Genomic DNA, 83,971 nt, shown 5'->3' with positions numbered 1-83,971 from the left:
CAGCGCTGCCTGCGCATCCTCGCGATGGTCCGCTTCGTCTGCCCGGACGTCGAGGTGCGCATCGCGGGCGGCCGCGAGGTCCACCTGCGCACCATGCAGCCCCTCGCCCTCAACCTGGCCAACTCCATCTTCCTCGGCGACTACCTGACCAGCGAGGGCCAGGCCGGCCAGGCCGACCTGGACATGATCGCCGACGCCGGCTTCGAGGTGGAGGGCGCCGACCAGGTGACGCTGCCGCAGCACCGGGCGGATGCCGTCGCGGGTGGGTGCGGTTCGCACGCCGACGCGGGCTGCGGGTCGCACGGCGAGGCCGGGTGCGGATCCGTCTGCGGTTCGCACGAAGGAGCGGGCGTGTGCGGTACGGCGTCCGGGCCGGCCACGAACGAGCCGCGCACCGACCTGGTCGCCGTCCGCCGCAGGGGTGCCGGAACGGATCTCGCGCCCAATGCCTGAGTTGTCCGGCCTGAGCGTGCCCGAGCTGCTGGAGCTGGACCGCCGGCACGTGTGGCATCCGTACGGTCCGATGCCCGGGCGTGTCGAACCGCTCGTCGTGGAGTCGGCGAGCGGGGTCCGGCTGCGGCCGGCGGACGGCTCGGGCGAACTCGTCGACGGCATGTCCTCGTGGTGGTCGGCGATCCACGGCTACAACCACCCGGTCCTCAACGAGGCGGTGCGCGAGCAGCTGGGGCGGATGAGCCATGTGATGTTCGGCGGGCTCACGCACGAGCCCGCCGTACGGCTGGCAAAGCTCCTTGTCGACTTGTCACCCGAGGGCCTGGAGCATGTGTTCCTGGCCGACTCCGGGTCGGTGTCGGTCGAGGTCGCCGTGAAGATGTGCCTGCAGTACTGGCGCTCGCTCGGCCGCCCCGGCAAGCAGCGGCTGCTGACCTGGCGGGGCGGCTACCACGGCGACACCTGGCAGCCGATGTCGGTGTGCGACCCCGAGGGCGGGATGCACGAGCTGTGGACCGGCGTGCTCCAGCGTCAGGTGTTCGTGGGCCCGCCGCCGGCCGAGTACGAGGAGTCGTACGCGGAGCAGTTGCGTTCGGCGATCGAGCGGCACGCCGATGAGCTGGCCGCGGTGATCGTGGAGCCGGTGGTGCAGGGTGCGGGCGGGATGCGGTTCCACTCCCCCGCGTATCTGCGGGTGCTGCGCGAGGCGTGCGACGCGCACGACGTGCTGCTGGTGTTCGACGAGATCGCCACCGGGTTCGGGCGCACGGGTGCGCTGTTCGCTGCGGAGCACGCGGGCGTCACACCGGACGTGATGTGTGTGGGCAAGGCGCTGACGGGCGGCTATCTGACGATGGCGGCCACGCTCTGCACCGCGCGTGTGGCCGACGGCATCTCCCGGGGCGAGGTGCCGGTGCTCGCGCACGGGCCGACGTTCATGGGCAATCCGCTGGCGGCCGCCGTGGCCTGCGCCTCCATCGAGCTGCTACTCGGGCAGGACTGGCGGGCGGAGGTCGGGCGGATCGAGACGGGCCTGCGCGAGGGGCTCGCTCCGGCCGCCCAGCTGCCGGGTGTGAAGGACGTCCGCGTGCTCGGCGCCATCGGGGTGGTCCAGCTCGACCACGAGGTGGACGTCTCCGCGGCCACCCGGGCCGCCGTACGGGAGGGCGTGTGGCTGCGCCCGTTCCGCGACCTGATCTACACGATGCCGCCGTACGTCACCTCGGACGCGGACCTGGCACGGATCGCACGCGGTGTGTGCGCCGCGGCGCGGGAGGGATGAGATGCCGGTACTGGTGATCACGGGGACGGGCACGGAGATCGGCAAGACGGTCACCACCGCGGCCGTCGCCGCCGCGGCGCTCGCGGCCGGGCAGTCGGTCGCCGTGCTGAAGGCCGCGCAGACGGGGGTACGGCCGGACGAGCGCGGCGACGCGGACGAGGTCGTCCGGCTCGCCGGTCCCGTCACGGCCGCCGAACTGGCCCGGTACCCCGAGCCGTTGGCTCCGGGTACGGCGGCCCGGCGGGCCGGGATGGCCCCGGTGCATCCGCACGAGGTGGCCGAGGCCGCGGCGAAGCTGGCCACCGAGCACGATCTGGTGCTGGTCGAGGGGGCGGGCGGGCTGCTCGTACGGTTCGACGCGGCGGGCGGGACGCTGGCGGACGCCGCGCGGCTGCTGAACGCGCCGCTGCTGCTCGTGGCCTCGGCCGGCCTCGGCACGCTGAACATCACGGAACTGTCGGCCCGTGAACTGCGAGCCCGTGAGCTGGAGTTGGCCGGCGTGGTGATCGGCAGCTGGCCCGACGCCCCCGACCTCGCCTCCCGCTGCAACGTCATGGACCTGCCGGAGGTGGCCGCCGCCCCCCTCCTCGGCGCACTGCCCGCGGGGGCGGGGGCACTTCCGCCCGCCGACTTCCGCACGACGGCACCGCAGTGGCTGGCCCCGCGCCTGTACGGGACGTGGGACGCGGAGGCGTTCCGGATCCGGGAGGCGCCCTGACCCTCCGGGGGCTGTGCGACCTGTGCCGGACGTCGGCGTGAGCGATCGGGGTTCGTGCGCTGCGGCACGGGCCCCGCGGCCCGGGAGGCCGACAAGGATCGGCGAACCGGATTCAGTGGTCGCCCGTGGTCTCGCCCCGGGGGCCGTCGAGCAGTCGTACCAGTTCGATCCGTGAGCGGATGCCCAGGCGGGCGAAGACTCCGCGCAGATGGTGGTCGATGGTGCGGGGGCTGAGGGCGAGCCGGTCGGCGATCTCACGGTTGGTGGCGCCCTCCGCTGCCATGCGGGCCACCGTCAGCTGCTGGGCCGTGAGCAGGGCGGCCGGGTCCGTCGCGACGGGTGCGGACACCGGGGTGCCCAGGGCGCGGAGTTCGGCGCGGGCCCGGGCCGCGCAGTGCGGGGCGTCGAAGGACTCGAAGGCCTCCAGGGCGCTGTGCAGCCGGTCGCGGGCCTCGGCGCGGCGGCGCAGCCTGCGCAGGGCGCTCGCGCACAGCAGTTCGGTGCGGGCGCGTTCGAGGTCGCGGGTGCCGCGGGCGTGCAGGTCGAGGGCGGTCCGGTAGTGCTCGACGGCCTCGGTGCCGGGTGCGAGCAGGGCCCGGCAGCGGGCGCTGAGGGCGAGGTCGTCGGGGCCGCCCATGGCCCTTGCCCAGCGCTCGTAGTCGGCATGGGCGGCACGGGCCACCCGGGTGTCGCCGGTGCGGACGGCGGCCTCCACGTAGTGCGGGGTGGCCAGGTGCCGGATGGCGCGGTGGCCGTGTCCCGGACCGAATCCGGCGAGCGCGCGCAGCCGGGCCGCGGCGGCGGGGAAGCGGCCGGTGGCGAGGTCGAGAAAGGCCAGCGCCCACTGGGCGAGAGCGGCGGGCAGACCGAGCCCCCGGGCAAGGGCATGCGCACGGGCTGCCGCCGCATGCGCACGGCAGCCCTCCTCGTCCCCGGTGACCGCCGCGAACATGGCGAGAGCGGCCCGCAGATGGCAGGCCCCGTTGTCCTGCCCGGTGGCATACGCCTGCCGCAGGGCGTCCCGCGCGGCGGCCTCGGCAGCACGGGTACGCCCGGTCCAGAAGTCGGCGTACACACGGAACTCCAGGGCCTGAGCCTCGATCACGGGGCTCCCCTGGGCCCGGGCCGCAGCGGCGGCACGCAGGGTGGCGGTGGTGGCCCGGGGGTGGTCACCGAGCATCAGGGCGGCTACGCCTGCGTGGATGAGGAGGGTGGGGGAACTGCCGGGAACACAGATGGCGGAGCCGTCACCGGGACCGGGCGGGGCGGCCTCGCCGCCGAAACCGCTCACGGACGCGTCACGGCCAGTGCCGGCCGAGTTCGAATGCCCTGAGCCGACAGAGCCTGAATCGCCTCCGAGCCCGCACCACCCCGCCGTCTCCCGGAGCAGGTCGCGGGCGGTCTCGTAGTCGCCTTCGGAGGCCGCTGCGAGGGCGGGTAGGAGGCCAGGGGGTGGGATGGCCAGGCGGTGGGCGAGGGTGCAGGCCTGCCGGGTGCGTCTCAAGTCGCCGGTGTAGACGGCCGCTTCCGCTGCGAGGGCCAGTAACTCGGCTGATTCGGAGGGGTGTTTCTGTCGGGCCGCCGTGGTGAGCAGGGTGTCGAAGGCTTCCGCCGCGTTGCCCGCCCGGAGGGCGAGGATGCCGGCGAGGGCGGGGGTGTCGGTGCGGGCGGCGAGGTGGTGGGCTCGGTCGGGGTGGCCCGCGTGCCAGGCGTCGGTGGCCGCGCGGGCCAGGAGGCGGGCCTGTTCGTGGGGGTCGGGGCAGAGGGTGGCGGCGCGTTCGGCGAGGGCGCCGGCCAGGGCCGGCTCACCGGCCGCGCGGGCGCGGTCCGCCGCGGTGCGGAGTTCGGCCGCGAGTCGCCTGCTGGGGCCCAGCGCGCCCGCAGCCCGGTGCCAGGCCCTGCGGGCGGTCTCGCTGCCGCCGCCGAGCACCCGGGCGAGCAGCCGGTGGGCCTCGCGCCGGTCGGCCGGGGAGGCGGCCTCGTAGGCGGCGATCCGCGTCCAGGCGTCGCGGAACACGACGCCCCCGGCCGTGGCTTGGGCGACGCCCGCCGCCTCGGCGGCCTCCAGGGGGCGGGTGTCCAGGCGAGCCGCCGCCACCGCGCGCAGGTAGGCGTGAGCGGCCACCGGATGCTGGTCGGCGGCGGCGAGGAGGAGCAGGAGACGGGTGTCGTCCGGCAGGGCCCGGATCTCCCGGCGCAGGGCGTGCAGCAACTCGGGTACGAGGGAAGCCGGTTCGGTGGGCAGCGGGTCCAGACCCGTCCGCTGACGTGCGGTCAGGCGCGGTACGGCCTCGGCGACGGCGTGGGGATCGCCGTACACGAGCCGCAGGAGCCGGGCGCGGACGGCTTCCGAGGGCTGCGGTGGCGAAGTGCGGTGCTGGGGTGGGGGGTTGACCGGAGTCACCACACCATCGACGTTACTGGCGAGTTAGTTGATTAGTAAAGACTGGCGACTTCACCGATGCGGCGCGCGTAGACCCGTCCTGACACTCCTGGCATCCCCACCCGTTTCAGGAGGCATCATGCAGCGCCACAAGCGTCGCGTCGCCACAGCACTGTCGGCGATGACCGCATCGCTCCTTCTGTCACTCCCCCTCACCGCCGCCCCCGCGCACGCCGCGAGCCACGATCCGATCGTGTTCGTGCACGGCATCAGCAGCTCGGCGAGCAGCTGGGACGACTGGGTCGCGGACTTCGAGGCCGACGGCTACAGCTCCTCGGAGCTGTTCGCCTGGTCGTACGACTGGAAGCAGTCCAACGCCACCACCGCCCAGCAGTTGGCCACCGAGGTCAAGAGCGTGCTGGCGCAGACCGGTGCCTCGAAGGTCGACGTCGTGGTCCACTCCATGGGCGCGCTCAACGGCCGCTACTACCTGAAGAACCTCGGCGGAACGTCGTACGTCGACCACTTCGTGTCGGTCGCCGGGGTGAACCACGGCACCTCCGTCGCCTCCCTGTGCGGGTGGCTGTACACCTCGTGCAAGGAGATGCAGACCGGCAGCGCGTTCCTGACCGCGCTGAACTCCGGCGACGAGACGCCCGGCAGCGTGGCGTACGCCGCCTACTGGTCGGACTGCGACGAGGCGATCAACCCCGACACCTCGGCGGAGCTGAGCGGGGCGACCAACGTCGACGTCGGCTGCATCTCGCACACCGACATGAACAACGACCACGGCGTCTACGAACAGGTGCGCGACTTCATCTCGTGAGCCGCTAGCGTGACGCGTTCGGCGGGGGTGCGACGGGACCGTACGGGGGACAATCCCCGTAGGCCTGTCCTCCGGGAGGTTGCCATGCGGCTGTCGTCGGCCGGTTCCGGCAAGGTGGCGCGGAGTTCCGTCCACCACCCGCTGTTCGCCCGTCGCTACGCCCGGATCAGCGTGGCCCTGGAGTCCCGGCTGGGGATGGCCGGGGTGCGTGAGCGGCTGCTCGCGGGGCTGTCCGGGCGGGTGATCGAGATCGGCGCGGGCAACGGGCTGAACTTCGCGCACTATCCGGCGGCGGTCGCGGAGGTCGTGGCGATCGAACCGGAGCCGCTGCTCAGGAAGTTGGCGCTGGAGTCCGCCCTGCGCGCCCAGGTGCCGGTCGACGTGGTGCCCGGTGCGGCGGAGGCGCTGCCCGTCAAGAGCGAGGCCTTCGACGCGGTCGTGCTGTCGCTGGTGCTGTGCAGCGTGCGGGACGTGACCCGGGCGCTGAGCGAGGCACGGCGGGTGCTCCGACCCGGCGGCGAGGTGCGGTTCTTCGAGCACGGGCAGGGCGGCGGCCGGGTGATGACGCTGACCCAGCGCACCCTGGACCGGCGGCTGTGGCCGGCGCTGAACGGCGGCTGCCACCTGTCCCGGGAGCCGGTGGCCGCGCTGCGCGAGGCCGGGTTCGAACTCGGCCCGCTGCGGCGGATGCTGTTGCCGGAGCGAGGGCCGAAGCTGCCCACCTCGTACTGTGTGCTGGGGACCGCCTGGCGGCCCGACGAGCCGGGCCGGCGCTGATCACAGGCTCCAGCGGCGCAGCTCCCGGGCGATGTCGTCGATGCTCGCCTCGTCCCTCTTCACCAGCCGCGCGAGGTCGCGGACCTGCTCGGGTGTGGTGACGACCTTCAGGCCGCTGGCGACCAGATAGGCGTAGGCGACGGCCGAGGCGAACAGCGCGTTGGAGCGCTCCAGCGCGGGCACGTGGATGAGCAGCTGGAGCAGGGCCGCGGCGCGGGCGTGCGGGGTGTCGTAGACGGGGACGCCGAATATCTCGGCTTGGTGCCGGGCGACGGCGGCGACCAGCGCGCCCCAGTCGGTGACCTGCGGGTCCCCGGGCGTCTTCTGTTCGGCGAGCATGAGCAGCCAGGCGAGGTCGATGCTGAGATCGCTCAAGGGATCAGCTGCGGCCCGCGCCGGAGTCGGTGCCGTGCGTCTCGGTGAACTCCTCGGCGAACACGGACTCGTACTGCTTCATGAAGTCGGCAGCGGCGTCCACGAAGGTGCGGCCGGCCTCCCCGGCGTCCTGTCTGACCAGCTCTTCGATGTAGCGGTTGACGCTCATGCCGCGGGCCAGGGCGCGCTCGCGGGCCGCGCGGGCGGTGTCCTCGTCCACGCGCACGTTCAGCTGGGTCTTCGCCATGCTTCGACGCTAGCGCCGAGGTGCTAGCAACGGCAAGAGCCTCCCCGGGAGGACGTGCTCCTAGGTGCCCCTTACACGGTCTCCGGATCCTCGGCCCCACGAGGGATTCCGGCTGTGGGGCGGGTCACACTAGGCTCGGCCCCGACCAGGAGTCGGGACGTCCAGACGACCGGGAGGCGGTCTTGTCCACACCTGCTGCGGAACACGCGCCGGACCGGGCGCCGGACGGCGGGATCGCGGCCCGCGCCCGCGGGCTGACCAAGGCGTACGGCTCGGGCGAGACGACCGTGCTCGCCCTGGATTCGGTGGACGTGGACATAGCGCGCGGCCGCTTCACCGCCGTGATGGGCCCCTCGGGCTCGGGGAAGTCCACGCTGATGCACTGTCTGGCCGGTCTGGACAGCGTGTCGGCCGGTCAGGTCTGGCTCGGGGACACGGAGATCACCGGCCTGAAGGACCGCGAGCTGACCCGGCTGCGGCGGGACCGGATCGGGTTCATGTTCCAGTCGTTCAACCTCATCCCGACGCTGAACGCGGCCGAGAACATCACGCTGCCCATGAACATCGCGGGCCGCAGGCCCGACGAGAAGTGGCTGGACCAGGTCATCGACACCCTCGGGCTGCGCGGGCGGCTGACCCATCGCCCGGCGCAGCTCTCGGGCGGGCAGCAGCAACGGGTCGCCTGCGCGCGGGCGCTGGCCTCCCGGCCCGAGCTGATCTTCGCCGACGAGCCCACCGGCAACCTCGACTCACGGGCGGGTCTCGAAGTACTGGGCTTCCTGCGCGGCGCCGTGGACGACCTCGGGCAGACCGTCGTCATGGTCACCCACGACCCCGGCGCCGCCGCCCACTCCGACCTGGTGCTCTTTCTCGCCGACGGGCGGATAGTGGACCGGATGGAGCGGCCGACGGCGGACGCCGTACTGGAGCGGATGAAGGCGTTCGACGTGGTGCGCGGACGGCTCGGCGACGACAGCACCGCCCTGGAGGACTGACCCGGTGCTCAAGGCGACCCTGAGAAGCTTCCTCGCGCACAAGGGCCGGCTGGCGCTGTCCGCGTTGGCCGTCGTCCTGTCCGTGGCGTTCGTCGCGGGCAGCCTGATCTTCTCCGACACCGTCACCCGTACCTTCGACCGGCTGTTCGCCTCGACCTCCGCCGATGTGACGGTCGAGCCGAAGCAGGACCTGAAGTCCCCGGTGCCGAGCGGCGCCGTCCAGAGCGTGCCCACGGCCCTGAAGGACCGGGTGGCGAAGGTCGACGGGGTCGCGTCGGCCCACGCGGACGTGTCGGTGCAGAACGTGGTGGTGGTCGACAGCCACGACCAGTCCGTCGGCCCGACCACGGGCGCCCCGACGATCGCCACCTCCTGGTACGTCACCCACCGCAGCCCGGTGAAACTGACCTCCGGTCATGCGCCGCGGGGTGCGGGCGAGGCGCTGCTCGACGCGGACACCGCCGACAAGAAGCACGTACGGATCGGCGACACCCTGACCGTGCAGGCGCAGCCGGGCACCTTCCGGGTCCGCATCGTCGGCATCGCCACGTTCACCACCACCAACCCGGGCGCGGCCCTGGTCTTCCTGGACCCCGCGGTGGCCGCCCGTGAGCTGCTCGGCTCCGCCGACCGGGCCACCAGCATCTCGGTGGACGCGGCGAAGGGCGTGACCGACGCGGAGCTGAAACACCGCGTCGGCGAGGCGATCGGCACCGGCACGTACGACCTGAAGACCGCGGACGAGCAGGCCAAGTCGGCCGCGGCCGACCTCGGCGGATTCCTGGACGTGATCAAGTACGTGATGCTGGGATTCGCCGGCATCGCCGTGCTCGTGGGCATCTTCCTGATCGTCAACACCTTCTCCATGCTGATCGCCCAGCGCACCCGCGAACTGGGCCTGCTGCGCGCCCTGGGCGCCGACCGGCGGCAGGTGCGGCGGTCGGTGCTCACCGAGGCGGTGCTGCTCGGTGTCGTCGGCTCCACGCTGGGCCTCGCGGCCGGGATCGGGCTCGCGTTCGGGCTGATCCGGCTGATGAGCGCGTTCGGGATGAACCTGAAGGCCACGGAGATGGTGATCGGCTTGCCGACGCCCGTCGCGGCCTACGTCGTCGGCGTCGGGGTCACCTTCGTCGCCGCGTACCTGCCCGCGCGGCGCGCGGCCGGGGTCTCGCCGATGGCGGCGCTCGCGGACGCCGAAGTCGCCGGGGTGGGCAAGCCGTTGACGGTGCGGGCGATCGTCGGGGCCGTGGTCGGGGTGGCCGGCGCGGCAGCGCTGGCCGGGTGCGCGGCGGCCACGAAGACCGCTTCGGCGGCCTCCCTGCTGGGCCTCGGCGTGGTCCTGACGCTGATCGCGACCGTGATCGCGGGGCCGCTGCTGGTACGCCCGGTGATCCGGGTCCTGGGCGGTGCCTTCCCCGCGCTGTTCGGTTCGGTCGGCCGGATGAGCCAGCGCAACGCCCTGCGCAATCCGCGCCGCACCGGCGCCACCGCGGCCGCGCTGATGGTGGGCCTCGCGCTGGTCGGCGGGATGTCGGTGGCGAGCGCCTCCATGTCGGCGTCGTTCGACCGGCAGATCGACAAGACGCTGGGCGCCGACTTCACCGTCCAGAACGCCAACTTCCTGCCGTTCACCCAGGAGATCACCGACAAGGTCCGCGGCACCGAGGGCGTACGGCTCGTCGTACGGCAGCGGTTCGCACCCGTGGCCGTACGCCTGCCCGACGGCAAGCGGGTGGAGACGACCGCCGCCGGTTACGACCCCCAGGTCGACGAGGTCGCCCATGTCACCTACACGGCCGGGAACAGCGCGGCGGCGCTCGCGGACGGCGGCCTCGGCATGGACGTCACCTTCGCCCGGGACCACCATGTGCGCCTGGGCAGCACGCTTCCCGTCGAGTTCCCCGGCGGCCGCACGACCGAGATGAAGGTAGGCGCCCTGACCGACCAGGGCGGCAGCGGCGGATTCGGCATGCAGGGCGGGCTGTTCTTCGGCATCACCACCGTGGAGAAGTACGTGCCCGGCGGCCAGGACGCGGCGCTCTACGTCGACAAGGCGGCCGGCACCGGCGCGGACCAGTTGCGCTCCCGGCTGGAGCGGACCCTGAAGCCCTACCCGCAGGTCCAGGTGCGCGACCAGGCCGACTACAAGAAGCTCGTCCACGACCAGATCGCCGTGCTGCTCTACCTCGTGTACGCGCTGCTCGGACTCGCGATCGTCATCGCCGTGCTCGGCGTGGTCAACACCCTGGCCCTGTCGGTGGTGGAGCGCACCCGGGAGATCGGGCTGTTGCGCGCGATCGGTCTTGGCCGGCGGCAGCTGCGGCGGATGATCCGGCTGGAGTCGGTGGTGATCGCCGTGTTCGGGGCGGTCCTGGGGCTGGGTCTCGGGCTCGTGTGGGGCGTGTGCACGCAGCAGGTGCTGGCCCTGCAGGGCATGACCGCGCTCGCGATCCCCTGGGGCACGATCGTCGCGGTCGTGATCGGCTCGGCGGTGGTGGGCGTCGTGGCGGCGCTGCTGCCGGCGCTGCGTGCATCCCGCATGAATGTGCTGGCGGCCATCGCGCACGAGTGATGGAATCGCGGCGGAGACCCGAGTAGCTCACGGCTCAAGTCGCTTACCGCCGAGGAGAGTTCATGCCGCGCCCGTTCCGCTTCGGAGTCAGCCTGCTCACTCCCGCGCCCGCCGGGGAGTGGCGCGCCAAGTGCCGCCGCGCCGAGCAGCTCGGGTACGACGTGATCCTCGTCCCCGACCATCTCGGTATGCCCGCGCCGTTCCCGGCGCTGGTGGCGGCCGCCGAGGCGACCGAGCGGCCCCGGCTCGGCACGTTCGTGCTCAACGCCGGCTTCTGGAATCCGGCCCTGCTGGCCCGCGAGATCGCGACCACGGACGCGCTGACCGGCGGCCGTCTCGAACTCGGCCTGGGGACCGGCTACGTCCAGTCCGAGCACGAGGCGGCCGGGCTGCCGTACGGCTCCCCGCGCGAACGCATGGACCACCTGCGGCACATGGTGGAGGAGCTGGACCGGCTGCTCGGCTCCGAGGAGTACCGACCCCGGCCCGCCCAGCCCCGCGTACCGCTGCTGCTCGGCGGCAACGGCGACCGGATGCTGCGGCTGGCCGCCGAGCGCGCGGACATCGTCGGCTTCACCGGGGCACGGCTGGTGCCGGGCACCACGACGGGGAAGCTGGAGCCCACCGACGCCGAGGCGGTGGACGAGCGGGTGGCCCGCTACCGGGAGCTGGCGGCGGGCCGGGCGGAACCCGCCGAGCTGAATCTGCTCCTGCAGCTCGTGGCCGTCACCGACGACCCGGAGCCCGTACTCAAGCCGCTGCTGGAGCGGCAGCCGCAGCTGACCCTGGACCGGGCGCTGGCCCTGCCGGTGGTGCTGGCCGGCCCGCTGGAGGAGGTCGTGGCGCGGGTGCGGGCGCAGCGGGAGCGGTTCGGGGTCTCGTACCTGACCGTCCTGGAGCCCCACATGGAGGCGTTCGCGCCGGTGATGGCCCGGCTGCGGGAGGAGTCCGCATGATGGAATACCCGGGCGGGAGCGGCCCTGTGTGATGGGGTGAGTCCATGATCGAACTGCGTATACGTTCCGCCCGGCCCGCCGACCTGGACGCCGTCCTCGCCTTCTGGAAGACGGCCGCCGAGGGCACCAGCATCAGCGACGACCGCGACGGAGTGGAGCGGCTGGTCACCCGCGATCCCGAGGCGCTGATCCTCGCCGAGCTGGCGGGCGAGCTGGTCGGCACGGTGATCGCGGGCTTCGACGGCTGGCGCTGCCATCTGTACCGGCTCGCGGTACATCCGGAGCGGCGGCGGCAGGGCATCGGCTCGGCGCTGCTGACCGCCGCGGAGGAGCGATTCGTACGGCTCGGGGGGCGGCGCGGGGACGCGATGGTGCTGGTCCGCAACGAGACCGCGCAGCACGCCTGGCGGGCGGCCGGGTACACGCCGGAGGAGCAGTGGCGCCGCTGGGTGAAGCCGCTCGCCGACTAGGGCGCTTTGCTCATCCTTTACCATTGGGGGAGTACTCGGCCCTCGACGAAAGGTTGTGAGCGTCCGCCCATGGGCGATCCTCCCAGTCCGCGACACCGCGCGTTCCGCCCCGCCCTGTCCGATCATGGGACAGGGGTGGTGACCCGATGACCGAAGTGCTGCTCCTTCTGGTGGCGATCCTGCTCTCGCTGGCCTGCGGCGCCTTCGTGGCGGCCGAGTTCTCGCTGACCACGGTCGAGCGCGGCGAGCTGGAGCGGGCCGTCGAGCGCGGCGAGCGCGGCGCGGCCGGCGCCCTGAAGGCCGTACGGAACCTGACCTTCCAGCTCTCCGGCGCACAGCTCGGCATCACGGTCACCAACCTGGTGGTCGGCATGCTCTCCGAGCCGTCGATCGCCAAGCTGCTCGCCGGCCCCATGGAGGCGATGGGTCTGTCGTCCACCACGGCGAGTTCGGTCGCACTGGTGCTGGGCACGGCCCTGTCGACGGTGTTCCTGATGGTGGTCGGCGAGCTGGTGCCGAAGAACTGGGCGATCTCCTCGCCGCTGGCCGTGGCCAAGCGGGTGGGCAACCCGCAGCGCTGGTTCAGCGCCGTCTTCCGCCCCTTCATCACGCACCTCAACAACACGGCCAACCACATGGTGCGCCGGTTCGGCCTCGAGCCCGCCGAGGAGCTGGCCTCCGCGCGCGGGCCCCAGGAGCTGGCGGCCCTCGCCCGGCACTCCGCCAAGGCGGGCGCGCTGGAGGCGGACACCGCCGAGCTGTTCGTCCGGACGCTGAACCTGGCCGACCTCACCGCGGAGAACGTGATGACCCCGCGCGTCCAGGTCGTCGCCCTCGACACCCAGGCGACCTGCGAGGACGTGGCCAACGCGACCCGGGCGACGGGCCTGTCCCGGTTCCCGGTCTACCGCGGCAGCCTCGACTCGGTCGTCGGCGTCGCCCACATCAAGGACGTCCTGGCCCTGCCCGCCGACGAGCGGCCCCGCCGCTCGGTCACGCAGGTGGTGCGCGAGCCCCTGCTGGTGCCCGAGTCGCTCACCGTCGACCGGCTGCTGGACCGCCTCTCGGGCAAGCGCACCATGGCCGTCGTCATCGACGAGTACGGCGGTACGGCGGGCGTCGCGACGCTGGAGGACATCGTCGAGGAGGTCGTCGGCGAGGTACGGGACGAACACGACCCGCACGAGACGCCCGACCTCGCCCCCGCCGGCGCCGACAGCGAGGGCCGGGCCCTGTACTCCGCGGACGGCGCCGCCCGCACCGACCAGCTCGCGCGCGTGGGTCTGCGCGTGCCCGAGGGGCCGTACGAGACCCTGGCCGGCCTGGTCGCCACCGCGCTGGGCCGCATACCCGAGGTCGGGGACGGCGTTGAGGTGGCCGGCTGGCGGCTGGACGTGGTGGACGCCTCGGGGCGCCGGGCGGCCCGCGTGCTGCTGCACGCACCGCTGGACGACGAGAAGGACACCGAGCGGGGCGACGGGAAGACCGAGCGGAGCGACCGAAGGACCGGGCGGCGCGACCGGAAGACCGAGCGAAGCCACGGAAGGACGGAGGAGGCGCGATGACCGCCGTACAGCTGCTGATCGGTCTGGCGACGCTGGTCGTCAACGCCTTCTTCGTCGGCGCCGAGTTCGCGCTGATCTCCGTGCGCCGCTCCCAGATCGAACCGCTCGCGCAGGAGGGCGACCGGCGCGCGAAGAGCGTGCTGTGGGGCCTGGAGCACGTCTCCGCGCTGCTGGCCGCCGCCCAGCTCGGCATCACGCTGTGCACGCTGGTCCTGGGTGTGGTCGCCGAGCCGGCGATCGCGCATCTGCTGGAGCCGGTGTTCCACGCGGTCGGCGTGTCCAAGGGCGCGGGCCACGCCGTGTCCTTCGTGATCGCGCTGACCCTGGCGACCTATCTGCACATGCTGCTGGGCGAGATGGTGCCCAAGAACATCGCGCTCGCCGAGCCCGTGCGCAGCGCGCTGGTGCTCGGCCCTCCCCTGGTCGCGCTGTCCCGGGCGCTGCGGCCGGTGATCTTCACGATCAACGCCTTCGCCAACGGGCTGCTGAAGCTGCTCAGGGTGGAGGCCAAGGGCGAGGTCACAGCGACCTTCACGGACACCGAACTCGCCGAGATCGTCAAGGACGCCACCGCGGCGGGACTGATCGACGACCGGGCGCAGGAGCGGCTGCACGACGCCCTGGAGCTGGGCAGACGGCCGGTACGGGACGTGGTCGTACCCCTGGAGCGGGTCGTGTACGCACGCGTGGGCGTCACGGCGGAACAGCTGGAGCGGCTGTCGGCCGACTCGGGCTTCTCCCGGTTCCCGGTGGTCGACGAGGGCCGCCGGATCGTGGGGTATCTGCACGTCAAGGACGCGCTGGACGCCTTGCCCCGGGACACGGCGTTCCGGCTGCGCGACATGCGCCCCATCGCGCGGGTGCGCGAGAACACCCCGCTGGACGACGTGCTCACCGCGATGCGGGGCAGCCGTACCCACCTCGCGGGCGTGCTCGGCGACGACGGGCGGCTGGCCGGACTGGTGACCATGGAGGACGTACTGCGGGAGCTGTTCGCGCAGCCCGCGTGACCCGTCCGGGACCGACCGGGGTGACGGACCGGGGTGACCGACCGGGGTGACCGACCGGCAAGTATGGAGCCGGGATACCATCGCTGTCGCCATGCAGACGAATCCCGCATCTCCCACGTACTCCAGCCTGGTCGCGGTCGGCGACTCCTTCACCGAGGGCATGTCGGACCGGCTGCCCGACGGCTCCTACCGGGGCTGGGCCGACCTGCTCGCCACGCGGATGGCCGCCCGCACCCCCGGGTTCCGGTACGCCAACCTCGCGGTACGCGGCAAGCTCATCGGGCAGATCGTGGACGAGCAGATCGACGTGGCGGTCGCCATGAAGCCCGACGTGATCACCCTCGTCGGCGGGCTCAACGACACACTGCGGCCCAAGTGCGACATGGGTCGGGTGCGGGGCCTGCTGACGGAGGCCGTCGAGCGCCTGGCACCCGGCTGCCGGCAGCTCATGCTGATGCGCAGCCCCGGCCGGCAGGGCCCGGTGCTGGAGCGGTTCCGGCCGCGCATGGAGGAGCTGTTCGCCTGCGTCGACGAGCTGGCCGAGCGGCACGGCGCCCTGGTGGTCGACCTGTACGGAGCGCCGTCGCTGGCCGACCCGCGGCTGTGGGACGTCGACCGGCTGCATCTGACGGCCGAAGGGCACCGCCGGGTCGCCGAGGCCGTGTGGCAGACGCTCGGCTACGAGCCCGAGGACACCGATTGGCGCACGCCGATGCCGGCCACGCCGCCGCCGGGCTGGATGACGCGGCGGGTCGCCGACGCCCGGTTCGCCCAGCAGCACCTGCTGCCGTGGATCGGCCGCCGCCTGACCGGCCGCTCCTCCGGCGACGGCCGCCCGGCGAAGCGGCCGGAGCTGCTGCCGTACGAGGGTCAGGCGTAGCGTCCTTGCCATGACCACCCGGCTCGAGCGAAGCCGAGAGCCGCGGGAGGCTGGGACCTCCCCCGGCACCCGCTGTACAACCCGTTCGCCTACGACACCCCGAAGAGGAATCGGGACGGCACGCGCGCTGTGCCATGCCGACGTACTGGCGGAACTGGCCGACACGGACGAAGTGGCGCAGCTCTCGTAGCATCCGCCGAACAACCCCGTGGCGCTGGCCTGCACAAACCGCCAGTAGAATCTGGTCACGTGACTTCTGCGCCCGCCAAGCCCCGCATCCCGAACGTCCTCGCCGGACGCTACGCCTCCACCGAGCTCGCCACGCTCTGGTCGCCCGAGCAGAAGGTGAAGCTGGAGCGGCAGCTCTGGCTCGCCGTGCTGCGGGCCCAGAAGGACCTCGGGATCGAGGTGCCGGACGAGGCGATCGCCGACTACGAGCGCGTCCTCGACACCGTCGACCTGGCCTCGATCGCCGAGCGCGAGAAGGTCACCCGGCACGACGTGAAGGCGCGGATCGAGGAGTTCAACGACCTCGCCGGGCACGAGCACGTGCACAAGGGCATGACCTCCCGTGACCTGACGGAGAACGTCGAGCAGCTGCAGATCCGGCTGTCGCTGGAGCTGATGCGCGACCGTACGGTGGCCGTGCTGGCGCGCCTCGGCAAGCTGGCCGGCGAGTACGCCGAGCTGGTCATGGCCGGCCGCTCGCACAACGTGGCCGCCCAGGCCACGACCCTCGGCAAGCGCTTCGCGACCGCCGCCGACGAGCTGCTCGTCGCCCACGGCCGCGTCGAGGAGCTGCTCGGCCGCTACCCGCTGCGTGGCATCAAGGGCCCGGTCGGCACCGCGCAGGACATGCTGGACCTGCTGGGCGGGGACGCGTCGAAGCTCGCCGAGCTGGAGGACCGGATCGCGCGGCACCTGGGCTTCTCGCAGGCGTTCACCTCGGTCGGCCAGGTCTACCCGCGCTCGCTGGACTACGAGGTCGTGACCGCGTTGGTGCAGCTGGCGGCGGCGCCGTCCTCGCTGGCCAAGACCATCCGGCTGATGGCCGGGCACGAGCTGGTCACCGAGGGCTTCAAGCCGGGCCAGGTCGGCTCCTCGGCGATGCCGCACAAGATGAACACCCGCTCCTGCGAGCGCGTCAACGGCCTGATGGTGATCCTGCGCGGCTACGCCTCGATGACCGGCGAGCTGGCGGGCGACCAGTGGAACGAGGGCGACGTCTCCTGCTCCGTGGTGCGCCGCGTGGCCCTTCCTGACGCGTTCTTCGCCCTCGACGGCCTGCTGGAGACCTTCCTGACGGTGCTCGACGAGTTCGGCGCCTTCCCCGCCGTGATCGCCCGTGAGCTGGACCGCTACCTGCCCTTCCTCGCCACCACCAAGGTGCTCATGGGCGCCGTGCGCGCCGGGGTCGGCCGCGAGGTCGCGCACGAGGCGATCAAGGAGAACGCCGTCGCCACCGCTCTCGCGATGCGCGAGCAGGGCGCCGAGCGCAACGACCTGCTGGACAAGCTCGCCGGCGACGAGCGACTGCCGCTCGACCGGGACCAGCTGGCGGCCCTGATGGCCGACAAGCTGTCCTTCACCGGCGCGGCCGCCGCTCAGGTCGGCGTGGTCGTCGCCCGGATCGAGGAGATCGTCAAGCAGCACCCGGAGGCCGCCGGCTACACGCCGGGAGCGATCCTCTGACGCGCTTCACCCAGGCGGAACTGGAGGCCGCCCGCGACCGTCTCGTCCCCGACGTGGTCGCGGACGGTCTCCATGTGCTGTTCTGCGGCATCAATCCGGGGCTGATGACGGCGGCCACCGGCCATCACTTCGCCCGCCCGGGCAACCGCTTCTGGCCGGTGCTGCACCTGTCCGGTTTCACCCCGAGGCTGCTGAAGCCCGCGGAGCAGCAGGAGCTGCCGGCGTACGGGCTGGGCATCACGAACGTGGTGGCGCGGGCGACCGCGCGGGCCGACGAGTTGAGCGCCGAGGAGTACGTCGAGGGCGGGCGGCTGCTGACGGCCAAGGTGACGCGATGGCGGCCGAGGTGGCTGGCCGTGGTCGGGGTGACCGCGTACCGGGCCGCCTTCGGGGACCGCAAGGCTCAAGTGGGGCCGCAGGAGCGGACCATCGGGGACACGCGGGTGTGGGTGCTGCCCAATCCCAGCGGGCTGAACGCGCATTGGACGGCGGCGACGATGGCGGAGGAGTACGCGCTGCTGCGGGAGGCCGCGGGCGGTACGTCGGATCAGGGAGGATCCGTCTCGGTCACGACGCCGAGGAGTTGAAAGGGCAGCTCCTTGTCCCACTGGGAGACGCCGAGGGCGACCCAGCGGCCCGACTCGGCCGCCTCCCACAGGTGGACGTCCGGTACGTGTGCGCTGAGTTCGGCCCACGGCTCGGCTATGTCCTCGCCCTGCATCGTCCGGCCGAAGACGCTGCGCAGGCTGAAGTGCTGCGGCGGCCCCCATCGGTCGGTGAGCCGCTCTACGAGGCCGTCCCGGTCGGCCTCGTACTGGGCCGCCGTCTCCTGCCGGTCCGTGCCGTCGTCCTCCCAGAACTCGCCGCTCGTCCGTAAGGCGACTATGTGATAGCCGGGCCCGCCCTCGCCGTGCTCCGTCCTGCCGTGTGCCGTGGGGAACTCCCGGGCGCACAGCAGGTCGATGAGGGTGAGGCACTTCGCGATGTCCATGTGGTTGTCCATGTGATCCAGTAAAGCGGGCACCACTGACAATTGGCGGGCCGTCAGGCATGCCTGTGCCGGGCCGTCAGGCCTCCTGGCGCCGGGTCGCCGGAGCCCGGCACTCGCCGGGGTGGGCCCGGCCGAGTACGATCCGCCCAACACGCCCGCGAGCTGGGAGGACGGACGGTGGGGCAGCTGACCGGCGGCGATCCCTCGCTGCTGCGAAGGATCAATTCCGCGGTGGTGCTGCACGCGCTGCGGGCCACGGACTGCGCGACGCTCACCGAGATCACCCGGGTCACCGGTCTGTCCCGGCCGACCGTCGAAGGGGTCGTGGAAGGGCTGATCGAGGCGGGGCTCGTGGTCGAGAAGGCGGCCGAGGAGGGCACCGCCCGCCGCCAGGGGCGACCCGCCCGCCGGTTCCGGTTCCGCGCCGAGGCCGGGCATCTGCTGGGCCTGGAGATCGGCGCCCACCGGGTCGCCGCGCTCCTGTCCGACCTGGACGGACGGGTACTGGGCTCGCAGGCCAAAGAGGTGGACGAGACGGCCGAGGCGGACGAGCGGCTGGAGCGGCTGCGCGGCGCGGTCGCCGAGCTGCTGCGCCGGGCCGGGGTCGCGCGCGGTTCGCTGCGGGCGGTGGGCGTGGGCACACCGGGCATCGTGGAAGCCGACGGCACGGTACGGCTGGGCACGGCCCTGCCGCAGTGGACGGGCCTGAAGCTCGGCGAGCGGCTCAGCCGCTCCTTCAAGTGCCCGGTACTGGTGGAGAACGACGCCAACGCGGCGGCCGTCGCCGAGCACTGGAAGGGTGCGGCGACGGAGACGGACGACGTGGTGTTCGTGCTGGCCGGGCTCAGTCCGGGCGCGGGTTCGCTGATCGGCGGACGGCTGCACCGGGGGTACGGCGGGGCGGCCGGGGAGATCGGCGCGCTGCATCTGCTGGGCCGGGAGGTGACTCCGGAGACGCTGCTGTCCACCACCGACGAGCCGCTGCACCCGCTGGACGAGCAGGCGGTCGCCGAGGTGTTCGCGCTCGCCAGGAAGGGCGATCAGCGCGCGCGGGCGGCCGTCGAGCGGTTCATCCAGCGGCTCGTCCACGACGTGGCCGCGCTGGTGCTGGCCCTCGACCCGGAGCTGGTCGTGATCGGCGGCTGGGCGGCTGGCCTGGACGGCGTCCTCGATCCGCTGCGCCGCGAACTCGACCGCTACTGCCTGCGCCCGCCCCGGGTGGCCCTGTCCTTGCTGGGCGAGGCGGCCGTGGCCACGGGGGCGCTGCGCCTGGCCCTGGACCACGTCGAGGAGCAGTTGTTCGCAGTGGAGGGAACGGCGACGGCACGGCGGTGAGACCCGGCGCGCCCCGGCGGAGTTCCGGGGCGCGCGGGAAGGGTCGGAGAGGCCCTGGGGTTCAGGACTGTCGAGCAGACCCCAGGAGTCAGGAGGCCCGCTGCTCGGGGTCGTGGTGTATCTCCACGTCGGGCGAGTCGCCGAAGGTGAGCCGGCAGGTGTCGGCGCGGTAGGTCGCCACGGAGAGCGCCGCGGTACGGCCCCCGGCGAAGAAGCGGGTGGTGACGACCAGGACGGGCGCTCCGGGCAGCCGGTCGAGATCCTTGGCGTCGTCCGCGCGGGCCGAGCCCAGCTCGACGGCGCGGTCCTGGCCCTCCAGCTCGTGGCGCTGCAGCTCGCGCAGCACCGCACGCGCGCGTGCCGGGCCGGACGGGGCGTCGATCCCGGTCAGGTCGGGCACCGAGGCGGCCGGGACGTAGAGCAGTTCGGTGGCGACGAGCTGGCCGTGGGACATCCGGGAGCGGCGCACGATGTGCACGGTCTCGCCGGAGGCGGTCTCCAGGGCGGCGGCGACGGCCGCGGGCGGCGCGGACTGGTCGCAGTCGACCGGCTGCCAGGCGTCGTCGCCGGCCCCCGGCCAGATGTGCTGCTCGCTGCCGACGGCCACGCCCACGCGCGGGGGCGCGACGGTCGTGCCGACACCGCGGCGGCGCTGCAGCCGTCCCTCCAGCTCCAGCTGTTCCAGGGCCTGGCGGAGCGTGGCTCGGGCCACGCCGAAGCGGGCGGCGAGGTCGCGCTCGTTGGGCAGGATCTCGCCGACCGAGAACTCCGAGTCCAGTGCCTCGGTGAGCACGGTCTTGAGATGCCAGTACTTCGGTTCCGGCACCGATTCCAGCTGCGTGGTCCCCACCCTGTCCTCCGCAAGAGCCGTGGTCCGGCGGTTTTTAGCGCCCTTGTTTATTAAAGGTTGTTGCACTTATCTGCGACCATAGGGCGGCCGTCACCCTTGGTCAAGACCAATCCTCGATCCCTGGGGCAAGGGACGGGGGCGGCGCCGTGGAGCGTTCACGAGGCGTTCGTACGCCGCCATGAGGCGTTCGTACGCGGCCGCATGTGTGACATCGCGGCAAAGCCCTCGCCGTACGACGAGGGCTTTCGGGGGTGGTACGGCTCAGTGGCCGGCCAAGGACCGCAGCTTGTCGGGGTTGCGGATGATGTACACGGTGGTGATGCGACCGTCGGCAACATCCACCTGGAAGACGCTGTCGGGCTTGTCCCCCGACAGGGTGAGCACAGCGTGACCGCCGTTGACCTCGACGAGGCGGAAGGACAGGTCGAGCACGCCCTTTCCGGCGACGCCGACGAGGAAGCGGCCCACCTTGTCCGCGGTGTGCAGCATCCGCACCGGCGCCTTCGCCTTGCCACCGCTGTCGGCGACCAGCCGGACGTCGGGGGCGAGCAGGGTCATCAGCCCCTCCAGGTCCCCCTCGGCCGCGGCCGCGAGGAAGCGTTCGGTCAGGTCCCGGCGCTGGGCGGGGTCGACCTCGTACCGCGGCCGCCGCTCCTCGACGTGCCGGCGGGCCCGCCCGGCGAGCTGCCGTACGGCCGGCTCGCCGCGGTCGAGCAGGGCCGCGATCTCGGCGTACGGGTAGCCGAAGGCCTCCCTGAGGACGAAGACGGCCCGCTCCAGCGGCGACAGCGACTCCAGCACGACCAACACGGCGAGGGAGACGGAATCGGCGAGCAGGGCACGGTCCGCGGTGTCGGGGACGGTGCCGACGAAGTCGGTGGCGTACGGCTCGGGCAGCCACGGGCCGACGTACGCCTCGCCGCGTGCCCGCACCTGGCGCAGCCGGTCGATGGCCAGCCGGGTGGTGATGCGCACGAGGTAGGCGCGCGGTTCGCGGACCTCCTCGCGGTCGGCGCGGGACCAGCGCAGCCAGGCGTCCTGGACCACGTCCTCGGCGTCGGCGACACGGCCGAGCATGCGGTAGGCGACGCCCATGAGGAAGGGCCGGTGTTCTTCGAAGACGTCGGTCGTGGTGTCGGCGCTCACCGTCCCATCCCATCCGACACGCGCGGCGGTGTCCAGGTGGAATCGGCCCGTTCCGTACTGGTCCGGATCACAATGTCCGCGGACCGCCGGTGGCCGGCGGCCGGGGTCCGGGAGGTGACCGATGCGCTACGCGGTGCTGGGCACGGGCGAGGTGGGCCGCACGCTGGCCGGCCGGCTGGTGGAGCTGGGGTACGACGTGACCCTCGGGTCGCGGACGAAGGACAATCCGGTCGCGGTGGAGTGGGCCACGGCCGCGGGCGGCCGCGCGCACGCGGGTTCGTTCGCGGACGCGGCCGCGGTGGCCGACGTGGTCGTGAACGCGGTGGGCGGCCGGGTGGCGCTCGACGCCCTGCGGGCCGCGGGAGCGGAGCACCTGGACGGCAAGGTCGTGGTGGACGTCTGCAATCCCGTGGCGTTCGACGACGGTCAGCTGCGGCTGGACCCGGTGGAGTCCGACAGCGTGGCCGAGCAGATCCAGCGGGCGTTCCCCCGCGCGCGTGTGGTGAAGACGCTGAACACGGTCAACTGCCAGGTGATGGTGGCTCCGGGGCGGGTGCCGGGCGAGCACCATCTGTTCGTGAGCGGTGACGACGCCGGCGCCAAGCGGCAGGTGACGGAGCTGCTCGGGGAGTTCGGCTGGCCGGCCGAGCGGGTCCTGGACCTGGGCGGTGTCCGGTCGGCGCGGGCCGTGGAGATGCTGCTGCCGCTGTGGTTCACCCTCTTCCAGAAGTTCGGCCACGCGGACTTCAACTTCGAGGTGCGCCGGGAGCATTGAGGACGGCGCGGGCGCGGCGGCCCGACCCCAAGGGGCTACCCGTCGGTAGCAATTGCTGACAAGCTGTCTACGGCGTCCGTCAGCAGCCCAGACGAGGAGCACCCCATGTCCGCCACCGTCTCCTTCACGGTCCCCACTCCGCACGGCCCGAAGGACGTGACCGTCTCCTACGCGCGCGTGGGACGCGGTGAACCGCTGGTCCTGCTGCACGGCATCGGCCACCACCGGCAGGCCTGGGACCCGGTGGTGGACATCCTCGCGACGGAGCGCGACGTCATCGCCGTGGACCTGCCGGGCTTCGGTGCGTCCCCCGGCCTGCCGGCCGGCCTGGCCTACGACCTGCCCACGACCAACTCCGTGCTCGGCGCCCTGTTCGAGGCACTGGAGCTGGACCGCCCGCACGTGGCCGGAAACTCGCTGGGCGGCCTGCTGGCCCTGGAGCTGGGCCGCGAGAAGCGCGTACGGTCCGTCACGGCGCTCTCCCCGGCCGGGTTCTGGACCCAGCCCGAGCGGCGCTACGCCTTCGCGCTGCTCCTCACGATGCGGGGCATCGCGCAGCGGCTCCCGCTGCCCCTGGTGGAGCGACTGTCGCGCACGGCGGCCGGGCGCACCGCGCTGACGAGCACCATCTACGGCCGCCCCGCCCGCCGTTCACCCGAGGCCGTGGTCGCCGAGACGCTCGCGCTCGCGGGGGCCACCGGTTTCGACGCGACCCTGCGGGCAGGCAGCGCCGTCCAGTTCACGGACGATCTGCCGGGCCTGCCGGTCACCGTGGGCTGGGGCACCCGGGACCGGCTCCTCGTGCGCCGCCAGGGCGTCCGCGCCAAGACGATCATCCCCCACGCCCGGCTCGTGCGGCTGCCCGGTTGCGGGCACTGCCCGATGAACGACGACCCGGCGCTGGTCGCCCGTGTGATCCTCGACGGCAGCCGCTGAGACGGCAGCCGGTGACCGCCGTCGGCGTGCGGGGCGTCGCGCGGTGAGTGGGTGTCCGCCGACGGGGCCCAGCGCGCCGGAGCCGAGGGCGACCCCGGCGCCCACCAGGGCACTGCCCGCGGCCTGCGCGGGCCCGTAGGAGCCGGTGCCGACGAGCGGGGCGGTGCAGGCGGCGGCCACCGGGATGAGCCCGGAGAAGAGCGTGGCGCGCTCCGCTCCGAGCCGCTGCATGCCCATGTACCAGCACACGAACCCGATCACGGTGACGACCGCCGCCTGCCACAGCAGCGCGGCGGTCTCCGTGGCGTCGGGACGGCGCAGCCACGCTCCGCCGTCCAGGACCGCGCCGGTGAGCGCGGCCTCGACGACGGCGACGGCGCACACCGTCGCGGACAGCAGGCGCGGCCCGAGCGGCCGCAGTACCGGCACGGCGAGGACCGCGAACCCCACCTCACCGCCCAGCGCGCACGCCGAGAACGCGATCCCGGCCCCGTCCGTACGGCCCCAGCCCTGCACGGTGAACGCGCCGGCGGCGACGAGCAGCGCGCCGTGGAGCACCGCACGCTGCGGGCGGCGCCCGTCGAGGAGCGGGACGAGGACGGCGACGACGACCGGTGCGCAGCCGACGAAGACACCCGGGACCGCGGGTTCCGCGCCGCGTTCGGCGGCGATGACGGCCAGATTGAAGCCGACCATGCCGACGGCGGCCAGCAGCGCGAGGCGCAGCCACTGGCGGGCGCCGAGCGCGCGCAGCCGCAGGCCTGCGTCCCGTCCGGCGAGCGGGGCGAGCAGCAGGCAGGCCAGCGCGTAACGCAGGAACTGGCCCCCGGCGTACGGGTAGTGGCCCAGGACGCTGTTGGCGGTGAAGGATCCGCCGACGAGCACACAGGCGAGTGCGGCGAGCAGAGCGCCGCGGGTGGTGGCTTTCATGACCGTGACGCTAGGAAGCGGCGCGGTCCGGTTTAAGGTCCACTTCCATGACGTCATCGGGGACCAATGCGGCCGGTCTCACGGGCTCCGCCGCGTGGGAGCTGCTGCTGCCCGCGGCTTCGGCACCGGCACGCGCGCGTGGCCGTGCGCTCCAGGCTGCGCTGCGCGAGGCGATCCGCTCGGGCCGGCTCGCGCCGGACACCCGGCTGCCGTCCAGCCGGGACCTCGCCGCCGACCTCGGCGTGTCCCGGGGCTTGGTCACGGAGGCGTACGAGCAGCTGACGGCCGAGGGGTATCTGCGCAGCGGCCGGGGCGCGGGAACGTGGGTGGGCGACGCGGTACGGGCGGCCCGGCCCCGCGCGCGGGACCTCGCTCCCCGGTCCCCCGGCACCCGGGCCGACTTCGTCCCGGGGTCTCCGGACCTGTCGCTGTTCCCGCGGGCCGCCTGGGCCGCCGTACAGCGCGCCGTGCTGGCGGAGCTGCCGCACCACGACCTCGGCTACCCGGATCCGCGCGGGCTGCCCCGGCTGCGCACGGCGCTCGCCGGACTGCTCGCCCGCCGCCGGGGCGTGGTGGCCGACCCTGAGCGGATCGTGGTCGTCTCCGGTGTCGCCCAGGCGAGCGCCCTGGTCGGATCCGTGCTCCACGCGCGCGGGATGCGCACGATCGGGGTCGAGGACCCGGGCAGTCCGCAGCACGACGGCCTGTACGCGGCGGCCGGACTGGGTACCGTACCGCTGCCGCTGGACGAGGACGGCCTGGCCCTCGGCCCACTGCGCGGGTCCGGGGTACGGGCCGTGGTGACGACGCCCGCCCACCAGTACCCCACCGGGATCGCGTACTCGGCGCGGCGGCGTGCCGAACTGCTCGACTGGGTGCGGTCGGTGGACGGCCTGGTACTGGAGGACGACTACGACGGGGACTTCCGCTACGACCGCGCACCCGTGGGCGCCCTCCAGGGGCTCGATCCGGAACGCGTCGCCTACATGGGCTCGGTCAGCAAGTCCCTCGCCCCCGGGCTGCGGCTGGGCTGGCTGCTGGTACCGGCGGCCCTGGCGGAGGAGGTCGTGGAGCGCAAACGGACCATGGACCTCGGCCACCCCTCGCTCGATCAGGCGCTGTTCGCGCACTTCCTGGAGCGCGGCGACTACGACCGGCAGCTGCGCCGCTGCCAGCGCGCCTACCGGGAGCGGCGCGACGCCCTGGTCGGCGCCCTGGCCGAGCACTTCCCAAAGGCGCGGGTGTCCGGGATCGCCGCGGGCCTGCACGTCATCGCCGAACTGCCCGAACGGTACGGTCCGGAGGACGACTTCCTGGAGCGGGTCGCCGACGCCGGCATCGCCGTACGGCCGCTCAGCGCCTGCTCGCACGCGCGTACCGGTGACGGCGGTGTGCGGCTGGTGCTCGGGTACGCCCATCTGCCGCCGGCCCGGATCCGGGCGGGCCTGCGCCTGATGGCGGAGGCACTCGACGGCTGACCCCGGCCCGGCGTCCGGTTGTTCACTTGCGGTTTGCGTGCGCGCCGCAGCGCCCCAGTAGGTGTGGCTCTGCACACTGGCCGGATCCCGCTCCTGGAGGCGCAGCCATGTCCCACCGTCCCTTCCCCGGCCGCCGCAGCGTGCTGCGCGGCTCCCTCGCCGCGTCGGCGGCCCTGACCCTGCCCGCGGGCCTCGGCGCGGCACCGGCGTTCGCCCTCTCCGGCCGCCCCAAGGCGGGCTGGGGCGTGCAGACGGGTGACGTGACCGCCGACTCGGGCCTGGTGTGGGTGCGTTCGGACCAGCCGGCCCGGATGATCGTGGAGACCTCGGCCACCGAGTCGTTCCGCAACCCGCGCAGATGGCACGGCCCGCTGCTGGGCTCCGACACGGACTTCACCGGCACCACCCGGCTGCACGGCCTGCCGTCCGGCGAGCAGATCCACTACCGCGTGCTGCTCGCCGACCCGGACGACCCGCGCCGCACCGGTGAGCCCGTGACCGGCACCTTCCGCACCGCCTCCCGGCACCGCCGCGACGGCGTGCGGTTCCTGTGGTCGGGCGACCTGGCCGGCCAGGGCTGGGGCATCAACCCGGACGTCGGCGGTTACCGGATCTACGACGCGATGGCGAAGCTGGACCCGGACTTCTTCCTGTGCAGCGGCGACAACATCTACGCCGACGGCCCGATCAGCGCCACCCAGGCCCTGCCGGACGGCAGCACCTGGCGGAACATCACCACCGAGGAGAAGGCGAAGGTCGCCGAGACCCTCGCCGAGTACCGGGGCAACTTCCGCTACAACCTGCTCGACGAGAACCTGAAGCGGTTCAACGCCCAGGTGCCGTCCGTCATCCAGTGGGACGACCACGAGGTCCGCAACAACTGGTACCCGGGCGAGGTGATCGCCTCCACCGACACCCGGTACACCGAGAAGAGCATCGACGTGCTGGCGGCGCGCGCCCGGCGGGCGTTCAGCGAGTACTTCCCGGTCTCGACGCTGCGCCCGGGCGCCGAGGAGGGCCGCGTCTACCGCGTGCTGCGCCAGGGCCCGCTGCTGGACGTGTTCGTGCTGGACATGCGCACCTACCGCAACGCCAACTCGCCCGACAACCAGACCGTGGACCCGCAGGGCATCCTCGGCCGGGAGCAGCTGGAGTGGCTCAAGCGGGAGCTGTCCCGGTCACGTGCGGTGTGGAAGGTGATAGCCGCCGACATGCCGCTCGGCCTCGTGGTGCCCGACCCGATGGAGAGCAAGCCGAACTTCGAGGCGGTGGCGCAGGGCGACCCGGGCGCGCCGCTGGGCCGTGAGCTGCAGATCGCCGAGCTGCTGCGCTTCGTCAAGCACCGGCGGATCACCGGCACGCTGTGGCTGACGGCGGACGTGCACCACACCTCGGCCCAGCACTACCAGCCGGCGCGGGCCGCTTTCACGGACTTCGAGCCGTTCTGGGAGTTCGTCTCCGGACCGCTGAACGCCGGTGCGTTCCCGGCCAACGCGCTGGACAACACGTTCGGTCCGGAGCGGGTGTTCGTGAAGGCGCCGACCGCGTCGAACGTCTCGCCCGCCGGCGGCTACCAGTTCTTCGGCGAGGTCGACATCGACGGCGACAGCGGCGAACTGACGGTGCGGCTGCGCGAGCAGGACGGCACGGTGCTGTTCACGCAGACGCTGCAGCCGGGCCGGGTCGGCCAGTAGGGCATCGCGGGGCCGCCGGGTCCCGTACCCTCGAAGCCGTGCCGCGCACCGGCGTCATCCCCCGATGCGCGGCACGGTCCCTGTCTGCCAACTCCTCGGCCGGGCGGGTGTTTTCGCAGGTCAGGCCGATTGTCAGTGGTCGCCTCTACGGTTTTTCCCATGACGCGATCACTGCAGGCCGTGGCCTATCGCCGACCCTCCGCACTCGAGTCCGCGGCGGACGGGCGCCGCCTCGGGCTGGAAACGTCCCGGGGTGCGACACCCATGGGTGTCGAGGACCATCCGCGGTTCTTCGCGGGCTTTCTGACCTCGCCTCAGGTGGCCTCGGCGGCGCTGCTGGCGGTGGCCGACGTGGCGGCCGCGCGCTACTACCAGCCGCAGCTGCGCGCCTCGCTCGACCCGGTGGTGACCGGCAACGGCGACCGGCTGCGCTTCGAGTCCTTCTCCGGTTGCGGCGGGGTGTACGCACGGCTGGACGTCCTCACCCCGGGTCTCGACGGCGGCGAGGTGGGGCACGGGACGACGAACGTCGACGTCAACAACCCGCTGCGCGAGGCCCTGTCCCGGATCGGCACGGACGATCCGCTCCATCTGCGGGTCGGCCCGGACGAGTTGGCGGTCACCACGCTGGACGGCCCGGTGGTGGAGAAGAAGGTCCCGCTGCCCGACCGGTGGCTGCGCGGCTTCGCCGAGGCCCAGGTGATCGCGGCCGGGTTCGACCTGCGGGCCGAGCTGCCGGCGGACGAGGCGGTGCGGTTCCTGCGTGGGCTGCCGAGGGCGGGCGGGGCACGGCGGGCCTCGGGCGGACCGCGCTGGGTGGTGCCGGTGGGCCGCGGGCTGCGGCCGACGACGCGGCCGGTGCCGGGCGCGGTGTGCCTGCCGGGTCCGGAGCGGCTGGCCGCGCTGCAGCGGGTGCTGCGGCATGCGACGGCCCTCAGGGTGTACGGCCCGGCGGTCGGCGGTACGGCGAGTACGGCCGCCGCCTGGGAGGTGGTCCTGCCCGGCATGCGGCTCACGCTCACGCTGTCACCGGACGCCTCCCGCGGCTTCTCCGGCGAGGGCGGAGTCCTGGACGCGCTCGCCACCGAGGAGGCCGCCGGGGACGCCGAGCTGATCGCCGTGCTGCTGGCGTGGGAACCCCGCATCGACGTGGCCGACCTGGCGGCCGCCTCGGGCCTCACGCCCGAGCGGGTGCGTGCCGCCCTGGTCCGTCTCGGCACCTCGGGCCGCGTCGGATACGACACGGCGGAGGCGGCCTACTTCCACCGGGAGCTGCCCTACGACGCCGAGCGCGTCGAGAAGCACAATCCGCGACTGCGCTCGGCCGGAGCCCTGGTCGCGGCGGGCGCGGTGACCCTCGACGGCGCCCTGGCCACGGTGACCGCCGAGGACGGACATGTGCACCGGGTGCGGGACGCGGCGGGGGTGCTCACCTGCAGCTGTCTGTGGTGGGCGAAGTACCGGGGCGGACGCGGGCCGTGCAAGCACGCGCTGGCGGTGCGGATGGTGCGGCGGGGCGCCGCGGTGGGACAGGACATGGCGGCGATCGACGGGGGTGTGCGATGAGTGCGTTGACGGAGGCGGTACGGGCCGGGCGTACGGCGGAGACGCTGCGGCTGGTGAAGGGCATGACGGCGACCGAACGGCGCACATCGCTGCCGGAGTTGAAGGAGCTGCGCAAGGAGTTGCGGGCCGTCCCGCCGTGGGAGGACCGGTCGGAGCGGGTCCGCCCGGCGCTGCACCTGGCCGGGGCCGCCTGCCACACGGGAGCGGCGGCGGCCGCCGCCTGGCTCGCGGCGAGCGACCTGCGGTGGCGACAGGCACCCACGGAGTCACTCCTTCGGGTGCTGGAGGACCGGGACACGGGCTGGCTGGCCGATGTGGCGCACCGGCTGGCCCAGCGACCGGTGTCGGCGCAGGTGCCGTACGACCTGATGGCGGGGCTGGTGAGCCGATCGGGCTGCGAGGTCCCCGTCACCGACGCCTATGTGACCGGCTGGATCCGGCACATCGGCATCGGCGACGGCAGCTGGCCCCGGGACGGCGTCGCCCACCGGCTGCGTCGCGAGCCGAACCTCGCCGCGCTGCTCGGCGGGCTGTTCACGCTCTCGGACTTCGCCGAGGTCCGCTGGCTGCTCGGCGAAGGTCAAGGCTCCTGGCAGAGCGCCCTCGCGGCACTCGCCCAAGAGGGTTCCCTGGACCGTGAGTTCCTGGTCGACGCCTGTGTGGCCCGGCTGCTGCGCGGCGGCGGCCCCACCGACCACCGGATCTTCCTGCCGATGCTGACGGAACTCGCGCTCACCCGGGAGGAGGAGCGGGCGCGGATCCCCGACTGGACGGCGCTGTCCCGGGACGCGGTCTCCCCCGTCGCTTCGCACGCACAGGCCGTGCTCACCGGCCTGGCGCTGGAGGGCAGCCTGACCTCCCGGCAGCTGGCGGAGGCCTCCGAAGGGCTGCTGTTCCGCAGCGAGAAGAAGCTCGTGCGGGCCCAGCTCGTCCTGCTCGGCAAGGTGCTCTCCCGCGACCCCGGCACGGCGGCGGAGCTGCTGCCGGTCGTGGCCCAGGCGTTCGGGCACGAGGACACCCAGGTGCAGGAGCGGGCGCTCAAGCTCGTCGAACGGCACGTACAGAGGCTCGACTCGACCGAGGTGCGTGACGAACTCGCCTACTCCGCCCAGCAGTTGATCCCGGCGCTGCGTGCGCGGGCGGCCGCCGCGCTCGGCGTCGCGGCGGCCGGGCCCGAGGCGGTGTACGAGGACGTCCTGCCGCCCGCCCCGGAGCCGGTGCGGCTGGAGCCCGCGCCGCCGACGCCCGAGGAAGTGGCCGAAGAGGTGGGGGCGCTGCTGGCCTCCGAGGGTGACGTGGCCGCGTTCGAGCGGGCGCTGGACGGTCTGGTGCGGCACGCGTACCAGGATCCGGACGCGCTGCGCGAGGCGCTCGTCCCGGTGATCGCGAACCGCTGGTGGGCCGGCGACGAGCACCGGCAGTGGCCGCGCACGGACGACATGTTCAGCAACGCCCGCTACGGCCTCTTCAACGCCGAGGACGGCCTCGAGCTGCTCCTCGCGACCCTGCACGGCAAGGTACGCACGGCCACACTCCTCGACGCGGTACGGCGCGGGCCGAACGAACACGAGTGCGCGCACAGCGGCCTCTCCCGCGTCCTGGACGCCCGGCTCCGCGAGGTGGCCTACCGCCTGCGCACTGAACCGATGCCGCTGCTGCTCGCCACGCCCACCTGGAGCACGGGCCTGCTGGAGCCGGCGGAGCTGGTGGACCGCCTCGCCGAGTACCGGCGCCTGGACTCCCGGGTCTGCGCGACCGACTTCGCCCAGGCCCTGCTCCGGGTGCGCAGAGACGACCGTGCTGCGGCCGAGGAGGCGGCGGGGCGGGCCAGAGCGCTCGGCACTCCGGAGGGCGTACGGCTGGCCCGCTGGCTGGGCGGCACCAACGCCACGCTGCCCGAGGCCAGACGGCGTACCAAGGGGGTGCGGATCCTGCTGGAGCTGGCCGAACTCCCCGAGTTGCAGGACGGTTTCCCGCAGGAGTTCCACCGACTCGGCCGGCCGCTGTCGGTCTTCTCCGACCGCTGGCACTGCCACCACTGGAACCATGGAGCACGCCGGCACTGGCTCGCCGTGCTCCCGGAGCGGCGGGAGCTGGTCGCGGCCCGGATACTGCACGATCTGGCCGACACGGCCGTCGAGGACGAGCGCGGTGCCGCCGTCCTTCCGCTGCTCGCCGAGTCCGGCGGCGCGGCGGGCGAGGCCGTGCACCTGTGCGTGGCGTACGGGCTCGGCGCACGGCACCAGGAGGACCGGCTCGCCGCCGTGGACGCCCTGCTGGTGCTGGCCGCGCAGGGGCAGCTCGACGCGGCGCGGCTGGGCACGGATCTGGGTGAGCTGGTGGAGCGTGGTGCGGTGAAGCCGCAGCGGCTGGCCGAGTCGGCGCGGACGGCGGCGGCCACGGGAGCCAATGCGACGATAGGGGAGCTGCTCCGGCACGCCCTGCCCGTTCCGCTGGCCGCTCTGGCGACCGCCCGCCCGGAGGCCGCGGCCGTGGCGGCCCGGGGTCTCGGGGACCTGCTGGCCGTGGCGGCGGAGTGCGCCGAGCGGTCCGGGGCGCACGGAGAGGTGCCGCACCTGGCGGAGACCGCCGCCCGTGGCGGTTCCTCCCGTCTGGTCGTCCAGGCGCGGCGGCTGCGGGACGCGCTCGCCGAGGAGGTGGCCGCCTGAGTCGGACCAGAATGACCGCCCACCGCAACAGTGGAAAGTGCAACAAAAAGGGCGGAAGCATGCTTTACCCATCGGTCACAAACCGTTCGTGATCACGCAACACCGTTCCTTCACAGTGAGTGCATGACTCCAGACATGTCTCAAGTGACCCGCGCGAAGCACGGACGGCCCGTGCACCACTGGCGGCGGGACCTCGTCGAACTCGCCGCCCTGTTCACGGCCGTTGCGGCGGCGGACGGGGTGGCGAACCTGGTCGGACACGGGCCCGACGGTCCGGCGCTGCTGGTGATCTCGGCGATCGTGCTGGCCGCGACGGCGGGCTTCCACACGTGGTGGGCACGGCGCCACGGGCACGCACCGCCGGCCGACGATACCGGTGCCCGGCCGACCGCCGAGACGCGGTCGGCCGGGCCCGCACAGGAGCCGGGCGCGCAGGACGTGGCCGGGGCCGGCACGCTGTGGCGGATGCGGACGACGGTGAAGGACGAGCCCGGTTCGCTGGCCGCGCTGTGCACGGCGCTGGCCGGGCGGCGGGTCGACATCCTGAGCCTGCAGACGCATCCGCTGGGCGACGGCACGGTCGACGAGTTCCTGCTGCGGGCGCCCGAGGCGCTGGCGGGGGCCGAGATCAGCCGGGCGGTCTCGCTGGCCGGCGGCACGTCCACCTGGATCGAGCGGGCCGACGCCCACGATCTGGTGGACGCCCCCACCCGGGTCCTCGGCCTCGCGGCGCGCACCGCGCTGGACGCGGCGGAACTTCCGCTGGCGCTGCGGCAGTTGCTGGGCCGGTGCACGATCCGCTCGCTGCCCGCCACGCCGGTCGGCGGGGGTCGCGGGCCGGAGCCCGTGCCGGTCGAGGGGGTCCTCGAGGACACCGTGATGCGGCTGCGGGCGCCGGAGGGCGGTGTGCTCACCGTGGAGCGGCCGTATCTGCCGTTCACGCCGACCGAGTTCGCGCGGGCCAGGGCCCTGGTGGAGCTGGACAGCCGGCTGGGGCCGCGGATCCCGCGCGGCCAGGACGTGCTGACGCTGCCGGAGGGCAACGACATCGCCGTGCGCCGGGTGGACACCGGTGACCTGGCGGAGGCCAGGGCGATGCACGAGCGGTGCTCGAAGCGCACCCTCGGCATGCGGTACCACGGGCCGGTCGGGGACGCCGAGCGCTATCTGAACCACCTGCTCAGCCCCCGCTTCGGGCGGACGCTGGCCGCGCAGACCACCTCGGGCCGGATCGTCGGGCTCGGGCATCTGCTGTGGGACGGCGACGAGACCGAGGTCGCGCTGCTGATCGAGGACGACTGGCAGCGGCGCGGTGTCGGAGCCGAGCTGCTCGGCCGCCTGGTGGCGATGGCGGTGGAGGCGGGCTGCGAGAGCGTCTACGCCGTGACGCAGGCCTCCAACACCGGGATGGTCGCGGCCATGCGCGGTCTGGGGCTGCCCCTGGACTACCAGATCGAGGAGGGCACCCTGGTCATCACGGCCCGCCTGGACACCGCCCCGGTGGCGGTCCGGGCACCGTACGACGGCAGTGGGGAGCGGCTCGGCGGCGCGGCGCGCCGCGACTGAGCAGTCTCGGCGGACGGACGGCCCGGCGGTTTCCCGCCGGGCCGTTGTCGTGCGCAACCCCGTCAGCGCACGGCTTCCTGCAGCGCCATCGGCGTCGCGGTCCGCTCCCCCAGGGCGTGATCCAGGTCCGCCCACAGGTCGTCGACGTCCTCCAGGCCCACCGACATCCGCAGCAGCCGGTCGCTCACCCCGGCGCCGCGCCGGTCGTCGGCGTCGACGATGCGGTGGCTGATGGAGGCGGGGTGCTGGATGAGGGTGTCCACGCTGCCCAGGCTGACCGCCGGGGTGATCAGCCGGACCCGGGAGATCACCTCGTGCGGGTCGCCGTGGACCTCGAAGGCGACCATCGCGCCGCCCAGGCGCGGATAGCGGACGCGGGCGACCCGCGGGTCGGCGGCGAGCCGACGGGCCAGTTCGGCGGCGTTCGCGGAGGCGGCCCGGACCCGCACCGGCAGCGTGGACAGGCCCCTGAGCAGCAGATATCCGGCGAGCGGATGCAGGACACCGCCCGTGGCGAAACGTATCTGCCGAAGCTGTCCGGCGAACTCCTCGTCGCAGGCCACCACACCGGCCAGCACGTCGCCGTGGCCGCCGAGGTACTTGGTGGCGCTGTGCAGCACCAGCCGTGCGCCGTGTTCGGCGGGGCGCTGCAGGACGGGTGTGGCGAAGGTGTTGTCGGCGAGCAGCGGGACCGAGCCGCAGGCGTGGGCGATGGCCCGCAGATCGAGTTCGGCGAGCGTGGGGTTGGCCGGGGACTCGACCATCACCAGACCGGTGTCGGCGCGCAGGGCGTCGGTGATGCCGGCCGGGTCGGTCCAGGTCACCTCCGTACCGAGGAGCCCGGCGGTCAGCAGATGGTCGCTGCAGCCGTACAGGGGTCGTACCGCCACCACGTGGCGCAGGCCCATGGCGGAGCGGGCGAGCAGGACCGCGCTGAGCGCCGCCATGCCGCTGGCGAAGGCGACGGCGGACTCGGTGCCCTCCAGCCTGGCCAGGGCGGTCTCGAAGCGGGCGACGGTCGGATTGCCCAGGCGGCCGTAGATCGGCGGGCCGACCGGGTCGGCGCCGTCGGTGGCGAAGGCGTCGATGCGGGCGGCTTCGCCGCGGCTGTCGTACGAGGGGTACGTGGTGGACAGGTCGATGGGCGGGGCGTGCAGGCCCTGCCGGGCGAGGTCGTCGCGGCCGGCGTGCACGGCCTCGGTGGCCAGTGCTCTCGATGCGGTGCGTACGGCGTCGTAGGCACCCGTGCTCGCTGTGTCCATGGGCGGAAGGTTGAACACCGGACGGGTCATCGGAATCGAACACCGTGCTACGTTCGGCCAATGGCTGAATCCGTCGTACTGGATCCGGTGGATCTTCACTTGCTGCGGTTGCTGCAGAACGACGCCCGGACCACCTATCGCGATCTCGCGGCGCAGGTGGGCGTGGCGCCGTCGACCTGTCTGGACCGGGTGACCCGGCTGCGCCGCGCGGGCGTGATCCTCGGCCACCAGCTGCGGCTGGATCCGGCGAAGCTGGGACGCGGTCTGGAGGCCCTGCTGTCGGTGCAGGTCAGACCACATAGGCGAGAGCTGGTCGGGCCGTTCGTGGAGCGGATCCGGGCGCTGCCGGAGTCGCGGACCGTGTTCCATCTGACCGGGCCCGACGACTATCTGGTGCATGTGGCCGTGGCGGACATGGCCGATCTGCAGCGGCTGGTGCTGGACGAGTTCACGGCGCACCGGGAAGTGGCCCGGGTGGAGACCCGGTTGATCTTCCAGCAGTGGGACTGCGGGCCGCTGCTGCCTCCGGCCACGCCCAGAGCTGAATCACGGATACCTGGGTGACGCAGGCATACTCCCCGTATGAGGATGGGCGGCATGTCTGAGATCCAGAGCCCGCTGCCCCGCCAGGTCGCCGACACCTATGTGGACGACCTCATCGCCCTCGACCCGGTCACCGGCACCTACCTCGGTGTGAAGGAGAGTTCGAGCAGGCTGCCCGACTACTCGCCCGAGGGTCAGGAGGCCCTCGCGGAGCTGGCACGGACCACCCTCGCCCGGCTCGACGAGGCCGAGCGGCAGACCGGTGCGGACAGTGACGTAGAGCGTCGCTGCGGACGGCTGCTGCGGGAGCGGCTGACCGCCGAACTGGCCGTGCACGAGGCCGACGAGCACCTGCGCGCGGTCGGCAACATGAGCACGCCCGGCCACTCGGTGCGGGACGTCTTCACGGTCATGCCGACCCAGACGGAGGAGGACTGGGCGGCGATCGCCGAGCGGCTGCGCGCGGTGCCGGGGGCCCTCGCGGGCTACCGGAAGTCCCTGGCGCTCGGTCTGGAGCGCAAGCTGTACGCGGCGCCGCGGCCGACCGCGACCTTCGTCGAGCAGCTCACCGAGTGGTCGGACACCGACGGCAAGGGCCGCGGCTGGTACGAGGACTTCGCCGCCGCCGGTCCGGACGCGCTGCGCGCGGAGCTGGACGAGGCGGCCCGCACGGCGACCGCCGCCGTGGTGGAGCTGCGGGACTGGATGCGGGACGTGTACGCGCCGACCATCGAGGGCGCCCCGAACACGGTGGGCCGCGAGCGGTACGCGCGCTGGGCCCGCTACTTCAACGGCACCGACCTGGACCTGGACGAGGCGTACGCGTACGGCTGGTCGGAGTTCCACCGCATCCTCGGCGAGATGAGGCAGGAGGCGGAGAAGATCCTGCCCGGCGCCGAGACCCCGTGGGTGGCGCTCGGGCACCTGGACGAGCACGGCCGGCACATCGAGGGTGTCGACGAGGTCCGGGAGTGGCTGCAGGGCCTGATGGACAAGGCCATCGAGGATCTGGACGGCACGCACTTCGAACTCGCCGAGCGGGTGCGGAAGGTGGAGTCGCGCATCGCCCCGCCCGGCGGTGCCGCGGCCCCGTACTACACGCCCCCGTCGGAGGACTTCTCGCGGCCCGGCCGGACCTGGCTGCCGACCATGGGGCAGACCCGTTTCCCGGTGTACGACCTGGTGTCGACCTGGTACCACGAGGGCGTGCCCGGGCATCACCTCCAGCTCGCGCAGTGGGCGCACGTCGCCAAGGACCTCTCCCGCTACCAGGCCACGGTCGGCGGGGTCAGCGCCAACGCGGAGGGCTGGGCGCTGTACGCGGAGCGGCTGATGGACGAACTGGGCTACCTCACGGACCCGGAGCAGCGGCTCGGCTACCTGGACGCGCAGATGATGCGGGCGGCCCGGGTGATCGTCGACATCGGCATGCACCTGGAGCTGGAGATCCCGGCGGACTCGCCGTTCCACCCCGGTGAGCGCTGGACGCCGGAGCTGGCCGAGGAGTTCTTCGGCGCGCACAGCAGCCGGCCGGCGGACTTCGTGGAGAGCGAGCTGACCCGGTACCTGACGATTCCGGGCCAGGCGATCGGCTACAAGCTCGGCGAGCGGGCGTGGCTGCGGGGCCGTGAGAACGCCCGTGCGCGGCACGGCGACGCCTTCGATCTGAAGGCCTGGCACATGGCGGCCCTGTCGCAGGGTTCCCTGGGCCTGGACGACCTGCTGGACGAGTTGTCCCAGCTCTGACCTGCCCCAGGTCTCGACAGAGGGCTCAACGCCGGAAGCCGCCCTCGGAGTTGACGACCTCGCCGGTGACCCAGCCCGCCTCGTCCGTGGCCAGCCACGCGATGAGCCGGGCCGGGTCGTCGGGCACGCCCCAGCGCCCGGCGGGGAACCGTGCGGCCACGGCCGCATGGGCCTCGCCGGTGGCGTAACCGGTGTCCACGGGACCGGGGTTGACCGTGTTCACGGTGATGCCGTGCTCGATGAGCGTGGTGGACAGGGAGCGGGTGATCGAGGCGAGGGCGCCCTTCTGCAGGGCGTAGGCGATCTCGCCGGGCATCCCGCCCGCCATGTCCTGACCGGAGGTCATCATCACCACGCGCCCGCCCGGGGTGCCCTTCGGCAGCCGGGCGCGCGAGCGGGCGTACGCCTGGACGAGCAGCAGCACCGAGCGGGTGTCCACCGCCCAGTGGGCGTCCAGCATCGCGGCGTCGATCTCGTCCAGGGTGCCGTCGGACCCGCTCAGGGCGTGGTTGGCGACGAGGATGTCGAGCCGCCCGAACTCCGCCACGACGGCGTCGATCAGCCGGGCCGGAACCGCCGGGTCGGACAAGTCGCCGGGCCCCATGACGACACGCGCCCCAGGGTCGCCGAGCACCTCGCGCACGGAGTCGGCGACCGCTTCGGGGCTGTCGGCACCCCAGGGCATCGCGGTGTCGTGCGGCACATGGTGATGCAGATAGACGCTCGCCCCGTACGCGGCCAGCCGCCGGGCCACCGCATGCCCGATACCGGCACGCCTGCTGGCCCCGGTGACGAGCGCGGTGCGGCCGCGCAGGGGCAGGGGGTCGCGGCGCAGTTCCTCGGGGGCGGGGTGCGGGGAAGTGGGCATGGACGAGCACGGTACGGAGTCCGCCGGGCCGAGCGCGAGGGAATAAGGGACACCGTGGCGGGCCGGGGATGAGCCGTGCCCCGGCACGCGGGCCCTGGGCGCGGCCCGGTGGTCCGGCCGACCGGGCCGGGCTCCCTGGCAGCCGGGCTCCCTGGCAGCCGGGTTCTCGGACCGGGCGCGGAGCGTGTGCCGTTGCACCGCGCCCCGCCGGACCGCCCCCGTTCGGCCGTACGGCCGCCCCCCGGTGGCGGAGCCCGTGGTGAGGCGGCTTGCTGGTGCCGAAGGGCGAATCGGAGGAGGCGGGCCGCTATGCAGGGAAAGGGGCCGGGTCAGGAGGCGATGGAGACCCCGCGGGCCGCCGGGCTGGCCGGAGTGGTCTTCGCACTGCTGCTGTCGGCGGCGATCGTGCTGATCCGGCTGGGGATTCCCGAAGGGGCCGACACGGTCACCCCTCAGGCGTTCACGGACTCCACGCGGCAAGGCGCGGTGAAGACCGCACTCGCACTCGTACCGTTCGCCGGCATCTTCTTCCTGTGGTTCGTCGGCGCCGTCCGGGCCCACGTAGGGGCGGTCGAGGACAAGTTCCTCGCCACCGTCTTCCTCGGCAGCGGACTGGTCTTCACCGCCACGATGTTCGGCGCCGCGGCGGCGGCAGGTGCCGTGCTGGCCGTCGCGCACCCCGCCGGTACCAGTCCCGGGCTGTCCACCTGGGACTTCGGCCGTCATTTCGCGTACACGCTGTTGACGGGGTACGCGATGCGGATGGCGGCCGTGTTCGTGTGCTCCATGTCGGTGATCGGGCACCGCCTCGGCGTGCTCCCGCGCTGGCTCTCGGTGCTGGGCTTCCTCACGGCCCTGACCCTGCTCTTCGTCTCCTCGAACGTCCCCTGGGCGGAGCTGGTCTTCCCCGCATGGTCGCTGGTGCTCAGCGTCCACATCATGGTGGCGGGCGGTCGCGCCAGGTCGCGCCTCACGGCGTCCGCGTGACCCCGCGCTGCCCTTCACTCGAACGGCGTGCCTGAGCGCGCGCGGCCCCCGTCGCCGCTCGCATGCTGGCGAGCGGGACATGACCGCCGTCCGGAGATGCCCGCGCGTGACGTGGTGGTGGGCACCGGACCTGGCCACCGGAAGGGGCGGAGCGTCGATGCGGCTCGTCGTCGATCTCAACAAGTGTCAGGGGTACGCCCAGTGCGCGTTCCTCGCGCCCGACGTCTTCGCCATGCACGGCGAGGAGTCGCTGGTGTACAACCCGCGGGCGGAGGAGGAGCAGCGGGAGCGGGTGGCGCGTGCCGTCGCCGCCTGCCCGGTGCAGGCGATCACTGCCGACGGTCTGGACGGCGCCGGTGAGAGCGCCGCGTCCGGCCGGGAGGCGTCCGATGCCCGCTGACTACCTGGACTGGCTCAGGCGCGAGGGCCGGATCGTGATCGTGGGCGCCTCGCTGGCCGGCCTGCGGGCCGCCGAGACCCTGCGCGCCGAGGGCTTCGCCGGGGAACTCACCCTGATCGGGGACGAGCCGTACGAGCCGTACGACCGGCCGCCGCTGTCCAAGGCGGTCCTGCTGGGCAAGGCGGACCCGCTCCACACCGAGCTGCCCCGGCGCCGCGAGATCGACGCGAAGTGGCGCCTGGGAGTCCCGGCGAGCGCCCTCGACATGACCGCCAAGCGGGTGCGGCTGGCCGACGGGGACGAGGTCGAGTACGACCGCCTGCTGATCGCGACCGGTGTGCGCGCCCGGCCCTGGCCGAAGGAGGCGGAGGCACAGCTGGACGGCGTCTTCGTGGTGCGGACCCGGGGCGACGCGGCCGCCCTGTACCGGCGGCTGAAGGCGGGGCCGCGCCGTGTCCTCATCATCGGCGCCGGGTTCGCCGGGTCGGAGATCGCCTCGGCCTGCCGGGAGATGGGCCTCGCGGTCACGGTGGCCGAACGCGCGGGCGGGCCCCTGGTGGGAGCCCTCGGCGGGGTGATCGGCTCGGTGTCCGCTGAGCTGTACCACGAGAACGGTGTCGACCTGCGCACCGGTGTCATGGTCACCGGCCTGGAGGGCGACTCGGTGGGCCGGGTGAAGGCCGCCCATCTGTCCGACGGGAGCGTCGTCGAGACGGACCTGGTGGTCGTCTCGCTCGGCTCGATGCGCAACACCGAGTGGCTGACCGGGTCGGGGCTCGGTGCGGGCCCCCGGGGCATCGCCTGTGACGCGGGGTGCCGCGCCTTCGACTTCCGGGGCATCGTCACCGACGACATCTTCGTCGCGGGTGACGTCGCCCGGTCCCCGCACGCGCTGTTCGGCTACCAGTTCCTCTCCCTCGAACACTGGGGCAACGCCGTCGCCCAGGCCGAGATCGCCGCGCACAACATGATCAGCCCCAGCAGCGACCGCCGCCCGCACCTGTGGGTGCCCGCCTTCTGGTCGTCGCAGTTCCGCGTGAACATCAAGTCCGTCGGTGTCCCGCCCATGGGCGAGCAGATCATGATCACACAGGGCTCCCTGGCCGAACGCCGCTTCGTCGGCGTCTACGGGTTCCAGGGCCGGATCATCGCCGCCGTGAGCTTCGACAACACCCGTTGGCTCGAGTTCTACCAGCGGGAGATCGAGCGGGGCGCGCCGTTCCCGGTGGAGTACCCGACGGTGGACCGCCGTCCCGAGGGACGCCAGCCGGTCCCGGCCGACTTCCCCGACCCGTCCCTGCCGACCCACGGCCCGACCGTGACCCTCAGCGGCTACTCACCGACCGACCGGCAGCTGGTCTTCACCCCGGCCCACTGACCCGGGCGGCCGGCCTCTCCCCCGGCCCACCGACCCGGACGCCCGGCCCTTCCCCCACCCCACGGACCTTCACGCCCCAAGGACCCCGCATGACGCACGCCTCGCTCCTGCGCCAGATCACCGACTACGCGAACCGCGCCAACCCGTATCCGCTGTACGAGGAGCTCCGCAAGACCCCGGTGCTGCACGAGGAGGAGGGCGGTCCGTACGTCATCAGCTCGTACTGGGACATCGAGAACCTGCTCCACGACCCTCGCATCAGCTCCGACGCGAGCAACGTCACCGCCGCGGGCGACGACGAGCTGTCCGGGCCGGAGGCGACGGGGCTGCCGCCGAGCTTCATCCGGCTCGACCCGCCGGAGCACGACCGGCTGCGGCGGATGGCCAACAGCTCCTTCGGCCCGCCGCACCGGCCGCACCGGATCGAGTCGATGCGCCCTGAACTCGAGCGCATCGTCACCGAACTGATCGACGGCTTCGGGGACGCCCGGCAGATCGACGAGGTCGACCAGTTCGCCTACCCCTTCCCGGTCACGGTCATCTGCCGACTGCTGGGCGTACCGCGCGAGGACGAGCCCCGCTTCCGTTCCTGGGTGGACCCCATCGTCGCCGGCCTGGACCCGGACGCCCGCACGGGCGCCCAATCCCAGCAGACCGCACAGGAGGCACGACTGCAGCTCGGCATGTACCTGAACGGGCTGGTGGAGCAGCGCGCCCGGGAGCCCCGCGACGACATGCTGTCCGACCTGGTGAACAGTCACGGTCCGGACGGCACCATGACCACGATGGAAGTGCTCAGCACCGCGGTGCTGCTGCTCATCGCCGGCCACGAGACGACGGTCAACCTGATCACCAACGGCATGCTCACGCTGTTGCGCCACCCGGAGTACCTCGAGCGGCTGCGCGCCGACCCGGGCCTGTCCGTGAAGATCATCGAGGAGCTGCTGCGCTACGAACCGCCCGTACAGCTCCTGCCGCAACGCACCTGCATCACCGACATCGACGTGCGCGGTGTCACCATCCCGAAGGGCTCCCGCATCTGGCTGGTGCTCGCCGCCGGCAACCGGGACCCGGAGCGGTTCAAGGACCCCGACCGCTTCGACCCGGACCGCGAGGACATCGAGCACCTCGGCTTCGGCAGCGGCATCCACAGCTGCTTCGGTGCTCCGCTGGCCCGGCTGGAGGCCCAGATCGCGCTGTCCGAGCTGGCCCGGCGGCTCGAGAACCCCCGTCTCGTCGAGGACCCGCCGCCGTACCGGCCGAACGCGGTGCTGCGCGGCCCGCGCCATCTGAACATCACCTTCGACGGGCTGCGCTGACCGGGCTCAGTCCGCGAGCCTTCTCAGCTGGACCAGGCCGACCCAGGTCTCCGGGCCGGGCTGGGCGTAGGCGGCACTCACCGCGTACGGGCCCGGTGCCAGCGGGACGCGCAGGTGCTCGGCGCCCTCCGCCGCGCCGCCCGGCCAGGCCGAGTCGAACAGCACCACCGGGCCGGGCACGTTCCAGCGGATCTCGTGTTCCCACACGGCCGCGTCGAGCGCGCCGGGGATCTGGGCCAGCAGCTCGCTCTCGGAGTTCGCGGCGGACCAGCGCACGAAGGTGCCGTGGTCGGGCAGATAGGAGGTGGAGGCGGGTTCGTCGCCGAAGACGAGGGCCGCGCTGTCGCCGACCGGGAGCAGGCCGACGTAACCGTCGACCTCGCACGCGCGGTCGTAGTCCGTGGCGAACTCCTCGCTGTCGGCGCCCGCCCAGAACGGCAGCACCGTCTCCGGTACGGCTATCAGCGGGCCGCCGCCCGACTCCACCCACTCCAGTGCGCCTGGATCCGCGTATCGAGCCATGGGCAGAACCTACACGGGCGGTGTCAGCAGCCGCACTCGCCGTCCACAGGTGCCGTCAGCGGGTCGGCGTCCCGGCGCACCGGCCCCTGCCAGGTCTCGTAGGCGAAGCCCTCCCGTGCCCAGTACTCGAAGCCGCCCAGCATCTCCTTGACCTGGTAGCCGAGTTCGGCCAGGGCGAGGGCGGCGCGGGTGGCGCCGTTGCAGCCGGGGCCCCAGCAGTACGTCACCACCGGCACGGACTTGTCGAGAAGCTGCTCGGCCTGCTCGGGGATGAGCGCGGTGGGCAGGTGGATCGCGCCCGGGACGTGCCCCTGGTCCCAGGACTCGGTGGAGCGGGAGTCGAGCACGACGAAGCCGGGGTCGCCGTCGGCCGCGAGCGCGGCGGCCACATCGGAGACGTCGGCGTGGAAGGCGAGGCTGGCCCGGAAGTAGGCGGCGGCCTCGGCGGGGGCGGCGGGGGCGACCCGCAGGACGGGGTTCACGGTGTTGGTGATCATGGCCAAAAATCTATGACCACCGCCCGGCTCCCTGAAGTGACGATCCCCGGGGTTCCTCTTGATCGGCCGGGGATTCCCCTGCTATCCATCCGGGATGACCGTGTATTCCCCGGACGCCACCGACTGGCGCATCCTCGACGTCCTCCAGCGCGAGGGCCGGGCCAGCTTTGCCGAGCTGGCCCGTGCCGTCTCCATGTCAGCGAGCGCGGTCACCGAACGGGTCCGCCGACTGGAGGAGGCCGGTGTCATCCAGGGGTACGCGGCGGTCGTGGACCCCGAGCGCCTCGGCCTCCCGATCCTCGCGTTCGTCCGCCTCCGCTACCCGAACGGCAACTACAAGCCCTTCCACGACCTGGTCGCGGCGACCCCCGAGATCCTCGAGGCCCACCACGTCACCGGCGACGACTGCTTCGTCATCAAGGTCGCCGCGCGCTCGATGCCCCACCTGGAGGAGATCTCCGGCCGCATCGGCACGCTGGGTTCGGTGACCACGAGCGTGGTGTACTCCTCACCGCTGCCGCGCCGTCCGCTGGGGCACTGAACTGGCCATCGGCCGCGGTCAACGGTCGTAGCACGATGATCGCCGCGTAGAGTGCGGCACCATGCCTACCACCCCCGATCGGTCCTCCCTCTGGGGTGACCAGCGGTTTCTTCTTCTCGCTTCGGCTCGGACCATATCGGTGCTGGGCAATGGTTTTGCCCGCGTGGCGCTGGGTTTCGCCGTTCTGGCCCTGCCCGGGGCGACGCCGGGGCGGCTGTCGCTGGTGGTGGCCTGTCAGGCACTGCCCCAGCTGGTGTTCATCCTGGCCGGCGGGGTGATCGCGGATCGGATGTCACGCGCTCGGCTGATGGTGGTCGCCGACATCGTGGGCGCTGCCGCCTATGCCGGTCTGGCGGGCCTCGTGCTGTCCGGTCACGCGCCGTTGGTCCTGATGTGTGTGCTGGCGGTTGTGGCGGGCACCGCGACCGCCCTGTTCTCTCCCGCGATGGACGGTCTGGTGCCGCTGGTCGTTTCTGCGGACAGGCTCCAGCAGGCGAACGGACTGCTGCGGGTGTGCACGAACAGCAGCCTGCTGCTGGGTCTGGCCTTGTCCGGCGTCGCGGTTGCGTGGATCGGGGCCGGCTGGGCACTGGCCCTCAACGCCGCGTCCTTCATCGTCAGCGCGATCCTGACCGCCCGCCTGCGGGCTCCGGGGCGGGCGGCCAAGAGGTCCTCGGGCTGGGACGATCTGAGGGAGGGATGGCGGGAGTTCGCCTCCCGGCAGTGGCTGTGGGTGGTCGTCGCCCAGTACGCCTTCGTCGTCGCGGCACTCAACGCCAACGTCGGCGTCCTGGGACCCCTCGTTGCAGAAGAGCATCTCGGCGGGGCCCGGGCCTGGTCGCTCATCGTCGCGGCCCAGGCCCTCGGCACTGTCGCCGGTGCGGGCCTGGCCGCGCGGGTCCGGGTGAACAGGCCCGTCCTGGTCGCGGTTCTGGCCACTTTCCCGGCCGCCCTGCCCATCGCCTTGCTCGCTGTCTCAGCCCCCGTCTGGCTGATCGCAGTGGCCATGTTCTGCTCGGGCATCGCCGCGGATGTCTTCGCCGTGCTCTGGTCCACAACCATCCAGCGTGAGGTCCCCGAAAAAGCCCTCTCCCGCGTCAGCTCCTACGACTGGTTCGGCTCACTGGCTTTCGCCCCGCTCGGGCTGCTCGTGGCCGGGCCCGTTGCCGATGTCGTCGGTACTCGGGAGGCGCTGGCGGCCTGTGCCGCCGTGATCGCTCTGGCCACGTGCGCGGCCCTGCTGTCGCCGCAGGTCCGCAGACTCACCGCGACGCCCCGGCACAGTCTCTAGCATCGCTGGTCATGGCTACAGTGATCGTGACCGTGGGGCTGGCGCTCATCGGCTACCTGGCGACCTACCTGAACGGCCTGCGTCTTGCGCAGAGACAGGCCCGGCTCACGCGGGTCAACCAGCAGCTGAGTGACTTCTACGGGCCGCTGTTCGCTCTGATGGAAGCCAACAGCCGTACCTACGACACCTGGTCGGTGAAGTACGCCCGTCCCGACGGTAGTGACCCGTTCCGGCACGAGACTCCGCCCACCGAGCAGGAACTCGCGGAGTGGCGTATCTGGGCCACGACCGTCTTCATCCCCAACATCAAGGCCATGCGAGACGTCGTGGTCACCAAGGCCGATCTCCTCATCGAAGAGGAGATGCCTGATGCCCTCCTCCAGCTCTGCGCCCACGTCTCGGGCTACGAGATCACTGCCGCGCGCTGGGCCCAAGGCAACTACGAAGAGCACCTGTCGGTCATCACCTTCCCCGGCCGGGCGCTGAGGGAGTACATCCGCGACAGGTTCACACAGCTCAAGAGGGAGCAGGCCCGATTGCTCGGACACGACCGCGCTGCCGGCGGGAGCCGATGAGGCCGGCTCGCCGGCGCGGTGGGCTCAGGGGCCGTCCGCACCCCGCTGCCTCAGCGACGACCCCGACCGGCCCTTGACGACCTCGAGTTGGGCGTGGATCCGGCGGCGCAGGTCGGCCACATGGCTCACGATGCCCACGCTGCGGTCGCGTTCGCGGAGGGAGTCGAGGACGTCGAGGACCTCGTCCAGAGTCTGGTCGTCGAGGCTGCCGAAGCCCTCGTCGATGAAGAGGGTGTCGAGGCGGACGCCTCCGGCCTCGTCGGTGACGACGTCGGCGAGGCCCAGGGCCAGGGCGAGGGAGGCGAAGAAGGTCTCGCCGCCGGACAGGGTGGCGGTGTCCCGCTCGCGGCCGGTCCAGGCGTCCACCACGTGCAGCCCGAGCCCGCTGCGGCCGCGTCCGGTGCGGTCGTCGGAGTGGACGAGGGTGTAGCGGCCGGAGGACATGCGCTGCAGCCGTACGGTCGCGGCGGCGGCGACCTGCTCCAGACGGGCCGCGAGGACGTACGACTCCAGGCGCATCCTGCGTTCGTTGTCGGCGGAGGTGCCCGCCGTGAGCGTGGCCAGCCGGGCCACCCGGTCGTACTCCGCGCGCAGGGGGGCGAGCCCGCGTACGCCCTTGGTGGCGCGGGCGGAGAGGCGGTCCAGCTCGGTGCCGCAGCGGGCGGCCGCGTCGCGGGCGGAGGCGGCCTCGCGCAGCCGCCGTTCCGCCTCGGCCGCCGCCCGCTCCGCCGCCGCGAGGTCGGCGGGCGGCTGCTGGGCCGCGGCCGCGGTGTCGGCCTCGGCCAGCACGGCGCGTACGGCGGCCTCCTCCGACTGCCAGGCGTCCAGGCGGTGTTGCAGGTCGCGGTGGGCCGCGTCGTCCAGGAGGGCGGCGGCCGCGGCCTGCGGGGTGTCGAAGCCGGCACGGTAGGCGGCGTCGGCGAGGCGGGCGTCGGCGTCCTTGAGGCGCTGGGTGGCGTCCTCGGCGGAGCGGGCGGCGTCGGCGGCTTCGGTGAGCAGTGCCGCCTGTCGCTCCAGCTGGGCAGCGCGGGCGGCCACGCTGGCCGCCGTTCCGCGCGTCTGTGTCAACTCCTGTTCGAGGGTGGCCTGTTCGCGTTCCAGGGTCTCGCGACGGGTGAGCCGGGAGGCGGCCCGTACGGCGGCCTGCTGGCGGTCGGCCTGGCGCCGCTCGCGCTCGTGCTCGGCCCGCCGCAGCTCCTCCTGGGCGGCGTGCAGGGCGGAGGCGTCGCGACGGGCGCGTGCGTAGTCCTGTTCCAACTCATCAGCGTGGGCTGCGAGTTGAGCCGTAGGGGTGTCGCCCGCCTCGGCCGTGGCGGCGGCCAGGGCCTCGCGTACGACGCCGAGGCGCCGTTCGTCCTCGGTGTGCTGTCCCTCGGCGCGCTGCTGGGCGGCGAGGGCGCGCTCCTCGGTCTCGCGGTCGACGTGTCCGGCGACCTTGCGGGCCGGGGCGGGGTGTTCGGTGGCCCCGCAGACGGCGCAGGGTGCGCCGTCGGTGAGGTGCGCCGCCAGTTCCGCGGCGATGCCGTTCAGGCGCTGTTCCTTGAGGTCCAGCCAGTGGGCGCGGGCGTCCAGGGCGCGTTGTCCGGAGGCGAGGGCCCGGTGCTGTGCCTCCTCCAGGTCGGCGGCCAGCTCGTCCCGGGTCCGGGCCGCGTTCAGGCGGCGGCGTGCGGGTTCGCGCTGGACGGCGAGCTGTTCGGCGCGGGTGGCCGCCTCCTGGGCGGACTCGATGCGGGACTGCAGGGCCCCGCGCGTGGCGTCCCACTCGGCGAGCCAGGCGTCGGCCTCGCGCAGGACGTCCTCGTCGGCACGCTCCTGCCGGTCCAACCCGGCCCGCTCGTCGACCAGTTCGGCGAGCCGCCGCTCGGCGCGCCGGGCCGCGTCCAGGCCGCCCAGCTCCTCGGCGGCCCGGCGGGCGGCGGAGGCGAGTCCGGCCGCGCCGGCCTCGGCGTAGGAGTCGGGGAGCATCCCGCGTGCGTGCGCCTCGGCCCGGGCGGCCCGGCGCTGCTCGTCCTCGGCGGTCTCGCGCAGCTCCAGCGCGGGTGCCACCGCCTCGGCCTTGCGGCCGCGCTCCATGCGCTCCCGCGCCTCCCGGTGGGCGTCGGCCCGCTCCTCAAGGCGCTCGGCCCGCTGCCGGGCCTCGGCGAACCGGCCCTGCAGCCGGGCGAGTTCGCGTGCCTCGTCCAGGGTGCGCTGCGCGGCGGCATGGCCGGACTCGGCGGCGGACAGGCGGCAGTGGGCGACGGTGAGGCGCTCCCGCGCGGTGCTGCGGGCCACGGCCGCGGCGCCGAGGACGGCCTCGGCCAGGCCCGGCTCGCCGGGGCTCAGCTCGGGCAGTTCCATCGCGTCGCCCGCCTCCTGCTGCATGCGGTGCGCGTCGGCGAGGAGCGCGGCGTCGCCCTCCCGTACCCGGGCCTCGGTCGCCTTCCGGCGCTCGGCGAGCCGCTTCTCCACGTCGGCGAAACGCTGGGTGTCGAACAGGCGGCCGAGCAACTGGCCACGCGCGCCGGCGTCGGCGCGCAGGAAGCGGGCGAAGTCGCCCTGGGGCAGCAGGACGACCTGGCAGAACTGCTCGCGGCTCATGCCGAGCAGCTGGGTGATCTCCTCGCCGATCTCCTGGTGGGAGCGGCTGAGGTCCTTCCAGACGCGGGCCGTGGCGTCGTACTCGCGCAGCCAGGTCTGGGCCTTGTCGACGGTCGTGCCCGTGCCGCGCAGCTTGCGCCGCTCCCACGGCGGCTGCCGGGTGATCTCCAACCGGCGTCCGGCGACGGTGAGTTCGAGGCGGACCTCGGTGCGGATGCCCGCCTCGGCGTGGTCGCTGCGCAGGTGCATGCCCTGGCCGCTCTGCCGGGCGCCGGGCACGGAGCCGTAGAGCGCGTAGCAGACGGCGTCCAGGACGGAGGTCTTGCCCGCGCCGGTGGGGCCGTGCAGCAGGAAGAGGCCGGCGGCGGACAGCGCGTCGAAGTCGACGGTCTGCGAGCCGCCGAAGGGCCCGAAGGCGGTGATGTCGAGCCGGTGCAGCCTCACCGGGCCACCTCCCGCACCGCGTCGTCGGCGCGCACCGCGTCGAAGGCGTCCCGGAGCACGGCCGCCTCCTGCTCGTCGGGCCCGGCGCCGCGCACATGGGCCACGAAGTCCTGGGCGATCTGCTGGTCGCTGCGGCCGGCCAGGCGCCGGGCGTACGACACCTCGGGGGCGTCCGGGGCCCGTTCCGGGTCGAAGACCAGGCTGAGGGTGTGCGGGAAGCGCTCGGTGAGCCGGGCCATGGGGTCGGCCGGGCGGACCTGGTCGGTGAGGGTGGCCTCGACCCAGGCGTCCTCGTGGCGGGCGAGAGCGGGGTCGGCGAGGAGGTCGTCCAGGGTGCCCCGGACGCGGGCCAGCGGGCGCGGCACCGGGCAGTCGAGGCGCTCGGCGGTGACCGAGCCGTCGGCGGCCAGGTCGATCAGCCACACGCTCTTGCGGTGGTCGGCCTCGGAGAAGGAGTAGGCGAGCGGGGAGCCCGAGTAGCGCACGCGCTCGGTGATCGTCTGGCAGCCGTGCAGATGCCCGAGCGCCACGTAGTCGACGCCGTCGAAGACCCCGGCGGGTACCGCGGACACGCCGCCGACGGTGATGTCCCGCTCGCTGTCGCTGGCCTGGCCGCCGGTGACGAAGGCGTGGGCGAGGACGACGGACCGGGTGCCCGGGGCGCGGGTGGCGAGGTCGGCGCGGACGCGGTCCATGGCGGCGGCGAGCACGGCTTCATGGCCGGCCTTCGCCACCGCGAACTCGTCCTTCACCAGGGCCGGTTCGAGGTACGGCAGGCCGTAGAAGGCCACGTCGCCGTGGGCGTCCGCGAGCACGACCGGGGTGCCGGCGGCGGACGGCTCGGTGCGCAGATGGATGCCGGCGCGGTCGATGAGTCCGGCGCCGACGCCGAGGCGGCGGGCCGAGTCGTGGTTGCCGGAGATCATCACCGTGGGCACGCCGAGGCCGGCGAGGCGGTGCAGGGCGTCGTCGAACAGCTCGACCGCGGCGAGCGGGGGCACCGCGCGGTCGTACACGTCCCCGGACACGACCACCACGTCCACCGCGTGCTCGCGCACGGTGGTCACGAGGTGACCGATGAAGTCGGCCTGGGCCCCGAGCATGTTCACCCGGTGGAAGGCCCGGCCGAGATGCCAGTCGGAGGTGTGCAGCACTCTCACGACACCGCTCCGACCCGCACGCCTACCCCATCCAGCACCTCAAGGACCCGCACGAACCCGGACAGGCTCGCGCACAGCACCCACCACGCTAATGCCTCGGCGCACCTGATCCACCACGGATCTCGATGTGCGCCCGGCCGCCACGCCCGGGGCGCCCGGAATTGTCCCTGATATCCATAAAAATCATGTGCCGACCTCCACATCCCGCCAGCCGCACGACCGGACGCTCCGGGCGATGGCCTCGGCCGCGGCGCGGACGTGCGGCAGCAGCCGGACCGGCTGGACGAGGTCGACGTGCCCCACCGCCCCCACGGCGGCGACGACGGCTCCGCGGCCGTCGCGCACCGGGACGGCGAGCCCGCCCCGTCCCTCGGTGAGCGTGTTGCGGACCAGCGCGTGCCCCTCGCGTCTGATCCGGACGAGGGTGCGCCCCAGTGCGGTGCCGTCCGTGATCGTGGCGGGCGTGTACGCGGGCAGCGGACCGGCGCAGATCGCGCTGCGCACGGACGCGCCCGCGTGGGCGAGCAGCACCAGGCCCACCGAGGACGCGTGCAGCGGCAGTCGGCCGCCCGGATGGCCGTACAGCTCCGCGAGGTCGGTCTGGTTGCTCATGATGGACAGGCAGACGCTCTCCGCGCCGTCGCGGATGGCGATCGTCGCCCCGAGCGAGGTCTGTCTGTGCAGTTCGACCAGGTACGGCTGGGCGGCCTCGGCCAGTGACGAGCTGCGCGGGGCCAGTACGGCCGTCTCCCACAGTCGCAGGCCGATGCTGTAGAGACCGTCGGAGCACCGTTCCAGGGCTCCCCAGCCGGTGAGCTTGTTGACGATGCGGTGAACAGTGGCGACCGGCAGCCCGGAGCGCCGGCTGATGTCCGTCAGGGTCAGGGTGCGGTTGTCGCGGTCGAAGGCGCCGAGAATGCTCAGCGTCCGGTCGACGACGGAGCGCTCGGGGGCGCCGGAGGGGGAGGTGGTCATCCCGTTCAGTTCCCTTCACCTGCAGGTCACGGGTGCTTGATAACTCGTGCTGACACCAGGCGTGAACCGGTGACGGGCGGCCACCGCTATCATCAAGTCTTCAAGCAGCCCTAGGAAGGTCGATCTCGGAACGTTCATGGTCGATTTCTCTTCGTTACCGATCCCTGTCGTCCCGTACACCCCGATCTGCCGACCAGGCCTCGGTATCGCGATGTCGACGCTGCGCGACCTGCGCACCCGGGCGCCCCTGAGCCTGCTCACCGCTCCGCATCGGCTCGAATTCCACCAGATCATGCTGGTGACGAAGGGCCACGGACGATATTCCGTCGACTCCACCTGCATACCGTGCTCCGCGGGCACGCTGCTGTGGACCCGGCCGAACCAGGTGATCCAGTCGTTCCCGAACGACATGGAGGCCGAAATCCTCATGTTCACCGAGTCGTTCCCGCTGCCGATGCACGCCGGCCTCGGACTGCTGGACGATGTGCTGCGCCCCTGGCACTGGCAGCTGGGCGACGGCGAACTGCCGCTGTTCCAGCAAGTCCTGACGCATCTTCAGGAAGAGTTCGAGCGGCCCGACCGGGGCGTGGGCGAGCAGGTGCTCAAGCATCTGCTGGCCGTGGTGCTCTTACGCGTCGACGAGGTGTGCCGCGTGCGCCACGACGACGCCCACGTCGGTGCGCCGAGCGGTGAGGCGGGCGAGCTGTTCGTCCGGTTCCGCCAGGAGCTGGAGGTCGCCTACCGCTCCACCCGGCTGGTCGAGGACTACGCCACCAGGCTCAACTGCAGTACGCGCGCGCTGTCCCGGGCCTGCCGCGCCATCGCCGGTACGTCCGCCAAGGACGTGATCGACGCCCGGGTCGCGCTCGAGGCGCGCCGGCTGCTGGTCCACACGGACCTGCCCATCGCCGCCATCGCCCGTCATCTCGGCTTCTCCGAGGTCACCAACTTCGGCAAGTTCTTCGGGCGGCGCGTGAATATGGCACCCGGGGCATTCCGGCGGGACGCGCGGAGCCGCAGCCAGCCCGAATCCCTCGATTCCGGGGGACATTTCACCTTCCGGTAACGCATTCGACCACCAGGCCAACTCCCGTAACCAGGATTTCTTTCCACTCTCTGGAAGAGCGGTTGTTCGGGAATCCGGAAGCTGGCAAGACTGTGCCTGCGTGCTTCGGGCGGCCACTCGAAGACACCGTGGACCTGCAGGTCTGTACCAGAAAGACGGACCTGACCACCGCTCGACCTGACCACCCGCCAGATTACTGACGAGTTGTTTTCTGCCCTCCCCGGCAGTGGTAACCCCCCCAAAGAAGAACACCGCTCAAATCTCCCCCGTTTCCCCGGCCGGCCCGAGTTCCGGGCCGACGTTCCGGGTTCGAACCCCGCCGACCGGGCGGAAACCCGGTCGGCCGCGGGGTCATACGCACCGCATCGTGAAACGGCCGTCGTGCACCCGTACGGGTCGACGCGCCGCCGTGTGCCCGTATGCCCCGAGCACGACGGGCCGGTGCACGCCCCCATCAACCGCACGCGCCTCCGGATGCCCCGGAGCCGCGCCTGAGGAAGGACGACCCACCATGGCCGCAGTGACCGCTTCCGAGGCCGAGACCTGGCTGATCGAGAAGATCGCCCTTCGCCTCGGCGTGGCGCCGGGCGAGGTCTCGCGCGAGGTGTACTTCGACGAGCTGGACCTCGACTCGACCGAGGCGCTCATTCTCGCGGGCGAGCTGGAGAACTGGCTCGGCTTCGAGCTGAGCACGACGACGCTCTGGTACCACCCGACCATCAAGGACCTGGCGTCCTACCTGGCCGAGGAGAGCGACCGGCGTGCGACCGCCGCGTGACCGCCGGCCGCCGGTCGCCCTGGAGTTCAGGGCCGCCGCGGCCGGCCGCCGCACCGTCTACGTCGTCCATCCCGGCGCGCTCGCGGCGCAGGTCCACCGGGGCCTGGCCGACGCCCTGCCCGAGGGCGACGGGCTGACCGTACTGGACCTGGGCGCGCTCGACGAGTACGCGCAGGCGGCGCTGAACGGCGGCCGGGCCGACACGACCGTGCCGGCCCTGGCCGGCCGGCTGCTCGCCGCGATGGAACCGGTCCGGGTGCCGTACACGCTCGCGGGCTGGTCCTTCGGCGGTGTGCTCGCCCTGGCCATGACCCGGGCGATGCCGGCCGAACGGCGCCCCGAGCGCCTGGTGCTCCTCGACAGCATCGCGCCCACCGAGGAGTACAAGCAGCCCGACGAGGCGCTCGAACCCGACCTGCTCCTCGGCTGGTTCGCCATGTACCTGGGGGCCAAGCGGGGCAAGCCGTTCGGGCTCGGCCCCGACGCGATCGCCGGCCGCGGGGTGGACGACGGGCTGCCCGTCGTGCTCGACGCGGCCGTCGCCGCCGGGGCCCTGCTCCCGGGCACCCCGCTGCCGGGCCTGCGCAAGCTCTACGACACCTACGTGGACGGGCTGTTGCGCAACAACCGGCTGACGGCCCCCTACCGGCCCGACCCCGCACCGCTTCCGCTGGTGCTGGTGCAGGCCGAGCGCAGCCTCGTCCCGGACGACCCCACCCTCGGCTGGACACCGCTCGCCCCGCACGGTCTGACCCGGTACGGCTGTCCGGGCGACCACTACACGATGCTCAGCCGACCCGACTCCCTCGGTGTGATCGCCCCGCTGCTGCACGCAGCATGAACCTGCCTCGCTCCTCTTCCACGCGCCACCCGCAGGTCCCGAACCGATCCGGGCCACACCCCCACGGGCCCAGCCGTTCCGACCAAGAGAGCCTCGCCGTGAACGCTTCGCACCCTTCCGACCTCGATCGCCGGCTCGCCCGGGATCCGATCGCGATCGTCGGCCTGTCCGCCCTGTACCCCAAGTCGCGTGATCTGCGCGAGTTCTGGGCCAACGTCGTCTCCGCGGCCGACTGCATCGAGGACGTGCCCGCGACCCACTGGGACGTGTCGGAGCACTACGACCCCGACCCCGCCGCACCCGACAAGACGTACGCCAAGCGCGGCGGCTTCATCCCCACCGTCCCGTTCAACCCGCTGGAGTTCGGGCTGCCGCCCAACACCCTCGAAGTCACCGACGTGCTGCAGCTGCTGAGCCTCGTCGTCGCCCGTGACGTGCTCAAGGACGCGGGCGCCGACCAGGACTGGTACGACGCCTCGCGCACCGGTGTGGTGCTGGGCGTGACCGGCGCCAACCAGCTCACCCAGCCGCTGACCGCCCGGCTCCAGACGCCGGTCCTGAAGGAGGTCGTCCGCTCCTGCGGGCTGACCGAGCGGGACGCGGAGGAGATCGCGGAGAAGTTCAAGCTGGCCTTCGCGCCCTGGGAGGAGAACTCCTTCCCCGGCATGCTCGGCAACGTCGTCGCCGGCCGTATCGCCAACCGCCTGGACCTCGGCGGCACCAACATGACGATCGACGCGGCGTGCGCCAGCTCGCTCGGCGCGGTCAAGGCGGCGGTCAGCGACCTGCTGGAGCGGCGCTCGGACACGATGCTGGTGGGCGGCTGCGACGCCGAGAACACCATCTTCATGTACCTGTGCTTCAGCAAGACGCCCGCGTTCTCCAAGAAGGGCCGTATCCGCCCGTTCGACGGGGACGCCGACGGCACGCTCATCGGTGAGGGCATCGGCATGCTGGCGCTGCGCCGGCTCGCCGACGCCGAGCGGGACGGCAACCGGATCTACGCCGTGCTCCGCGGTATCGGCTCCTCCAGCGACGGCCGCTTCAAGTCCATCTACGCCCCCCGCAAGGAGGGGCAGATGACCGCGCTGCGCCGGGCCTACGAGGACGCGGACTGCTCCCCGGCCTCCGTCGAGCTGTTCGAGGCACACGGCACGGGTACCGCGGTCGGTGAGGCGACCGAGCTGTCGGCGCTGTCGGCGGTCGTGTCGGAGTTCACCAAGGAGCGGCAGTTCGCGGCGGTCGGCAGTGTGAAGTCGCAGATCGGCCACACCAAGGCGGCGGCGGGCGCGGCCGGGATGATCAAGCTGGCGCTGGCCCTGCACCACAAGCTGCTGCCGCCCACCATCAACGTGGACCGGCCGAACCCGGCGCTCGACTGGGCCCAGAGCCCGTTCTACGTCGGCACCCGCACCCGGCCCTGGATCCTCGACCCGGCCCGGCCGCAGCGGAGGGCGGGCGTGTCGTCGTTCGGCTTCGGCGGCACCAACTTCCATGTGGTGATGGAGGAGTTCGGCGACGGCTCCGACCTGCGGGTGATGTTCCCCGTGAACCGCGTGTTCATGTGGCATGCCCCTGACATTGAGCAGCTGGTGCGGGTGGTCGGCGAGGGCGGGGAGCCCCGTACCGAAACCGCTCCGGCGGATCATCCCCGGCTCGCCCTGGTCGCCGGCAGCGACGCCGAACTCGCCGAGCTGCGCGCCCTGGCCGCGGCCGAGCTGCGCGCCAAGCCGTCGGCCGAGTCCTGGTCACACCCCAAGGGCGTCTACTTCCGCCGGTCCGCCGCCCCCACCGGCAAGGTGGGCGCGCTCTTCGCCGGGCAGGGCAGCCAGTACGTCGAGCCCGGCCGCACGGCGATGCTCGCGCTGCCTCCGCTGCGGGAGGCCTTCGACCGGGCGAACGCGGCCTTCGCCGGGCACGAACTCCCGCTGTCCCGCATCGCGTTCCCGCCGCCCGCCTTCGACGAGGCGACCCGCACCGCCCAGGAGACGGCCCTGCGGCGCACCGAGTACGCCCAGCCCGCGATCGGCGCGCTGGCGGCCGGCCACTTCCGCTACCTGACCGAACTGGGCTTCGCCGCCGACGGGTTCCTCGGCCACAGCTTCGGCGAGCTGGCCGCCCTGTGGGCCGCCGGGGCCCTCGACGACGACACCTACTTCGCCCTGGCCCGGGCCCGGGGCGCGGCGATGGCACCGCCCGCGGACCCGGACTTCGACGCCGGCGCCATGGCCGCCGTCAGCGCCGCCGAGGAGCGGGTGCGCGAGCTGCTCGCCGCGCACCCGGAGCTGACCGTCTGCAACCGCAACGCCCCCGACCAGGTCGTGGTGGGCGGCGCCACGGAGGCCGTGGAGCGCCTGGTGGAGGCGGCCGGCGCGGCCGGGATACGAGCACTCAGGCTGCCGGTGTCCGCGGCCTTCCACACGCCGTTCGTCGCCCACGCCGTGGAGGAGTTCGGGCGGCGGGTGGCCGACGCCGTGGTGGGCGCGCCGCGCCGCCCGGTGTTCGCCAACTCGCCGGGCGCCTCGTACGGCCCGGACGCCGACGGCAACCGGCGCACCCTGGTGGAGCAGCTGGTCAAGCCGGTCGAGTTCGCCGACCGGATCGAGGAGATGTACGCGGCGGGCTTCCGCACGTTCGTCGAGTTCGGCCCGAAGGGTGTGCTGACGCAGCTGGTCCGTCGCATCCTCGGCGAGCGCGAGCACTTCGCCGTGCAGCTCGACCCGGGCGACAAGGGCGACGCCGAGCTGACGCTGAAGCGGGCCGTGGCCCAACTGGCCGTCCTGGGCGTGCCGTTGGCCGTCGCGGACCGCTATGTGGCCGAGCCGCCGCACGAGGAGCCGGTCAAGGGCATGACCGTGCCGCTCAACGGCATCAACCACGTGCCCGAGGCCCGGCGGGCCGCCTACCGGGAGGCCGTGGAGAACGGCTACCGGGTCTCGCTGCCGGCGGTGGCCGGCTCTCAGGCCCCCGCGACGGCCTTCTCTCCGGCCCCGGCGACGGCCGGCTCCCTGGCGCCGGTCACGACCGCCTCCACGGCCCCGACCGTGTCGGCCTCCCCGGCTCCCTCGGCTGTCGCCACCCCGGCGGTCGTCCCGGCCCCCGCGCCGCACCCCGTCGCCCAGCAGGTCACGCCGGTCGAACGGCCCCCCGCCCCGCTGGCCGCGCCCCTGGCGCAGCCCGCCCCACTGGACGTCCTGGAGAACGAGTTCATGGCAGAGGAACACCGGGCCCCCGCGCCCGACGACCGGCTCGCCGGGCTGCTCGCCGACCACCTGGCCCTGCACGACGACTACCTCAGCGGTCAGCTGTCCAGCGCCCAGCGCCTCATGGGGCTGCTGGAGCGGGCCGACGAGCAGGGCCGCGTCGACGAGGTCCTCCCGGGCGTCGCCTCCGTCAAGGAGCACGGTCTCGCGATCGGGCGCACGCATCTGCGGGCCAACGAGATCCTGCGGGACCTGGCGGCCCTGGAGTACGGCGCCGCCGCCCCGGTGGCAGCCCCGGTCGCCGAGACCCCCGCGGTCGTGGTCCCCGCGCCCGCAACGCCGGTGGCGGCGCTGCCCGAGGCTCCCGCCGCTCCGGCGCCCGCGGCCCTGGAGCCCCCGACCGCGCCTGCCCCGGCGGCTCTTCCCCCCGCCCGGCCCACGGCCGAGACCCCCGCAGAGACCCAGGTCGTGCCGACGGCCGAGAACCCGGCCTCCGGCGCCTCGGCCGACGACGTACGGGCCGCGCTGCTGGACGTGGTGTCCCAGAAGACCGGCTACCCGGCCGACATGCTCGATCTCGACATGGACGTGGAGGCGGACTTGGGCATCGACTCCATCAAGCGCGTCGAGATCATGGGCGTCCTCCAGGAACGCTTCCCCAGCCCCACCCCCGTCGGCCCCGAACAGCTCGCCGAACTCCGCACGCTCGGCGAGATCGTGGACTTCGTCCTGAGCCTCGGCGGAGTGCTGAGCGACACGCCCAAGGCCACGGCCACCGTGGCCGCCACGGCTCCGCGGGTGGTGGTCAGCACGGCGGACATCGCCGCCGCCCTCCTCGGTGTCGTCTCGGAGAAGACGGGCTACCCGGCGGAGACGCTGGACCTCGACATGGACGTCGAGGCCGACCTCGGCATCGACTCCATCAAGCGCGTCGAGATCATGGGCGTCCTCCAGGAACGCTTCCCCAGCCCCACCCCCGTCGGCCCCGAACAGCTCGCCGAACTCCGCACCCTGAACGAGATCGTCGGCTTCGTCTTCGAGCTGAACGCCCCTGCCGCGCCGGCCGCTTCCTCCGCCGAGCCCTCGGTCCCCGCCGCCTCCTCGGACGACGTACGCGCCGCGCTGCTCGACGTCGTCTCGCAGAAGACCGGCTACCCGGCCGACATGCTCGACCTCGGCATGGACGTCGAGGCCGACCTCGGCATCGACTCCATCAAACGCGTCGAGATCATGGGCGTCCTCCAGGAACGCTTCCCCAGCCCCACCCCCGTCGGCCCCGAACAGCTCGCCGAACTCCGCACCCTGAGCGACATCGTGGGCTTCGTGACCGGCCTGTCCGGCAGCCCGGAGCCCGCAACCCCGCCTCGGCATGAGCCGAAGGCCGAGACCGACGCCCCCGCCCCCGGTGCCCTCGGCCGCGGGCAGGCCGCGCTCGTCGGGTTGCCCGTTCCGGACCAGCTCGTCGGGGCGTACCCCCAGGACGGTGTCGTACTCGTCGTCGACGACGGCAGTGAGGTCGCCGCGGCCACGGCGGCCCGGCTCGGAGAGGCCGGCCGGCAGGTGCGTGTGCTCCGGCTGCCCGGCGTGCCGCAGCGCGTCTCGGGGGCGCAGGACACCGCCCTGACCGGCTGGGGCGCCACCGAACTGGCCGCCCGTGTCGAGGAGTCGGTGACCGGCTCGCTCCATCTCGTGCTGGTCTTCGCCGCCGCGGACGACCTGCCCTGGGCGGAGGGTGTACGACGGCTCGCGCACACGCTGCTGATCGCCAAGCACACGGTGACCCCGCTGACCGCCGCCGCCCAGAGCGGTCACCGGGCCGCGTTCGTCACCGTCACCCGCCTCGACGGCTCCTTCGGCCACGGCGGTGTCGCCGAGGACGCGGCGCCCGCCGGCGGCGTCGGCGGGCTGGTGAAGACTCTCGCGGTGGAGGCGCCCACGCTCTTCTGCCGGGCGCTGGACCTGAGCCCGGCCCTGGGCGCGGCCGAGGCCGCGGGCCTGGTGCTGGAGGAGGTGTACGACGCCGCCGCGGGCCCCGTGCAGGTGGGCCGTGACGGCACGCGCCGGGTCGGTCTGACGCTCGGCGAGGAGCCGGCCGCGCCCGCCGCTCCCGGCGCCGCGCCCGGCTCCGGCGATCTGCTCGTCGTCACCGGCGGCGGGCGTGGCATCACCGCCCGCTGCGCCACCGCCCTGGCCACCGCGTACCGTCCCGGCCTGCTGCTGCTCGGCCGCACCGCCCTCGGCGAGGAGCCGGAGTGGGCACACGGCCTGACCGACGCGGCCGCGCTGAAGGCCGCCGCCGTGGAGCACCTGAGGGGCGCGGGCGAGAAGCCGACCCCGAAGCGGGTCGAGCAGCTCTACCAGTCGGTGATCGGTGAGCGCGAGGTCCGTGACACCCTCGCCGGGATCCGGGCGGCGGGCAGCGAGGTCGCGTACCTGCCGGTGGACATCACCGACGCCGCCGCGACCGCGGCCGCCCTGGCGCCGTACCGGGAGCGGATCACCGGTCTGGTGCACGGCGCCGGCGTCCTCGCGGACCAGTTGATCAGCGCGAAGAAGGCGGCCGAGATCGACCGGGTCTTCGCCGTCAAACTCGGCGGTCTGCGCTCCGTGGTGGCGGCGGTACCGGCCGAGCGGCTGCGCCACGTGGTGCTGTTCTCGTCGGTGGCCGGGTTCTTCGGCAACCACGGGCAGTCCGACTACGCGATGGCCAACGAGGTGCTGAACGCCTGGGCCGCCACGTTCAAGCGCAGCCACCCCGAGGCCCACGTCACGGCGCTGAACTGGGGCGCGTGGGACAGCGGGATGGTGTCGCCGCAGATCAAGGCGGTGTTCGAGGAGCGCGGCATCACCCTCATCCCGGAGGACACCGGAACCCGGCTGTTCACCGAGCAGTTCGCGCCCGAGCGGTCCGGTGACGTGATCACGGTCCTCGGCCCGACCACTCCCCTGTCGGCGCCGGAGCACACCGCGCCCACGGCCCCGGTCGTCCTGGAGCGGGACCTGTCCGGCCTGGCCGGCGAGCCGCTGGTCGCCGACCACGTGATCGGGGACGCCCCGGTGCTGCCCGCCGCTGCGGCCCTCGGCTGGGCCGCGGGCGCCGTCGAGCGGCTGACCGGTGCCGCGGTCGCGGAGATACGGGACTTCGTGATCCACAAGGGCGTGGTCTTCGACGGCGGCCTCGACGGCAGCCGCTTCCAGCTCTCCGTCGACCCGACGCCGGACGGCGCCGAGGCGGACGTGGCGATCCGGTCGGTCACCGGTGACGGTGCCGTACGCCCCCACTACGCGGCCCGCGTGCTCCTGCGCACCGCGGCCGGACAGCGGCCCGGGCCCCTGACCGGCCTGCCCGCCCTGGGCGGCGGCAGCGACGCCCAGGGCTGCTACGCCGACGGCACCCTCTTCCACGGCCCGTCCCTGCGCGGCCTGCGCCGGGTGCTGGAGTCCGGCGAGGCCCGGCTGGTCGTCGAGTGCGCCCTGCCCGAACACCGGCCCGCCGACGGCGCGTTCACGAGCGACCGGTACGCGCCCGGCACCGCCGATCTGCTGCTGCAGGCCGCGCTGGTGTGGATGCGCCGGTACCGCGACACGGCGAGCCTGCCGATGTCGGTGGGCCGGGTCGACCTGTACGAGGCGCTGCCGGACGGCGGACCGTTCGTCGTGGTGGTGGAGCCGGTGTCGGCGAACGGTACGACCGCGAGTCTCACGGTGACGGCGTGCGCCCCGGACGGACGCGTGCTGTCCCGGTTCACCGACGTCTCCCTCGTGTCCACCCCGCAGCTGGCCGCCAAGTTCGCGGGCCGCTGAGCCGACATACGGACCGCCGGTCCCGGCGGGCGGCCTCCCCGACCGCCCGCCGGGACCGGCACCTTGGAGGAAGCAGCTGCTATGCACAAGTTCGCCATCGTCGGGATCTCCTGCCTGTTTCCGGGCGCCCGGACCCCCGAGGAGTTCCGGCAGAACCTCCTCGACGGCACGGACAGCCGCCGGGACGGAGGTACGGAGGTCTTCGGACCGGAGCCCGACGAGCGTGACCTCGACCCCCGCCACCGCATCACGTCCCGCCGGGGCGGGTTCATCACCGACTTCGCCTTCGACCCGGCCGGCTATCGGCTGGACCCCGGGTATCTGGCCCGGCTCGACCGGATCTTCCACTGGTCGATGTACGCCGCTCGGGAGGCGCTGCGGGACTGCGGCCTGGGCGACGACCCGACGACCCTGGCCCGCACCGGCCTGGTCATGGGCAACTACTCCTTCCCGACGCCCACTTCGGCCCAGGTCAGTGTTCCGCTGGCGCAGGAGGCCGTACTGGCCGGCTTCGGCCCGGTGCTCGACGGGCTGCCCGGCGCGCGCCCGCTGGTCGACCGGGACGCCCTGCTGCCGGAGAACCTGCGGGTGAGCGGCTCGCCCGCGGCCGTCACCGCGGCCGCCCTCGGGCTCGGCGGGCCGCGCTACTGCCTGGACGCCGCCTGCTCGTCGGCGCTGTACGCGCTCAGCCTGGCCTGCGGGCATCTCGCGGCGGGCGAGGCGGACGTGGTGCTGGCGGGCGGCGTCTGCGCGCCCGATCCGACACTGATCCATCTGTCCTTCTCCGATCTGCACGCCTACCCGGAGAACGGGTTCAGCCAGCCCTTCGACAGCCGCTCCGGCGGGATCGTCACCGGTCAGGGCGCCGGCATGGTCGCGGTCAAGCGGCTGGCGGACGCGCTGCGCGACGGCGACCGCATCCACGCCGTCGTCGACGGCATCGGCCTGTCCAACGACGGCACGGGCCGGCACCCCTTGGTGCCGCGCAAGGGCGGCCAGCTGGACGCCCTGTCGCGGGCCTACGCGAGCGCGGGCGTCGACCCGGCCGACATCGACTACCTGGAGTGCCACGCCACCGGTACGCCGATCGGGGACGCGACCGAGGCCGAGTCCGTCGCCGAGTTCTTCGGCGCGCACGGCCGGGTGCCGCTGCTGGGGTCGGTCAAGGGCAACATCGGGCATCTGCTGACCGTCGGCGGACTGAGCAGCCTGCTCAAGGTCGTCCTGGCCATGCAGGACGGTACGATCCCGGCGACCATCGGCGTGGAACAGCCGGTCACCTCCGCGGACGGCGGGGTCGGCGCGGAGACCCTGGTGCGTGCCGCCCGGGTCTGGCCCGAGGGACCGGGGCCGCGCCGGGCGGCGGTGTCCGCCTTCGGGTTCGGCGGCACCAACGCGCACGTCGTGCTGTCGGCGGCGCCCGACGCGACCGCCGCGCAGGCTCCGCCGGCCCCCGCCGCGCTCCCCGCCCTGGATGTCGTAGGCCTCGGCGCGCACTTCGGGTCGCTGGAGTCCGTGGACGCCTTCGAGCGTGCCGTGCACAAGGGCGAGCACGATCTGCGGCCACTGCCCGAGCACCGCTGGCGGGGTCTGGACCGCACCGACGGCGGCACCCTGGAGCAGGCGGGCCTCACCGGGGACGCGCTGCGCGGGGCCTTCGTGGACGGGGTCGAGGTCGACCCGGCCGAGCTGCGCGTGCCGCCGTCGGACCTGCGCATCTACAACCCCCAGCACGCGGTGCTGACCAAGGTCGCCGACGAGGCGCTGCGCGACGCCGGGTACCGGCTCGGGGCCGGGGCGCGCGACACGCCCGAGGCGCGCCGGGTCGCCGTGGTGGTGGTGACCGAGATCGAGCCGTACACGCACGCCCGGCTGAGCCGGTACGGCCTCGGGGCCTTCCTGCGCCGCGAGTTGGACCGGGCGGGTGTCCGGCTGACCGAGGAGCAGCGGGCCGCGCTCACCGAGGTGGCCCGGGACGCCGTGGTGGACCCGATCGGCGCCAACGAGGTGCTCAGCTACATCGGCAACGTGATGGCCGGGCGGGTCTCCTCGCGCTGGAACCTCACCGGACCGTCGTTCACCGTGTCCGGCGACGGCGCCGGCCTGGCCGAGGCGCTGCAGGTCGCGCGGCTGCTGCTGCTCGACCCGGACCTGGAGGCGGTGCTGGTCGGCGCGGTCGACCTGGCGGGCTCGGCGGAACTCCTGCTGACCCGGCCCGAGTTGTCCGGCGAGCCGGGGCTCTCCTTCGACCAGGGCGGGCGGGGACGGCGGGTCGGCGAGGGCGCCGGAGCCCTGGTCGTCACCCGCGCGGACTCGGCTCCCGGCCGGGTGCACGCCCGGATCGACGGCCTTGCCGTGCGGTACGCACCGGCGTCCGGCTCGATGCCCGACGCGGTCGCCGCCCCGCTCGCCGAGGCCGCGGAGGCGGCCCTGGCCGAAGCCGGCGTGGCAGCCGCCGAAGTGGGCTACCTGGAGGCCCACGCGGGCGGCACCGCCGAGGCGGACCGGACCGAGATCGACGCACTGGCGCGGGTGTACCGCGCGGACGCCGGCGCCACCGCCCTGGGCAGCGTCAAGGCGCAGCTCGGCGACGCCGGCTGCGCGGCCGGTGTGGCCGGGCTGATCCGGACCGTGCTGTGCCTGCGGCAGGCGTATCTGCCCGGCACGCGGGGCTGGCGCCGCCCCGAGGACGACCTCGCGGACGCCTTCGCCGCCTCCGCCTTCTACGTCCCCGACGCCTCTCGCCCCTGGCTGCGGGAGCGGGCGGACAGCCGCCGGCGCGCCGCCGTGAGCATCCGGGGCGCCTCGGGCTCACACGCCCACGTGGTCCTCTCCTCCGTGCCCGGCGCCGAGCGTCCGCGTCCGACGGCCGACTGGTCGCGGGCGGGCGGGCCGGTGCTGCTGGCCGTCGCCGCGGACACGCCGGACGGGCTGGTCGCCGAGGCCGGCCGCTACCGTGCGCTGCTCGCGGACGGCGCCGATCCGCGGGCGCTGGCGCGGGAGGCGGCGGACGGGCTCGACGGGCGGCGGCTGCGGATCGTCCTCGTCGGCCGGGACCACGAAAGTCTGCTGCGGCAGCTGGAGTTGGCGATCCGGGACGTGCCCGGGGCGCACGCCGAGGGCAGGGAGTGGGCCACCCCGGCCGGCTCCTTCTTCACCCCCAGGCCGCTCGGCCCCGAGGGCCGGGTCGCGCTCGTCTACCCAGGCGCCTTCAACAGCTATCCGGGGCTCGGCGCCGACCTCTTCCGGGCCTTCCCGTCCCTGCTGGACCGCTTCGAGCGACAGGCCGCCGAGCCGGCCCGGATGCTGCGGGCCGCCCAGCTGTACCCGCGGACCCTGGAGGCCCTCGACCGGCGCGGTCTGATGCGGCTGGAGGAGAGCCTCGGCGACGACGTCCCGTTCATGCTCGCCACCGGCACCAGTTTCGCCATCCTCTACACCACGCTGGTGCGCGAGGTGCTGGGCATCACCGCGCACGGCGGGTTCGGCTACAGCCTCGGCGAGTCCAGCATGCTGTTCGCGACCGGCGGCTGGGATCCGGCCGGGCGCAGCGACTCGCTGATCAGCGACAGTCCGATCTTCCGCAACCGCCTGTGCGGACCGCGCCGTACCGTACGGGACCTGTGGGGGCTGCCCGAGGAGACCCCCGACGGGGACGTGTGGGCGTCCCACGTCCTGCTGACGTCCGCCGAGCCCGTGCGCGAAGCCCTCGCCCGCTACGACCGGGTCCACCTCACCCATGTGAACACCCCGCGCGAGCTGGTGATCGCGGGTGATCCGGCGCAGTGCCGGGCGCTGATCGAGGAGTTGGGCTGCCCCGCCGCCCGCTCCCCCGTCAACGTGGTCATGCACTGCCCGGTCGTGGACCCCGAATTCGACGGCCTCGCCCGGATGAACGACTATCCCATGGGCTCCTTCGGGGACCTGGAGCTGTTCAGCGCCTACGACTACCAGCCGCTCCCGGCCGAGCTGCTGGCCGAGTCCCCGCGGCGCATCGCGCACACCCTGCGTTCGACGATCGACTTCCCCCGGCTGGTGCACGCGGCGTACGAGCGCGGCTACCGCTACTTCATCGAGGTGGGGCCCGGCGCGACCTGCTCCCGCTGGATCCGGGACACCCTCGGCGACGCCCCGCACGTGGCCGCCTGCGTGGACCGCCGGGGCGTCCCGGCCACCACACCGCTGGCCCACCTGACGGCCCGCCTCGCCGGCCACGGCCTCCCGGTGAACCTCACGGCCCTCCAGGACCCGGCCCCGGCCCCGTCCGACCGCCCCGCCCGGCGTCTCCCTCCGGTCCGACTGGGCCGCGGCGAGCCCATCCCGACCCGCATCACCCGCGAGGCGACCAAGGCCCTGGCCAACCTCGCCGTCGCACCGACCGCTCTGGCCCATGGGGCCCACGCGGCAGCGGCGCCCGGCCCGGCCGGACACCAGCAGTCCGCCACCCTGTCCGGCCCGGCCGGTGAAGCGCCCGGGTCCTTCCCCGCTCCCACCCGCCCGACGGCCACGGCACTCCGCGCATCCACCGGCCCGGCAAGCACAGGTACCGCGGCCACCCCCGGCCCTGCCCACCCGTCGGGTACGCCAACCACAGGCATCCCCGCCTCCACCGGCCCGGCAAGTGCCCGGGCAGCGGCCACCCCCGCACCCACGCCCGTGGACACGCGCGCAGCCCGCCCCGCCCCTGCCCACTCGGCCGATGACCCGGCCTCGCCCCTCTCCACCCCGCCCCGCCCGGCGAGTTCGGGGACCGCGGCCGCACCCGCAGGCCTGCCCGCCGCCGCCCACCCGACGAGTGCCACCCCCGCAGCCCTGCCCGGTGACCCTCCCGCGGCCCGGCTCAGCCGACACCCTCAGCCGGCCGGTCGTGACGCCCATGTCACCGCCGCGGCCCTGCCCGCCGGGGTTCCCGAACCCGCCGTACCCGTCCTTTCCGTATCGCCGGAGGAGCCCGCCGCCATGCCTGCCGACCCGACGCTGGAGATCTCCGAGGTGATCACCTTCGACGGGGATCCGATCACGGCCCTGCCCTGGGGCGCCCCGCAGCCTCCCGCGGCCCTCGCCCCGCCCGTGTCCTCCTCGCCCCCGGCCACCCCGCCCGCCCGGCCGTCGTACCCCCACGCACCCTCCGGCCAGGGCCGGCGACCCGCCGCCGATCTGATCCACGACCTGCGCCAGGAGATGCTCGCCGCACACGGCGTGGTGATGGAGACCCACCGGGTGCTCCAGGCGGCGACCCTGGAGCGGGCCGAGTCCCTGCTCGATGCGACGGCGCCCGCCACGGCTCCAACTCCCGTGACACACACCCCTGTTGTCGAGCGCACCGCTCCCCCGGCCCTGCCCGCCGCCCAGCCCCGCACCCCGGCCCCCGCCCGCGAGGGCGTCATCTGGGACGAAGCCGACCTGCTCGAGTTCGCGACCGGCTCCGTGGCCAAGGTGTTCGGGCCCCAGTTCGCCCAGATCGACACCTTCGCCGCCCGCGTCCGGCTGCCCGCACCGCCCTACCACTTCGTCACCCGGGTCACCGAGCTGGACGCCGAGCCCGGGGTGCTGAAGCCCTCCCGGATCACCACGGAGTACGTCGTGCCGGAGGACGCCTGGTACGCCGTCGACGGCGGAGTGCCGCCGGCGGTGACCGTGGAGTCCGGGCAGTGCGACCTCCTGCTGGTCAGCTATCTCGGCATCGACTTCCGCAACAAGGGCGAGCGGGTCTACCGGCTGCTCGACAGCTCGCTGATCTTCAAGGGCGGGCTGCCCACGACCGGCCAGACGCTGCGCTACGAGATCTCCATCGACCGGTTCGTCCACCAGGGCGACACCACGATCTTCTTCTTCAGCTACGACTGCTTCGCGGACGACGAGCTGATCCTCCAACTCCGCGACGCCTGCGCCGGGTTCTTCAGCAAGCAGGAGTTGGCGACCCCGCTCGGTGTCGTCCTCTCCGACAAGGACCGGGCCCGCCGCGCCGCGCTGCCCAAGGGCACGTTCAAGCCGCTGGCCTACGCCCGCAAGCACCAACTGGACGCCCACGACCTGGAGTTGCTCGCCCAGGGCCGCCCCGGGGACGTGTTCGGACCCGACCACGCGCAGGACCCGGGCCTCAACCCGGCGCTGCGCCTGCCGGACGAGCGGCTGCGCATGGTCGACGAGGTCACCGTCGACCGCAAGGGCGGTCCCTGCGAGCTGGGCCTGATCACCGCCGTCAAGCGGCTCGAGCCGGACGCCTGGTACTTCACCTGCCACTTCCCGGACGACCCGGTGCTCGCCGGTTCCCTGATCGCGGAGGGAGCCGTGCAGCTGCTGCAGATCTACCTGATGCACCAGGGTCTGCACCTCACGCTCCCGGACGCCCGCTTCCAGACCGTCACCGATCGCCGCATCGACGTCCAGGTGCGCGGCCAGGTCACCCCGAAGGACGCCGAGATCCGCTACGAGGTGGAGGTCACCGAGCTGACCCTGCTGCCCCGGCCCACGGTGATCGCGGACGTCCTGGTGTACCTCGGGGACAAGCCGGTGGTCCGGATGCAGAACCTCGGCCTGCAGATCGTGGAGAAGCCCGGGACGCCGTACCGGCCCGAGATCGGCGGTGTGCCCGAGTTCCTCGGCCGGCGCAACCGCAGCGGCGAGCCCGCCATGATCAACGAACTGCATCTGGCCCACTCCGCCAAGGGTCTGCTGGACATGGCGATGGGCCCGGAGTTCGAGATCTACCGCACGAGCCGCGCCCCCTACATCCCCAACGGCGACTTCCAGTTCGTCGACCGGGTCATGTCGCTCACCGGCACCCGCGGCGATCTGAGCCCCGGCTCCGAGATGGTCACCGAGTACGACTCGCCGGACGACGCCTGGTACTACGCGCAGAACTCCTCGCCGTACATGCCGAACTGCGTGTACATGGAGTCCTCGCTGCAGGCCGCCATCTTCCTCGGCTACTACCTCGGCGCCACCCTCCGGCAGCCCGAGGAGGAGTACGCCATCCGCAACCTCGACGGCCGCGCGACCCTGGTGAAGGACATCGACCTGCGCGGCAAGACCATTCGGCACCAGTCGAAGCTGCTGATGACGAGTGTCGTCTCCGGTGCGGTGCTGCAGAACTTCTCGTACGAACTCAGCGCGGACGGCGAGGTGTTCTACACCGGTGAGTCGCTGTTCGGGTACTTCAACGCGGCCGCGCTGTCCAACCAGGTCGGTCTCGACAGCGGCACCTACGTCAGGCCGTGGATCGAGACGGAGACCCCGGCCGCCGGGCGGGTCAGGCGCATCGAGCTGGCGGGCGGTGCGGCGCCCGCCTTCCGCGACGCCTCCGGAGGCGAACTGCACCTGCCCGGCGGCCGGTTCGACCTGGTGGACCGGGTCGACCTGGTCGCGGACGGCGGCCGGTTCGGCGCCGGTTACGTGCACGGCTTCCGCAGCATCCGGCCCGACGAGTGGTACTTCGACTGCCACTTCCACCGCGACCCGGTGATGCCCGGCTCGCTGGGCGTCGAGGCGGTGCTGCAGGCCATGCGTCTGTTCGTGCTGGAGCAGAACCTCGCCGAGGGCATGGCCCGGCCCCGGTTCGCCATGGCCACCGGGGTGGAGATGTCCTGGAAGTACCGGGGCCAGATCCTGCGCGACGACCGCGAGCTGTTCTTCGACGTGCACATCAAGGAGGTCCGCCGGGAAGCGGACCGCCTGCTGCTGATCGCCGACGCGGACCTGTGGAAGCCGGGCCTGCGCATCTACGAACTCACCGACGTGGCCATCGAGGTCCGCCCCGACGCCGGCTGACGTCCGGCACAGCCGAGGAGCACTGTTGTCCATGAGCACCCCCCAGGCCCCCCTCCGCTGGTACGGGGACGGGTATCCGAGCGTGGACCCGGCCGGGATCAACCAGGTCCTGAGCCGGGTGGAAGAACCCTGTTTCATCGTGTCCACGGCCCAGGGCGTCGGCGCCGTCGCCGGCGGCACGGCCGCCCCGGGCGGGGACGGTCCCGGCGTCCTGGCCGCCGCCCCGGCGCTGCCCCCGCAGCGGCTCGGCTCGGCCGGTTTCCGTGCCGCGCACGGTGTGCGGCAGTCGTACATGGCCGGTGCGATGGCGGGCGGCATCGCCTCCGCCGATCTGGTGATCGCGCTGGCCCGGCAGGGCTTCCTCGCCTCGTTCGGCGCGGCGGGCCTGCTGCCGGAGACCATCGGGAAGGCGCTGGCCCGGTTCGCGGCCGAGATCCCCGGTCTGCCGTACGCCGTCAACCTGATCCACAGCCCGAGCGAGGACCGGCTGGAGCGCGAGGCGGTCGAGCTGTTCCTGCGCGGCGGCGTGCGCTGCGTGGAGGCGTCCGCGTTCATGGGGCTGACCCCGCATCTGGTCCGCTACCGGCTGGCCGGACTGCGGCAGGACCCCTCGGGGCGGGTGGTGGCCGAGAACCGGGTCATCGCCAAGGTGTCCCGGGCCGAGACCGCCGAGCGGTTCATGCGCCCCGCCCCGGCCGCCCTGGTCGACACGCTGCTGCGGGACGGTCTGGTCACCGCCGAGCAGGCGCGGCTCGCGCATCTGCTGCCGCTCGCCGACGACATCACCGTGGAGGCGGACTCCGGCGGGCACACCGACCGCCGCCCGCTGCCCGCGCTGTTCCCGGTCATCCTGCGGGTCCGCGACCAGATCCAGCGCGAGCACCGCTACGCCACCCCGATCCGGGTCGGCGCGGCCGGCGGCCTCGGCACCCCGACGGCGGTGGCCGCCGCGTTCGCCATGGGCGCCGCCTATGTGGTGACGGGTTCCGTCAACCAGTCCTGTCTGGAGTCCGGCACCTCCCCGGCCGCCCGCGAGCTGCTCGCGCAGGCGGACGTCACGGACTGTGCGATGGCTCCGGCGGCCGACATGTTCGAGATGGGCGTGGAGCTGCAGGTGCTGCGCCGGGGCTCGATGTTCGCGATGCGGGCCCAGCAGCTGTACCGGCTCTACCAGGCGTACGACGGCATCGAGGCGCTGCCCGCCGAGGAGCGGGCGCGGCTGGAGTCGCAGATCTTCCGGCGTCCGCTGGAGGACGTCTGGCAGGAGTGCGTCCGGTACTTCACCCGGCGTGACCCCGAGCAGCTGGCCCGGGCGGCGGACAGCCCCAAGCGCCGGATGGCGCTGGTGTTCCGCTGGTACCTGGGCATGGCCTCGCGCTGGGCGGTGACCGGCGAGGCCGACCGGTCGGCCGACTACCAGATCTGGTGCGGCCCGGCGATGGGCAGCTTCAACGCCTGGGTGTCCGGCAGTTATCTGAAGACGCCCGAGAACCGGACGGTGGCCGATGTCGCCCACCACCTGATGCGTGGGGCGGCCTTCCACACCCGGATCGCCCAGCTGGCCACGGCGGGCGTGACCCTGCCGTCGGCGGCGGCCGACTACCGCCCGGTCCCGCTGGAGCTGCCCGCCCTGACGGAGGCCGTGTGATGGGCGCGCTGACACCCGAGTCGGTGGAGGAACTCCTCGGCGATCCGGCGGACCCGGGCAATCCGTACGGGTTCGCCGCGGCGGTCGCCCGGGACGAGGCGGACGCCCACCCGGACGAGCTGTGCGACCGGCTGGTCGCGGCGGGCTTCCATCTCAACTACCTGCCGAAGGAGTGGGGCGGCGCGTTCGAGTCGTTCGACCGGAGCCTGACCCTGGTGCGCGCGGCGGCCCGGCGGGACGTGAACGTGATGCCGGGCACCATGTTCGGCATCATCGCGGCCACCTGTCTGCAGCTGCACGGCGACGAGGACCAGCGGAGCCTGACGGCGGACATCCTCACCCGGGGCGGCACGGTGGCGTTCGCGCTGACCGAGGCCGAGCACGGCAGCGACCTGCTGTCGGGCGAGGTGCGGCTGGACGACGACGGGCTGCTGCACGGCGAGAAGTGGATGGTCGGCAACGGGCTGAGCTGCGAGGCCGTCTACGTGATGGCCCGGACCGGCGCCCGCGGGCCGGGCGCGTTCTCCGCCTATCTGCTGGACGCGGACTGGGCCGAGCGCCACGGTCTGGTCCGGGAGCCGGCCGCCCGTACCGGCGGTATGCGGGGCGTGGACACCGCGCGGCTGCGCTTCGCCGGCCTCCCGGTCCCCGGGCACGCCCTGGTGGGCAAGGTCGGGGAGGGTCTGGAGGTGGCCGTCCTCGCCCAGCAGGCGGTGCGGCTGATGAGCATGGCGGGCAGCCTCGGCTGCGCGGACACCGCGCTGCGCCTGGCCCTCGGCTTCGCCGCCGAGCGCCAGGTCGCGGGTGCGCCGCTGCTCGACGTGGCCCATCCGCGCCGGGACCTGGCCGTCGCCTCGGCGGCGCTGCTCGCGGCCGACGCGGTGGCGCTGGCCGCCGCGCGGGGCGTGCATGTCGTACCGGAGGTGTTCAGCGTCTGGGCGCTCGCGGCCAAGCACGTGGTCGCGGAGGCCACGGACGATCTGGTCCGGCGCTGCGCCGCCGTGCTCGCCACGCGCGCGGTGCTGCGCGAACAGGCGCCCGGTGCGGGCATGTTCCAGAAGATCCAGCGGGATGTGGCGGTGGTCCGGGTGATCGACGCGAGCCCGCTGGCGAACCTGCGCGCCTACGCCGCCCAGATCCCGACGCTGGTCACCCGCGAGGAGGCGCCCGCGCCGGACACCGTGCACCGGATCTTCGCGCTGGACGCCGAGCTGCCGTCGTACGACCCCACGCGCCTCGACCTCGTCGCCCGCGGCGCGGACCCCGTCCTCGGCGCCCTGCCGGGGGTCGCCGCCGGCGCCCTGGAGCAGCTGGGCGACGACCCGGCCGCCGCCCTGGTGCGCCGGCTCGGCGGTGCCGTGACCGGGCTCGGCCCGCGGGCGGCCGCCGTACGGCAGCGGGACGCCGATCCCAACGCGCTGGTGGACCTGGCCGAGCGGTACGCGTGGGTGCACGCGGCCGCCGCCTGTCTGCACCTGTGGTGGCACAACCGCGACCGGTCGCTGTACGGCGCCGAACCGGGTGCCACCGGCTGGCTGCGGGCGACGCTCGCCTATCTGCTGGCCCGCGCCGAGGGCGTGGACCCGCGCCGCCACGGCCCCGACCTGCTGCCCGCCCTCGACACCACGTCGGCGCTCGTCCGGTCCGGGCGGCTGATGACCGCCGTGCCGGTGCGCCTCGCTTCCGCCTCTCACCCGATGGAGGACTCCTGATGTCCCAGGCCGAGTTGACCGAACTGGCCGAGCGGCTCGAGCAGTACCTCGGCGATCCGCACGACCCGGAGAGCCGGATGTCGTTCGCCGAGGTGCTCGACCACGACGAGCGCGACGCCTTCCCGTACGGGTTCGTCGGTCTGCTGCGCCGCTGGGGGTTCCTGGACTACGGGCTGCCCGCCGAGCAGGGCGGCAAGGCCGGCAACCCGGAGACCGGGTTCGCGCTGATGCGGCTGGTGGCGCGGCGCGACGGGGCGACCGCCATCGCGCTCGGGCTGACCAACGCCGCGTTCACCCCGCTGTGGATCGCGGGCACCGACGAGCAGAAGCGGCGGCAGATCGACGCCGTCCACCAGGGGGTCGGGCTCGCCTGGGGGCTGTCCGAGGCCGCGCACGGCAGCGATCTGCTCAGCAACGAGGTCGTCGCGGAGCGGGTGGAGGGCGGCTACCGGCTCACCGGTGAGAAGTGGCCGATCGGCAACGCCACCTTCGCCGACCGGATGGTCGTCTTCGCGCGCACCGGGCCGCGCCAGGGCGCCGGGGACTACTCGATCCTCGTGGTCGACAAGTGGCGTGCCGAGGCCGAGACGGTCCGCGAGACGCCCCTGCTGAAGCTGCACGGCGTACGGGCCCTGGACCTGAGCGGGCTGCGGTTCGACGGCGTCTTCGTCCCGGAGTCGGACCTGGTCGGGGCCGAGGGCCAGGGCCTGGAGATCGCCCTGAAGACCAGCCAGACCGCGCGCCTGGTCATCCTCAGCCTGGCCCTGTCGGGCGTGGACACCTCGCTGCGCACGGCGCTGGAGTTCGCCCAGGACCGGGTCCTGTTCAACCGTCCGGTCGTCGAAGTGCCGTACACCGGGCGCCAGTTGGCGGAGTCCTTCGCCGATCTGATGGTGGCGGACGCGGTGTGTCTCGGCGCCGTCCGCAGTGTCCAGGCCTCGACCGGGCAGGTGAGCGTCTTCTCCTCGGCCGCCAAGTACCTGGTGCCGACCCTGCTGGAGGAGACCCTGGGGCGGCTGAACGTGGTGCTCGGGGCCCGGGTGTTCCTGCGCACCCACCCCCGCTTCGGCATGCACCAGAAGATGCTGCGCGACATCCTGGTGACCAACATGGCCGACGGGAACACCGTCGTGAACCTGCGCAACATCGGCCACCAGCTTGGCGCGCTGCTGGAGAAGGGCCGCAGCGCCGACGCCGAGGTGCGCGCCGAGGCGGCCGAGCGGGTGGCCGTGCTGTACAGCATGGACGCCGAACTCCCGGTGTACCGGCCCGCGTTGCAGGAGCTGTCCAACCGGGGCCTGGATGACGCGGTCCTGGCCGCGCCCGACTCGCTGATCCGGCTGCGGGTGCTCGCCGACCGGGCCGCCGACAAGGACCGGGACCGGCTGCTGCTGGCCGCCGACCTGGCGACCGAACTGCTCGGCCGGCTGCTGCCGTTGGAGGAGCGGGCGGACCGAGTGCGCGCCGAGCTGGGCCGCGGCTTCGCGCACTCGGCCGAGCTGTTCGACCTGGCCAAGGAGTACTGCCTGGTGCACGCCGCCGCCGCGTGTGTGCACACCTACGTCCACTCGCACGGCCTGATGGCCGCGCCGCTGCCGAGCCCCTCGCTGCTCCTGCTCCAACTGGAGCGGATCAACCGGCAGTTCCACCCGTACGAGGCCTACCGTGACCCGGCCGCCGTGGACGAGGTCCTCGCCGTGCTGACCCGGCTGCACGACGACAACCGGCTGCTGTCGCACTGGCCGATCACGCTGGCCGAGCGGACCGCGCCCACGGAGGGGGCCCGGTGCGCGGAAGCCCGCTGACGCGCGCCGACGCGGGGCCGGACGCGGGAGCGGCCGATCTGTGGACGCTGTCCGAGCACCGGGTGCCGGAGCTGGCCGCGCGGCTGGGCGGTCCGGAGCTGCTGGCCCCGGACGAGCGCACCCGTCACGACCGGCTGCTGCGGACCGGCTCCCGGCGCCGCTTCCTGGGCGGGCGGCTGCTCGCCCGGCTGGCCCTGAGCACCCGCACGGGGCTGCCGCCGGACACCTGGCGGTTCGTCCGCGGTGCGAACGGGCGCCCCGAGCCGGTCCCGAACAGCGCCGGGCTGCGCTTCAACCTGTCGCACACGGACGGTCTGATCGTCTGTGTGCTCACCCGGGGGCGCGGCTGCGGTGCGGACGTGGAGCGCGTCCCCTTCGACGCGGAGAAGACGCGTCTGCTGAACGCCTTCCTGGGCCCGGCCGACCCCGACCTGGCCACGAGCGAGCGGTGGGTGCTGGCCGAGGCCTACCTCAAGGGGGTGGGCGTCGGTCTCGCGGGGGGTCTGAAGGACCTCCGCTTCCGGCACCAGGGCGGCGGGCGGTTCGGTGTCGCCGACGGGCGCCGGCCGGACCTGGCCCGCCGCTGGCGGCTCGACCTGCTGCGCCCCTCCGCCCACCACCTCGTGGCCGTGGCGACCGAGGGCGGCGGCACCCTGCGCCGGCGCGAGCCCGGCACCGCCCTCTCCCGCACGCCGCTCCCCTCCCTCCCCTCCCTCCCTTCCCCCACCGCCCTCACCTCCCCCACCCCCCTTCCCGACCTTCTGCGACCGTAAGGACCTGCCATGTCCCAGCACACGCCGACCGTCGCCGTGATCGGCGCCGGCCCCGCCGGTCTGTCCGCCGCCTACCATCTGCGTGACCGGGCCCGGATCACCGTCTTCGAGCGCGAGGACCGCCCCGGCGGCCACGCCAACACCGTGGAGGTCGAGGAGAGCGGGCACGTGCTCGGCCTGGACACGGCGTTCATCGTCTGCAACCGGCGCTTCTACCCGCAGCTGACCGCGTTCTTCGACCAGCTCGGCGTCGACACCGTCCCGCATCCGGGCGGCTTCACCTTCTTCGACCTGGACAGCGGGCTGGAGTACGGCACCGAGGAGCTGGAACTCGACGAGGGCGCGATCGAGGCGCGCTACGCGGCCGAGTACCCCGGGTTCCCGGACGTCTGGCGGGAGGTGCGCCGCTTCCACGAGGAGAGCCGGCGGGACTTCGTCCGCGGCCGCGCCGACATGTCGATGGGCGACTACCTCGACCAGGGCGGATACAGCGAGGAGTTCCGCCACTCGTATCTGATCCTGCTCTGCTCCGCCGTCTGGTCGGTGCCGGCCGAGCTGATCTGGGAGATGCCGGCGGCCACGGTCATCGCGTTCTTCGTGGGCCACGACGAGGGCGGCCTCGGCGGCCGGCGGGTGGACTGGCGCACGGTGGGCGGCGGTTCGATCTCCTACGTGCGCAAGGCGCTCGCGGCGATCGGCCCCGACCTCAGGGTCTCCTCGCCGGTCACCGCCGTACGCCAGGAGGCGGACGGGGTCACCGTGACCACCGCCGCCGGCTCCGAGCGGTTCGACCACGCGGTGCTGGCCACGCACGCGGACGAGGCGTTCGCCCTGCTGCGGAACCCCACGAGTGCCCAGCGGGCCGCCCTGGAGGGCGTCCGCTACAGCAGGTCGCGCGTGACGCTGCACACCGACCCGACACTGATGCCCAGCGACGCCGGGAGCTGGCGGGCCTGGAACTACGGCAAGGTCCAGGCGGACGGCGCGACCCGCTGCTTCGTCACCTACTACCTGAACCGGCTGCAGGACTTCGAGGCCGAGCGGGACTACTTCGTCACCCTCGACCCGCCCCGCCCCCTCGACCCGGAGACGGTCATCCGCGAGTTCGACTACACCCACCCGGTCATCGACATGGCGCTGCGCGAGCGGCAGTCCGTGATCTACGGCGCCAACGAGGGCACCCGGGTCAAGCTGGCCGGGTCGTACTTCCACTCCAAGCAGCTGGGCGCGGACCTGATCGGCTCCCACGAGGCCGCGTTCTCGGCCGGGGCGGAAGCCGCGGCCGAGATCCTGCGCGAGCTGTCCTGACCCGTCTCAGTGGTCGGTGTGCCGCCGTGCCGACTCGTTCTCCTGGGCCATGCGCCTGAGCGCCAGCAGCGCGGGCTCCAGGAGGACGGTCAGCAGCAGTGCGTGCTCGGCCAGCTCCAACGGGTCCTCGATGCCGTCCAGTTGATCCAGGTCGAGGACCGCGGTGCGCTCCGCGAGACGGGCGTACGGCAGCAAGGTGCGCCAGTCCCGCGGGACGCCCAGCGAGCGCAGCGAGGCCAGGGTCTCGGCGAGCGCGGCGCGGGCGGGCGCCGACTCGTGCACGTCCCAGCCCAACTCCTTGACCAATGCGTCGACTTCGGCCGCCTCGGGGGCCTGCCCGGCGGGCTCCTCGGCCAGCCGGATCGCGCCGAGGGCGAGGCCGAGGGTGAGGTGGGTGTCGCCGGTGTGCTGGTCCAGGACGTCGAGGAGGTCCCTGGTGGTGCTGACGGACAGCCCGCGCACACCGGTCAGCGCGCGGATCAGGCGCAGGCGGCGCAGGTGCTGCTCGTCGTACTCGGCCTGGGTGGCGGCGGTCTGCCGGCCGGCCGGGAGCAGGCCCTCACGGAGGTAGTACTTGATCGTCGTGACGGAGACGCCGCTGCGGCGGCTCAGTTCGGAGATACGCATCGGATCGGCTCCGCTCTTGAAAAATGGATACCTCTACTGTCTAACATAGATAGTAGAGGTATCCAATTTGGGTCCCTCCTCCTCGCCCTGCCTCTGAACCGAGAAGGCCGCAGCCATGCCGACCCTGCCCTGGACCACCGTCAACAAGCCCGCGCCGGATGCCGAGGCGTTCGTCATGGCGTCCCGTCTGGAGGTCCGCTCCCTCAAGGACGTACCGCGCTTCTTCCTGAAGTCCCTGGCCGCCTGGAGGCAGGTCTCCGGCGCGCCCGGAGCCTACGGCGCCTCGCTCATCGCCGAACCCTTCAGCCGCACCTTCTGGACACTGTCCGCCTGGCAGGACAAGGACGCGCTCTACACGTACGCGCGGACCGAGCCGCACAAGTCGATCATGACCGGTCTGCGGCCCACGATGAAGCAGTCGGTCTTCACGTTCTGGCAGGTCCCGGCGGCGGACCTGCCCATCGACTGGTCGGACGCCAAGCGCCGGCTGGCCGAGCAGGACACCCACGCCTGACCCCCCGCTCACCCTCATCAGGAGACCCCCGTCATGACGCTGTCCGAAGAAAACCCGGTCCTCGACGATCCGGTCGTCGACGACCCGGGGCGCACGGGTCGGCGCGTTCCGCTCTGGCTCGCGATCGTCGCCTGCAGCGTGCCCATGTTCATGGTCGCGCTCGACAACCTGGTCGTCTCCACGGCCCTGCACACGCTGGCCGTCGACCTGAAGGCCGACACCCAGGAACTCCAGTGGTTCGTCAACGCCTACGTCCTCAGCTTCGCCTGCCTGCTGATGACGGGTGCCGCGCTCGGTGACCGGTTCGGCCGCCGGCGGGTGTTCGTGCTCGGCATCGTCGTGTTCACGCTGGCCTCCGCGGGCTGCGGACTGGCCGACACCAGCGCCCAGCTGATCACCTGGCGCACGATCCAGGGCTTCGGCGCGGCGGCCGTGATGCCGCTGTCGCTGACCCTGCTCTCCCAGGCCGTGCCGGACCGGATGCGCGGGCTGGCGCTGGGGCTGTGGTCGGGGATCAGCGGCCTGGCCGTCGCGATGGGCCCGGTGGTCGGCGGCGCGGTGGTCGACGGGCTGGACTGGCGGTGGATCTTCTGGATCAACGTGCCGGTGGGCGTCGTCGCCGTCCCGCTCATCCTGCTGACGCTGCGCGAGAGCTCGCTGCCGGGGATCCGCCTCGACCTGGTCGGCATGCTGCTGGCCGCGGCCGGACTGTGCGCGGTGGTGTGGGGCATCGTGCACGGCGACACGGACGGCTGGAGTTCGGCGAAGGTGCTGGGTGCGTTCGCCGGTGGTGCGGTGCTGCTGGCCGTGTTCGTGCTGTGGGAGGCGAGGGCCGCGCAGCCGATGCTGCCCCTGTCGTTCTACCGGATACGGGCCTTCACCCTCACCAACGTCGTCTCCGCCGCGATGTACTTCGGTGTCTTCGGCTCGCTCTTCCTGCTCGCCCAGTACCTCCAGATCGTGCCCCCGCGGACCCCGCTGGAGGCCGGTGTGCGCACCCTGGCCTGGACGCTGATGCCGATGTTCGTCGCCCCCGTCGCCGGTGTGCTCACGAACAAGGTCGGCGGCGGCCGTCTGATGGCGCTCGGTCTGTTCCTGCAGGGGGTGGGCCTCGGCTGGATCAACCTGGTCGCGGACACCGACACCGCTTACTCGTCGCTGGTCGGCCCGATGATCGTCGCGGGCATCGGCATGGGCTTCGTGTTCGCCCCCACGGCCGCGGTGGTGCTCGCCTCGGTCGCCAAGGAGCACGCGGGCAAGGCCTCCGGCGCGAACACCACGGTCCGTGAGATCGGCGGGGCGCTCGGCATCGCCGTGCTCAGCACGGTGTTCGTGGCGCACGGCAGCACCCGCGGCCCCCAGGAGTTCGTCGACGGCCTGCACCCCGCGGTGTGGGTCGGCGTCGCCGTGGTCCTCGTCGGCGCCCTGTGCGCCCTGGGCATTCCGCGCCCGCGGAACACGGCGTCCGAGGAGGCGTGAACGCCTGAGACGCGTGCGGTCCGGCCGCCCCGGTACGGGGGCCGGACCTCACGCGTCTCCGTAGGCCTCGCCGCCCAGCTCGAACCCGGCCGAGCCCGCCGTCACATCGGCCAGCCACCCGCGGAACGCGTCCACGTCGGCGTCCGGCAGACCGATCTCGATGGTGACGGCCTCGTCGTAACGGACGTCCCGGACCTCGCGTCCGGTGGCGCGCAGATCGTTCTGGATCTTGCCGGCGCGCTGGTGGTCGACGGTCACCGTGGCCAGCCGGAAGCGGCGCCGGGTGAGCGTGCCGACCTCGTCCAGGGCCTCGCCGACCGCTCCGCCGTAGGCCCGGATGAGCCCGCCCGCGCCGAGCTTCACGCCGCCGTAGTACCGGGTGACGACGGCGACGACGTACCGCATGTCGCGGCGCAGCAGCATCTGCAGCATCGGGACGCCGGCGGTGCCGCCCGGTTCGCCGTCGTCGCTGGCCTTCTGCACGGACGCGTCGGCGCCGATGACGTACGCCCAGCAGTTGTGCGTGGCGTCGGCGTGCTCCTTGCGGACGGCCGCGATGAACTCCTGGGCCTCCTGCTCGGTGGCCGCGGGCGCGAGGGCGCACAGGAAACGGGAGCGGTTGATCTCGGTCTCGTGCACGCCCGCGCGGGCTACGGTGCGGTACTCGTCCTGCATCCCGTCAGCCTATGCGAGCGCCGGGCTACCCCTTCTCCTTCCGTCCGCGCGGGACGATGAACGACGTCAGCAGGGCGGTGCCCGGGGCCAGGGCCGGCCAGCCGGTGGCGCGCCAGGTCAGTACGGCGATCGCGGAGGTCGGGAACTTCTCGCGGACCTGCTCGACCGTGTCCTCCAGACCGTCCCCGGCCAGCTCCAGGACCAGCTCCTCCAACCCCGGGTTGTGCCCGACCAGCAGCAGCGTCTCCACCTCGCGCGGCGCCTCGCGCACGACCTCCAGCAGATCCGGTACGTCCGCCCCGTACAGCCTGCGGTCATAGCGCACCGGCGGCGGCGTGCCCCACTGGGCGGAGGCCAGCTCCCAGGTGCGGCGGGCGCGTACGGCGGTGGAGCACAGGGCGAGGTCCGGCAGGCAGTCGGCCTCGGCGAGGGCGCGCCCGGCGGCCGGGGCGTCCCGCAGTCCGCGCGCCGCGAGCGGACGCCGGTGATCCTCGACGCCCTCGGGCCAGGCGGACTTGGCGTGCCGCAGGACGACCAGCCGGCGCAGCGGGCCCGTGCCCGCCCGCTCGATCATGCGAGGCTCCCGAGGTCACGGGCGAGGTCGAGGGCGAGCAGGCGGTCGGCGTACACATACGTCTCGAACCGCGCGCCGTCGGCCACGCCCGGCGCGCTCTCGACATCCCGCAGCACAGCCAGCACCCCGGGCAGATCGAGATCGTCCTCCCACGCGGCCCGCAACCGCACCCGCACCGCATCGGGCACCGGCCGCGAGGGCTGCCGCGCCCACCCGGCAACGGCCCGCCGCCAGCGGGCGAGACGCTGCGCCGCCTCCCCGAGCCGGTCGTCGTCCAGCCGCGCCGCGGTGTTCCGGGGGACGGAGAGAAGGGCGAGGCGGAGGGCGGTGGGGTCGGAAAGGAGAGCGGGCAGGGCGGAGAGATCGAGAGGGGGATGGTCGCGTGGCGAGCGGGGTGCGGGGGCCTCCCCGGCCGTGGGGGTGTCGGCCGTGCGCAGAGGCTCCGCACGGCCGAGCGGCGCCGTCCATACCGCTGGGGCGACCGTCAGCAGGGGGCCCTCGCTCGGCATGGGCTCGGTGTTCTCGGCCACCACGTGGATCACCTGGGCCTCGCCCAGCCCGGACGCGAGGTCGCGGCCGTCCTCGAAGGGGCGGACGGCGAGGGTGGTCGCGGCCGTGCGGAGTTCGGCGTGCCGGCGGGGTGCGGTGAGGATCGTCCAGACGGGGGTGCCGCCGAGTTCCAGGGCGCGGACCAGGACGTCGGCGGTGAGCAGGACCCGCAGGGCCGTCAGGTCCAGGCCGGAGGCGTAGGCCTCGATGCGGGTCAGGCCACGCCGGGCGGGCGCGGCGGCAACGGGCTCACCGGTTCGGGCGTCGAGGATGCGCAGCACGGCCCGAGCGTAGGCGTGCGGAGGGCCGTACGCAGGCACCTTGCGCCGATTCCGGTCACCGTGGCGGGGTTACCGGGGGAATCACCGCCTGATGGGCACTGTTGCCCCGACGACAGTTTCCCGCAGCCCGAGGAGGCCGCCGTGTACGGCGACGAAGCGACGATCCGCAGGATTCTTACCGAGCTGGGCGACACCTGGGCCGTGGTCGGCCTGTCCGCCAACCAACGGCGGGCCGCGTACGGCGTGGCGCAGGTGCTGCAGCGCTACGGCAAGCGGATCGTGCCGGTGCACCCCAAGGCCGAGACGGTGCACGGCGAGCGGGGCTACGCCTCCCTCGCGGACATCCCCTTCGAGGTCGACGTCGTCGACGTCTTCGTCAACAGCGAGCTGGCCGGGGCGGTCGCCGACGAAGCCATGGCCAAGGGCGCGAAGGCGGTCTGGTTCCAGCTCGGAGTCGTCGACGAGGCCGCCCACGAGCGGGCCCAGGCCGCCGGTCTTGACATGGTCATGGACCGCTGCCCGGCGATCGAAATTCCCCGCCTGAGCTGACCTGTCTCACCTTCTTCTCACAATTCACAGCTGAATATTGACATTCGAGTCAGGCTCTGACCTGTGCGAATGCCGAGCCCAAGAGGGACAAGATCCAAGGTCAAGACTTCACCAAGGCTCTTTTGTCGGCACGGAAAGCGGCCCTACGGTGTGGCGCTGTTGTTCGTTAAGCCTGTGTTAAACGATCTGAGAGGCCACTTGACATGGTGAAAGTCGACCATGCAGCGCCCATAACCACGAAGGACCACGGCGGTCTACGCCGTGACGTCGGCCTGATCGGTCTGATGTGGGCCTCCGTGGGCTCCATCATCGGCTCCGGCTGGCTGTTCGGCGCCGAGAAGGCGGTCGTGGTGGCGGGCCCCGCGGCGATCATCTCGTGGGTGATCGGCGCGGTGGCCATCGTGCTGCTGGCGCTGGTGCACGCGGAGCTGGGCGGCATGTTCCCCGTCGCCGGCGGCACCGCCCGCTACCCGCACTACGCCTTCGGCGGCCTGGCCGGCATGTCGTTCGGCTGGTTCTCCTGGCTCCAGGCGGCCACCGTGGCGCCGATCGAGGTCGAGGCCATGATCGGCTACGCCAAGCACTGGAGCTGGGCCGACGGGCTGCAGCGCACCGACGGAACGCTCACCGCCAGCGGCATCATCACCGCGGTGGTCCTCATGGCGGTCTTCGTCGCGGTCAACTTCCTGGGCGTCCGTGTCCTCGCCCACACCAACAGCGCCGCCACCTGGTGGAAGATCGCCGTCCCGCTCGCCGCGATCTTCGTCATCGCCATCGGCAACTTCCACCCGGGCAACTTCACCTCGGAGGGCTTCGCGCCGTTCGGCGCCAAGGGCGTCCTCGGTGCGATCAGCTCCAGCGGCATCATCTTCGCGCTGCTCGGCTTCGAGCAGGCGATCCAGCTGGCCGGCGAGAGCCGCAACCCGAAGCGTGACCTGCCCCGCGCGACCCTCGGTTCGGTCGCGATCGGCTCGGTGATCTACATCCTGCTCCAGGTCGTGTTCATCGTCGCGCTGCCGCACAGCTCCTTCGCGCACGGCTGGGGCAAGCTCGACTTCCCCGGCATCAGCGGCCCCTGGGCGGGTCTGGCCACGCTGGTGGGCCTCGGCTGGCTGAGCTTCGTCCTGTACGCCGACGCGATCATCTCCCCCGGCGGCACCGGACTGATCTACACCACCGCCACCTCCCGGATCTCCTACGGCCTGGCCAAGAACGGCTACGCGCCGAAGCTGTTCGCCAAGACGGACTCGCGCGGTGTGCCGTGGTTCGGCCTCATCGTCTCCTTCGTCACCGGTGTGATCTGCTTCCTGCCGTTCCCCAGCTGGCAGGAGCTGGTCAGCTTCATCACCTCGGCGAGTGTGCTGATGTACGCGGGCGCGCCGCTGGCGTACGGCGTCTTCGCCGACCGTCTGCCGCACCACGAGCGCCCGTACCGGCTGCCCTTCGGCAAGTTCGTCGCGCCGCTGTCCTTCGTGGTCGCCAACCTGATCATCTTCTGGTCCGGCTGGGACACCCTGTGGCGGCTCGGCTTCGCGATCCTGATCGGCTACGTGCTGCTCGGCTCCTACGCCGCGTACGCGATCCGCAAGAACCTGCCCGACGCGCCCCGGCTGGACTTCAAGGCCGCGCAGTGGCTGCCCCCCTACCTGATCGGCCTGGGCGCGATCTCCTGGTTCGGCAGCTTCGGCGGCAACGGCACCATCCCGCTGTGGTGGGACATCCTCGTCATCGCGGTCTTCTCCCTCGCCATCTACTACTGGGCCAAGGCCACCGCGTCGAAGACCGAGGCGATCGAGCGCAGCATCGAGGAGGTCGTGGTCACCGACGCTCCGGCGCACTGACCCCGCACCTCACCGGGTGTCCCGTCGGCCGCGGCTACTCCGCCGTGGCTGACGGGACACCGTCATAATGCGGGGGTGACACACCCTTCCCCCCACCCCAACTCCGCGCCCGAGGAACGCCGTACGGTCGTCGTCGTGGGCGCCGGGCCCGCCGGGCTCACCGTGGGCACGATCCTGCGGGACGCCTCCGTCGACTGTGTGGTCCTGGAGACCGAGAGCCGGCAGTTCATCGAGACCCGGCCGAGAGCCGGCGTGATCGAGGAATGGGCGGTCCGCGAACTCGCCCGGCGCGGCCTGGGCAAGAACCTGATGGAGCGGGCCCAGGTGCACGACACCTGCGAGTTCCGCTTCGGCGGCGAGCGGTACCGGTTCCCCTACGGCGACCTGACCGGTCACCACCACTACGTCTACCCGCAGCCGTTGCTGGTGACCGACCTGGTGCGGGAGTACGCCGACGTGCGCGGCGGCGACATCCGCTTCGGTGTGCGCGACGTACGGCTGCACGACCTGGACTCGGACCGGCCCGCGGTGTCGTACCGGTGCCCCGAGACCGGTGAACGGCGGCTGCTGCGCTGCGACTTCGTCGCGGGCTGCGACGGGGCGCGCGGGGTGACCCGGGACGCGATCCCGCCGGAGCGTACCCGGATCGCGCGGCAGGACGACGGCATCGGCTGGCTGGCCCTGCTCGCCGAGGCCCCGCCCTCCTCCGACTGCGTCCTGTTCGGCGTCCACCCGAACGGCTTCGCCGGGCACATGGCCCGCAGCCCCGAGGTCACCCGCTACTACCTGCAGTGCCCGCCCGGCGACGACCCGGAGAACTGGCCGCACGACCGGGTCTGGGCCGAGCTGCGCACCCGCCTCGGCGCGGCCGGCGCACCGCCGCTGGCCGAGGGCCGGCTGATCGAGAAGCGGGTGCTGGACATGCACCACTACGTCGTCGAACCCCTCGTCCACGGGCGGCTGTTGCTGGCCGGGGACGCCGGTCATCTCACGGCGCCGATCGCGGCCAAGGGCATGAACCTCGCCCTGCACGACGCGTTCCTGCTCGGCGACGCGCTCGCCGGGTACGTCACCCGGGGCGACGGGAGCGGTCTGGACGCCTACTCGGAGGCGTCCTTGCGGCGGGTGTGGGACTACCAGGAGTTCTCGCAGTGGCTGTCGGACATCTACCACGGGGTCGCCTCGGGTGACCCCTTCCGGGCCGGCACCACACTCGCCCGGCTGCGCCGCCTGTTCACCTCACCCGCCGCCGCGGCGGCCTTCGCCGAGCAGTATCTGGGCTCGGCCGCGGTGTTCTGAGCAGGCGCCGACGCGGCTCAGCGCTCCGATGGGGTGGCCTTCTCGGCGAGGCGGTGGTCGGCCACCTTCAGCGCCTCGTCGACCAGGCGGCGCAGGTGGCCGTCGCGCAGGGCGTAGACCACCCGGCGGCCCTCCTTGCGGGTGCTCACCAGGCCCGCGAGGCGCAGCCGGGCCAGGTGCTGGCTGACGGCGGGGCGGGCGGCGCCGCATGCCTCGGTGAGCGTGGTGACGTCGGCCTCGCCGGACGTCAGGGCGTGCAGCAGGGTGAGGCGGGTGCGGTCGCCGAGCAGGGCGAGGAGTTCGGCGGCCACCACGAACTGCTCGTCGCCCGGGGTACGCGGCTGCGCATGATGCGCAGGTGATAGGTGCATGCGTGCGCTCATACGCACATAATGGCTCCATGGGCGCCGCGCGTCCATTCCCGCCCACCGGAAGGGGATCCCCGTGAGCGACCGGCACACGCACGGGCCTGGCCAGGATTCTCATGGCCACCACCACGACCATGCCCACCCCCACGCCCACCCGCATGGCCATGCGCACCCCTCCCCCGGCCTGCGCCACCGCCTCACCCATCTGCTCACCCCGCACTCGCACGAGACCGCCGACAAGCTCGACCCCGCGCTGGAGTCCTCGGCGCGGGGCCTGCGCGC

64 protein-coding genes and 3 pseudogenes (1 of these 67 running past the window's edge) are annotated in these 83,971 nt (G+C 73.1%); 48 read left to right on the top strand and 19 right to left on the bottom strand.

The features are described from left to right. The 3 genes and pseudogenes from BEK98_RS29095 to bioD form a co-directional block, all read left to right on the top strand. Window positions 1-453: pseudogene (locus BEK98_RS29095) on the top strand (biotin synthase BioB); the annotation flags it as partial. Next, window positions 446-1,735: an adenosylmethionine--8-amino-7-oxononanoate transaminase gene (locus BEK98_RS29090; RefSeq protein ID WP_094219646.1), complete on the top strand. Its 1,290-nt coding sequence runs from the start codon at window positions 446-448 to the stop codon at window positions 1,733-1,735. The pseudogene BEK98_RS29095 and the gene BEK98_RS29090, both read left to right, overlap by 8 nt. A 1-nt stretch (window position 1,736) precedes the next feature. After that, the gene (bioD, locus tag BEK98_RS29085; RefSeq protein WP_094219645.1) at window positions 1,737-2,453 is read left to right on the top strand and encodes a dethiobiotin synthase; all 717 of its coding nucleotides are present in this window, start codon (window positions 1,737-1,739) and stop codon (window positions 2,451-2,453) included. A 112-nt stretch (window positions 2,454-2,565) separates the two neighbouring features. Here bioD and BEK98_RS29080 read toward each other — a convergent pair whose 3' ends face one another. Further along, entirely contained in the window at window positions 2,566-4,857 is a 2,292-nt protein-coding gene (locus tag BEK98_RS29080; RefSeq protein ID WP_244202052.1) for a helix-turn-helix transcriptional regulator, read from the bottom strand. Between the two features lie 118 nt (window positions 4,858-4,975). Between BEK98_RS29080 and BEK98_RS29075 the strand changes: the two genes are divergently transcribed. Together BEK98_RS29075 and BEK98_RS29070 are read left to right on the top strand one after the other, a co-directional pair. Then, the gene (locus tag BEK98_RS29075; protein ID WP_094219643.1) at window positions 4,976-5,662 is read left to right on the top strand and encodes an esterase/lipase family protein; all 687 of its coding nucleotides are present in this window, start codon (window positions 4,976-4,978) and stop codon (window positions 5,660-5,662) included. Window positions 5,663-5,746: 84 nt separating this feature from the next. Beyond that, a complete protein-coding gene (locus BEK98_RS29070; RefSeq protein ID WP_094219642.1) occupies window positions 5,747-6,439 on the top strand; it encodes a class I SAM-dependent methyltransferase in 693 nt (230 codons plus the stop codon). Here BEK98_RS29070 and BEK98_RS29065 read toward each other — a convergent pair whose 3' ends face one another. Together BEK98_RS29065 and BEK98_RS29060 are read right to left on the bottom strand one after the other, a co-directional pair. After that, entirely contained in the window at window positions 6,440-6,814 is a 375-nt protein-coding gene (locus tag BEK98_RS29065) for a fic family toxin-antitoxin system, toxin component (RefSeq protein WP_094219641.1), read from the bottom strand. 4 nt (window positions 6,815-6,818) lie between these two features. Continuing rightward, window positions 6,819-7,061 (bottom strand): toxin-antitoxin system HicB family antitoxin, encoded by a 243-nt coding sequence (locus tag BEK98_RS29060; protein WP_094219640.1) that lies wholly within the window; start codon window positions 7,059-7,061, stop codon window positions 6,819-6,821. Window positions 7,062-7,243: 182 nt separating this feature from the next. Between BEK98_RS29060 and BEK98_RS29055 the strand changes: the two genes are divergently transcribed. The 10 genes and pseudogenes from BEK98_RS29055 to mug all read left to right on the top strand — a co-directional run bounded on the left by BEK98_RS29055 (window position 7,244) and on the right by mug (window position 17,788). Then, a complete protein-coding gene (locus BEK98_RS29055) occupies window positions 7,244-8,056 on the top strand; it encodes an ABC transporter ATP-binding protein (RefSeq protein WP_094219639.1) in 813 nt (270 codons plus the stop codon). A gap of 4 nt (window positions 8,057-8,060) precedes the next feature. Further along, window positions 8,061-10,628, top strand: coding sequence for an ABC transporter permease (locus BEK98_RS29050; protein ID WP_094219638.1), 2,568 nt, complete (start codon window positions 8,061-8,063; stop codon window positions 10,626-10,628). Between the two features lie 62 nt (window positions 10,629-10,690). Further along, window positions 10,691-11,584 (top strand): LLM class F420-dependent oxidoreductase, encoded by an 894-nt coding sequence (locus tag BEK98_RS29045; RefSeq protein ID WP_094219637.1) that lies wholly within the window; start codon window positions 10,691-10,693, stop codon window positions 11,582-11,584. A gap of 44 nt (window positions 11,585-11,628) precedes the next feature. Then, complete coding sequence (locus BEK98_RS29040; RefSeq protein ID WP_094219636.1) at window positions 11,629-12,054, top strand: GNAT family N-acetyltransferase; 426 nt, start codon at window positions 11,629-11,631, stop codon at window positions 12,052-12,054. 146 nt (window positions 12,055-12,200) lie between these two features. After that, window positions 12,201-13,619 carry a hemolysin family protein gene (locus tag BEK98_RS29035; RefSeq protein WP_244202047.1) on the top strand — a complete coding sequence of 473 codons (1,419 nt, stop codon included), beginning with the start codon at window positions 12,201-12,203 and terminating at the stop codon, window positions 13,617-13,619. Continuing rightward, window positions 13,616-14,629 carry a hemolysin family protein gene (locus BEK98_RS29030; RefSeq protein ID WP_094219635.1) on the top strand — a complete coding sequence of 338 codons (1,014 nt, stop codon included), beginning with the start codon at window positions 13,616-13,618 and terminating at the stop codon, window positions 14,627-14,629. The genes BEK98_RS29035 and BEK98_RS29030 overlap by 4 nt, the downstream gene beginning before the upstream one ends. Before the next feature lie 91 nt (window positions 14,630-14,720). Further along, complete coding sequence (locus tag BEK98_RS29025; RefSeq protein WP_094219634.1) at window positions 14,721-15,509, top strand: SGNH/GDSL hydrolase family protein; 789 nt, start codon at window positions 14,721-14,723, stop codon at window positions 15,507-15,509. 45 nt (window positions 15,510-15,554) lie between these two features. Beyond that, a pseudogene (locus tag BEK98_RS51345) lies at window positions 15,555-15,638 on the top strand (DUF4326 domain-containing protein); the annotation flags it as partial. Window positions 15,639-15,758: 120 nt separating this feature from the next. After that, window positions 15,759-17,201 carry an adenylosuccinate lyase gene (gene purB / locus BEK98_RS29020; protein ID WP_094219633.1) on the top strand — a complete coding sequence of 481 codons (1,443 nt, stop codon included), beginning with the start codon at window positions 15,759-15,761 and terminating at the stop codon, window positions 17,199-17,201. After that, window positions 17,198-17,788 carry a G/U mismatch-specific DNA glycosylase gene (gene mug, locus BEK98_RS29015; RefSeq protein ID WP_208643264.1) on the top strand — a complete coding sequence of 197 codons (591 nt, stop codon included), beginning with the start codon at window positions 17,198-17,200 and terminating at the stop codon, window positions 17,786-17,788. The genes purB and mug overlap by 4 nt, the downstream gene beginning before the upstream one ends. On the opposite strand, the gene BEK98_RS29010 is transcribed toward mug, so the two are convergent. Next, window positions 17,749-18,192 carry a hypothetical protein gene (locus BEK98_RS29010; RefSeq protein ID WP_094219666.1) on the bottom strand — a complete coding sequence of 148 codons (444 nt, stop codon included), beginning with the start codon at window positions 18,190-18,192 and terminating at the stop codon, window positions 17,749-17,751. The genes mug and BEK98_RS29010 overlap by 40 nt on opposite strands. A gap of 177 nt (window positions 18,193-18,369) precedes the next feature. Here BEK98_RS29010 and BEK98_RS29005 point away from each other — a divergent pair, with 177 nt between their 5' ends. After that, window positions 18,370-19,527, top strand: a complete 1,158-nt coding sequence (locus BEK98_RS29005; protein ID WP_094219631.1) for an ROK family transcriptional regulator — start codon at window positions 18,370-18,372, stop codon at window positions 19,525-19,527. Window positions 19,528-19,615: 88 nt separating this feature from the next. Here the strand turns inward: BEK98_RS29005 and BEK98_RS29000 are convergent, their stop codons facing one another. Both BEK98_RS29000 and BEK98_RS28995 read right to left on the bottom strand, forming a co-directional pair. After that, window positions 19,616-20,377 carry a GntR family transcriptional regulator gene (locus BEK98_RS29000; protein WP_094219630.1) on the bottom strand — a complete coding sequence of 254 codons (762 nt, stop codon included), beginning with the start codon at window positions 20,375-20,377 and terminating at the stop codon, window positions 19,616-19,618. 261 nt (window positions 20,378-20,638) lie between these two features. After that, window positions 20,639-21,523 (bottom strand): RNA polymerase sigma-70 factor, encoded by an 885-nt coding sequence (locus BEK98_RS28995; RefSeq protein WP_094219629.1) that lies wholly within the window; start codon window positions 21,521-21,523, stop codon window positions 20,639-20,641. Between the two features lie 121 nt (window positions 21,524-21,644). On the opposite strand from BEK98_RS28995, the gene BEK98_RS28990 reads away from it, so the two are divergent. Next, on the top strand, window positions 21,645-22,298 hold the full coding sequence (locus tag BEK98_RS28990; RefSeq protein WP_094219628.1) for an NADPH-dependent F420 reductase: 654 nt from the start codon (window positions 21,645-21,647) through the stop codon (window positions 22,296-22,298). A 105-nt stretch (window positions 22,299-22,403) separates the two neighbouring features. Next, window positions 22,404-23,234, top strand: a complete 831-nt coding sequence (locus BEK98_RS28985) for an alpha/beta fold hydrolase (protein WP_094219627.1) — start codon at window positions 22,404-22,406, stop codon at window positions 23,232-23,234. A gap of 96 nt (window positions 23,235-23,330) precedes the next feature. On the opposite strand, the pseudogene BEK98_RS28980 reads toward BEK98_RS28985, so the two are convergent. Continuing rightward, window positions 23,331-24,164 (bottom strand): annotated as a pseudogene (locus BEK98_RS28980) (EamA family transporter); the annotation flags it as partial. Between the two features lie 47 nt (window positions 24,165-24,211). Here BEK98_RS28980 and pdxR point away from each other — a divergent pair. The 5 genes from pdxR to BEK98_RS28955 all read left to right on the top strand — a co-directional run bounded on the left by pdxR (window position 24,212) and on the right by BEK98_RS28955 (window position 33,137). Continuing rightward, window positions 24,212-25,642, top strand: coding sequence for a MocR-like pyridoxine biosynthesis transcription factor PdxR (gene pdxR / locus BEK98_RS28975; protein WP_094219626.1), 1,431 nt, complete (start codon window positions 24,212-24,214; stop codon window positions 25,640-25,642). Between the two features lie 107 nt (window positions 25,643-25,749). Then, window positions 25,750-27,336, top strand: a complete 1,587-nt coding sequence (locus BEK98_RS28970; protein ID WP_094219625.1) for an alkaline phosphatase D family protein — start codon at window positions 25,750-25,752, stop codon at window positions 27,334-27,336. Between the two features lie 159 nt (window positions 27,337-27,495). Further along, window positions 27,496-28,902 (top strand): SWIM zinc finger family protein, encoded by a 1,407-nt coding sequence (locus BEK98_RS28965; protein WP_094219624.1) that lies wholly within the window; start codon window positions 27,496-27,498, stop codon window positions 28,900-28,902. After that, window positions 28,899-31,571 (top strand): DUF7824 domain-containing protein, encoded by a 2,673-nt coding sequence (locus tag BEK98_RS28960; RefSeq protein WP_094219623.1) that lies wholly within the window; start codon window positions 28,899-28,901, stop codon window positions 31,569-31,571. The genes BEK98_RS28965 and BEK98_RS28960 overlap by 4 nt, the downstream gene beginning before the upstream one ends. 135 nt (window positions 31,572-31,706) lie before the next feature. After that, window positions 31,707-33,137, top strand: a complete 1,431-nt coding sequence (locus BEK98_RS28955; RefSeq protein WP_244202046.1) for a GNAT family N-acetyltransferase — start codon at window positions 31,707-31,709, stop codon at window positions 33,135-33,137. 62 nt (window positions 33,138-33,199) lie between these two features. Here BEK98_RS28955 and BEK98_RS28950 read toward each other — a convergent pair whose 3' ends face one another. Continuing rightward, window positions 33,200-34,399, bottom strand: a complete 1,200-nt coding sequence (locus tag BEK98_RS28950) for a trans-sulfuration enzyme family protein (protein WP_094219664.1) — start codon at window positions 34,397-34,399, stop codon at window positions 33,200-33,202. A gap of 60 nt (window positions 34,400-34,459) precedes the next feature. Between BEK98_RS28950 and BEK98_RS28945 the strand changes: the two genes are divergently transcribed. Further along, window positions 34,460-34,963 carry an Lrp/AsnC family transcriptional regulator gene (locus tag BEK98_RS28945; RefSeq protein ID WP_094219622.1) on the top strand — a complete coding sequence of 168 codons (504 nt, stop codon included), beginning with the start codon at window positions 34,460-34,462 and terminating at the stop codon, window positions 34,961-34,963. 33 nt (window positions 34,964-34,996) lie between these two features. Beyond that, the gene (locus tag BEK98_RS28940) at window positions 34,997-36,688 is read left to right on the top strand and encodes a DUF885 domain-containing protein (protein ID WP_094219621.1); all 1,692 of its coding nucleotides are present in this window, start codon (window positions 34,997-34,999) and stop codon (window positions 36,686-36,688) included. Window positions 36,689-36,713: 25 nt separating this feature from the next. Here BEK98_RS28940 and BEK98_RS28935 read toward each other — a convergent pair whose 3' ends face one another. Continuing rightward, complete coding sequence (locus BEK98_RS28935; RefSeq protein ID WP_094219620.1) at window positions 36,714-37,556, bottom strand: SDR family oxidoreductase; 843 nt, start codon at window positions 37,554-37,556, stop codon at window positions 36,714-36,716. A gap of 309 nt (window positions 37,557-37,865) precedes the next feature. On the opposite strand from BEK98_RS28935, the gene BEK98_RS28930 reads away from it, so the two are divergent. The 4 genes from BEK98_RS28930 (at window position 37,866) to BEK98_RS28915 (ending at window position 41,640) form a co-directional block, all read left to right on the top strand. Then, entirely contained in the window at window positions 37,866-38,543 is a 678-nt protein-coding gene (locus BEK98_RS28930; RefSeq protein WP_094219619.1) for a hypothetical protein, read from the top strand. A 157-nt stretch (window positions 38,544-38,700) separates the two neighbouring features. After that, entirely contained in the window at window positions 38,701-38,943 is a 243-nt protein-coding gene (locus tag BEK98_RS28925; protein WP_094219618.1) for a ferredoxin, read from the top strand. Continuing rightward, window positions 38,933-40,321: an NAD(P)/FAD-dependent oxidoreductase gene (locus BEK98_RS28920; protein ID WP_094219617.1), complete on the top strand. Its 1,389-nt coding sequence runs from the start codon at window positions 38,933-38,935 to the stop codon at window positions 40,319-40,321. Before BEK98_RS28925 ends, BEK98_RS28920 begins: the two co-directional genes overlap by 11 nt. Window positions 40,322-40,410: 89 nt before the next feature. Beyond that, entirely contained in the window at window positions 40,411-41,640 is a 1,230-nt protein-coding gene (locus tag BEK98_RS28915; RefSeq protein ID WP_094219616.1) for a cytochrome P450, read from the top strand. Between the two features lie 6 nt (window positions 41,641-41,646). Here BEK98_RS28915 and BEK98_RS28910 read toward each other — a convergent pair whose 3' ends face one another. Together BEK98_RS28910 and BEK98_RS28905 are read right to left on the bottom strand one after the other, a co-directional pair. Continuing rightward, window positions 41,647-42,162 (bottom strand): immunity 21 family protein, encoded by a 516-nt coding sequence (locus tag BEK98_RS28910; protein WP_094219615.1) that lies wholly within the window; start codon window positions 42,160-42,162, stop codon window positions 41,647-41,649. A 23-nt stretch (window positions 42,163-42,185) separates the two neighbouring features. After that, window positions 42,186-42,659 carry a rhodanese-like domain-containing protein gene (locus BEK98_RS28905; protein WP_179851777.1) on the bottom strand — a complete coding sequence of 158 codons (474 nt, stop codon included), beginning with the start codon at window positions 42,657-42,659 and terminating at the stop codon, window positions 42,186-42,188. 94 nt (window positions 42,660-42,753) lie between these two features. Here BEK98_RS28905 and BEK98_RS28900 point away from each other — a divergent pair, with 94 nt between their 5' ends. The 3 genes from BEK98_RS28900 (at window position 42,754) to BEK98_RS28890 (ending at window position 45,066) form a co-directional block, all read left to right on the top strand. Further along, window positions 42,754-43,200 (top strand): Lrp/AsnC family transcriptional regulator, encoded by a 447-nt coding sequence (locus BEK98_RS28900; RefSeq protein ID WP_094219614.1) that lies wholly within the window; start codon window positions 42,754-42,756, stop codon window positions 43,198-43,200. A gap of 61 nt (window positions 43,201-43,261) precedes the next feature. Then, complete coding sequence (locus BEK98_RS28895) at window positions 43,262-44,491, top strand: MFS transporter (RefSeq protein WP_094219613.1); 1,230 nt, start codon at window positions 43,262-43,264, stop codon at window positions 44,489-44,491. Between the two features lie 11 nt (window positions 44,492-44,502). Continuing rightward, window positions 44,503-45,066, top strand: coding sequence for a hypothetical protein (locus BEK98_RS28890; RefSeq protein WP_094219612.1), 564 nt, complete (start codon window positions 44,503-44,505; stop codon window positions 45,064-45,066). Window positions 45,067-45,090: 24 nt separating this feature from the next. Here BEK98_RS28890 and BEK98_RS28885 read toward each other — a convergent pair whose 3' ends face one another. From BEK98_RS28885 to BEK98_RS28875, 3 genes are all read right to left on the bottom strand, one after another. Continuing rightward, the gene (locus tag BEK98_RS28885; RefSeq protein WP_094219611.1) at window positions 45,091-48,090 is read right to left on the bottom strand and encodes an AAA family ATPase; all 3,000 of its coding nucleotides are present in this window, start codon (window positions 48,088-48,090) and stop codon (window positions 45,091-45,093) included. Continuing rightward, on the bottom strand, window positions 48,087-49,250 hold the full coding sequence (locus BEK98_RS28880) for an exonuclease SbcCD subunit D (protein ID WP_094219610.1): 1,164 nt from the start codon (window positions 49,248-49,250) through the stop codon (window positions 48,087-48,089). Before BEK98_RS28880 ends, BEK98_RS28885 begins: the two co-directional genes overlap by 4 nt. Window positions 49,251-49,433: 183 nt before the next feature. Then, window positions 49,434-50,225: an IclR family transcriptional regulator gene (locus BEK98_RS28875; RefSeq protein ID WP_094219609.1), complete on the bottom strand. Its 792-nt coding sequence runs from the start codon at window positions 50,223-50,225 to the stop codon at window positions 49,434-49,436. A gap of 211 nt (window positions 50,226-50,436) precedes the next feature. On the opposite strand from BEK98_RS28875, the gene BEK98_RS28870 reads away from it, so the two are divergent. The 10 genes from BEK98_RS28870 to BEK98_RS28820 all read left to right on the top strand — a co-directional run bounded on the left by BEK98_RS28870 (window position 50,437) and on the right by BEK98_RS28820 (window position 74,933). Continuing rightward, window positions 50,437-51,291 carry an AraC family transcriptional regulator gene (locus BEK98_RS28870; protein ID WP_244202044.1) on the top strand — a complete coding sequence of 285 codons (855 nt, stop codon included), beginning with the start codon at window positions 50,437-50,439 and terminating at the stop codon, window positions 51,289-51,291. A gap of 511 nt (window positions 51,292-51,802) precedes the next feature. Beyond that, window positions 51,803-52,069 (top strand): acyl carrier protein, encoded by a 267-nt coding sequence (locus BEK98_RS28865; protein WP_094219607.1) that lies wholly within the window; start codon window positions 51,803-51,805, stop codon window positions 52,067-52,069. After that, the gene (locus tag BEK98_RS28860) at window positions 52,053-52,910 is read left to right on the top strand and encodes a thioesterase domain-containing protein (protein ID WP_094219606.1); all 858 of its coding nucleotides are present in this window, start codon (window positions 52,053-52,055) and stop codon (window positions 52,908-52,910) included. The genes BEK98_RS28865 and BEK98_RS28860 overlap by 17 nt, the downstream gene beginning before the upstream one ends. 98 nt (window positions 52,911-53,008) lie before the next feature. After that, window positions 53,009-59,917, top strand: a complete 6,909-nt coding sequence (locus BEK98_RS28855) for a type I polyketide synthase (RefSeq protein WP_094219605.1) — start codon at window positions 53,009-53,011, stop codon at window positions 59,915-59,917. A gap of 81 nt (window positions 59,918-59,998) precedes the next feature. After that, the gene (locus tag BEK98_RS50970) at window positions 59,999-67,687 is read left to right on the top strand and encodes a beta-ketoacyl synthase N-terminal-like domain-containing protein (protein WP_279635488.1); all 7,689 of its coding nucleotides are present in this window, start codon (window positions 59,999-60,001) and stop codon (window positions 67,685-67,687) included. Between the two features lie 31 nt (window positions 67,688-67,718). Continuing rightward, window positions 67,719-69,335 (top strand): PfaD family polyunsaturated fatty acid/polyketide biosynthesis protein, encoded by a 1,617-nt coding sequence (locus tag BEK98_RS28840; RefSeq protein ID WP_094219604.1) that lies wholly within the window; start codon window positions 67,719-67,721, stop codon window positions 69,333-69,335. Beyond that, window positions 69,335-71,047 (top strand): acyl-CoA dehydrogenase family protein, encoded by a 1,713-nt coding sequence (locus BEK98_RS28835; RefSeq protein WP_244202042.1) that lies wholly within the window; start codon window positions 69,335-69,337, stop codon window positions 71,045-71,047. The genes BEK98_RS28840 and BEK98_RS28835 overlap by 1 nt, the downstream gene beginning before the upstream one ends. After that, on the top strand, window positions 71,047-72,852 hold the full coding sequence (locus BEK98_RS28830) for an acyl-CoA dehydrogenase family protein (protein ID WP_094219602.1): 1,806 nt from the start codon (window positions 71,047-71,049) through the stop codon (window positions 72,850-72,852). The genes BEK98_RS28835 and BEK98_RS28830 overlap by 1 nt, the downstream gene beginning before the upstream one ends. Beyond that, window positions 72,834-73,625, top strand: coding sequence for a 4'-phosphopantetheinyl transferase family protein (locus BEK98_RS28825; RefSeq protein ID WP_094219601.1), 792 nt, complete (start codon window positions 72,834-72,836; stop codon window positions 73,623-73,625). Before BEK98_RS28830 ends, BEK98_RS28825 begins: the two co-directional genes overlap by 19 nt. A 9-nt stretch (window positions 73,626-73,634) precedes the next feature. Further along, window positions 73,635-74,933, top strand: a complete 1,299-nt coding sequence (locus tag BEK98_RS28820; RefSeq protein WP_094219600.1) for an NAD(P)/FAD-dependent oxidoreductase — start codon at window positions 73,635-73,637, stop codon at window positions 74,931-74,933. A gap of 6 nt (window positions 74,934-74,939) precedes the next feature. Here the strand turns inward: BEK98_RS28820 and BEK98_RS28815 are convergent, their stop codons facing one another. Beyond that, window positions 74,940-75,560 (bottom strand): MerR family transcriptional regulator, encoded by a 621-nt coding sequence (locus BEK98_RS28815; protein WP_094219599.1) that lies wholly within the window; start codon window positions 75,558-75,560, stop codon window positions 74,940-74,942. Between the two features lie 115 nt (window positions 75,561-75,675). Here BEK98_RS28815 and BEK98_RS28810 point away from each other — a divergent pair, with 115 nt between their 5' ends. Together BEK98_RS28810 and BEK98_RS28805 are read left to right on the top strand one after the other, a co-directional pair. Then, window positions 75,676-76,074 (top strand): DUF3291 domain-containing protein, encoded by a 399-nt coding sequence (locus BEK98_RS28810; RefSeq protein WP_094219598.1) that lies wholly within the window; start codon window positions 75,676-75,678, stop codon window positions 76,072-76,074. Between the two features lie 33 nt (window positions 76,075-76,107). Further along, window positions 76,108-77,553, top strand: coding sequence for an MFS transporter (locus BEK98_RS28805; protein WP_094219597.1), 1,446 nt, complete (start codon window positions 76,108-76,110; stop codon window positions 77,551-77,553). Between the two features lie 48 nt (window positions 77,554-77,601). Here BEK98_RS28805 and BEK98_RS28800 read toward each other — a convergent pair whose 3' ends face one another. From BEK98_RS28800 to BEK98_RS28790, 3 genes are read right to left on the bottom strand one after another with little or no spacing between them, the layout of a single operon-like run. After that, window positions 77,602-78,228, bottom strand: coding sequence for a YigZ family protein (locus BEK98_RS28800; protein ID WP_094219596.1), 627 nt, complete (start codon window positions 78,226-78,228; stop codon window positions 77,602-77,604). A gap of 25 nt (window positions 78,229-78,253) precedes the next feature. Beyond that, the gene (locus tag BEK98_RS28795; RefSeq protein ID WP_094219595.1) at window positions 78,254-78,802 is read right to left on the bottom strand and encodes a SixA phosphatase family protein; all 549 of its coding nucleotides are present in this window, start codon (window positions 78,800-78,802) and stop codon (window positions 78,254-78,256) included. Further along, a complete protein-coding gene (locus BEK98_RS28790; protein WP_094219661.1) occupies window positions 78,799-79,632 on the bottom strand; it encodes a hypothetical protein in 834 nt (277 codons plus the stop codon). The genes BEK98_RS28795 and BEK98_RS28790 overlap by 4 nt, the downstream gene beginning before the upstream one ends. 141 nt (window positions 79,633-79,773) lie before the next feature. On the opposite strand from BEK98_RS28790, the gene BEK98_RS28785 reads away from it, so the two are divergent. The 3 genes from BEK98_RS28785 to BEK98_RS28775 all read left to right on the top strand — a co-directional run bounded on the left by BEK98_RS28785 (window position 79,774) and on the right by BEK98_RS28775 (window position 83,321). Then, a complete protein-coding gene (locus BEK98_RS28785) occupies window positions 79,774-80,181 on the top strand; it encodes a CoA-binding protein (protein ID WP_094219594.1) in 408 nt (135 codons plus the stop codon). Window positions 80,182-80,384: 203 nt separating this feature from the next. Continuing rightward, the gene (locus tag BEK98_RS28780) at window positions 80,385-82,022 is read left to right on the top strand and encodes an APC family permease (protein ID WP_094219593.1); all 1,638 of its coding nucleotides are present in this window, start codon (window positions 80,385-80,387) and stop codon (window positions 82,020-82,022) included. 75 nt (window positions 82,023-82,097) lie between these two features. After that, window positions 82,098-83,321: a 4-hydroxybenzoate 3-monooxygenase gene (locus BEK98_RS28775; protein ID WP_094219592.1), complete on the top strand. Its 1,224-nt coding sequence runs from the start codon at window positions 82,098-82,100 to the stop codon at window positions 83,319-83,321. A 17-nt stretch (window positions 83,322-83,338) separates the two neighbouring features. On the opposite strand, the gene BEK98_RS28770 is transcribed toward BEK98_RS28775, so the two are convergent. Then, window positions 83,339-83,692 carry an ArsR/SmtB family transcription factor gene (locus BEK98_RS28770; protein WP_094219591.1) on the bottom strand — a complete coding sequence of 118 codons (354 nt, stop codon included), beginning with the start codon at window positions 83,690-83,692 and terminating at the stop codon, window positions 83,339-83,341. Window positions 83,693-83,765: 73 nt separating this feature from the next. Here BEK98_RS28770 and BEK98_RS28765 point away from each other — a divergent pair, with 73 nt between their 5' ends. Then, window positions 83,766-83,971, top strand: partial view of a cation diffusion facilitator family transporter gene (locus BEK98_RS28765; RefSeq protein WP_094219590.1) — the 5' portion only. It continues 883 nt past the right edge of the window; only the first 206 of its 1,089 coding nucleotides appear in the window; the start codon lies at window positions 83,766-83,768; its stop codon lies off the right edge, out of view.

Source organism: Streptomyces diastatochromogenes, assembly GCF_002242805.1.
GTDB lineage: Bacteria > Actinomycetota > Actinomycetes > Streptomycetales > Streptomycetaceae > Streptomyces > Streptomyces diastatochromogenes.
Note: the sequence above shows the minus strand (reverse complement) of the source record. Positions and strands in the feature narration are given on the sequence as shown.

What these genes read in the sequence shown, in the direction of transcription:
- BEK98_RS29070 (WP_094219642.1), top strand. Translation starts at nt 5,747, where the DNA reads ATGCGGCTGTCGTCGGCCGGTTCCGGCAAGGTGGCGCGGAGTTCCGTC.
- BEK98_RS28955 (WP_244202046.1), top strand. Translation starts at nt 31,707, where the DNA reads ATGTCTCAAGTGACCCGCGCGAAGCACGGACGGCCCGTGCACCACTGG.
- BEK98_RS28945 (WP_094219622.1), top strand. Translation starts at nt 34,460, where the DNA reads ATGGCTGAATCCGTCGTACTGGATCCGGTGGATCTTCACTTGCTGCGG.
- BEK98_RS28810 (WP_094219598.1), top strand. Translation starts at nt 75,676, where the DNA reads ATGCCGACCCTGCCCTGGACCACCGTCAACAAGCCCGCGCCGGATGCC.
- BEK98_RS28965 (WP_094219624.1), top strand. Translation starts at nt 27,496, where the DNA reads ATGACGCGATCACTGCAGGCCGTGGCCTATCGCCGACCCTCCGCACTC.
- BEK98_RS28890 (WP_094219612.1), top strand. Translation starts at nt 44,503, where the DNA reads ATGGCTACAGTGATCGTGACCGTGGGGCTGGCGCTCATCGGCTACCTG.
- BEK98_RS28990 (WP_094219628.1), top strand. Translation starts at nt 21,645, where the DNA reads ATGCGCTACGCGGTGCTGGGCACGGGCGAGGTGGGCCGCACGCTGGCC.
- BEK98_RS28800 (WP_094219596.1), bottom strand. Translation starts at nt 78,228, where the DNA reads ATGCAGGACGAGTACCGCACCGTAGCCCGCGCGGGCGTGCACGAGACC.
- BEK98_RS28940 (WP_094219621.1), top strand. Translation starts at nt 34,997, where the DNA reads ATGTCTGAGATCCAGAGCCCGCTGCCCCGCCAGGTCGCCGACACCTAT.
- BEK98_RS29090 (WP_094219646.1), top strand. Translation starts at nt 446, where the DNA reads ATGCCTGAGTTGTCCGGCCTGAGCGTGCCCGAGCTGCTGGAGCTGGAC.
- BEK98_RS28830 (WP_094219602.1), top strand. Translation starts at nt 71,047, where the DNA reads ATGTCCCAGGCCGAGTTGACCGAACTGGCCGAGCGGCTCGAGCAGTAC.
- BEK98_RS28805 (WP_094219597.1), top strand. Translation starts at nt 76,108, where the DNA reads ATGACGCTGTCCGAAGAAAACCCGGTCCTCGACGATCCGGTCGTCGAC.
- BEK98_RS28895 (WP_094219613.1), top strand. Translation starts at nt 43,262, where the DNA reads ATGCCTACCACCCCCGATCGGTCCTCCCTCTGGGGTGACCAGCGGTTT.
- BEK98_RS28780 (WP_094219593.1), top strand. Translation starts at nt 80,385, where the DNA reads ATGGTGAAAGTCGACCATGCAGCGCCCATAACCACGAAGGACCACGGC.
- BEK98_RS29025 (WP_094219634.1), top strand. Translation starts at nt 14,721, where the DNA reads ATGCAGACGAATCCCGCATCTCCCACGTACTCCAGCCTGGTCGCGGTC.
- BEK98_RS29030 (WP_094219635.1), top strand. Translation starts at nt 13,616, where the DNA reads ATGACCGCCGTACAGCTGCTGATCGGTCTGGCGACGCTGGTCGTCAAC.
- BEK98_RS28870 (WP_244202044.1), top strand. Translation starts at nt 50,437, where the DNA reads ATGTCGACGCTGCGCGACCTGCGCACCCGGGCGCCCCTGAGCCTGCTC.
- BEK98_RS28820 (WP_094219600.1), top strand. Translation starts at nt 73,635, where the DNA reads ATGTCCCAGCACACGCCGACCGTCGCCGTGATCGGCGCCGGCCCCGCC.
- BEK98_RS28950 (WP_094219664.1), bottom strand. Translation starts at nt 34,399, where the DNA reads ATGGACACAGCGAGCACGGGTGCCTACGACGCCGTACGCACCGCATCG.
- BEK98_RS50970 (WP_279635488.1), top strand. Translation starts at nt 59,999, where the DNA reads ATGCACAAGTTCGCCATCGTCGGGATCTCCTGCCTGTTTCCGGGCGCC.
- BEK98_RS28770 (WP_094219591.1), bottom strand. Translation starts at nt 83,692, where the DNA reads ATGCACCTATCACCTGCGCATCATGCGCAGCCGCGTACCCCGGGCGAC.
- BEK98_RS28905 (WP_179851777.1), bottom strand. Translation starts at nt 42,659, where the DNA reads ATGATCACCAACACCGTGAACCCCGTCCTGCGGGTCGCCCCCGCCGCC.
- bioD (WP_094219645.1), top strand. Translation starts at nt 1,737, where the DNA reads ATGCCGGTACTGGTGATCACGGGGACGGGCACGGAGATCGGCAAGACG.
- BEK98_RS28925 (WP_094219618.1), top strand. Translation starts at nt 38,701, where the DNA reads ATGCGGCTCGTCGTCGATCTCAACAAGTGTCAGGGGTACGCCCAGTGC.
- BEK98_RS28815 (WP_094219599.1), bottom strand. Translation starts at nt 75,560, where the DNA reads ATGCGTATCTCCGAACTGAGCCGCCGCAGCGGCGTCTCCGTCACGACG.
- BEK98_RS28970 (WP_094219625.1), top strand. Translation starts at nt 25,750, where the DNA reads ATGTCCCACCGTCCCTTCCCCGGCCGCCGCAGCGTGCTGCGCGGCTCC.
- BEK98_RS28985 (WP_094219627.1), top strand. Translation starts at nt 22,404, where the DNA reads ATGTCCGCCACCGTCTCCTTCACGGTCCCCACTCCGCACGGCCCGAAG.
- BEK98_RS29035 (WP_244202047.1), top strand. Translation starts at nt 12,201, where the DNA reads ATGACCGAAGTGCTGCTCCTTCTGGTGGCGATCCTGCTCTCGCTGGCC.
- pdxR (WP_094219626.1), top strand. Translation starts at nt 24,212, where the DNA reads ATGACGTCATCGGGGACCAATGCGGCCGGTCTCACGGGCTCCGCCGCG.
- BEK98_RS29010 (WP_094219666.1), bottom strand. Translation starts at nt 18,192, where the DNA reads ATGGACATCGCGAAGTGCCTCACCCTCATCGACCTGCTGTGCGCCCGG.
- BEK98_RS28930 (WP_094219619.1), top strand. Translation starts at nt 37,866, where the DNA reads ATGCAGGGAAAGGGGCCGGGTCAGGAGGCGATGGAGACCCCGCGGGCC.
- BEK98_RS28835 (WP_244202042.1), top strand. Translation starts at nt 69,335, where the DNA reads ATGGGCGCGCTGACACCCGAGTCGGTGGAGGAACTCCTCGGCGATCCG.
- BEK98_RS28865 (WP_094219607.1), top strand. Translation starts at nt 51,803, where the DNA reads ATGGCCGCAGTGACCGCTTCCGAGGCCGAGACCTGGCTGATCGAGAAG.
- BEK98_RS28910 (WP_094219615.1), bottom strand. Translation starts at nt 42,162, where the DNA reads ATGGCTCGATACGCGGATCCAGGCGCACTGGAGTGGGTGGAGTCGGGC.
- BEK98_RS28960 (WP_094219623.1), top strand. Translation starts at nt 28,899, where the DNA reads ATGAGTGCGTTGACGGAGGCGGTACGGGCCGGGCGTACGGCGGAGACG.
- BEK98_RS28900 (WP_094219614.1), top strand. Translation starts at nt 42,754, where the DNA reads ATGACCGTGTATTCCCCGGACGCCACCGACTGGCGCATCCTCGACGTC.
- BEK98_RS28875 (WP_094219609.1), bottom strand. Translation starts at nt 50,225, where the DNA reads ATGACCACCTCCCCCTCCGGCGCCCCCGAGCGCTCCGTCGTCGACCGG.
- BEK98_RS29075 (WP_094219643.1), top strand. Translation starts at nt 4,976, where the DNA reads ATGCAGCGCCACAAGCGTCGCGTCGCCACAGCACTGTCGGCGATGACC.
- BEK98_RS28920 (WP_094219617.1), top strand. Translation starts at nt 38,933, where the DNA reads ATGCCCGCTGACTACCTGGACTGGCTCAGGCGCGAGGGCCGGATCGTG.
- BEK98_RS28935 (WP_094219620.1), bottom strand. Translation starts at nt 37,556, where the DNA reads ATGCCCACTTCCCCGCACCCCGCCCCCGAGGAACTGCGCCGCGACCCC.
- BEK98_RS28915 (WP_094219616.1), top strand. Translation starts at nt 40,411, where the DNA reads ATGACGCACGCCTCGCTCCTGCGCCAGATCACCGACTACGCGAACCGC.
- BEK98_RS28840 (WP_094219604.1), top strand. Translation starts at nt 67,719, where the DNA reads ATGAGCACCCCCCAGGCCCCCCTCCGCTGGTACGGGGACGGGTATCCG.
- BEK98_RS29040 (WP_094219636.1), top strand. Translation starts at nt 11,629, where the DNA reads ATGATCGAACTGCGTATACGTTCCGCCCGGCCCGCCGACCTGGACGCC.
- BEK98_RS29060 (WP_094219640.1), bottom strand. Translation starts at nt 7,061, where the DNA reads ATGGCGAAGACCCAGCTGAACGTGCGCGTGGACGAGGACACCGCCCGC.
- BEK98_RS28795 (WP_094219595.1), bottom strand. Translation starts at nt 78,802, where the DNA reads ATGATCGAGCGGGCGGGCACGGGCCCGCTGCGCCGGCTGGTCGTCCTG.
- BEK98_RS29045 (WP_094219637.1), top strand. Translation starts at nt 10,691, where the DNA reads ATGCCGCGCCCGTTCCGCTTCGGAGTCAGCCTGCTCACTCCCGCGCCC.